71 protein-coding genes and 5 pseudogenes are annotated in these 98,522 nt (G+C 73.3%); 49 read left to right on the top strand and 27 right to left on the bottom strand.

All coding sequences use genetic code 11. The features are described from left to right. Together ACMA1D_RS17030 and ACMA1D_RS17025 are read left to right on the top strand one after the other, a co-directional pair. Positions 1-1,040, top strand: a pseudogene (locus ACMA1D_RS17030) (hypothetical protein); the annotation flags it as partial. A 211-nt stretch (positions 1,041-1,251) separates the two neighbouring features. Then, positions 1,252-1,593: a DUF5955 family protein gene (locus ACMA1D_RS17025; RefSeq protein ID WP_414724823.1), complete on the top strand. Its 342-nt coding sequence runs from the start codon at positions 1,252-1,254 to the stop codon at positions 1,591-1,593. Positions 1,594-1,727: 134 nt separating this feature from the next. On the opposite strand, the gene ACMA1D_RS17020 is transcribed toward ACMA1D_RS17025, so the two are convergent. From ACMA1D_RS17020 to ACMA1D_RS17010, 3 genes are all read right to left on the bottom strand, one after another. After that, on the bottom strand, positions 1,728-2,519 hold the full coding sequence (locus ACMA1D_RS17020; protein WP_414724822.1) for an IclR family transcriptional regulator: 792 nt from the start codon (positions 2,517-2,519) through the stop codon (positions 1,728-1,730). A gap of 332 nt (positions 2,520-2,851) precedes the next feature. Further along, positions 2,852-3,127, bottom strand: a complete 276-nt coding sequence (locus ACMA1D_RS17015) for a DUF6126 family protein (protein ID WP_414724821.1) — start codon at positions 3,125-3,127, stop codon at positions 2,852-2,854. Next, the gene (locus tag ACMA1D_RS17010; protein ID WP_414724820.1) at positions 3,124-3,756 is read right to left on the bottom strand and encodes a helix-turn-helix domain-containing protein; all 633 of its coding nucleotides are present in this window, start codon (positions 3,754-3,756) and stop codon (positions 3,124-3,126) included. The genes ACMA1D_RS17015 and ACMA1D_RS17010 overlap by 4 nt, the downstream gene beginning before the upstream one ends. A 159-nt stretch (positions 3,757-3,915) precedes the next feature. On the opposite strand from ACMA1D_RS17010, the gene ACMA1D_RS17005 reads away from it, so the two are divergent. The 8 genes from ACMA1D_RS17005 to ACMA1D_RS16970 all read left to right on the top strand — a co-directional run bounded on the left by ACMA1D_RS17005 (position 3,916) and on the right by ACMA1D_RS16970 (position 13,076). Next, positions 3,916-4,344 (top strand): ribonuclease domain-containing protein, encoded by a 429-nt coding sequence (locus ACMA1D_RS17005; protein WP_414724819.1) that lies wholly within the window; start codon positions 3,916-3,918, stop codon positions 4,342-4,344. 1,446 nt (positions 4,345-5,790) lie between these two features. Then, complete coding sequence (locus ACMA1D_RS17000; protein WP_414724818.1) at positions 5,791-6,417, top strand: bifunctional 4-hydroxy-2-oxoglutarate aldolase/2-dehydro-3-deoxy-phosphogluconate aldolase; 627 nt, start codon at positions 5,791-5,793, stop codon at positions 6,415-6,417. A gap of 390 nt (positions 6,418-6,807) precedes the next feature. Beyond that, positions 6,808-7,527 carry a GntR family transcriptional regulator gene (locus tag ACMA1D_RS16995; protein WP_414724830.1) on the top strand — a complete coding sequence of 240 codons (720 nt, stop codon included), beginning with the start codon at positions 6,808-6,810 and terminating at the stop codon, positions 7,525-7,527. 431 nt (positions 7,528-7,958) lie between these two features. Further along, a complete protein-coding gene (locus ACMA1D_RS16990) occupies positions 7,959-8,939 on the top strand; it encodes a sugar ABC transporter substrate-binding protein (RefSeq protein ID WP_414724817.1) in 981 nt (326 codons plus the stop codon). 92 nt (positions 8,940-9,031) lie between these two features. Next, the gene (locus tag ACMA1D_RS16985; protein WP_414724829.1) at positions 9,032-10,036 is read left to right on the top strand and encodes an ABC transporter permease; all 1,005 of its coding nucleotides are present in this window, start codon (positions 9,032-9,034) and stop codon (positions 10,034-10,036) included. A gap of 107 nt (positions 10,037-10,143) precedes the next feature. After that, positions 10,144-10,965 (top strand): ATP-binding cassette domain-containing protein, encoded by an 822-nt coding sequence (locus tag ACMA1D_RS16980; RefSeq protein WP_414724828.1) that lies wholly within the window; start codon positions 10,144-10,146, stop codon positions 10,963-10,965. Between the two features lie 414 nt (positions 10,966-11,379). Further along, complete coding sequence (locus tag ACMA1D_RS16975; RefSeq protein WP_414724816.1) at positions 11,380-12,501, top strand: ROK family glucokinase; 1,122 nt, start codon at positions 11,380-11,382, stop codon at positions 12,499-12,501. Then, positions 12,498-13,076 carry a hypothetical protein gene (locus ACMA1D_RS16970; RefSeq protein ID WP_414724815.1) on the top strand — a complete coding sequence of 193 codons (579 nt, stop codon included), beginning with the start codon at positions 12,498-12,500 and terminating at the stop codon, positions 13,074-13,076. Before ACMA1D_RS16975 ends, ACMA1D_RS16970 begins: the two co-directional genes overlap by 4 nt. A gap of 115 nt (positions 13,077-13,191) precedes the next feature. On the opposite strand, the gene ACMA1D_RS16965 is transcribed toward ACMA1D_RS16970, so the two are convergent. Further along, on the bottom strand, positions 13,192-14,487 hold the full coding sequence (locus ACMA1D_RS16965) for a flavin-containing monooxygenase (protein ID WP_414724814.1): 1,296 nt from the start codon (positions 14,485-14,487) through the stop codon (positions 13,192-13,194). Positions 14,488-14,709: 222 nt separating this feature from the next. Here ACMA1D_RS16965 and ACMA1D_RS16960 point away from each other — a divergent pair, with 222 nt between their 5' ends. Then, entirely contained in the window at positions 14,710-15,396 is a 687-nt protein-coding gene (locus ACMA1D_RS16960; RefSeq protein ID WP_414724813.1) for a MerR family transcriptional regulator, read from the top strand. Between the two features lie 187 nt (positions 15,397-15,583). On the opposite strand, the gene ACMA1D_RS16955 is transcribed toward ACMA1D_RS16960, so the two are convergent. After that, positions 15,584-16,195 carry an HD domain-containing protein gene (locus ACMA1D_RS16955; RefSeq protein ID WP_414724812.1) on the bottom strand — a complete coding sequence of 204 codons (612 nt, stop codon included), beginning with the start codon at positions 16,193-16,195 and terminating at the stop codon, positions 15,584-15,586. A 205-nt stretch (positions 16,196-16,400) separates the two neighbouring features. Further along, positions 16,401-17,810: a M1 family metallopeptidase gene (locus ACMA1D_RS16950; RefSeq protein ID WP_414724811.1), complete on the bottom strand. Its 1,410-nt coding sequence runs from the start codon at positions 17,808-17,810 to the stop codon at positions 16,401-16,403. A gap of 668 nt (positions 17,811-18,478) precedes the next feature. On the opposite strand from ACMA1D_RS16950, the gene ACMA1D_RS16945 reads away from it, so the two are divergent. The 9 genes from ACMA1D_RS16945 (at position 18,479) to ACMA1D_RS16905 (ending at position 27,828) form a co-directional block, all read left to right on the top strand. Continuing rightward, the gene (locus ACMA1D_RS16945) at positions 18,479-19,786 is read left to right on the top strand and encodes an alpha/beta fold hydrolase (protein WP_414724810.1); all 1,308 of its coding nucleotides are present in this window, start codon (positions 18,479-18,481) and stop codon (positions 19,784-19,786) included. 344 nt (positions 19,787-20,130) lie between these two features. Further along, positions 20,131-20,775, top strand: coding sequence for an MBL fold metallo-hydrolase (locus ACMA1D_RS16940; RefSeq protein WP_414724809.1), 645 nt, complete (start codon positions 20,131-20,133; stop codon positions 20,773-20,775). Positions 20,776-20,910: 135 nt separating this feature from the next. Then, a complete protein-coding gene (locus ACMA1D_RS16935) occupies positions 20,911-21,690 on the top strand; it encodes an exodeoxyribonuclease III (RefSeq protein WP_414724808.1) in 780 nt (259 codons plus the stop codon). Positions 21,691-21,816: 126 nt separating this feature from the next. After that, on the top strand, positions 21,817-22,251 hold the full coding sequence (locus ACMA1D_RS16930) for a DUF6278 family protein (protein WP_414724807.1): 435 nt from the start codon (positions 21,817-21,819) through the stop codon (positions 22,249-22,251). A gap of 910 nt (positions 22,252-23,161) precedes the next feature. Further along, entirely contained in the window at positions 23,162-23,491 is a 330-nt protein-coding gene (locus ACMA1D_RS16925; RefSeq protein WP_414724806.1) for a hypothetical protein, read from the top strand. A 1,006-nt stretch (positions 23,492-24,497) separates the two neighbouring features. Continuing rightward, positions 24,498-25,241, top strand: coding sequence for an amino acid ABC transporter ATP-binding protein (locus tag ACMA1D_RS16920; protein WP_349994178.1), 744 nt, complete (start codon positions 24,498-24,500; stop codon positions 25,239-25,241). Positions 25,242-25,262: 21 nt separating this feature from the next. Continuing rightward, on the top strand, positions 25,263-26,303 hold the full coding sequence (locus ACMA1D_RS16915) for a glutamate ABC transporter substrate-binding protein (protein WP_414724805.1): 1,041 nt from the start codon (positions 25,263-25,265) through the stop codon (positions 26,301-26,303). A gap of 11 nt (positions 26,304-26,314) precedes the next feature. Further along, positions 26,315-26,959, top strand: a complete 645-nt coding sequence (locus ACMA1D_RS16910) for an amino acid ABC transporter permease (protein WP_414724804.1) — start codon at positions 26,315-26,317, stop codon at positions 26,957-26,959. Then, positions 26,956-27,828 carry an amino acid ABC transporter permease gene (locus tag ACMA1D_RS16905; protein ID WP_414724803.1) on the top strand — a complete coding sequence of 291 codons (873 nt, stop codon included), beginning with the start codon at positions 26,956-26,958 and terminating at the stop codon, positions 27,826-27,828. Before ACMA1D_RS16910 ends, ACMA1D_RS16905 begins: the two co-directional genes overlap by 4 nt. Positions 27,829-27,885: 57 nt before the next feature. Here ACMA1D_RS16905 and ACMA1D_RS16900 read toward each other — a convergent pair whose 3' ends face one another. After that, positions 27,886-28,677, bottom strand: coding sequence for a hypothetical protein (locus ACMA1D_RS16900; protein WP_414724802.1), 792 nt, complete (start codon positions 28,675-28,677; stop codon positions 27,886-27,888). A 542-nt stretch (positions 28,678-29,219) separates the two neighbouring features. Between ACMA1D_RS16900 and ggt the strand changes: the two genes are divergently transcribed. The 11 genes from ggt (at position 29,220) to ACMA1D_RS16845 (ending at position 45,616) form a co-directional block, all read left to right on the top strand. Further along, positions 29,220-31,193 (top strand): gamma-glutamyltransferase, encoded by a 1,974-nt coding sequence (gene ggt / locus ACMA1D_RS16895; RefSeq protein ID WP_414724801.1) that lies wholly within the window; start codon positions 29,220-29,222, stop codon positions 31,191-31,193. A gap of 277 nt (positions 31,194-31,470) precedes the next feature. Further along, entirely contained in the window at positions 31,471-33,231 is a 1,761-nt protein-coding gene (locus ACMA1D_RS16890; RefSeq protein ID WP_414724800.1) for a hypothetical protein, read from the top strand. Between the two features lie 145 nt (positions 33,232-33,376). Next, entirely contained in the window at positions 33,377-34,219 is an 843-nt protein-coding gene (locus ACMA1D_RS16885) for a nitrilase-related carbon-nitrogen hydrolase (protein ID WP_414724799.1), read from the top strand. A 156-nt stretch (positions 34,220-34,375) separates the two neighbouring features. Beyond that, positions 34,376-35,785 (top strand): dihydropyrimidinase, encoded by a 1,410-nt coding sequence (hydA, locus tag ACMA1D_RS16880; protein ID WP_414724798.1) that lies wholly within the window; start codon positions 34,376-34,378, stop codon positions 35,783-35,785. A 168-nt stretch (positions 35,786-35,953) separates the two neighbouring features. Next, positions 35,954-36,970: a TIGR03842 family LLM class F420-dependent oxidoreductase gene (locus tag ACMA1D_RS16875; RefSeq protein WP_414724827.1), complete on the top strand. Its 1,017-nt coding sequence runs from the start codon at positions 35,954-35,956 to the stop codon at positions 36,968-36,970. A gap of 504 nt (positions 36,971-37,474) precedes the next feature. After that, positions 37,475-38,665, top strand: a complete 1,191-nt coding sequence (locus ACMA1D_RS16870; protein ID WP_414724797.1) for a sulfite oxidase — start codon at positions 37,475-37,477, stop codon at positions 38,663-38,665. Positions 38,666-38,877: 212 nt separating this feature from the next. Beyond that, positions 38,878-40,698, top strand: a complete 1,821-nt coding sequence (locus tag ACMA1D_RS16865; protein WP_414724796.1) for a gamma-glutamyltransferase family protein — start codon at positions 38,878-38,880, stop codon at positions 40,696-40,698. Positions 40,699-40,800: 102 nt separating this feature from the next. Continuing rightward, entirely contained in the window at positions 40,801-41,640 is an 840-nt protein-coding gene (locus ACMA1D_RS16860; protein WP_414724795.1) for an inositol monophosphatase family protein, read from the top strand. A 78-nt stretch (positions 41,641-41,718) separates the two neighbouring features. After that, on the top strand, positions 41,719-43,137 hold the full coding sequence (locus ACMA1D_RS16855) for a phytoene desaturase family protein (protein ID WP_414724826.1): 1,419 nt from the start codon (positions 41,719-41,721) through the stop codon (positions 43,135-43,137). Positions 43,138-43,396: 259 nt separating this feature from the next. Continuing rightward, a complete protein-coding gene (locus ACMA1D_RS16850; RefSeq protein WP_414724794.1) occupies positions 43,397-44,869 on the top strand; it encodes an AlkA N-terminal domain-containing protein in 1,473 nt (490 codons plus the stop codon). Positions 44,870-45,067: 198 nt separating this feature from the next. Then, positions 45,068-45,616 carry a methylated-DNA--[protein]-cysteine S-methyltransferase gene (locus ACMA1D_RS16845; RefSeq protein ID WP_414724793.1) on the top strand — a complete coding sequence of 183 codons (549 nt, stop codon included), beginning with the start codon at positions 45,068-45,070 and terminating at the stop codon, positions 45,614-45,616. A 185-nt stretch (positions 45,617-45,801) separates the two neighbouring features. On the opposite strand, the gene ACMA1D_RS16840 is transcribed toward ACMA1D_RS16845, so the two are convergent. Next, positions 45,802-47,013, bottom strand: a complete 1,212-nt coding sequence (locus ACMA1D_RS16840) for an LLM class flavin-dependent oxidoreductase (RefSeq protein ID WP_414724792.1) — start codon at positions 47,011-47,013, stop codon at positions 45,802-45,804. A 257-nt stretch (positions 47,014-47,270) separates the two neighbouring features. Here ACMA1D_RS16840 and ACMA1D_RS16835 point away from each other — a divergent pair. Both ACMA1D_RS16835 and ACMA1D_RS16830 read left to right on the top strand, forming a co-directional pair. Then, a pseudogene (locus ACMA1D_RS16835) lies at positions 47,271-47,900 on the top strand (ArsR/SmtB family transcription factor); the annotation flags it as partial. A 146-nt stretch (positions 47,901-48,046) separates the two neighbouring features. After that, complete coding sequence (locus ACMA1D_RS16830; protein ID WP_414724791.1) at positions 48,047-49,534, top strand: MFS transporter; 1,488 nt, start codon at positions 48,047-48,049, stop codon at positions 49,532-49,534. Positions 49,535-49,579: 45 nt separating this feature from the next. Here ACMA1D_RS16830 and ACMA1D_RS16825 read toward each other — a convergent pair whose 3' ends face one another. Beyond that, positions 49,580-51,310: a BCCT family transporter gene (locus tag ACMA1D_RS16825; protein WP_414724790.1), complete on the bottom strand. Its 1,731-nt coding sequence runs from the start codon at positions 51,308-51,310 to the stop codon at positions 49,580-49,582. A gap of 177 nt (positions 51,311-51,487) precedes the next feature. Here ACMA1D_RS16825 and ACMA1D_RS16820 point away from each other — a divergent pair, with 177 nt between their 5' ends. Then, on the top strand, positions 51,488-52,894 hold the full coding sequence (locus ACMA1D_RS16820; RefSeq protein ID WP_414724789.1) for a glycerate kinase: 1,407 nt from the start codon (positions 51,488-51,490) through the stop codon (positions 52,892-52,894). A gap of 216 nt (positions 52,895-53,110) precedes the next feature. On the opposite strand, the gene pssA is transcribed toward ACMA1D_RS16820, so the two are convergent. The 10 genes and pseudogenes from pssA to ACMA1D_RS16770 all read right to left on the bottom strand — a co-directional run bounded on the left by pssA (position 53,111) and on the right by ACMA1D_RS16770 (position 64,955). After that, positions 53,111-53,968, bottom strand: coding sequence for a CDP-diacylglycerol--serine O-phosphatidyltransferase (gene pssA / locus ACMA1D_RS16815; RefSeq protein ID WP_349992416.1), 858 nt, complete (start codon positions 53,966-53,968; stop codon positions 53,111-53,113). Next, positions 53,955-54,602 carry a phosphatidylserine decarboxylase gene (locus ACMA1D_RS16810; RefSeq protein WP_414724788.1) on the bottom strand — a complete coding sequence of 216 codons (648 nt, stop codon included), beginning with the start codon at positions 54,600-54,602 and terminating at the stop codon, positions 53,955-53,957. The genes pssA and ACMA1D_RS16810 overlap by 14 nt, the downstream gene beginning before the upstream one ends. A 170-nt stretch (positions 54,603-54,772) precedes the next feature. Then, a complete protein-coding gene (locus tag ACMA1D_RS16805) occupies positions 54,773-55,987 on the bottom strand; it encodes an acyl-CoA dehydrogenase family protein (RefSeq protein WP_414724787.1) in 1,215 nt (404 codons plus the stop codon). A gap of 9 nt (positions 55,988-55,996) precedes the next feature. Further along, the gene (locus ACMA1D_RS16800) at positions 55,997-56,596 is read right to left on the bottom strand and encodes a MaoC family dehydratase (RefSeq protein ID WP_414724786.1); all 600 of its coding nucleotides are present in this window, start codon (positions 56,594-56,596) and stop codon (positions 55,997-55,999) included. A 136-nt stretch (positions 56,597-56,732) separates the two neighbouring features. Beyond that, entirely contained in the window at positions 56,733-57,713 is a 981-nt protein-coding gene (locus tag ACMA1D_RS16795) for an HpcH/HpaI aldolase/citrate lyase family protein (protein ID WP_414724785.1), read from the bottom strand. Continuing rightward, positions 57,710-57,889 (bottom strand): annotated as a pseudogene (locus tag ACMA1D_RS16790) (hypothetical protein); the annotation flags it as partial. The gene ACMA1D_RS16795 and the pseudogene ACMA1D_RS16790, both read right to left, overlap by 4 nt. Positions 57,890-58,042: 153 nt before the next feature. After that, a pseudogene (locus ACMA1D_RS16785) lies at positions 58,043-59,875 on the bottom strand (methylmalonyl-CoA mutase family protein); the annotation flags it as partial. Between the two features lie 155 nt (positions 59,876-60,030). Next, complete coding sequence (gene ccrA / locus ACMA1D_RS16780; protein ID WP_414724784.1) at positions 60,031-61,368, bottom strand: crotonyl-CoA carboxylase/reductase; 1,338 nt, start codon at positions 61,366-61,368, stop codon at positions 60,031-60,033. Between the two features lie 673 nt (positions 61,369-62,041). Continuing rightward, positions 62,042-62,878: a TetR family transcriptional regulator gene (locus ACMA1D_RS16775; protein ID WP_414724783.1), complete on the bottom strand. Its 837-nt coding sequence runs from the start codon at positions 62,876-62,878 to the stop codon at positions 62,042-62,044. 187 nt (positions 62,879-63,065) lie between these two features. Continuing rightward, on the bottom strand, positions 63,066-64,955 hold the full coding sequence (locus ACMA1D_RS16770) for a 3-hydroxyacyl-CoA dehydrogenase family protein (RefSeq protein ID WP_414724782.1): 1,890 nt from the start codon (positions 64,953-64,955) through the stop codon (positions 63,066-63,068). Positions 64,956-65,754: 799 nt separating this feature from the next. Here ACMA1D_RS16770 and ACMA1D_RS16765 point away from each other — a divergent pair. Continuing rightward, complete coding sequence (locus ACMA1D_RS16765; protein ID WP_414724781.1) at positions 65,755-66,513, top strand: HEAT repeat domain-containing protein; 759 nt, start codon at positions 65,755-65,757, stop codon at positions 66,511-66,513. 268 nt (positions 66,514-66,781) lie between these two features. Here the strand turns inward: ACMA1D_RS16765 and ACMA1D_RS16760 are convergent, their stop codons facing one another. Continuing rightward, the gene (locus ACMA1D_RS16760; RefSeq protein WP_414724780.1) at positions 66,782-67,378 is read right to left on the bottom strand and encodes an N-acetyltransferase family protein; all 597 of its coding nucleotides are present in this window, start codon (positions 67,376-67,378) and stop codon (positions 66,782-66,784) included. 219 nt (positions 67,379-67,597) lie between these two features. On the opposite strand from ACMA1D_RS16760, the gene ACMA1D_RS16755 reads away from it, so the two are divergent. The 3 genes from ACMA1D_RS16755 (at position 67,598) to ACMA1D_RS16745 (ending at position 70,593) form a co-directional block, all read left to right on the top strand. Then, a complete protein-coding gene (locus ACMA1D_RS16755) occupies positions 67,598-68,251 on the top strand; it encodes a hypothetical protein (protein ID WP_414724779.1) in 654 nt (217 codons plus the stop codon). A 75-nt stretch (positions 68,252-68,326) separates the two neighbouring features. Continuing rightward, complete coding sequence (locus ACMA1D_RS16750; protein WP_414724778.1) at positions 68,327-69,019, top strand: hypothetical protein; 693 nt, start codon at positions 68,327-68,329, stop codon at positions 69,017-69,019. A gap of 1,085 nt (positions 69,020-70,104) precedes the next feature. Next, a complete protein-coding gene (locus ACMA1D_RS16745; protein ID WP_414724777.1) occupies positions 70,105-70,593 on the top strand; it encodes a hypothetical protein in 489 nt (162 codons plus the stop codon). Positions 70,594-70,758: 165 nt separating this feature from the next. On the opposite strand, the gene ACMA1D_RS16740 is transcribed toward ACMA1D_RS16745, so the two are convergent. The 5 genes from ACMA1D_RS16740 to ACMA1D_RS16720 form a co-directional block, all read right to left on the bottom strand. Continuing rightward, the gene (locus tag ACMA1D_RS16740) at positions 70,759-71,829 is read right to left on the bottom strand and encodes a DUF3533 domain-containing protein (RefSeq protein ID WP_414724776.1); all 1,071 of its coding nucleotides are present in this window, start codon (positions 71,827-71,829) and stop codon (positions 70,759-70,761) included. Between the two features lie 159 nt (positions 71,830-71,988). Then, the gene (locus ACMA1D_RS16735) at positions 71,989-72,963 is read right to left on the bottom strand and encodes a DNA polymerase Y family protein (RefSeq protein ID WP_414724775.1); all 975 of its coding nucleotides are present in this window, start codon (positions 72,961-72,963) and stop codon (positions 71,989-71,991) included. Between the two features lie 6 nt (positions 72,964-72,969). Then, positions 72,970-76,572 carry a DNA polymerase III subunit alpha gene (dnaE, locus tag ACMA1D_RS16730; protein ID WP_414724774.1) on the bottom strand — a complete coding sequence of 1,201 codons (3,603 nt, stop codon included), beginning with the start codon at positions 76,570-76,572 and terminating at the stop codon, positions 72,970-72,972. A 572-nt stretch (positions 76,573-77,144) separates the two neighbouring features. Further along, entirely contained in the window at positions 77,145-78,374 is a 1,230-nt protein-coding gene (locus ACMA1D_RS16725; protein ID WP_414724773.1) for a VWA domain-containing protein, read from the bottom strand. A 307-nt stretch (positions 78,375-78,681) separates the two neighbouring features. Continuing rightward, on the bottom strand, positions 78,682-79,314 hold the full coding sequence (locus ACMA1D_RS16720; protein ID WP_414724772.1) for a DsbA family oxidoreductase: 633 nt from the start codon (positions 79,312-79,314) through the stop codon (positions 78,682-78,684). A 282-nt stretch (positions 79,315-79,596) separates the two neighbouring features. Between ACMA1D_RS16720 and ACMA1D_RS16715 the strand changes: the two genes are divergently transcribed. The 6 genes from ACMA1D_RS16715 to ACMA1D_RS16690 all read left to right on the top strand — a co-directional run bounded on the left by ACMA1D_RS16715 (position 79,597) and on the right by ACMA1D_RS16690 (position 90,562). Beyond that, complete coding sequence (locus ACMA1D_RS16715; protein ID WP_414724771.1) at positions 79,597-81,471, top strand: carboxyl transferase domain-containing protein; 1,875 nt, start codon at positions 79,597-79,599, stop codon at positions 81,469-81,471. 807 nt (positions 81,472-82,278) lie between these two features. Then, the gene (locus tag ACMA1D_RS16710) at positions 82,279-83,523 is read left to right on the top strand and encodes an ATP-grasp domain-containing protein (protein WP_414724770.1); all 1,245 of its coding nucleotides are present in this window, start codon (positions 82,279-82,281) and stop codon (positions 83,521-83,523) included. After that, positions 83,520-86,105, top strand: coding sequence for an IucA/IucC family protein (locus ACMA1D_RS16705; protein ID WP_414724769.1), 2,586 nt, complete (start codon positions 83,520-83,522; stop codon positions 86,103-86,105). The genes ACMA1D_RS16710 and ACMA1D_RS16705 overlap by 4 nt, the downstream gene beginning before the upstream one ends. Then, positions 86,106-88,190, top strand: coding sequence for an IucA/IucC family protein (locus tag ACMA1D_RS16700; protein ID WP_414724768.1), 2,085 nt, complete (start codon positions 86,106-86,108; stop codon positions 88,188-88,190). It abuts the gene before it with no gap. Continuing rightward, positions 88,187-89,608, top strand: a complete 1,422-nt coding sequence (locus ACMA1D_RS16695; protein WP_414724767.1) for a type III PLP-dependent enzyme — start codon at positions 88,187-88,189, stop codon at positions 89,606-89,608. The genes ACMA1D_RS16700 and ACMA1D_RS16695 overlap by 4 nt, the downstream gene beginning before the upstream one ends. 441 nt (positions 89,609-90,049) lie before the next feature. Beyond that, positions 90,050-90,562 (top strand): DUF402 domain-containing protein, encoded by a 513-nt coding sequence (locus tag ACMA1D_RS16690; RefSeq protein ID WP_414724766.1) that lies wholly within the window; start codon positions 90,050-90,052, stop codon positions 90,560-90,562. Positions 90,563-90,876: 314 nt separating this feature from the next. On the opposite strand, the gene ACMA1D_RS16685 is transcribed toward ACMA1D_RS16690, so the two are convergent. Next, positions 90,877-91,563: a response regulator gene (locus tag ACMA1D_RS16685; protein WP_414724765.1), complete on the bottom strand. Its 687-nt coding sequence runs from the start codon at positions 91,561-91,563 to the stop codon at positions 90,877-90,879. 692 nt (positions 91,564-92,255) lie between these two features. On the opposite strand from ACMA1D_RS16685, the gene ACMA1D_RS16680 reads away from it, so the two are divergent. From ACMA1D_RS16680 to ACMA1D_RS16670, 3 genes and pseudogenes are all read left to right on the top strand, one after another. After that, complete coding sequence (locus ACMA1D_RS16680; RefSeq protein ID WP_414724764.1) at positions 92,256-92,840, top strand: TetR/AcrR family transcriptional regulator; 585 nt, start codon at positions 92,256-92,258, stop codon at positions 92,838-92,840. 431 nt (positions 92,841-93,271) lie between these two features. After that, the gene (locus ACMA1D_RS16675) at positions 93,272-93,991 is read left to right on the top strand and encodes a nitroreductase (RefSeq protein WP_414724763.1); all 720 of its coding nucleotides are present in this window, start codon (positions 93,272-93,274) and stop codon (positions 93,989-93,991) included. 46 nt (positions 93,992-94,037) lie between these two features. Further along, a pseudogene (locus ACMA1D_RS16670) lies at positions 94,038-94,625 on the top strand (XRE family transcriptional regulator); the annotation flags it as partial. Between the two features lie 258 nt (positions 94,626-94,883). Here ACMA1D_RS16670 and ACMA1D_RS16665 read toward each other — a convergent pair. Next, positions 94,884-95,813 (bottom strand): N-acetyltransferase family protein, encoded by a 930-nt coding sequence (locus ACMA1D_RS16665; protein WP_414724762.1) that lies wholly within the window; start codon positions 95,811-95,813, stop codon positions 94,884-94,886. 337 nt (positions 95,814-96,150) lie between these two features. On the opposite strand from ACMA1D_RS16665, the gene asnB reads away from it, so the two are divergent. Then, entirely contained in the window at positions 96,151-98,004 is a 1,854-nt protein-coding gene (gene asnB / locus ACMA1D_RS16660; RefSeq protein ID WP_414724761.1) for an asparagine synthase (glutamine-hydrolyzing), read from the top strand. An 84-nt stretch (positions 98,005-98,088) separates the two neighbouring features. Continuing rightward, the gene (locus ACMA1D_RS16655; protein ID WP_414724760.1) at positions 98,089-98,466 is read left to right on the top strand and encodes a GntR family transcriptional regulator; all 378 of its coding nucleotides are present in this window, start codon (positions 98,089-98,091) and stop codon (positions 98,464-98,466) included. The last annotated feature ends 56 nt before the right edge of the window (positions 98,467-98,522 follow it).

The raw sequence follows: 98,522 nt of genomic DNA, 5'->3' as shown, positions 1-98,522 counted from the left end.
CCGGCACACCCGCGAGCGCCCCGGCACTGGCGCCGCCCCCCGCCCCGCAGCCCCACCCGACGCCCCAGCCCCAGCACCTCCACCAGCCCGCTGCGCCACAGCAGTCGGCCCCCCACGCAACCCCCGTCCCGCACGCGCAGGCCGCCGCGCACCCCTACGGCTATCCGCACCAGCCGGCCGGTGCCCAGCAGGCGTACGGCTACCCGCAGGCGCCCGCCGCCGGGCAGCAGTCGGGCGGCTTCGGCCCGGCCGGTTACGCCACGGCCGGCCCCGGCGGGCAGGCCACCGGGGCCGGCGGCTTCGGCACGCAGTCGCCGGGCGCTCCGAGCGCCGCGGCGGGCGGCGACGGCACGCCGCCGCGCAGGCGCGGCCGGGGCAAGCTGGTGGCGCTGGGCGTCGCGGGGCTGCTGGTGTTCGCCGCCGCGGGCGGGGCCACCACGTACGTCCTGCTCAAGGACGACGACAAGAAGTCGGACCAGGCGGGCCAGTCGGGTCAGGGCGACGGCAAGAAGGAGTCCGCCGGAACGCCCGGCCAGCCCAAGGACACGGCCAGCGGGCCGCCGGCCAGCACGCCGGACGAGACGTCCGACGGCTCCGACAGTGCGAGCCCGACGGCGCCCACCGTGGTCCCGGACCCGAAGCCGGTGCAGTACAACGGCATCAACCTGCCCGACGACTACCACCTGTTCTTCGCCGCCGACCCCATCAAGCCGGACGACGGCGACACCAAGAACGACGTCGTCTACACCAACAGCCTCGGCGACCGCTCGCTCAGCACCCAGTCGAACGGCAGCAAGCTGGTGCTGCTCAACAACGCGCAGGAAGGCTCGCTCGACACCTGCCGCACCGAGACCCGGTTCGCCACCACGATCAACTTCGACCGCATCCCCAAGGGCGCCCGCATCTGCGTCCGTACCGGCTCCGGGCACATCGGACTGATCACCTTCAACGGCTTCGCGCCCGAGTCCGACCCGAGCGACTACATCAAGATCGACCTCACGGTGTGGCGCAACGCGCTTGAGGTCGAAGACCAGTCCTAACCCACCCGTCTCCGCCGGCCGTTTTAGCCGGCTTTGGCGACCAATTTTCGCCCTGCGTATAGCGCACCGTGCGGAGCGTGGCGTTAACTGAGCCGCGTCTTCCGTGTGTACGTGGGGCGCGGAAGGCCGCGGGCGGACACAGGAGATGGGGAGGCGGTCAGTGTTACCAAGCGATGAAGCGCGGTGCGGTCGGCCATCCGACGTCTTGGTCGTGGAGGGCGCGGTAGCGGTGGGGCACCGGTGGCCCGTTGGTGTCGAAGCGGACCCGAAGGCGTTCGAGTTGGGACGTGCGGTGTCCAGGTTGCGGTGTGAACTGGCCGCGTATCCGGCGGAGTTGCCGGACCGGGCCATCGCGGACGAACAGCTCACGGCGCTGGATGCGATGGTCCGCGAGGGCCGCGCCGAGGTGCCGGTGCTGCGGCGTTCGCTGTTGCTGATAGCGAGTTCGCTGGGTTCGGTGAGCGCACTGGGCGCCTCGATGGCCGCGGTCAGGGCCGCCATCGACCAGTTCGGCGCGGTGCCGTACCAGCAGGAACGTCCGACGGGTCACTGAACCCGGGGCGGGCCGTCGCATCCCCCTGACGGCCCGCCGCCCGAACCCGCCCCGTGCGCCGCCCGAACCGCCCCGCGCGCCTGGGCAGGCGCGCCCCGTGGCCCCCGGCAGCCCCTGCTGGGCCCCGCGGGTCCTCAGCGGGGCCCGGCGGTGGCGAGGGCCTGCGACAGGTCGCGGGCCACCTCCTTCAGGAGCGGCACGATGGTGTCGGTGGCGGCCTCCGTCACCCGCCCTGCGGGGCCCGACACGGAGATGGCCGCGGCCGTCGGCGCGTCCGGCACCGGCACGGCCAGGCACCGCACCCCGATCTCCTGCTCGTTGTCGTCCACCGCGTACCCGGTGGCCCGTACGGTCTCCAGGGCCGCGAGGAACCCCTCGGGCGTGGTGAGCGTCAACTCGGTCGCGGCCGGCATGCCGGTCCGCGCGAGCAGGGCCCGGACCGCGTCCTCCGGCGCGTGCGCGAGCAGCGCCTTGCCCACGCCCGTCGCATGGGGCAGCACCCGCCGGCCGACCTCGGTGAACATCCGCATCGAGTGCCGGGAGGGCACCTGCGCCACGTACACCACCTCGTCGCCGTCGAGCAGCGCCATGTTGGCCGTCTCGCCGGTCTCCTCCACCAGCCGTGTCAGGTACGGCCGCGCCCAGGTCCCCAGCAGTCGGGACGCGCTCTCGCCGAGCCGGATCAGCCGTGGCCCGAGCGAGTAGCGCCGGTTGGGCTGCTGGCGTACGTATCCGGAGGCGACCAGGGTGCGCATCAGCCGGTGGATGGTGGGCAGCGGCAGTCCGCTGCTCGCGGACAACTCGCTGAGCCCGACCTCGCCCCCGGCGTCGGCCATGCGCTCCAGGAGGTCAAAGGCGCGTTCGAGGGATTGGACGCCGCCCGAGCTGGTGGAGGAGGTGGTCTTGGACCGGGCGGACGACGGCACGTCGACATCCTTTCGAGACGGCGGTGGACGGCCGGTGTACGGGGCGGACCCACCCACCGACCGGCCCTCGGCAGCCTACCCGCCCGCGAAGTCCCGCACCGAGCCGTCCACATGCTGCGATCGCTGATAGCTGGGGATTTGTCCGGGGCATGATCCAAGCCGCGTTCACCGCCGTGCCGCGGGCCGCACCACGGGCCGCGTCGCCGGCCGACGAGTACGCCGTCGACGGCTTGCAGTTGAGCTGAGGCGTGCGCCAACTGTGTTGTCTCGTGCGGGAGTTGACGGTCGGCCCGGGTGGGTGTCGGCTCGGGGGCGGCCGGTCGGTCGGCTGGCTACTTGGCCCCGAGGTGGAAGAGGAGGAACAGGAAGGCCGCGAAGATGTGCACGCCCACCAGGTAGAACGAGACCCGGATGGTCAGGCCCCAGGGCGCGCGGTCCTCCTCGTTCACCGCCTTGCCGGCCGCGGCCGGGACGTCGCTCACGTCCGGGGCGTCGCTCACGTCCGGGGTGCGGGCGGGGGCCGGGGCGGGCGCGTGCGGCGCGTGCGGCTCGTCGGGGCGCGGGGCCCGGCCGCTGCGGAGGTCGGCGTGCGGCGTCTGCTCGGTCATGTGGGATCGGTCCTTCCGATGACGCGGTGGCCGCGGTCGCCCAGGCACAGCCCGGACGTGCCGCTCTGGAGCAGGGTGTGCAGGAACAGCAGGTCGGCGCCGCCCGGCGAGGCGGCGGCGATCCGGTGCGGGGTCATCGAGTCGAAGTGCGCGGCGTCACCGGTGGCGAGCTCGTGCACCGCTTCGCCGAGCGCCAGCCGCAGCCGCCCGCTCAGCACGTACAGCCACTCCTCGCCCGGATGCACCCGCACCAGGTCGTCCTGGACGCCGGCGAGCGGTACGTGGACGCGCAGCGCCTGCATGGCGCGGCCCGAGCCGCCGGCGCGCCAGTACGTCCAGCCGCCGGCCGGGGACGCCTCCATGCGGTCGGCCCGCACGATCGGGTCCTGCTCGGCGGGTACCTCGCCGAGCAGGTCGGATACCGTGGAGCCGTACGTCCGGGCCAGTGCGAGCAGCATCGGCAGCGAGGGCTGGCGGCGGCCGGTCTCCAGCCGTGAGAGGTGGGCGGGGGAGAGGCCGGCGCGCTGGGCGGCCGACTCCAGCGTGAGTCCGGAGTGTCGCCGCAGGTCGCGCAGGCGGGGCGCGACCGTGGGCAGCTCCGCTGCGGACTCCTCGGGCAGCGAGGTCATGTGTCCGGTATAGCCGGGCCGTGCCCCACAGGCAAAAGTTTTGCCCCAGAGGCAAATTCTGGATGGCGGGTGGAGCCCGGTCGGGTCCCGTGAACTCCTGGGAAACATCAGCGAGTTGTCGTTGACATGTCATGGTCTACGCGCGTCATGCTAGGTCCCATGAGGATTCCCCCACGCATCGCGCGCATTGGCGCCCTCGGCGCCCTCGCCACGTCTCTGCTCGTCGGCGGCCCGGCCGTGGCGGCCACGCCGACCGTTGACCACGCGGCCTCCACCGCGTCCGTGACCCTCTCCCGCGCGGCCGTCGGCAGCATCTGCTACAACGCGCTGCCCTCGCAGGCGCACGACACCCTCCGGCTGATCGACCGGGGCGGCCCGTTCCCCTACCCGCAGGACGGCACCGTCTTCCAGAACCGCGAGAACCTGCTGCCCAAGCAGTCGCGCGGCTACTACCACGAGTACACCGTGAAGACCCCCGGCTCCTCCGACCGCGGTGCACGGCGCATCGTGACCGGCGAGCGCAACCAGGAGGACTACTACACCTCCGACCACTACCGCTCGTTCAAGCTCGTCAAGTACGGCTGCTGACGTTCCTCTCCCCGTTGGCCCCCCGCTGACCTGCGGGGGGCCCCCCCCCCCCCCCCCCCCCCCCCCCCCCCCCCCCCCGCCCGGCCGCTGCCCTCGCGTGACCGGCCGCCGGCCTCGCGTTGCGGGCCGGGCCCGGGACCCGCCCGCTCCGCCCGGGACGGGGACCTCCTTGCGGCACCTCGGCTCGGCCCGCCCGGGGCTGTTCCTGCGCGTGCCGTTGCGCCGTCCTGCTGCGTCGTACGCGCCTGTCGTGCCGGCTGAGCCTGCCGCGCCGGCTGCCCCGAGCCCCTGCCGGCTCGCCGCGCCGGGCCCGCCTGCCCCGTGCCGCCGTGCCCCGTCCGGCACTCGCCGTCTCCCGCCCGGCGCCGCCGTGTCCCGCTCAGGCACCGCCGTGTTTCGCCCGGGCGTCCTCGCCCCACGGCGCCGCGCATCCCGGCACCTCGGCCGCATGCCGTTCCGTACTCCTGAGCGCCGGGCGCACGTTGACGCTTGCAATCGCGCCGAGTGCGCCCCCACGGGCTCGGATGTCAGTGCCAACCGATAGCGTTTCGGTAGAAACACGTTCGAGGAGGCGTAAGGACGTAAAGGAGGCGGCATCGGTGACATATGGCCCGGGGAGTTCAGGCCCCGAGGCGGTGACGGGTAGTGGGGTCAAGCTGCTGATCCTGGCCGAGCCCGGTGTCCCACCGGACCGGGCGACCCACTGCCGTCGTCCCATAGCGTGCGCCGGGGCCCACCCGGCGATCGGCCGCGCCGTCCAGCCGTCGACGGGCACGGCAGGGCCGTCGACGCCGGCCGTGCGCGGGCGGACGCGTGCCGCCCAGCGGGAGGGGACCGACGCCGTGCACCGCTGACGCACCCGGCGGCCCCGCCGCCCCGTAATCCCCCGGGGGGACGGGCCGGCGCGCCGACCAGCAGCCAAAGGCGGCCAGAGCGTGCGCCGGGGCGCAGTACGGAACGGAAGCGGACGAGCGTGAACGATCACGGCGCCTCGGACGTTGGCCCATCGGCGGGGCATGTCGGATCGCCGTGCGGACGGGACCGTACCCGGGACCGTCCGGCGCACCACGGCCCCGCCAGCGGCACACGAGACCGGCGCAGGACGATGCGAGACCTCCCCGAGCGGCACACCGCCGTCGGTGCGGTCCGCGCCCCGGCGGCGACCCGTGTTCCGCCCCCGTGCTCCACCCGCGCGCGTGCCCCGCACCACCCGGCACCGTGCGCGACAGCCGTACCCGTTCCCAGCACCGTCCGGCACCACCCGACACCGTCCGCCCGACCCGTCTGACCCGTCTGACCTGCGCACCTCGCCCGACCCGCTCCATCCGCTCCACCCGCGACGTCCGTGCGCCGCCCCGTACCGGCGCTCGAAGACACCGCGCTCCGTTACCCCGCACCTGCTATCCCATCCATCCGTTTCTCTGTGCAGAAGGGCGGCGAACTGCCGTGTACCGCTGGGAGATCACCCGGGCCGCGCTCGAACAGCGGGTCTTCGCCATCATCCGTAGCGAGAGTTATGACCAGGCCGCGGCGACGGCCGACACGCTGCTCTCGGCCGGCCTCACCAGCCTGGAGGTGTCGCTGACCACGCCCTTCGCGCTGGAGGCGATCACCACCCTGAGCCGTGAGGTCGGCTCCGACGCCATCATCGGCGCCGGCACCGTGCTGGACGCCGCATCGGCCCGGATGGCCGTCGAGGCGGGAGCCAGGTATCTGGTCTCGCCCAGCCTGGACGCCCAGGTCATCGAGATGGGACACCGGTACGGGCTGCCGGTCTTCCCCGGCGTCAGCACGCCGACCGAGATGGTGCGCGCGCTGGAGCTCGGCGCGGACGCGCTCAAGCTGTTCCCCGCCTGGTCGCACGGCCCGCGCTGGCTGGCGGACGTGCGCGCCGCGCTGCCGCAGGCGCCCGTGCTGCCGACCGGCGGCGTGACGCTGGAGGACGCCCCGGAGTGGATCGCCGCCGGCGCGGTCGCCTGCGGCATGGGCTCCGTCCTCTCCCAGGGCGACCGGGACGTCGTGGCCAAGCGCGTCGCGGACCTGCTGGCCAGGCTGGCGGACGCGGGGGAGTAGGGCCGGAGGAGAGGGGGCGGCGGGGAGACCGCGGGGGAGCGGCGCGTACGGGAGCCGGCGAGGGGCGATGGGCCAGGTGCGAGGGGGGCCGTGCGTGAGCGGGCTCCGGACGCGAGCGGGCTCCCGGCGAGAGCCGGCCTCGGATGTGAGCGGGCCCGGTCCAGTACGGGGCGGGCCCCAGGCCCGAGTGGGTCCCGGGCGGGAACGGGCCCCGGACGCGAGCGGCCGGCCGTGAGGCCGCCCGTGGTGCCCCGCCGGTGCATTTCGCTATGTCCGGACAATCTGACTTCTCGGCTTCCCGTCACCTGCCCGGGTGGATACGCTCGGCCCGTGGCGAAGCAAGGAGACGCAGCGGGCGCGCCCGGTTCCACGGCGACCCTGCGGCTGAGCGTGGACCGCGGCAGCCCGGTGCCGCTGTACTTCCAGTTGGCCCAGCAGCTTGAGGCCGCCATCGAGCAGGGCGACCTCGCCCCGGGCAGCCTGCTGGGCAACGAGATCGACCTCGCCGGTCGGCTCGGGCTCTCCCGGCCGACCGTACGACAGGCCATCCAGTCCCTGGTCGACAAGGGGCTCCTGGTGCGCCGCCGCGGCGTCGGCACCCAGGTCGTCCACAGCCAGGTCAAGCGACCGCTGGAGCTGAGCAGCCTCTACGACGACCTGGAGGCCGCCGGGCAGCGGCCCGCCACCCGGGTCGTACAGCACCTCGTGCAGCCCGCGACCGCCGAGATCGCCGCCGCCCTCGGGGTGCCCGAAGGGGCGGACGTGGTGTTCCTGGAGCGGCTGCGCCTCGCACACGGCGAGCCCATGGCCCTCCTGCGCAACCATCTGCCCAGCGGGCTGCTGCCGCTGGACAGCGCGGCCCTTGAGGCCACCGGCCTCTACCGACTGATGCGCGGCGCCGGCATCACCCTGCACAGCGCCCGGCAGTCGATCGGGGCCCGCGCGGCCACCGCGGCCGAGGCCCAGCAACTTGCCGAGCCCCCCGGCGCGCCGCTGCTGACCATGGAGCGGACCACCTTCGACGACACCGGCCGGGCCGTCGAATTCGGCTCCCACACCTACCGGGCCGCCCGCTACTCCTTCGAGTTCCACCTGCTCGTACGCCCCTGACGGGGCCGCGGGAAGCCGCGTCCCGCCCGCGGGTGCGGCGCAGCCCGATCCGCCCCGCCGCGGCCGTACGGTGGCTGCCGGAGCCCCCGTCGGCGAGGCGTTCCGACCGCGCAGCGCATTGACGGGGTGCGGTGTGCGCCGTTACAACTCCTCCAACCGCTGTCCGCGGCTTCGAGGGGAAGGCGGTCCCGACACGGAGCGCACCCGCCCGCCCCCGCACCCGCCGCCGCACCCGGCCGCCGGGCCACGACGGCGGGCGCACCGCGCCACAGACGCGCGAATCGCCGCTCGCGGGACCCGCTGGACCCCGGGCGAGCAGCGGTGACGGATACTTGGGCGGCCGGGGCGGGTGAACGGTACCCGGCCGCACCGTGACATTCAGTGGAGAAGGGCAAGTCCTCGTGGCAAGGGTTCGGACAGGGGTACGCGCCGTGAGCGCCGTGCTGGCAGCGGTGGTCGGCGCGACCCTTGCAGGATGCAGCAGTACGGGCGGCAAGCGCGCGGAGGAGCGGGCGGCCAAGGCGGCCCAGGGCCGCGCGGCGGTCGACACACCGCGCTGGACCGTGGCCATGGTCACCCACTCGGGCGACGGCGACTCCTTCTGGGACATCGTGCGCAGCGGTGCCAAGCAGGCGGCCGTCAAGGACAACATCAAGCTGCTCTACGCGCACAGCGACGAGGGCCAGCAGCAGAGCGAACAGGTGCAGAGCTACATCGACCAGAAGGTCGACGGCCTGATCGTCACGCTGGCCAAGCCCGACGCGATGAAGGCCGTCGTGGCCAAGGCCGTGAAGGCCGGCATCCCGGTGATCACGGTGAACTCCGGATCGGCCGAGTCCAAGGAGTTCGGGGCCCTGACCCACATCGGCCAGGACGAGACCATCGCCGGCGAGGCGGTCGGCGACGAGCTGACCAAGCGGGGCAAGAAGAAGGCCCTGTGCGTCCTGCACGAGCAGGGCAACGTCGGCCACGAGCAGCGCTGCGACGGCGCCCGCAAGACCTTCAAGGGCGAGCTGAAGAACCTGTACGTGGAGGGCACCAACATGCCCGACGTGCTCTCCGCCATCGAGGCCAAGCTCCAGTCCGACGACGACATTGACGCGGTGCTCACGCTCGGCGCGCCCTTCGCCGACACCGCGGTCAAGGCCAAGAAGCAGGCCGGCAGCGACGCCGAGATCGACACCTTCGACCTGAGCAAGCAGGTCGCCGCGGGGCTGGCCTCCGGCGACCTCGGCTTCGCCGTCGACCAGCAGCCCTACCTCCAGGGCTACCAGGCCGTCGACCTGCTGTGGCTGTACAAGTACAACGCCGACGTGCTCGGTGGCGGCAAGCCGGTGCTGACCGGCCCGCAGATCATCACCAAGGACGAGGCGGACGAGCTGGCGAAGTACGCGGAGCGGGGCACCCGGTGAGCAGTTCCCTGGCACACTCCGGCCCCTCGGCGGGGCGCTCGGGCGACCCGGGCAAAACCGGCCGGCCCAGCCGGCCCGATGCGGACGAACGGCTGCTGCACCGCTCCACGCTGCGCCGGCTGGCCAGCCGCCCCGAGCTCGGTGCGGTGGTCGGCGCGATCGCGGTCTTCGTCTTCTTCTCGCTGGTCGCCGACAGCTTCCTCCAGCTCTCCAGCCTCTCCACGGTGCTCTACGCGTCCTCGACGATCGGCATCATGGCCGTCCCGGTGGCGCTGCTGATGATCGGCGGCGAGTTCGACCTGTCCACCGGCGTCGCGGTGACCACCTCCGCGCTGATGTCGTCGATGTTCAGCTACCAGATGACGGCCAACGTGTGGGTCGGCGTCGGCGTGTCGCTGCTGACCAGCCTGGCGATCGGGTTCTTCAACGGCTTCGTGCTCGTCCGCACCGGACTGCCGAGTTTCATCATCACGCTCGCCACCTTCCTCATGCTCACCGGCATGAACCTCGGCTTCACCAAGCTGATCAGCGGCAAGGTCTCCACCAAGACCATCGGCGACATGGAGGGCTTCGAGTCGGCCCGTAAGGTCTTCGCCTCGCAGTACACGATCGGCGAGGTGAACCTCAAGGTCACCGTCCTGTGGTGGCTCGGCCTCGTCGTCCTCGCGACCTGGATTCTGCTGCGGACCCGGGCCGGTAACTGGATCTTCGCGGCCGGCGGCAACGCGCACGCGGCCCGCGCGGTCGGCGTCCCGGTCGGCTGGACCAAGATCGCCCTGTACATGGGCACCGGCTTCGGCGCCTGGGTGCTCGGGCAGCACCTGCTGTTCTCGTTCGACTCCGTGCAGTCGGGCGAGGGCGTGGGCAACGAGTTGCTGTACATCATCGCGGCCGTCATCGGCGGCTGCCTGATGACCGGCGGCTACGGTTCGGCGATCGGCGCCGCCGTGGGCGCCCTGATCTTCGGCATGACGAACAAGGGCATCGTGTACGCGCAGTGGGACGCCGACTGGTTCAAGTTCTTCCTCGGCGCGATGCTCCTGCTGGCCACCCTGCTCAACGCGTGGGTGCGCAAGCGGGCGGAGGCGAGCAAGTGAGCGACCAGCAACAGCGACCCGACGACGCGTCCGGGCCCACCGGCCCCGGCACGGACCGCGCCACCACCGGTGCCAGCGTGGACCACGCCGCCACGGTCCCCACCAGCATGGACGCCGACCCCGCCCCGCTGGTCGAGCTCACCGAGGTCAGCAAGTACTACGGCAACATCAAGGCGCTCGAAGGCGTCTCGCTCGCCGTGCACGCCGGCGAGATCAGTTGCGTGCTCGGCGACAACGGCGCGGGCAAGTCCACCCTCATCAAGATCATCTCCGGCCTGCACCAGCACGACGCGGGCACCTTCCGCATCGAGGGGGAGCCGACCAGGCTCGGCTCCCCGCGCGAGGCCCTGGACCGCGGCATCGCCACCGTCTACCAGGACCTGGCCGTGGTGCCGCTGATGCCGGTGTGGCGGAACTTCTTCCTCGGCTCCGAGCCCACCAAGGGGCGCGGCCCGCTGCGCCGGCTCGACACGGCGATGATGCGCGAGACCACCCGCACCGAGCTGCGCCGCATGGGCATCGACCTGCGGGACGTGGACCAGCCGATCGGCACCCTCTCCGGCGGCGAGCGCCAGTGCGTGGCCATCGCGCGGGCCGTCTACTTCGGCGCCAAGGTCCTGGTGCTCGACGAGCCAACCGCGGCGCTCGGCGTCAAGCAGTCCGGCGTGGTCCTCAAGTACGTGGCCGCGGCCCGGGACGCCGGCCTCGGCGTCGTCCTCATCACCCACAACCCGCACCACGCGTACCTGGTCGGCGACCGTTTCGTCCTGCTCAAGCGGGGTGCCATGGCGGGCAGCCACCTCAAGGCGGAGATCACCCTGGACGAGCTGACGCGGCAGATGGCCGGCGGCAGCGAGTTGGAGGAGCTGAGCCACGAACTGGCCCGCACCGCCACCCCCGACCTCCGCAAGCCGCAGCCGACCGACTGACGGCCGGCTGAGGTCCGACCGACAACCGACTGACCCGCGGTCGGCCTCGATCAGGTAACGGATCCGGCCGCAGGTCAGGGAGTGCGGGCCCGGGCCGCGTCCCCTAGAGTGCGCCACCACGTGGAGGGCTGGGCGGCCGGGTCCCGGCGGTCAAGCAGGGCATCCGGACGTTCCGCCCACGCGGCCGATGAGCGCCGCTCCGCCATGCGCCGCGTGGCGCGAGTGAGGCACAATCGCCACGGCGGGCCACGCCCGTCACGCCCGACCGCACGCCCGAGGCCGCTGGCCTCCCAGGAAACCGCAGGGACGACGACTCTTGCGCGCACGCACCCGCAGCGACCGAACCCGCCGCGATCGGCCCCACCCACCCCGCGGAGCGGTCGCCGCCCCCGGCAACGGCGAGAGGGACGGCTGATGAGCCTGTACCGCGAGCGAGTGCACCGGGGCTCCGCCCGGGCCACCGTGCTGCGCACCGTCGGCACCCGCGAGCGCCGCTCGCACCTGACCGCGCCCAGGGTGCCCACCGTCGGCATCGACATCGGCGGCACCAAGGTCGCGGCCGGTGTGGTGGACGCCGACGGCAACATCCTGGAGCGGCTGCGCACCGAGACCCCGGACAAGTCCAAGAGCCCCAAGGTCGTCGAGGACACCATCGTGGAGCTCGTCCTGGACCTGTCCGACCGGCACGACGTGCACGCGGTCGGCATCGGCGCCGCCGGCTGGGTGGACGCCGACCGCTCCCGGGTGCTGTTCGCCCCGCACCTGGCCTGGCGCGACGAGCCGCTGCGGGACCGGCTCGCGGACCGGCTCGCGGTGCCGGTCATGGTCGACAACGACGCCAACACCGCGGCCTGGGCGGAGTGGCGGTTCGGCGCCGGGCGCGGCGAGGACCACCTCGTGATGATCACGCTCGGTACCGGCATCGGCGGCGCGATCCTGGAGGACGGCCAGGTCAAGCGCGGCAAGTACGGGGTCGCCGGCGAATTCGGCCATATGCAGGTGGTGCCGGCCGGGCACCGCTGCCCGTGCGGCAACCGCGGCTGCTGGGAGCAGTACAGCTCGGGCAACGCCCTGGTCCGCGAGGCCAAGGAGCTGGCGGCTGCGGACTCGCCCGTCGCGTACGGGATCATCGACCGGGTGGGCGGCAACGTCCACGAGATCACCGGCCCGATCATCACCGAGCTCGCCCGGGACGGCGACGCCATGTGCGTGGAGCTGCTCCAGGACATCGGGCAGTGGCTGGGCGTCGGCATCGCCAACCTGGCCGCCGCGCTCGACCCGTCCTGCTTCGTCATCGGCGGCGGCGTCAGCGCCGCCGACGACCTCCTCATCACCCCCGCAAGGGACGCCTTCCGGCGCACCCTCACCGGTCGCGGGTATCGTCCCGAGGCCCGCATCATCAAGGCCCAACTGGGCAACGAGGCGGGACTGGTCGGCGCGGCCGACCTGGCCCGGCTGGTCGCCCGCAGGTTCCGGCGCGCCAACCGGCGCCGGGTGGAGCGGTACGAGCGCTACGCGCAGGCAGGACGGCGATGAATCAGACGATGAGCCAGCCGGCGGGCCAGTCCACGGGCCAGCAGCCCGAGCCGAACGAGAAGCCCGGGCAGCGCCGCGGCTGGCGGCGCAACCTGGCGATCTTCCTGCTGGTCGCGATCCCCGCCGGCTATCTGGCCATCTCGGCGCAGAAGAGCCGGGGCAGCGGCGAGGACAAGCAGGAGAACGCGGCGGCCGTCGGCCTCACCGACGGCTGGCCCACCAAGGTGCAGCGGCGGATCTACGACACGCCCATCCCTTCGTACTCCAAGGACGTGGCCTTCTACGAGACGAACTCGTGGCAGACGAGCCGGATGTACGTCCAGTTCACCACCACCCCGGAGGGGCTCGACCGCTTCTTCAGCCGCCTCGGCACCACCCGCGAGGTGCTGAACGACGGTCGGATCACCATCGACGACAAGGCCGCGGGCACCGTGGGCTGGAAGCTGGCCGCCGACACCAAGTGGGCCGGCGGCACCATCGACCAGAAGGACCCCGAGCCCACGCTCGACGTCACCGTCGACGTCGACGACCCGGACCGGCCGCGGGTGTACGTGGTCTCCACCGTCAAGCCCTGACCGCGCCGCCCCGCCCGCAGCCCGCGGGGCGCTGCCCAAGGTGCCCCGCCCGCAGCCCGCGGGGTCCGTCCGTGGCGCCCCGCCCGCGACGCCCCGCCGCGGCCGGGGCCGTGCGCTACGTCAGGATGAGCGATGCCGCGGATCCGGTCCGCATGACGTGGTCGGCGTGGATCTGGCCGGCGATGAACCGCCCGTTGTCGACATTGGCCGAGATGGCGACCGAGGCCAGCGACTCCCCGTTCGGCAGCCCCGCGTAGTACAGCCCGGGAACCGCGCCGAGCAGGCCCTTCTCCTGCCGGGGAGCCCCGCGCCCGTCGAGCACCTCGGGCGGCAGGATGCGGTAGTCAGGCCCGAACCCGGTGCACCAGATGACGCTGGTGATGCCGTGCTGCGCCAGATCGAGGCGGGTGCCGAAGTCGGCGACGTGGTCGGTACGGACCCGCGGCGCGGGCCGCTGCTCCGGCACCACGAAGCCCCGCCGGTCGATGCCGGCGTCGATGGCGTCCAGCACCTGCCGGAACGCGCGGGCCGACTGCTCCACCGTGCTGCGGACGTTGTCCGCCAGCGTGAGCGTGCGGCCGTCGGCAGCCCGCACCGACCCGACGAGGACCACGCCCTTCTCGGCCAGCGTGCCCAGGTTCAGATCGCTGCCGCCGCCGGTCACCACGGTCACCGGCAACCCGGGCAGCACGGAAGGGCCGCCGGTGTTGTGCGTGACGAAGTCCTCGTAAAGGCCGAAGGCGAAGATCCATTCGTGGATTCCGCGACCGCGATAGCGGTGCGGCCACGCGCGGTGCCGGCCGACCGAGACAAAGACGCTGCGCCCCGCGTCCGCGAGTTCGTCGGCGATCTGCTGGCCGCTGATTCCCGCACCCACCACGAGCACGGCACCCGCGGGCAGGGAATGCGGATTGAGGTAGTGGCGCGAATGGAGCTGGTGCACGGAAGGGGCGAGCGCGGCGGCTAACGCGGGGATGCGCGGGGCGGCGTAACCGCCCACGGCCGCGACGAGATTGCGGGACTCGACGACCCCTCCCGTGCCGAGTCGGGTACGGAACCGCACGTCGTCACCGGCGGCGTGCGGCGGGCACTCGACCTTCTCGACGAGGGTGTGTTCGCGCACCCTGAGCCCGCGCTCGGTCGCGTAGGCACGCAACAGCCGGGCCAATTCGGGACCGGAGAGTGAAGCATCGGGATTGTCGCTCGTGAATTCCCGGCCGGGAAAGCGAATCGATCGTATTCCACTGCCCACGAGCAGGCTGTCCCACCGCTCGTGGGCCCATGCCTGACCTATTTCGCCGCGCTCCAGGACGAGGGATTCATGCCCTACGTCCTGCAAGGAAGCGGCGACCCCGCACCCTTGTTGGCCGGCGCCGACGATGACGGTCTCTGCGTATTCGGTGGCTTCCACGGTCGAACCTCTCTGTCGCAGGAACGCGGCTGCGCGTCCTGCTTCGCTCGGATTGCGCTGTTGCCGGCGGGTACGGGTTTGCGGGTACGGGCTGCCGCGCGGGACGCAGCGCCACGGCACGGCAGGGCACGCGGGGCCCGACCGGCCCCCGGAACGGCGGCAACTAAGGCTTACCTAAGTAAGATCTTGTCTCGTGAAGCCGACTTGATGTCAACTGGGGGCGTGACCCCTCGCGCAGTCCCCATCGGACAAGCAGCGGCCCTGTACGGCATCGCGCCCTCCACGGTGCGCTGGTGGGAACGGCAGGGCGTGCTCACCCCGCCGGCCCTCCAGGGCGGCAGACGGCTCTACGGCGAACACGACCTGCGCCGCCTCGGCGTCGCCTACCTGTGCTGTGTGGTGGGGCGGTTGCCACTGGACCGGGCCGCCGTCGTCACCTCGGGAAGGGCCGGGCTCGACACCTGGCGGCAGGTCGTCGGCGAACAGATCGCCCTGCTGGAGCGGGAGGCCGAGCAGGTGCGGGCCGCCCGGGACTACCTGCGTCACCTGCTGCGCTGCGAGACCGACGACATGGCGCACTGCCCCGTACTGGACGGCGAGTTGTCCCGGAACACCCCCGTCGGGCCCGGTCGTGGGGAGGACCTCGTCGCCGCGGCCGAGGCGATCCGCGGCGGTGAGCGGCGCCCGCGGCGGTCGGGGGAGGCGCCGCGGGCGCGAGAGGTGGCGCGATCGCGGGAGGCGGCGCGTGACGAAACGGCGGCGGACGCCGCCGCGCGTGACGAAAGTACGGCCCGCTGCTCCGGCTGCCGGGGCCCCGTCGCCCGGGCGGCGCGCGGCCGGCCCCGTAGGTACTGCTCCCGCGCCTGCCAGCAACGCGCGTACCGGGCCCGCCGCAGGGCGCGCCCCTGACCGGGCCCACCGCACGTACGACGCGCCCCACGTGCGCGACACGCGCAACGCGTACGGCACCCACAACGCAGACGGTGCCCACCACGCACACAACGCCCGCTTCCGCAGCGGAGGGCATCCGCCGGGGCGGGCGTTGCGGCGTGGCAGCCGTGCGGCGCGGGCCGGTGGACCGGTGCGCCCGCGGGGCTCAGCCGCGGTCGAGGTCGAGGGGGTGAGCCAGGGCCCGCGCCTCCGCGCCCCGTGCGACGAAGTCGGCCGCGGCGCACTGCGGCTTGCGCTCCGCCTGGTCCCGGAACAGTTGGACGAAGGCAGGGCCGAACCCCAGCCGCGGGTAGGCCGCGACGAGCGCCTGCGTGAAGGCCGGGTCGAAGTCGTCAAGCCCGGTGCCGGTCACATCCGCACTGGTCCCCACCTGCAACAGCCGGCTCTCCGGGTCCACTTCGGGCGCGACGGTGTCCCGCATGTGCAGCACGATCACCTCGGCCGCCCGGTTCCGGCGCTCGGTCGGCCAGCCGAGGCCGGCCGTGAAGACCCGGGCCAGATCGCCGCCGGCCTCCTCGAACGCCACCGTGTGGCTGTCGAAGGGCGCGGTGAGCGCCAGGTCGTGCAGCAGCGCGGCCACGTACAGCAGCTCGGCGTCGAAGTCGAGCCCGCGCGCCTGCGCCCAGGCGGCGCCGAAGAAGTACGACCGCACGGAGTGGTGGTACAGCGCCTCGTCCGCGTACTCCGTACAGACCTGCCGCGCCGCCTGCGCGGCCTGACTCCCGGGTGCGCGCACCCCTGCGATCTCGTTCAGCACGTGCCGACCCCTCGTTCGCGCCCCGCGCGGCGCGCGCCCGAACGCGCACCACCTGCGGACGTCCCTGGTGTTCACCCAGCCTAACCAGGCCGAACTAGCGCCCCGGGGGGCGTTCCCGGCCACTTCCGTCACGCGGCGACGGTGGTTCGGCCACTTCCGCGCCGCACGGGCCCCGGGCGTACGGGCAGCCGGCGACCTGGCGTGCTCAGCGCACCCGGTACTCCTTCCAGAACGCCGTCAGATCCTGGTCCGTCGCGGCCTGGGCGGCCCGCTTGAAGTCGGCGGTGGTCGAGACGCCGTGCCAGTGGTCCCGCGCGTACTCCTTGAGCAGGCGCGCCATCGCGTCCTGGCCGATGACGTCCGCTAGCCGGAACAGGGCGCAGGGGCCGTTGACGTAGATGACGCTGGTGTACTGATTGGCGTGGGTGCTCCAGTACGCCATGGAGTTGGTCAGCGCGGCCTCCTCGCTCGGCCAGTCCACTTCTTCCTCGCAGTACCTGGCCATGTCGAGGTTGAGGAAGCGGAAGTTGGCGTACTGCGCGAAGCTCTCGTCCAGCCAGGGCGCCGCGTACTGGTCGTTGCCGACGATGCCGTACCACCACTGGTGCGCCACCTCGTGGATGGCGGCGCTGCCCGCGGCGTCGACACCGAGCAGGACCAGGCCCGGGTACTCCATGCCGCCGCCGAACTGGCGCGCCATCACCAGGTCGATCTCGCCGTATGGATAGCGGCCGAACTCCTTGCTGAACCGGTCGACGGCCGCGGCGCCGTCCTTGCGGGCGTAGCGCACGCCGTCGGGATGCGCGTCGGGGGTCCAGTACGACCGCACGCGCACCCCGCCGGGGGTGACCTCGGTCGCGGTCTCGAACGGGCCGGCGGCCCAGGCGAACTCGCGCACCTGCGGCGCCACGCTGGTGGTGACCGTGCGGCCGGCGGCGCCGGGCTGGACCTGGGTCCGGCCGGTCGCCGGCACCTTCAGCCCGCTCGGGTGGTCAAGGCGCACCCGGTAGTCGCTGGTCAGCGCGTAGAAGCTCTCGCCGGTCCGCACGTACGGGTCCAGGTGCCAGCCCTTCGCGTCGTGCACGGCGAGTACGGGCAGTGCATTGCCGAGGAAGCGGAAGGCGCCCTCGCGGCCGAAGCGGTCGTTGCGCTCGGGCACGGCGATGGACACGTCGAAGGAGAGGGCGGTGCGCTCGCCGTGCGCCAGCGGCTTCGGGAGCGTGATCGCCAGCGCGGTGCAGCCGACCGTGGGCTGCTGGGCCGTGCCCCCGCGCACCGCCGTGACCTGAACCGGGGCCGGCGCGGTCGGCGTGCCGCAGCCGTCCTGGCCGTTGCCCCACAGCCTGAGGTACACCTCGCGCAGCGGCTGGGCGGCGGAGTTGCGCAGCGAGACGCGCTGGTGTCCCGTCCAGTGGGAGCCGTCGGAGTCCGCGGTCAGCCGTACGTCGTAGCGGGCCCCGTCGGGCGTCGCCGCGGCAGGCCCGGGCCGCGCCTCCGGCGCCGGTGCGGCGGCGGCGTCGACGAGCGGTCCGCTCACCACGAGGAGACCGGCGGCCAGCCCAACGGCGGCTCTATGGAGGAAAGTTGGCGACCATCGCGCCAATATTCGTGTCATGGCCACGGATGCTGCCACGCCGACCCCGGGCCTGTCCTGGGACCTGTCCAGGGGAGGTACGGCGGCGCGGCCGGGGTGCTCCGGTGGCGTACGGCGATGGGCGTGTGGGTGGGATGGACGCGTGGGTGGACGGGGCCGCCCCGCGGGCCGCGGGGGACGGCCGCTGACCGGTCGGCCGGAGCCCTACGGGACCATCGGAGCCGCTCGGAGCCACGTGCCGCAGCCCCGGCTGCCCGCCCGGTAGGGAACGCCCGGCTTGGAACCTCGACCGCCCGCCCCGACCCGTAAGGGGAACGGGGAACGCGTGCACCGTGTGGTGGTCGGGCGGCTGGTTGGGGAGATTCCGGAAGGTTTTCCGGCCGGCGGCGTCGGAGCGGCCGGTACCGGCCACACTCGGGGGCTGTTAACTGCGTCACCCGCCGGGCCGGGGCCACGGAGGCGGGGCCCGCGGCGGCGGGCCGGAGCGCGGACACCGCTCCGGAGCGCCCCGTCCCCGGCCCGACGGGTCGCCCCGGCCGGTGGGCCAGCGCCCAGCGCCCCGGGCACCGCCGACGCGTACGGCACCTGTCGTACCACCGGCGTACGGCTCCCGTACGGTGCGGGGCGTGAGAGCCGTTAGGTTGGGACCGGCCATTGGAGAGCCCGTGAAAGATGAGAGGGTCTGACGGGTGAGCAAGACATCACCGAACACCCTGCAATACCGCCTCGACGGTCCGGAGGACGGCCCCGTCCTGATCCTGGGGCCCTCGCTGGGCACCACCTGGCACATGTGGGACCGCCAGGTGCCCGAGCTGAGCCGGCGCTGGCGCATCCTCAGGTACGACCTGCCCGGACACGGCGGGGCCCCCGCTCACCCGGCCTCCTCCGTCAGCGACCTCGCCGACCGGCTGATAGCCACGCTCGACCAGTTGGGCATCGACCAGTTCGGCTACGCGGGCTGTGCCATCGGCGGCGCGGTCGGCGCCGACCTGGCGCTCAGGCACCCGCACCGGGTCGTCTCGCTCGCGCTGGTCTCCTCATCGCCGCGGTTCGGCACCGCCGACGCCTGGCGCCAGCGCGGCGTGGTCATCCGCACCAACGGCCTGGACCCCATCGCGCGCACGGCGCCCGAGCGCTGGTTCACCTCCGCGTTCGCCACCGCGCAACCGGCCATCGTCGAATGGTCCGTCCAGATGGTCCGGACCACCGACCCGGGCTGCTACATCGCCGCCTGCGAGGCGCTCGCCGCCTTCGACATCCGCTCCCAGCTCGGCCACATCGGCGTGCCGACCCTGGTCCTGGTCGGCGCCGACGACCAGGTCACGCCGCCGGCCGACGCCCGGGTGCTGGTCGCGGGCATCCCCGACGCACGGCTCGCCCTGGTGCCCGGCACCTCGCACCTGACGCCCGTCGAGCAGCCGGCCGCCGTCACCGACCTGCTCGTACGGCACTTCGCCAGCTCGGGCCAGTCCGCCCACACCACGGGCATGACCGCGATCACGGCCGCCGCGCCCAAGCCGGTGCTGGCCCCGGCCCCGCCGCCGCCCACGGCCCCGGTCGCCCCGATCGCGGAGATAGCCCCGGCCGGGCAGCCCGCCCAGGTGCCGGCCGAGCAGCCGGACAGCCGGGCGCGCGGCATGAAGGTCCGCCGTGAGGTGCTCGGCGACGCGCACGTGGACGCGGCCGAGTCCGAGGCGGACGAGTTCAGCTCCGACTTCCACGACTTCGTCACCCGCTACGCCTGGGGCGAGGTGTGGACCAGGCCCGCGCTGGACCGGCACGCCCGCAGCGTCGTCGCCCTCACGGCCCTCACCGCCGGCGGCCACCTGGACGAGTTGGCCCAGCACACCCGCGCCGCGCTGCGCAACGGCCTGACGCCGGCCGAGATCAAGGAAGTGCTGCTCCAGACCGCCGTCTACTGCGGCGCCCCCGCGGCCGGCGCCGCGTTCGCCGTGGCCCAGCGGGTGGTCCAGGAGGAGACCAGACCCGAGGCGTGACCGGGCACTGACACCGGCGCCGGGCGCTGACACGCCGCCATCGGGCGCCGGCACCCCGATATCCGGCGTCGGGCCCGGGCCCCGGCAGTTGGCACGCGGCCCCGCACACCGCCGCGTTCCATCGACCGGGGCGGCCGTCGGCCCCGTACGTCGGCGTCGGGCGCGGGCGCGCGTACGGTACGAGCCAGCGGCCGTCGGCGTGCGGCACGGGCCACGGGCCACGCTGCGGCACCGGGCCGCCGGCGCGGTACGGGCCGCGGGCGCGGTACGGGCCGCGGGCAAGGGCGGCCCCCGCGCGGGCGGGCGGGCGCGAGGAGCGAGCGCAGCGAAGGAGCGGTGGGGCGATGCGGCTCACCAAGCAGGGGCACTCCAGCGTGCGGCTGGAGAAGGACGGCCGGACGCTGGTGATCGACCCCGGAGGGTTCAGCGCGCCGGACGCGGCAGTCGGTGCCGAGGCGATCCTGGTCACCCACGAGCACCCCGACCACTTCGACGAGGGCAGGTTGCGCGCCGCCCTGGAGGCCGACCCGGCCAGCCGGGTGTGGACCTTGCGCAGCGTCGCCGAGCAGCTCTCGGCTGCCTTCCCCGGCCGGGTGCACACCGTCGGCGAGGGCGACGCGTTCCAGGCGGCGGGGTTCGAGATCGAGGTGCACGGCCAACTGCACGCCGTGATCCACCCGGACCTCCCGCGCATCACCAACGTCGGGTACGTGGTCGACGGCGCGGTCTTCCACCCGGGCGACGCGCTCACCGTGCCCGGCCGGCCGGTGCAGACCCTGCTGCTGCCGGTGCACGCGCCCTGGAACAAGGTCAGCGAGGTCATCGACTACGTGCGCGCGGTGCGCCCGACGCGCGCCATCGACGTGCACGACGGGCTGCTCACCGACCTCGCCCGGCCGATCTACGACCGGATGCTGGGCCCGGGCGGACCCGGCGTCGCCGGCGCCGACCACGGGCGGCTCGCGGTGGGCGAGGCCCTGGACCTCTAGCCCGCGGGACCGGCCGCCCCGCCGGGCGTCCGGCCGCCGTCCGACCCGTGCCCGGCCGCCGCCCGACCGGGGCCCGGAGGCGGTTCGCGGCCGGTCCGAGCCCGGCTGTCAGTGGTGGGCGGTAGGTTTACCGATATGCGCATCGCGACCTGGAACGTCAACTCGATCACTGCCCGGCTGCCGCGGCTGCTGGCCTGGCTGGAGAGCACCGGCACGGACGTGCTGTGCGTCCAGGAGACCAAGTGCTCCCTGGACCAGTTCCCGTACGACGAGCTGCGCAAGCTCGGGTACGAGGCGGCGGTCAACGCCACCGGCCGGTGGAACGGGGTGGCGCTGCTCTCCCGCGTCGGCCTGACCGACGTGGTCACCGGCCTGCCCGGCGGCCCCGACTACGAGGGTGCCCAGGAGCCCCGGGCGGTCTCCGCCACCTGCGGGCCGGTGCGCCTCTGGTCGGTCTACGTGCCCAACGGCCGCGAGATCGACCACGACCACTACGCGTACAAGCTGCGCTGGTTCGAGGCGCTGGGCGCGGCCGTCGCCGAGGACACGGCGGGGCCGCGCCCGTTCGCCGTCCTCGGGGACTTCAACGTGGCCCCCACCGACGAGGACGTGTGGGACCCGGCGCTCTTCGAGGGCGCCACCCACGTCACCCCGGCCGAGCGCGCCGCACTGGCCGCGCTGCGCGAGTCGGGCCTGTCGGACGTGGTGCCCCGCCCGCTGAAGTACGACCGCCCGTACACGTACTGGGACTACCGCCAACTGGGCTTCCCGAAGAACAAGGGCATGCGCATCGACCTGGTCTACGGGAACGCGCCCTTCGCGAAGGCCGTCAGCGACGCGTACGTGGACCGGGAGGAGCGCAAGGGCAAGGGCGCGTCCGACCACGCGCCGGTCGTGGTGGACCTGGACGTGTGACGCCGGCCCGGCGGAGGGTGCGGGCGCCGGCCCGCGGCGGGCGGTGACGGGGGCCGGCGGGGGAGCGCGGCGCCGGCCTAGCGCGCCTGTGGTGCGTACTCGGTGGTCGGTGCGACGCTGAGCGGTATGGACATTCCCTTCCTCGGCCCCTGGCGCAAGCGGCACGACGCGGCGAGCGCGGCCAAGGCGCCGCCCGGGCCGGCGCGGGAAGGTCTTGCCGAACTGCTCGCCGAATGCGAACTCCTGCGGGCCCGCGCCGAGTCGGCCGACGTCGTCCTGGACGACACCCCGGCCTCCCTCGAAGCCCTCGACCAACTCCAGCCCGGCTGGCGCGACGACCCGGAAGAACTGCCCTGGCTCGGCAACGACGCGGGCCTCTACCTCGGCACCGTCATCACCCGCACCGTCCCCGGCGCCCAGTGGCGCCTGGCCCCCGACGGCACCCCGCTGGTGGCGCTCGACAGCGGCCGGGAGATCGACGTGGTGGCCGCCGGCACCTCCTGGGCGGAGGACGGCACGCCGGAGCTTTCGCAGGTGTACGCGGAGGTGGACGAGGGGTGAGGGTGATGATGATGATGGTGCTCACCGCAGCGAAGGAAGCGCAGAGGTCGAATTTCATTCCGTTTCAGCCATGGCTGATTTCTTGGCAAGCCCTTCGCTGGAAGTGCTTTTGGCTGGTGCTTTGAGGGGACGCGCAGTGCCTCATTCGGAGAGTGATGCTCCGCTTTTCTTGTGTGATGCAGACTATATAAAAACCCCTTTGTTTTGGTGGCGCACCCCCTGTAGTTTCCTATCGGTCGAGCTTCGGGAGGGATTCAATATTCAACCTTTGACGCGTGTTGGTGGTCATGGAGGGTGCGGGCTGAGACCTGATTTTCCCTGTTGAGTAAATGGTGATCGGAGGATCATTTCGTGAGGGTAGTGCGTTATTGCGTTTTATCTAAGAAAGTGCTCGTGATGGCAACGGCCTGCGCCGCTGTGGGTGGGGTACTGGGTGTGGCGCCGACTGCGCGTGCCGCTGTGGGTGAGCGGTTTGAGGTTGGCGTGCCCTCGGATGTGCGCGCGGCTGGCGAAGGGGAACTTGCGGCTGACCCATGTAAGCGGCAGAACTATCGCAAGGTCGTTCACATCTTCTACCGCGGCCCAGAGAAAGTGCTGCTCCGATGTGGCACGAAGTCCTGGGGGTATCGGCATATGGTTGAACGGGGGCGTTGGAGTACGAGTTTCAAAAACAAGATCGACGACACGCTATGGAAGGGGGTGCAGACTTCACCCGGGGTTTATCATCGTTACCGTATACCTGCGGGGTGTCATCGGCCGATCAAGAATTTTAAGGTGGTCTTTAATCAGGGCCCCTATGGCGGTGATGAGGGAAAGACTAGTCCCCAGGGCATTATTACCGCAGTGCAGGAAAATACGCTGACCGCCGTATCCGAAAAGGGTGCGGGGGGTAAGTGCTAGGCGGAGAGTAATGGCCACAGCAGACCAGGTGAAGGCGTGGTTGGCTCCCGAAGTGCTGGGCGTCCAGCGGCAGGGCCCGGGGGTGGCCATCGAGGTGCTAGAGCTGCGTGTGCCTGCTACGTATCCGGATCTGCTCGTCGAGGTCGACGTGTGCGTCATGGGCGAGCGCTGGCAGGTTGCGCTGGTGTACGACGGCCCTGATGCCAGTTTGGTGAGCGGTGATCTGACCGATGTTGCCCTGCGCACCCTTGAGCTCATGGTGCGGACGCATCTGTTTGAGTGGTGGCACACGAAGGACAGGGAGCGGGCGTCGGCGCGGATGGGCACTCGGCTGGGCTGATGTGATCGACGGGTAGGGCGGGGAGTCACGCATGTGCGGAATCCCCGGGCGGGGTGTGACTGCGGGGACGCGGTCACACCCACCCCGTCGTGGCGAGTGGGTGTAGATGCCGGTGGCTGCCCCTCGCGTGAGGTTAGGTGACATTGATGACCCTAGATGGGTGAGTTCAATGCTCTCAGCGGTCGTAGGCGATGAGTGATCGTTTAGTTTTCGTGTTGGTTGTCCAGTCGTGCCAGATGCTGGTGGCGGGGGCGACGAGGCGTTTTCCGGTGAGGATAAAGACCCCAGCCGGGGTTCGACCCTATGTTCTTCCAGGCTGAGTTGGCCTTTGGGGGTGCCGATGGCAGCCTCGATCCACTGGTGGACACAAGTGATCTTTCGGCGTCTCAACCCGTTTCGTCCTTGCGATCCGGTCGTGCCGGGCGAGCTTCGAGGTGGTCAGCAAGGAACGCCTCGAACTCCCAGCCCACAAATTCCTTGTCAGTGAGGATCACCTACCCGGCTCGGGTGAGGTGGCGGTCGCGCTCTCGGGGGTGTGTAGTCATCACCTCTCGTTCCCCGAGTTTCGGGTTGAGTAGGCGCCAGATAATGGGCAACTCTTCGGTGGCAGTGACTAGGTGGAGCCGAAAGCCTAGAAGGGGCGGGAGTGGCTGCGGCAGTAGTCGTAGCCGATGTGCCCGGCCTGGTGTCGGTGTTTGGCGCTCGCGGGAAAGGTTGAGCAGGGCCTGAGTGACCGCCAAGAACAGTAGCTCGGCGTCCGTGACTTTCGGAAGGTTGCCTGATCCGAAGGCATGGGACTACGTGGTGCCAATGAATACGGATAGTGCTGCCTGAAGGGCGTCCACGGCTGTCTTCACGCGCTGACCAACAAGAGCCCTTCTCCATGGTCGCGCCCGGCACGCGTAGCGGACTCACTCATCTAGGGCGCGTGTCGCCCGCGAAGTCCGGTATGTGCACGTATAGGTTGCCTTGACTGCGACACGCCTGAGAGTGGGTAGGGCTGCATATGGCCGTCGATCCTCTGATCGAACTGCGCAATGTCAACAAGTACTACGGGAAGCTGCACGTACTGCGGGACGTCGACCTGAGCGTGGGGCGTGGGGAGGTCGTGGTCGTCATCGGGCCGTCCGGGTCCGGGAAGTCGACGCTGTGTCGGACGATCAACCGGCTGGAGAGCATCGAGTCCGGCACCATCACGCTGGGCGGCACGCCGCTGCCGGCCGAGGGGAAGGCGCTCGCACAGCTTCGGGCCGAGGTCGGCATGGTCTTCCAGTCCTTCAACCTCTTCGCGCACAAGACCGTGCTGGCCAACGTGTCGCTGGCGCAGATCAAGGTCAGGGGGCGCAAGAAGGAGCAGGCCGACCAGCGGTCGCGGGAGCTGTTGGAGCGGGTGGGGCTCGCGGCGCACGCCGACAAGTACCCGGCGCAGCTCTCCGGCGGCCAGCAACAACGCGTCGCCATCGCACGGGCGCTGGCGATGGACCCGCAGGCGATGCTGTTCGACGAGCCGACCTCCGCACTCGACCCGGAGATGATCAACGAGGTCCTCGAAGTGATGCGGCAACTCGCGCACGAGGGCATGACGATGGTGGTCGTCACCCACGAGATGGGCTTCGCGCGCTCCGCCGCGAACCGGGTGGTGTTCATGGCGGACGGCGCGATCGTCGAGGACCGCACCCCCGAGGAGTTCTTCACCGCACCGCGCAGCGACCGCGCCAAGGACTTCCTCTCCAAGATCCTCAAGCACTGAGCGGGCGGCACCGACATGCGCATGCTTCCGTCAGGCGGGCGAACGGCCCGTACCCGTACCCGTACCCGTGCTCGTACGCAGACCGAGACCCCGCACCCGCACTCGTACCCGCCCCCAGCCCCCGGCCCACCCCCGCACCGCCGCGCGGCCCGCGCCGCCACCACGGCCAGGACCATCACCCTGCTCCTCGCGTTCGCGCTGGTCACGGCCGGGTGTGGCAAGGAGGGCAGCCCGCCGGCGAAGGGGCCGCGGCCCGAGGCGCTGCCGCACTACCGCGTCGACCGGGGGTTCGAGCTGCCGGACTCCGCCACCTGGCGCAAGGCCGAGCGGCGCGGCCATCTCGTGGTCGGGGTCAAGGAGGACCAGCCGTACCTGGGTGAGAAGGACCCGGCCACCGGCCGCTACAGCGGGTTCGACGTCGAGATCGCCAAGATGATGTCCGCCTCGCTCGGCTTCGACCCGCGGGGCATCAGCTTCCGCACCGTCGCGTCGGCCAACCGCGAAACGGCGCTCCAGAACGGCCAGATCGACTACTACGTCGGCACGTACACCATCAACGCCCTGCGCAAACGGCAGGTCGGGTTCGCCGGCCCGTACTACGAGGCCGGGCAGTCGCTGCTGGTCCGCCACGACGAGGACGACATCCACGGCCCGGACGACCTGGCCGGCAAGAAGGTCTGCTCGGCGGCCGGCTCGACCCCGTTGCAGCGCATCGAGGCCGACTACCCGAAGGCCGACCCCGTCTCGTACGACACGTACTCGATCTGCGTCGACAACCTGCTCACCTACCAGGTGGACGCGGTGACCACCGACGACACGATCCTGATGGGCTACGCCGCCAAGGCGCCCGACGAACTCAAGCTCGCCGGGCGGCCGTTCTCCAAGGAGCCGTACGGGATCGGCCTGCCCAAGAGGGACACCGCACTGCGCTTCGCGCTCGACGACGCGATCGTGGCGCACCAGAAGAACGGCGACTGGAAGCAGGCGTACGACGCCACCCTCGGCCTGTCCGGGGTGCCCGCTCCCCGGCCGCCGGCCGTCGACCGCTACCCGGCGGGCTGAGGAAGGCTGCGATGGACGTCCTCACCGACAACTTCTCCCGCTACGGCAAGGGCCTGCTCGGCACGGTGGAACTCACCTGCTACGCCTCGCTGCTCGCGCTCGCCCTCGGCATCCTGATGGCCGCCTTCCGGGTCGCCCCGGTCGGCTCGCTGCGGATCTTCGGCACCGTCTGGGTCACGGTGCTGCGCAACACCCCGCTGACCCTGCTGTTCTTCGCGGTGCTGCTGGGGCTGCCGCGGTTCGGCCTGGTGCTGCCGTTCACCACCTTCGCGGTGCTCGCGCTCGGCTGCTACACCTCGGCGTTCATCTGCGAGGCGGTGCGCGCGGGCATCAACACGGTGCCGGTCGGCCAGGGCGAGGCGGCCCGCAGCCTGGGCATGACCTTCGGGCAGACGCTGGGGGCGGTGGTGATGCCGCAGGCGTTCCGCTCGGTCATCCCGCCGATCGGCTCGACGCTGATCGCGCTGGCCAAGAACTCCGCGATCGCCGGCTCGTTCAGCGTCACCGAACTGCTCGGCACCTACAAGGTCCTCAACGAACTCGGCTACAGCATCATCTGGACCTTCGTCTGGATCGCCGCCGGCTATCTGATCGTGACCCTGACCATCAGCGCGGTCTTCAACGTGCTGGAAGCGCGCTGGGGAGTGCCGCGATGACCCACACCGCCCTCTACGACGTGCCGGGCCCGCGCACCCGCCGCCGGCACCGGATCTACGGGGTGCTGTCCACCGCGGTGATCGTGGGCCTGCTGGCCTGGTTCGGCTACCTGCTCTACGACACCGGGCAGTTCGAGGCCGAGAAGTGGCGGCCGTTCCAGTACGAGGGCATCCAGGAACTGCTGCTGCGCGGGCTCGGCAACACGCTCAAGGCGTTCGGGTACGCGGCCGTGCTCTCGCTCGCGCTCGGCGCGGTGCTCGCGGCCGGCCGGCTCTCCGACCACCGCCCGGTGCGCTGGCTCGCCACGCTGCTCGTGGAGTTCTTCCGGGCCATGCCCGTGCTCGTGATGATCTTCTTCGTCTTCGTGGCGCTGAAGGTGCAGCCGCTGCCGGCGCTGGTCACCGGCCTCACGCTGTACAACGGCTCGGTGCTGGCCGAGGTCTTCCGCACCGGCGTGCACTCCGTCGACCGCGGCCAGCGGGAGGCCGCCTACTCGCTGGGTATGCGCAAGACGCAGGTCATGACGTACGTCCTGGTGCCGCAGGGGGTGCGGGCCATGCTGCCGGCGATCATCAGCCAGTTGGTGGTGGCGCTCAAGGACACCTCGCTCGGCTTCCTCATCACCTATGAGGAGTTCCTGCACGCGGGCAAGCTCATCGCGGGCAACCTCGACTACGGGCTGCCCTTCATCCCCGTCGTGCTGGTCATCTCGCCGATCTACATCGGCATGTGCATGTTGCTGTCCGGGCTGGCGAACTGGGTGGCCGCCCGGCAGCGCCGCAACCCCAAGGTGGAGGCGGCGGAGGTCGCCGAGCCCGAGCCGGGCACGCTGCTGCCGGGCGCGGGCGGCCCGGGGCGGCAGTCGTAGCGGGCGGGGGAGCGCTGGCGGGCGGGCCCGGCCGGCCACGGGCGGGCGCCGGTGCGTTCAGGCCGCCCGGTGCCCCTTCGGTTCGCTCGGGGCCAGTGCCGCCTTCGTCACGTCGGCCACCAACTCCACCACGTCGGCCCCGTACGCCTGCGAGTTGACCACCTTCAGCAGGACGCAGAACGAGCCGTCCCCGCCGCGCCGGCGGACCAGCCGGGTGTGCTGGCGCACCAGGTGCCGGACCGCCGCCCGGTGGGTGACCGGGCGCTGACCGGCCGCCAGGAACACCGGGCGATCGCCGCCGCCCGCCGTCAGCCGCGCCAGCAGCACGTACTCCACCGCGCCCGGCTCCATCCGGTAGTCCGTGCCGCCGATGGTGAACGTGGCGCGGTCGGCGCCGGCCTCGTCGCCGGGGTGGACCGCGACCCCGGGCAGCAGGTTGGCCAGGTGCGCGGCGAGCCTGCGGTGGGTGAGCGGGTCGCCGATGCAGAACTCGGTACGGGCCCCGAAGCCCTGCAACCCCGTGTCGTGCGGGGCGACCTCGGCGTGCGCCCCGCACCGCTCCACCACCGACGACAGGCACAGCAGGGCGAGTGCGTCGTGCCGCGGGATGCTCCACTGGCTGGCGGCCGTGGTGTCGCGGTGGGTGACCAGGACGCACTCGGAGCCCTGCGGCAGTCCGAAGAAGGCGCGCTGCCGGCCGAGCCCGTACCGGCCGGCGGCCGAGTGCGCGAGCCAGCCGAGCGCCAGCCCGACGACCAGCGCGGCGGCCCCGGCGATCAGGTCGGAGCGCGCGTCGCCGGTCGCCAGCGCCAGCCCGATGGGGTGCCACGGCTGCGGGGTGTCAGTCATGGCCGCGCATCGTAGCCCCCGATCGGGTACGTGTTCGAGTCCCGTGCGGTGACCGGCCGCTGTCGTGGGGTCTGCGGCGGGCCGCCGGTGGGTGTGGCGGCGGTGGTTGTGGTGGTGGTCGCTGCGGCTGGTGTGGTGGTGGGTGTAGCCACCGGTGCTGCGGCTGGTGTGGTGGTAGTTGCGGTAGTGGTCGCTGCGGCCGGTGTGGTGGCGGGCGCAGCGACCGGTGTGGCGACCGGTGCGCCAACCGCTGTGGTGACCGGTGCAACAGCCGGGGTAGCGGTGGGTGCGACGGCGGGTGCCACGGCCTGGTGGCGTGGGCCACATCGGAAGCTGAGGTTCCGTCGGCCCGGGCGCCCGGCAGCCGTGCTGGGGCGCTGGTCACACCCCGCGGACCGGGCACGGGGCGCGCCGCACCGGTCGGCGTCGGGCGGGGCCGGCCGGGCGACGGCGGCCGACCCGGCCCGGCGGGGCCCTGTCCTTGGCACCCGGGCCCGAGTAGGCTCCGGCCGCTGCCGCCCGCTTCCGGCCTGGAGGTCAGAATGGTCCGCCCCGTAGCGCCGCTCCGCTCGACCACGTCCGCTCCGGGGCTGCCGCCACCGGCCGCGGTGCGCGTGCGGGCCGGTGCCCGCGCCCGCCGACTGGGCACGGCCACCGCGACCGTCGCGCTGCTCGCCACGCTCGGCGCGGTCCCCGCCGCGGCGGACGGCGCCACGGCGGCACGGCCCGCGACGGAGGCCGGACCGGCCGCCGGCCACGGCCCCGGCGGGGCGCACGCCCCGGCCAAGACGCCGGTCGCGGTCGGTTACGGCGGCGCGGTCTCCAGCGTCGACGCCGACGCCTCGGCCGCCGGCATCGAGGTGTTGCGCCGCGGCGGCAACGCGGTGGACGCCGCGGTCGCCACGGCCGCAGCCCTCGGCGTCACCGAGCCGTACTCGGCGGGCGTGGGCGGCGGCGGGTACTTCGTCTACTACGACGCCAAGCGGCAGCGGGTGTCCACCATCGACGGCCGCGAGACCGCCCCGCGCAGCGCCGGCAGCGACCTCTTCCTGGAGGACGGGAAGCCGATCCCGTTCCAGGACGCGGTCACCAGCGGGCTCGGCGTCGGCACCCCCGGCACCGCGGCCACCTGGGACTCGGCCCTGGACCGCTGGGGCACCAAGTCCCTGGCCCAGGTGTTGCGGCCGGCCCAGCGGCTGGCTCGGGACGGCTTCACCGTCGACCAGACGTTCCGCAGTCAGACCGCGGACAACGCCGAGCGGTTCGCCGACTTCCCGGCCAGCGCGAAGCTCTTCCTGCCCGGCGGCAAGCTGCCCGTGGTCGGCAGCACCCTCACCAACCCCGACCTGGCCCGCACCTACGGCGTGCTGGCCAGGGAGGGCGTGGACGCCATCTACCGCGGCGACATCGGCCGCGACATCGTCCGCACCGTGCGCAAGCCCCCGGTCGCCCCGGACGCGGACCGCACCGTGCGGCCCGGCGACCTGACCCGGGCCGACCTGCGCGCGTACGCCCCGCGCCAGCAGGCCCCGAGCCGCTCGCACTACCAGGGCCTCGACCTGTACGGCATGGCGCCGTCCTCGTCGGGCGGTACCACGGTCGGCGAGGCGCTGAACATCCTGGAGAGCGACGCGCTCGGCGACGGGCGGACCGGCGCGCGGGCCCTCAGCGACCGGGACTTCCTGCACCGCTACATCGAGGTGAGCCGGATCGCCTTCGCCGACCGGGGCCGTTGGGTGGGCGACCCGGCGTTCGAGGACGTGCCGACCCGGCCGCTGCTGCGGCAGGAGTTCGCCGACGCGCGGGCCTGCCTGTTCTCCCCGGACAAGGCGCTGACCAGCCCGCTCGCCCCGGGCGACCCGCGCGACCCGAAGCCCTGCGCCACCTCGGGCACCGCCTCGCCCACCCCGTACGAGGGCCGGGACACCACGCACCTGACGGTGGCCGACAAGTGGGGCAACGTCGTCGCGTACACGCTGACCATCGAGCAGACCGGCGGCAGCGGCATCGCGGTGCCGGGGCGCGGGTTCCTGCTCAACAACGAGTTGACCGACTTCTCCTTCACGCCGATCACCCCGGGCGTGCACGACCCGAACCTGCCGGGGCCGGGCAAGCGCCCGCGGTCCTCGATGTCGCCGACGATCGTCCTGGACGACGGGCGCCCGGTGCTCGCGCTCGGCTCGCCCGGCGGCTCCACCATCATCACCACGGTGTTGCAGACCCTGCTCAACCACCTCGATCGCGGCCTGCCGCTGGTCGACGCCATCGCCGCGCCGCGCGCCAGCCAGCGCAACACGGTGGCCACCGACCTCGAACCCGGCCTGTGGGACAGCCCGCTGCGCACCGAGCTCGAAGCCCTCGGGCACAAGTTCGCCAAGAACCCGGAGATCGGCGCCACCACCGGAGTGCAGCGGCTGCCCGACGGCCGCTGGCTGGCCGCGGCCGAGACCACGCGCCGCGGCGGCGGCTCGGCCCAGGTCGTGCACCCGCACGGCACGCCGCCCGGCCGCTCCTGACCCCTGCGGTCAGCCGCCGACCGGCCATGGTCCGGCGGCGTCCTCGACCGGCCGCGGTGGCCCCGTGCCGCCGGCGGCTGGTCGGGGCGGGTGGCGGGGGCGGGCGTGCGGGGCGCTGGGTCGCGCTGGCCGTGGGCGTCCCGGCGAGCGTGATGGCTCGGGCCGGCCCGGGTCCGGGGCCGGAGGTTCGGGGCCGCTGGCCCCGTGCTCCTGGCCCTCCCGGTGCTCCTGATATTCCTGGTACGGGACCGGGGCGGCGCGACGGAAGGGGAGGTTGATGCGTCCCATTGATACGGACCTGCCCGCCGTGGCCGAACTGGCCCGGTTCCTGCGCGCGCTGACCGGGGAACTGGACACGCGCGCCGGTTGGTACGAGGTCTTCGCCGAGCGCGATCCGCAGGGCCTGATCGACTGCCTGGACGGTCGCGAAATACCGCCCTGGGACGTGGTCGAGGCGCTGCTGCACGATCTGGCGACGATGCGCGACCCGGCCTCCGCCACCCTCGCGCGGGAGCGGGCCGCGTGGTTGTACCGGGCCGCGACCGCCGCCTTCGACGCCCGCCCCGGCAGCCGGGCCGTGCTTGAGGAACGGCTCGCCGCGATGATCACCGAGGGTGCCCGCGCCCAGCGCCGCCAGCACGAACTGCTCGCCGCCGCCCGGGCCGAACGGAGCGCGCGGGGCGAGGCCGCAGCCGCCCGGTACGCCGCCGACCTCGCCTGGGCCCAGGACGACTGCGAACGCGCGCGGGCCCGCTGCGCCGAACTCCGCGCCCGGCTGCGCCCGAAGCCCGCGCCGGAGCCGGCATCGCATTCCGTGCCGCATTCCGTGCCGGAGCCCGCGCCGCATTCCGTGCCGGAGCCGGCGTCGAAGCTGGTGCCGGAGCCCGGACCACGGTTCGGGCCTGGGCCCGCCCCACAGCCCGCGCCGGGGCTGGCCCCGGAGCCCGTGCCGGACCCGGCGCGGGGCGGCGTACCGCCATCGGCGACGGCCCCGACCGCCCCGCCACCGGGGGAGGAGTGGGCGCCCGCGTCGTCTGGGCCGTTCGCACCATCTGGGCCGCCCGCGCCCCCCGGTCCCGCCCGCCCGGTCGGTGACGGCCCGGCACGTCCCGCCGCGCCGTCCCCCTGGGCCGGGCCCGCCGGCTCCGCCGGGCCGTTCGCTCCCGCTCCCGCAGACCCGTCGGACCCTGCGTTCGCGACCGACCCTGGCGCCCCCACCGGCCCCGCGAGCCCGCCGCCCGCCGGGGCCCCGTGGCGCCCCGTACTCCCAATTCCCGTACGGGAAGGGGAACTTACCTCTTCGGCGCCGGCCCTGCCGGATGCGCCGGGCGAGCGGGCCGGGCCGGGCGAGCGGGACGGGGCAGGCGGGCCGGTGGGGGCAACCGGGCCGACCGACCGCGCCGCGCCGTTCCCACGCGGTGCGCCCGACCCGGCAGACCCGTTCGAGCCCCCCGCCCCGCCCGATCCGCTCGGCCAGGAAGACCCGCCGACCCCACCCCACACGCGGGCCGCGGCGGAGGTTGCGGCGCGGATCGCCTGGTTGCGGGGCGCCCGGCGCAGCGGTGAGGCGCACGCCGTGCTGTGTGAGAGCGCCCGGTGGCCGGCGCGCCGACTGCCGTTGCTCGTGGTGGCGCTGGAGCGGGAGGGGCTCGGCGCGGACGTGGCGACGCTGCTGTGGGAGGTGGGTTCGCTGCCGCCGGCCGACTTCGCCGCGGCCGTCGCCGGGCTCGACGCCGCCGGCCGGCACCGGGAGTGCGCCCTGTTGCTCCGGCAGGGCGTGGCCCGCCCGGTGGCCGAGGTGTCGGCCGCGGCCATCGCGCTCGACGCGGCCGGCGACCGCCCACTGACGGTCGCCCTGCTCGCCGCCCTGGTCCGCGCCCGCAGCAGCAGCGAGAGCGCGCAGGTGGTCGCCGACGGCCACGGCGCGCTGCTGCCGCCGCTGCTCGAAGCGGCCCGTGGCATCTCCGCCCACCACTACCGGGACACCGTGCACGCACTGCGCATCGCGGGCGTCCCGGGCGTCCCCGACATCACCTGACAGGCCCTGGAATGTGATCGACTTCGTCGCTCGCCGCAGATGGTCTTGCCACCGTCCGTGACGGGCCTTACGGTCGCATCCTCACGTGATCTACGCGTGTGGAGCGCTGGCTCACTGCTGGTTGACGGCGACGAAGGAGCAGCTCATGGCCACTGTTGTACGTGCTGCGCTGGTGCAGGCGACCTGGACGGGCGACACCGATTCGATGATCGCGGGGCATGTGGAACACGCCCGTAACGCCGCCGCGCAGGGCGCCCGGGTGATCGGCTTCCAAGAGGTCTTCAACGCCCCGTACTTCTGCCAGGTGCAGGACTCCGCGCACTACCGCTGGGCGGAGCCGGTGCCGGACGGGCCGACGGTCACCCGGATGCGGGAACTCGCCCGGGAGACGGGGCTGGTGATCGTCGCCCCGGTCTTCGAGGTCGAGCAGCCGGGGGTCTACTACAACACCGCCGCCGTCATCGACGCGGACGGCAGCTACCTCGGCAAGTACCGCAAGCACCACATCCCGCAACTCCCCGGCTTCTGGGAGAAGTACTACTTCAAGCCGGGCAACACCGGCTGGCCGGTCTTCGACACCGCGGTCGGCAAGGTGGGCGTGACCATCTGCTACGACCGGCACTTCCCCGAGGGCTGGCGGGAACTCGGCCTCGGCGGCGCGCAACTCGTCTACAACCCCTCCGCCACCGCCCGCGGACTCTCCAGCCACCTGTGGCAACTCGAACAGCCGGCCGCCGCCGTCGCCAACGCGTACTTCGTCGCCGCCATCAACCGGGTGGGCGTCGAGGAGTACGGAGACGACGACTTCTACGGCACCTCCTACTTCGTGGACCCGCGCGGGCAGACCGTCGGCGAGGTGGCCAGCGACCGGGCGGAGGAACTGCTCGTCCGCGACCTGGACTTCGACCTGATCGAGCAGGTGCGCCAGGAGTGGGCCTTCTATCGGGACCGCCGACCCGACGCCTACGCGGGGTTGGTGCGCCCGTGACGACGGGTGCCGGCCGAGCTGCCGGGGCGGCGAGCCCCGTGCGCGTACGGCTCGGGGAGCTGGCCGCCCCGATCGGTCCGGCCCCCCGATCGGTTCCGTCCACCCCGGCCGGTCCGGTCGGTCCAGCCACCCCGGTCGGGAAGGGAGCCACGGCGCATGAGTGAGGCCAGTCGGACCGTCATCCGGGGTGGGCTCGTCGTCACCGCGGCCGACGAGATGCCCGCCGACGTGCTGATCGAGGACGGCCGGATCGCCGCCGTCGCCGCACCGGACAGCGCGTACGCGGCGGGTTGGACCGCGGCCCGGGAGTGGGACGCACGCGGCAAGTACGTCATCCCGGGCGGCGTCGACGCGCACACGCACCTGGAGTTCCCGTTCGGCGGCACGTTCTCCAGCGACACCTTCGCCACCGGCACCAGCGCAGCCGCCTGGGGCGGCACCACCACGCTGATCGACTTCGCCGTCCAGCCCAAGGGGTACGCGCTGCGCGACGGCCTGGACGCCTGGCACGCCAAGGCCCAGGGCAACTGCGCCGTCGACTACGCCTTCCACATGATCGTCTCCGACGTCAACGAGGGTTCGCTGCGGGAGATGGACCTGCTGGTGGCCGAGGGCGTCACCTCGTTCAAGCTGTTCATGGCCTACCCCGGCGTGTTCTACAGCGACGACGGCCAGATACTCCGCGCCATGCAGCGCGGCGCGGGCAACGGCGGGCTGATCATGATGCACGCCGAGAACGGCCCGGCCATCGACGTCCTGGTCGAGCAGGCGCTCGCCGCCGGCCGCACCGATCCGCGCCACCACGGCGAGGTGCGCAGGGCGCTGCTTGAGGCCGAGGCGACGCACCGGGCGATCGCGCTCGCCCGGGTCGCCGACTGCCCGCTGTACGTGGTGCACGTCTCGGCCGCCGAGGCGCTCGCGGAGTTGGCCCGGGCCAGGGACGACGGCCTGCCCGTGTTCGGCGAGACCTGCCCGCAGTACCTCTTCCTGTCCACCGACAACCTCGCCGAGCCGGGGTTCGAAGGCGCCAAGTACGTGTGCTCGACGCCGCTGCGGCCCAGGGAGCACCAGGCGGCGCTCTGGCGCGGCCTGCGCACCGACGACCTCCAGGTGGTCTCGACCGACCACTGCCCGTTCTGCTTCACCGGGCAGAAGGAGTTGGGCCGCGGCGACTTCTCCAAGATCCCCAACGGGTTGCCGGGGGTGGAGCACCGGATGGACCTGCTGCACCAGGGCGTGGTCGACGGGCACATCTCCCGGCGCCGCTGGATCGACATCGCCTGCGCGACGCCGGCCCGGATGTTCGGCCTCTACCCGCGCAAGGGCACCATCGCCCCCGGCTCCGACGCCGACCTGGTCATCTACGACCCGGGGGCGAGCCAGGTGCTGTCGGCCGCCACCCACCACATGCGCGTGGACTACTCGGCGTACGAGGGGCGCGAGCTCACCGGCCGGGCCGAGACCGTGTTCTCGCGCGGCGAGGCCGTCATCGACCGGCACGCCTTCACCGGCCGCATCGGCCACGGCCGCTACGTGCCCCGCGGCACGTGCCAGTACCTGCGGTGAAGTGGCCGGCCGCGCGCCCCACCGGGCCCGCGGCCGGCCCCGGCACGCCCCGCCCGACCGCCCGACACCCCGACCCTCCCGACCCCCTGACTTCCCGCCATCCAGGCCCGCCGCTGCGTACTGCGTACCTCGCGCCGCGTACCTCGTACCGCCCCCTTGGAGACCACCGTGGACTTCGGCATCGTCCTCCAGACCGATCCGCCCGCCGCGCAGACCGTCGGCCTGATGCAGCGCGCCGAGCGCAACGGCTTCCGCTACGGCTGGACGTTCGACTCCGCCGTGCTGTGGCAGGAGCCGTTCGTCATCTACAGCCGGGTGCTCGAACACACCGAACGGCTCATCGTCGGACCGATGGTGACCAACCCCGGCACCCGCACCTGGGAGGTGACGGCCTCCACGTTCGCCACCCTCAACGAGATGTACGGCAACCGGACGGTGTGCGGCATCGGCCGCGGCGACTCGGCGATGCGCGTCGCCGGCCGCCGCCCCTGCGGCCTGACCACCCTCGCCACCTGCATCGACGCCCTGCGGGACCTCGCCGAGGGCCGGGAGGCGGTGGTGGACGGCGCCACCGTGCGGCTGCCGTGGGTGCGAGGCGGGCGGCTGCCGGTGTGGATGGCCGGCTACGGGCCGAAGGCGCTGGCGCTGGCCGGGCAGAAGGCCGACGGGTTCATCCTGCAACTTGCCGACCCGTTGCTGACGGAATGGATGGTCACGGCGGTCCGCGCCGCCGCGGCCGAGGCCGGCCGCGACCCGGACGAGCTGACGATCTGCGTGGCCGCGCCGGCCTACCTGTGCGACGACACGCCCCAGGCGCTCGCGCACGCCAGGGAACAGTGCCGCTGGTTCGGCGGCATGGTCGGCAACCACGTGGCCGACCTGGTCAGCCGCTACGGCACGGAGTCCAGCGTCGTCCCCGCCGAGCTGACCAGCTACATCAAGAGCCGCGAGGGCTACGACTACGCGCACCACGGCCGCGCCGGCAACCCCGACACGGAGTTCGTGCCCGACGAGGTCGTCGACCGGTTCTGCGTACTGGGCCCGCCGGCCGCCCACCTCGCCAAGTTGGCGACCCTGCGGGACCTGGGCGTCAACCAGTTCGCGCTGTACGCCATGCACGACGCGCGCGAGGAGATCATCGACGGCTACGGCAGCGAGGTCATCCCCGCACTGGCCGCCCGGTAACGCCCCGCCCCCAGCACGGCTGGCCCTCCTGCCCGCTGCCCCGTCGCCCCGCGACCTCTCCCCACCCCTCGGTTCCCGACCTTTCGGCTCCCGCGTCCCCTCGGGCCGCGCTCCCTCAGTACGGTCCGCACACGGGTCGCCGCCCGAGCACGGCCCGGCACGCGCCCACCTCCGGGCAGGGCCCCGTACGCGCTCCGCACGCATCCCCGGTCGCGTACGGGCCGGGCCCCTCGCAGTCGCCAACCCCGTTCCCCAGCCGCCCGGTCGAAGGGTGACCGGGAGCGCGTCCACGGCCATCGCCGCGAACCCGATCGTGCCCGGGGAGCCGCCGGCGCGGGCGGTGCCTCCTAAGATGGCCCGCATGGCTGACACCGCGCGCTCTGTGCCGCGCCCCTGTTGTTGTTGTCGCTGACGCCTGCCCCGCGCCGCCGCGCCGCTCGTGCGCCCCGGTGATCCCCCCTTGGCCCCTGCGCTCTCCCGCGCCCTTTCCCGAGGTGTTCCGCGATGACTCCTGCCCGTCGTTCCCTGCTCAAGCTGCTCGCCGCCGCTCCGGTGGCCACCGGAGCGCTCACCCTCCCGCTCGCCCGGGCCTCGGCTGCTACGGCGGCCGATCCGACCAGCGGCATCGTCAAACCCCTGCCGCCCGAACTGTTCACGATCCGCGGCACCAACGCCGAGACCCGGCTCTCCGCCTTCCGCGACACCGGCTTCCACACCCCGACCGACCGCTTCTTCGTCCGCAACCACACCAGCACCCCGCGCATCGACCCGGACACCTGGGGCCTGACCGTCTGGGGCAGCGGCCTACGGGGCGGGCCCGTCCGCTTCACCCTGGCCGACCTGCGCGCGCTGCCCGCGGTCAGCCGCGACGTGGCCATCGAGTGCGCGGGCAACGGGCGCAGCTACTTCACCTCCCAACAGGGCGAGACCGTCTCCGGCACCGCCTGGACGCTCGGCGCCATCGGCGTGGCCCGCTGGCGCGGCGCCCGGCTGGCCGACGTGCTGCGCCGGGCCGGCATCGGCAGCCACGCCGTCGACGTCCTGCCGCGCGGCCTGGACGGCGACTACGTGACCGGCGGGGCCAACCTCGGCCGGGTGCGCCGCCCGCTGCCGGTGGCCAAGGCGCTGGACGACGTGATCGTGGCGTACGAGATGAACGGTGCGCCGCTCCCGCCCGACCACGGCTTCCCGGCCCGGCTGGTCGTGCCGTCCTGGATAGGGATCGCCTCCATCAAGTGGCTCGGCGACATCGAGGTCGGCGACCGGCCGCTGCACTCGCCCTGGAACACCGACTACTACCGGCTGTTCGGGCCGGGCCAGCCGCCGGAGGGCAGCGCCCCGCTCACCCGGCAGACCATCAAGTCCGCGTTCGACCTGGACCCCGGAGCCACCTTCGCGCCCCGCCGCCACCAGCACCTCACCGGCCGCTCCTGGTCCGGGCGGGCCCCGGTGGTGCGGGTCGAGGTGAGCACCGACGGGGGAGCGCACTGGCGCCCGGCCCACCTCAAGGGCCCGGCGCGGCGCGGGAGTTGGGTGCGCTGGTCGGTCCCCTGGCAGCCGGGCCGCGCCGGGTCGGCCGAACTCCTGGCGCGCGCCACCGACGCGGCCGGCACCACCCAACCCGAGCGCACCCCGCACAACACCCAGGGGTACCTGTTCGACGCGGTGGTCCGGGTACCGGTCACGATCGGCTGACGGGGCCGCACCCCGGGGGCCCGCGGGCGCACCGGGACGGCGCCCTTCCGCTGCCCCGGCTGCTGCCGCCCGGCGCCTGTCCGCCGCCCCGTGGCGGACAGGCGCCCTCCCCACCCGGCCCGCCGCTGCGTACCCTCACCGCAGCAGCACCGGCGTACGCGCCAGCGCGCGCCCGCCGTGCAGACCGCCCCCGGCCCGAGGAGTCCGCGCCCGTGTTCACCACCCGGCCCACCTTGCAGGGCACCTTCGGCATGGCCGCGTCCACGCACTGGCTCGCTTCCCAGTCGGCGATGGCCGTCCTGGAGGACGGCGGGAACGCCTACGACGCGGCGGTGGCCGCCGCGTTCGTGCTGCACGTGGTCGAGCCGCACCTGAACGGCCCGGCCGGCGAGGTGCCGATCCTGATCGCCCCGGCCGGCGGCCCGGTGCGGGTGCTGTGCGGCCAGGGACCCGCGCCGGCCGGGGCCAGCGCCGCCGGCTACCGCGCCCTCGGCCTGGACCTCGTACCCGGCACCGGCCCGCTGGCCGCCGCGGTGCCCGGCGCCTTCGACGCCTGGCTCCTGCTGCTGCGCGACCACGGCACCAAGCCGCTGGCCGAGGTGTTGCGCTACGCCATCGGCTACGCGGAGCACGGCCACCCGCCGGTGGAGCGGCTGACCGCGACCGTCGAGCGGGTGCGGGCCCTGTTCGAGAGCGAGTGGACGACGTCGGCCGAGGTCTACCTGCCCGGCGGCCGGGCCCCGGCCCCCGGCACCCGCTTCACCAACCGGCCGCTGGCCGCCACCTGGCGGCGGCTGCTGGCCGAGGCGGACGCCGCCGGCGGCGACCGCGAGGCCCGCATCGACGCCGCCCGCCGCGTCTGGCGCACCGGCTTCATCGCCGAAGCGCTGGTCGCCTCCGCCGCCCGCCCGGCGCTCGACACCTCGGGCGAGCGCCACGCGGGCCCGCTCACCGGCGACGACCTCGCCGGCTACGAGGCCAGCTACGAGGAGCCGGCCCGGCACGACTGGCAGGGCTGGACCGTCTGCAAGCCCGGCCCCTGGTCCCAGGGCCCCGCCCTGCTCCAGCAACTGGCCCTGCTGCCGCCGGACCTGACACCGGCCGACTACGGCACCCCGGACTACGTACACACCCTCATCGAGGGCAGCAAGCTCGCCTTCGCCGACCGGGAGGCCTGGTACGGGGACGCGCACGGGCCCGGCACGGTGCCGCTGGCCGACCTGCTGGACGCCGACTACAACACGGCCAGGCGCGCGCTGATCGCCCCCACCGCCTCGTACGAACTGCGCCCCGGCCGCCCCGCGGGCCGCATCCCGCAGTTGGCCGCGCACGCCCGCGCCGTCGCCCGCGGCGGCCGGCCCGCCGTCGGGCCGCTCACCAGCGCCGCGGCCGGCGTCGGCGAGCCGACCGTGGCCGCCGACGGCGGCACCCGCGGCGACACCTGCCACCTGGCCGTCGTGGACCGCTGGGGCAACATGATCTCCGCGACGCCCAGCGGCGGCTGGCTCCAGTCCAGCCCCGTCGTGCCCGAACTCGGCTTCCCGCTCGGCACCAGGCTCCAGATGACGTGGCTCGACCCCGACCTGCCGAACACGCTCACCCCGGGCCGCCGGCCCCGTACCACCCTCTCGCCCTCGCTGGCGCTGCGCGACGGCGAGCCGGTCCTCGCCTTCGGCACCCCCGGCGGCGACCAACAGGACCAGTGGCAACTGCACTTCTTCCTCGCCGCGGCCCTGCGCCCGACGGTGCGCGGCGCCCTCGACCTCCAGGGCGCCATCGACGCCCCCAACTGGCACCAGGACGGCTTCCCCGGCTCCTTCTTCCCGCGCACCATGGAGCCGGGCGGCGTGACCGTCGAGGAGCGGTTCGACCCCGCGGTGATCGACGGGCTGCGCCGCAGGGGGCACCGCCTCACCCTCGGCGGCCCCTGGTCGGAGGGGCGACTGAGCGCGGTCGCCAGGGACCAGGCGAGCGGACTGCTGTCGGCCGCGGCCAACCCGCGCGGCGCCCAGGGGTACGCGGTCGGCCGCTGAGCCGCCACCCGTGACCTCCCCTATGGTCTGGTTTGCCCGGAGTTCACCCCGCATCCAGGTGCGCGACGCCGTTCGGGTGGGGCTTCGTGGTTCGATGGACGCATGATCGAAGCAATGGACCCGGGGGAATGGGCGCGGCTCGAAGCCGCAGTGGACGAGGCCGTGCGGAAGGCGGCTGCCACGGAGATCATGCCGCGGTTCCGGCAGCTCGCGCAGCACGAGATCGTGCAGAAGAACGGCCCGCACGACCTCGTCACGGTCGCCGACCGGCTCGCCGAGGAGCAGCTCACCGCCGTCCTGACGGAGCTGCTGCCCGGCTCGGTGGTGGTCGGCGAGGAGGCGGTGCACGCCGACGCCGGCATCCTCGGCGCACTGACGGGTGACGCGCCGGTGTGGATCGTAGACCCGGTGGACGGCACCCGGCAGTTCGTCCACGGCGACCCCGGCTTCGCCACCCTGGTCGCCCTCGCGCACCGCGGCGAACTCCTCGCCTCCTGGACGTTCGCGCCCGCGCTCGACCTGATGGCGGTGGCCCGCAGGGGCGGCGGCGCCACCCTCGACGGCCAGCCGCTGCGCCCCGGCCCGCACCCGGCCGACCAGGTCATCGAGGTGGCCATCTCGCACTACGACTTCACCACCGCCGTGGAGAAGCGTGCCCTGGCCGGGCTGCTGACCGACGGCGTGGCGCCGCGCCCGTGCGGCTCCGCCGGCCTGGAGTACCTGAACGTGGCCCGCGGCCTGCTGGACGCCGTCGCCTTCTCCTGGGAGAACCCCTGGGACCACGCGGCCGGGCTGCTCCTGGTCGCCGAGGCGGGCGGCGCGTCGGGCACCGTCGCTGGTGAACCGTTCCGCCTCGCAGGTGGCAACGCCCTGCCGTTCACCGCGGCGCGTGACGAGGCGACGGCAGCGCATATCCTGAGCCTGCTGACCGCCGTCGGCTAGGTCAGCCGAGACGAACCCAGCACACGCCCAGCCAGCCGCAGTGGCGACCTCACAGGCGAGGAGGCCGATGTGCCGTCCATGCTCGACGCGGTGGTGGTGGGGGCCGGTCCCAACGGCCTGACCGCCGCCGTGGAGCTGGCCCGCCGCGGCCACACGGTCGAGGTGTTCGAGGCGCGCGAGCGGCCGGGCGGCGGCGCCCGCACCGAAGAGCTGACGCTGCCCGGCTTCCGGCACGACCCGTGCTCGGCCGCCCATCCGCTAGGCGCCGGCTCGCCCGCCTTCAACGCGATGCCACTGGAGCGGTACGGGCTGCGCTGGCTGCACGCCGCACTGCCGATGGCCCACCCGTTCCCGGACGGCACGGCCGCGGTGCTCGCCCGCTCGCCCGGCGAGACCGCCATGTCCCTCGGCCCCGGGGACGCCGGCACCTACCGCCGGCTGGTCACCCCGTTCGTCAGCCGCTGGGAGACGATCGCCGCCGACTTCCTGCGCACCCCCTGGCTCGGGCTGCCCCGCGACCCGGCCGGCTGGGTGCGGTTCGGCACGCTCGCCCTGCAACCGGCCGCACTGCTCGCCCGCCGCTTCGACGGCGAGAAGGCACGCGGCCTGCTGGCCGGGCTCGCCGCGCACGCCATCGCCCCGCTCAGCGGCCCGGGCACCGGTGGCCTGGCCCTGATGTTCGCGCTGGCCGCGCACGCCGTCGGCTGGCCGGTGGCCCGCGGCGGCTCACAGGCCATCTCGGACGCCCTCGTGGCGTACCTGCGCGAACTCGGCGGCGAGGTGCACACCCACTACGAGGTGCGCCGCCTGGACGAGCTCCCGCCGGCCCGCGCCTACGTCTTCGACACCTCGCCCACCGCACTGGCCCGCATCGCCGGGCTCGGCAACGCCTACCGCGACTTCCGGTACGGGCCCGCCGTCTTCAAGCTGGACTACGCGCTCGACGGGCCCGTGCCGTGGACCGCGGGCGCCGCCAGGCGCGCCGGCACCGTGCACGTCGGCGCCACCTACGGCGAGGTCGACGCCGCCCTGCACGCCGCGGTCGCCGGCCGCGACCCGGACGTGCCGTTCCTCATCACCACCCAGCCCAGCCTGATCGACCCGACCCGCGCACCGGCCGGCAAACACACCTTCTGGGCGTACGCACACGTCCCCAGCGGCTGGCGCGGCGACGCCACCGAGGCCGTCGAACGCCAATTGGAGCGCTTCGCGCCCGGCTTCCGCGACCTGGTGCTGGCCCGTGCGGTGGCCGGCCCGCCCGAACTGGCCGCCCGCAACGCCAACTACGTCGGCGGCGACATCGGCTGCGGCGCCTTCGCCGGGATGCAGACCGTCCTGCGCCCCAAGCTGGCCCGGGTCCCCTACGCCACCGCCCACCCCGCGATCTTCCTGTGCTCGTCGGCCACCCCGCCGGGGCCCGGCGTCCACGGCATGTCGGGCCACCACGCGGCCCGTGCGGTGTGGCGCCGGCTGCGCGCGGGGGACCGGCGGCGGTAGCCGTCGGACACTGCGGCGGCGAGGGAGCGCGGGAAGCGCCCGGGCGCGGCGCGGGCCGGGCGCGGCGCGTGCGCTGATCGGGCTCGGCGCGTGCGCGGGTCGCGGCGCGGTGCGTGCGCGGGTCGCGGCGCGGTGCGTGTACGGTACGCCGCGCCCTCACTCCTGTCGACACATCGATGCCGCAGGCGCCCGCCCACCCCGAAGGGCCATGTCGGATTTCCGCGAGCCAGCGGGGCCGGTGAGCGGCGATGCTGAAGCCATGCACACTGACTTCGACCGGTGCGTGCGGGCGGTGCAGTCCAAGGACGCCAGGTTCGACGGGTGGTTCTTCACCGCCGTCCTGACCACCCGCATCTACTGCCGTCCGAGCTGCCCCGTGGTGGCGCCCAAGGTCGAGAACATGACGTTCTACCCGAGTGCCGCCGCCGCGCAGCAGGCCGGGTTCCGCGCCTGCAAGCGCTGCCGTCCGGACGCCAGCCCCGGCTCCCCGCAGTGGAACGAGCGGGCCGACCTGGTGGCCCGCGCCATGCGGCTGATCGCGGACGGCGTGGTGGACCGGGAGGGCGTGCCGGGGCTCGCCGCCCGGCTCGGCTACAGCACCCGGCAGGTCGAGCGGCAACTGCTGGCCGAGCTCGGCGCCGGCCCGCTGGCCCTGGCCAGGGCCCAACGCGCGCAGACCGCCCGGCTGTTGATCGAGACCAGCGAACTGCCGATGGCAGAGGTGGCCTTCGCCGCGGGCTTCGCGAGCATCCGCACCTTCAACGAGACCGTCCGTGAGGTCTTTGCGCTGTCACCGACCGAACTGCGCGGACGCACCCGCGCCGGGCAGCGCCCCGGCACCCCCGGCGTGCTCTGCCTGCGGCTGCCGTTCCGCGCCCCGCTGTGCCCGGACAACCTGTTCGGGCACCTGGCGGCCACCGCCGTGCCCGGCGTCGAGGAGTGGCGCGACGGCGCGTACCGGCGCACCCTGCGGCTGCCGTACGGGCACGGCATCGTCAGCCTGCGCCCGATGCCCGACCACATCTGCTGCCACCTCTCGCTCACGGACCAGCGCGACCTGGCGGGCGCGATCAGCCGCTGCCGCCGGATGCTCGACCTGGACGCGGACCCGGTCGCCATCGACGACCTGCTGCGCACCGATCCGCAACTCGCCCCGCTGGTGGACAAGGCGCCCGGGCGCCGGGTGCCGCGCACGGTGGACGCCGACGAGTTCGCCGTGCGCGCCGTCCTCGGCCAGCAGGTCTCCACGGCCGCCGCCCGCACCCACGCCGGGCGGCTGGTCAGCGCGCACGGCGAACCGGTCGACGACCCCGCCGGCGGGCTCACCCACCTCTTCCCCAGCACCACGGCGCTCGCCGGCCACGACCCGCAGGCGCTGGCCATGCCGCGGACCCGGCGGGCCACCCTCGCCGCGCTGATCGGCGCGCTCGCGGACGGGGACGTCGCACTCGGCGTCGGCAGCGACTGGGAGCGGGCCCGTGCCAGGCTCGCCGCACTGCCCGGCATCGGGCCGTGGACCGTGGAGGTGGTGGCGATGCGCGCCCTCGGCGACCCGGACGCCTTCCTCCCCACCGACCTCGGCGTCCGCCGGGCCGCCGCCGCCCTCGGACTGCCGGCCACGCCCGGCGCCCTGGTGCGGCACAGTGCGCGCTGGCGCCCCTGGCGGGCGTACGCGGTGCAGTACCTGTGGGCGACCGACGACCACCCGATCAACCTGCTGCCGACCGGTTGACCGGGGCCCGCGCGCCTGGCGCCCCGCCCCTGGCGTTCACCCGCCCTGCCGGCCGGGCGGCCCACCGCCGGTACCGTCCCACCCGAGCCCCGTTCCGCCCCCGACCCCGCCACCCGGCGCCGCCCCGGCCCACCGCCGCGCGGTCCGCCCGCCGCAGCACCCGTTCCCGCCCGACCCTCCCGAGGAGAACTCCCCGCCGTGCCCGACCGCGTCCACACCCTGATCGACAGCCCCTGCGGCCCGCTGACCCTGGTGGCCACCGATGGGCTGCTCTCCGGTCTCTACATGACCGACCAGCGCCACCGGCCGCCGCAGGAGAGCTTCGGCGAGCCCGATGACGCCCCGTTCGGCGCGGCGGTCGAGCAGTTGGCCGAGTACTTCGACGGCGACCGCGACACCTTCGACGGCCTGGCCCTGAACCTGCACGGCACCCCCTTCCAGCGCCGCGTTTGGGAGGAGCTCCAGGCCATTCCGTACGGCGAGACCATCTCGTACGGGCAGTTGGCCGACGCCATCGGTCAGCCGAGCGCGGCCCGCGCGGTGGGCCTGGCCAACGGCAAGAACCCGGTCAGCATCATCGTCCCCTGCCACCGGGTCATCGGCGCTTCCGGCAGCCTGACCGGGTACGGCGGCGGGCTGGCCCGCAAGCGCCAACTGCTGGACTTCGAACGCGGCTTGATCACCTGCACGGACGGCGCCTTCGACGCGGAGCCGGCCGCCGGACCAGCCCAGGACCAGCTCTTCTGACGCGACCGACCCGCGGGGGTGCGAGCGGGCGCGGGTGCGGCGGGTGGCCGGCGGGTGGGGCGGTGACAGGGGGGGAGGCGGTGCGCGGTGGCCCGGTAGGCGGCGGTGGCACGGGGCGGCGCGCCCCGCACCGCCGGCCGCCCGCACCGCCACCCCGCCCCCCTAGCGGCAGCCCACCCACCCCGTCAGTCCAGCAGCGCCCGCACCTCAGCCAGCAGGTCAACCTGGGCCCGCCAGTCGCCGTCGGCGAACGCGAGAACCGCGTGCCCGGCCCCCGCGCCCCAGTACGCGTGCAGCCGCTCCGCCGTCTGCCGTACGCCGCCGGCCAGTACCGTCGCCGGCCGGGCGGCCAGCGGGTCGCCGGACGCCGGGCCGCCGCCCTCCAGTGCGGTGGCCCGGGCCGCGGCCGTGCGCAGGTCGGGTGAGCCCGACCGGCCCAGCGCTCCGTACAGCGCCACCGCGACCGTCGGCGCTGGCCGGCCGCGCCACACCGCCCGCTCGGCGAGCCGCACCACGCCGTCGGCCACCTGGTCCGGCGTGAGGTGGGCGGGGAACCAGCCGTCGGCGTACCGGATGACGCGCCGCAGCGCTGCCGGCGAGCCGCCGCCCACCCAGACCTGGGGCCACGGCACCCCGGCGGGCGGCGCGGGTTCCGGCGGACCCACCTCGTCCGGCAGTGGCACCCGCTCCCCGGCCAACAGCCGCGGCAGCAGCGCCAACGCGGTGTCCGCGCGGACGCCCCACGGCTCATCGGCCGTCCGCCGCGCCCCACCGGGCCCGCCGCCGCAACCACCCGCACCCCAGCCACCCGCACCCCAGCCACCCGCACCCCAGCCATCCGCCCTGCCGTCCCCCGCACCTGAACCGCAGTCGCCCGCACCGGTGCCGTCCGAAGCCGCGCCGTCCACGGCCGTACCGCGCGCTGCCGCACTGTCCCTGCCGACGCCGACGCCGACGCCGACGCCGACGCCGACATCGACACCGACACCGACGCCGAGTACGAGGCGGTCGCCCGCCGCGGTGCGCAGGTCGGCGACGTGCCGGGCGGTGCGGCCCAGCGAGCGGAGCGCGCTCGCGCCGAGCCCGGCGCAGATCCGCAGCCGCGCCGTGGCCGTGACCACCGGGGCCAGCGCGTCCGCCACGCCCGGTCCGGCGTGTGCCGGTGCCGTCGGGTCCGCCGTGACCGTACGGGGCGGGGTGCCCGCCGTGCCGGCCCGGGCGCGATGGCGGTCGGATGGCCGCGCCGGGTCGGCGCCGGGACCGCCGTACGCGACGAGGTCGAGCCCCACGTTCTCGGCGTGCCGGGCGGCGGTGGCGAGATCGAGCCGCTGCGCGTGCTGGACGGAGCGCGACGGCAGCACCGCGCCGATCGCCAGCCGGGGGAGTGCATGCGTCATGCCGTAAACGGTGCAACTTCAAGGCCACTTGAGGTCAATTCCGCCGGTGGCGGGGCGTCCGGCGGGTGGTCGCGACGGAAGCAGGCGCCGGGGCGCCGGGTGCACGCGCGCCCCGCCGGAAGGGAGCGGGCGCTCCGAGGCCGAGGCCCGCGCGGGTGCGCACCGCCACAAGCCACAGCAACCCCGGAGGATTCTTCGCAAAGCACTCTTTGCAAAAAAGCCTTTGCGAAGAACTCTTTGCGGTCTACGGTGGCGCCATGAGCGATGCGGAGCGGCGGCCCGACGGCCCCGGCCATGACGAGGAAGTGGCGGTCCTGGACGCCAAGGGGCTGCGCGCCCTGGCGCATCCGGTGCGGGTGCAGTTGGTCGGGCTGCTGCGGAAGTACGGCCCGTCCACGGCGACCCGGCTCGCGGAGCGGCTGGGCGTCAACTCCGGGACGGCCAGCTACCACCTGCGCCAGCTCGGCGCGGCCGGCTTCGTCGAGGAGGACGCCGAGCGCGGCAACGCGCGCGAACGCTGGTGGCGCTCGGTGCACCGGACGACCCGGCTCAGCGATCCCGACCTGACCCGTAGCGAGCCAGAGGCCGCGTTCGGCTACCTCCAGTCCGTCGGCGCCGCCTACACCCTCCGTACGCAGCAGGCGCTGAACGAGTTGCCGACCCTGCCCGAGGCGTGGCGGGGCACCTTCGACATGAGCGATTGGATCCTGCGGCTGACGCCGGCCGAGGCGGTGGCCCTGCGCCGGGAGTTGGCCGAGGTGGTGGCCCGGTACCGGCAGGACACCCCGGAGGCGGCGGCGGACGCCCCCGCGGGCGCCGAACGGGTCAGCCTGATCACCCAGGTACTGCCCGAACCCGACACCCCCGCAGCCGCGCACCCCGCGCCGCAGGAGCCCGTACGACCGGAATCCGTACGACCGGAGCCCGCGCGGCCCGCCAACGATCGCGCCGACGGACCCGCCAACGAGAACGCAGCCCGACCCGCCGACAACGCACCCGCCCAGCAGCCGGGAACGAAGGGGCCAACACCGTCATGAGCACCGCCCTGCCAGCGACCGACCTGCCCGGCCGCCGTTCGCTGCGCCCGCTGATCGGCGTGCTCGCGGCCATCGCCGTATCGCTGACCGGCACCCGGGTCTCGGTCGTCGCGCTCCCCTGGTTCGTCCTCGTCACCACGGGCAGCGCCACCCAGACCGGCCTGGTCGCCTTCTGCGAGATGACGCCGTACGTCCTGGTCAAGGCGTTCGCCGGGCCGCTGGTCGACCGAATAGGCCCGCGCGCCGTGTCCTGGACCACCGACCTGGTCAGCGCCAGCGCGGCTGCCGCCGTCCCGCTGTGCCACGTCTTCGACGCGCTGTCGCTGCCGCTACTGCTCGTCCTGGTCGCCCTGATCGGCGCCGCGCGCGGCCCCGGCGACCTGGCCAAGGAAGTGATGGTCCCGGAGGCAGCCGAGCGCGCCGCGGTGCCGATGGAGCGGGCCACCGGGTTCGCCGGCGTGACGGAGCGGCTCGCCTCCACCGTCGGCCCGGCCGTCGGCGGCGGCCTGGTGGCGCTGATCGGCCCGCTCCCCGCGCTCGCCGTCAACGCCGGCTGCTTCGCGATGGGCTCGCTGATCATCGCCCTGCTGCTGCCGCGCGGCATGGGCCGGGCCCCCGAGCCCGCCCCGGCCGACGCCGCCGAGGCGGAACCCGGCTACTGGCGCAGCTTCGGCGCCGGCTTCACCTTCCTCAAGAGTGATCCGCTGCTGCTCACCGTCTGCGTCATGGTCGGCATCACCAACTTCCTCGACGCGGCGTTCAGCATGGTCCTGCTGCCCGTCTGGGCCAAGGAGTCCGGCCACGGGCCTTCGGTGATCGGCCTGGTGGGCAGCGTGCAGGGGGTGGCGGCGGTGCTCGGCAGCCTGCTCGCCGCGCTGGCCGCGAGCCGGCTCAGCCGCCGGGTCGTCTTCTTCGTCGGCTTCCTGCTCGGCGGGGCACCCCGGTTCTTCGCCCTGGCGTCCGATGGGCCACTCCTGCTCGTCCTGCCCGTCTTCGCACTCGCCGGCTTCGGCGCGGGCTTCGTCAACCCGGTGCTGGGGGCGGTCTTCTACGAACGGGTGCCGCGCCCCATGCTCGGCCGGGTCCGTGCCCTGTCCACCTCACTGGCCTGGGCCGGCATCCCCCTCGGCGGGCTGGCCGCGGGCGCGGCGGTGGCCTCGGTCGGCCTGCTGCCCGCCCTGCTGACCGCCGGCATCACGTACTTCCTCACCACCAGCCTGCCGGCGCTGCGCCCGGAGTGGCGCGCGATGGACGAGCGCCGTGCGGCGGCCAAGGCCGCGGGCCGGGCACCTGCCCCCGGCACTGACGACCCCGGCCGCGACGACCCCGAGCCCGGCGGTCCGGAGCGGGACGACCCCGGACACGGTGGCCCCGAGCGTGGTGGCCCCGGGCAGGGCGGCCCTGAACGCGGTGGCCCCGAGCCCGGCGAGCCCGAGAACCCCGCGGCCGACACCGCCCCGGACGCCCCGCGGGCACTGCTCTGACGCAGCCCCCTGACGTCGTCCCGGCGCGTACCCCCTTCCCGAGCATCAGCCGGAGCCGCCGGGGCCATCGGGGCCCTGTTCCTCGCGGTCGGCGACCCGTGAGGCCGCGCGCCGCAGCCGGGGGTGGCGGGTCCTGGTCTGCTCGGTCAGCGCCTCGCCGATCATGGCCCGCACCGCGTCCCGCAGTCCGTGCATCGCGTGGTGGCGCGGCGGCCCGGCGCCCGGGTCGCTGCGCAACTCCCGCAGCAGCGCCCAGCACAGCGCCAGCATCACCAGCACGAAGGGCAGCGCGACCAGGATCGTCGCGGTCTTCAACGCCTCCAGCCCACCGGCGACCAGCAGTACGGCGGCCACCGCGGCCATCAAGATGCCCCAGGCGACGACCAGCCAGGTACGCGGGTGCAGGGAGCCCCGGCTGGTCAGCGAGCCCATCACCAGTGAGGCCGAGTCGGCGCTGGTGACGAAGTACGTCATGACCAGCGCCATCGCCAGCCAGGCGGTCACGGTGCCCAGCGGCAGCGCGTCCAGCATCTCGAACAGCGACGCCTCCGCCCCGTCCTTGACCGCCTCCGTCAGATCGGCCGTGCCGCTGGTGTCCAGCCGGATGGCGCTGCCGCCCATCACGCAGAACCAGATCATCGTCGCGCCGCTGGGCACCAGGAGCACCCCGATCAGGAACTCGCGGATGCTGCGCCCGCGCGAGATGCGGGCGATGAAGGTCCCGACGAACGGCGCCCACGACAGCCACCACGCCCAGTAGAAGATGGTCCAGGCACCGAGCCAGCTCCGGTCGGTGAAGGCCCCCGTCCGCGAGGCCATCGGCAGCAGGTCGTTGAGGTAGCCGCCGACGCTCGCCGGAATGCTGTCCAGCACGTACACCGTGGGCCCGACCACGAAGACGAACAGCATCATCAGCGCGGCCAGCACGATGTTCAGCGTGCTCAGCCACTTGACGCCCTTGTGTAGCCCGGAGAACGCCGAGCCCACGAACGCCGCCGAGAGCGAGCCGATGATCACCAACTGCACCGTCTTGGTGTTGTCGAGCCCGGTGGTGAGGTTGAGCCCCTCGGCCACCTGGAGCGCGCCGAGGCCCAGGCTGGTCGCGGTGCCGAAGACGGTCGCGAAGACGGCCAGCAGGTCGATCGCCTTGCCCTGCCACCCGTCGGCCCGCCGCTCGCCGAGGAGCGGTACGAACGCGGAGCTCAGCCGGTTGCCGCGGCCCTTGCGGAACACCGCGTACGCCAGCGCGAGCCCGGCCATGCCGTAGATGGCCCACGGCGTGAATGTCCAGTGGAAGAACGAGTACTCCATCGCCGTCCGCGCCGCGGCGCCCGTGCCCGGCCGCTCACCGCTGGCCGGTGGCGGGTCCGTGTAGTGCAGCAACGGTTCGCCGACACCGTAGAACATCAGGCCGATGCCCATGCCGGCGCTGAACATCATGGCGATCCAGGCGAGGTTGCCGAACTCCGGTTCGTCCTCGTCACGGCCCAGCCGGATCCGGCCGAACCGGCTCAACGCGATGAACAGGCACAGCCCCAGGAACACGTCGGCTGCGACCACGAACAGCCAGCCGAAGTTGGTGAGCACCCAGTTCAGGGCGGTGTCCGAGGTGTCCGCGAAGTTGTCCTTGGCGAACGCGGCCCACGCGACGGCGGCCAACACCGCCACCACCCCGATCCCGACGACGAGGTGGTCGGGTGGCGGGTCGTGGTGGGCGCCCTGGCCCTCGTCCGGATCGGGTGGCAGTTCGGTCGACTGAGTCGGCGGGGTACTCATGGCGCCCCACTATGGTGCGATAAAGGGCGAGATGCTCCTGTGGCGCGCCGTTGTCCGACGACTCCGCCCACCGGCGGCGCGCGACCACGGCGAGCACGCCGCGCGACCCCGGCGGATAGGGTCGCGGCGGCGCGCCCACGGGCGCGGGAGGCGGCCGGTGCGGAGAGGGGACCCACGATGACGGAGGGCACGCGCGAGCCGCGCCCGGGAGTCGACAATGTCGACAAGTCACCCTCGGTGCCGACTGCCGCTCCGGCGGGCGCACCGGCCGCAGGACCGGCCGCTGGACTGACCGCCGCCCCGTCCGACAGCGGTCCCGCAGCGGCCCCCGTCGCTGCCACCGCGGACGGGCCCACGCGCGGCCCCGGGTACGGGCCCGCGCCCCGCCCCGCCGAAACCCCCGCTCTCCCCTCCGCCGCCCCGCCCGACACCCCCGGCGCCACCTCCGGCCGGTCCCCCCGCGTGCTGATCGCCGCGGACAAGTTCAAGGGCTCGCTGACGGCCGTGCAGGTCGCCGAGCACCTGACGGCCGGGCTGCGCGCGGCGGCGCCCGGGGTACGGGTGACCGCACTGCCGGTCGCCGACGGCGGCGAGGGCACCGTGGACGCCGCACTCGCCGCCGGGTTCGAGCGCCGGAACCAGCGGGTGACCGGGCCGCTCGGCGCGCCCGTGGACGCCGCGTACGCCCTGCGGGGGAGCGAGGCCGTGGTGGAGATGGCCGCGGCCTCGGGACTCGGCCTGCTGCCCGCCGCGCAGCGGGCGCCGCTCGCCGCGACCAGCCACGGCACCGGGCAACTGCTGCGCGCCGCGCTGGACGCCGGCGCCACCAGCATCGTCCTCGGCGTCGGCGGCAGCGCCAGCACCGACGGCGGCGCCGGCATGCTCAGTGCGCTCGGGGCCCGCTTCCTGGACGCGGCGGGCCGCCCCATCGGCCCCGGCGGCGGCGCCCTGCGCGACCTCGCCACCATCGACCTCACCGGACTCGACGCCCGGCTGGCGACCACGGCCGTCACCCTCGCCAGCGACGTGGACAACCCGCTCACCGGCCCGCACGGCGCCGCCGCCGTCTACGGCCCGCAGAAGGGCGCGGGACCGGCCGAGGTGGCGACGCTGGACGCGGCGCTCTGCCACTACGCACAGGTATGGGAGCACGTGGCCGGCCCGAGCGCCGGCACGTACGCCCGGGCGCCGGGGGCGGGGGCCGCGGGCGGCGTCGGGTACGGGGCGCTGGTCGGGCTCGGCGCCAGGTTCCGGCCCGGCATCGCGGTACTGCTCGACGTGCTGGGCTTCGCTTCGGCGCTGGACCGGGCCGATCTCGTGATCACCGGCGAGGGGTCGCTCGACGCGCAGACCCTGCACGGCAAGGCGCCCGCCGGGGTGGCGGCGGCGGCCCGGGCGCACGGCGTGCCGGTGGTGGCCGTGTGCGGGCGGCTGGCGCTTTCCGCTGCCGACCTGGCCGGCGCCGGCTTGGAGCGCGCGTACGCCCTGAGCACCATCGAACCCGACCAGGCCCGCTCCCTGGCCGCCGCCGGCCCCCTCGTCGAACGCCTGGCCGCACACATCGCGGCGGACTACCTGACCTGACCCCACCCGCCGCGCGCTCCTCGCCGGTGGCCCCGCCCCGCGGAAGGAGCCCGTACGCCCGTGGCCCGTACGCCACAGCCCCGCGGTACGCCCCGTACGCCACAGCCCACCCCACCCGGGCCAGCCAGCGCCACGCCAGCCCGCCGCCCCGCAGACACGCCGAAGGGCCCGAGCACATGGCTCGGGCCCTTCGGTGACGTACGGGAGCGCTGCGGACTACGGGAGCTGCGTGGCCCGGGCCTCGCGGCGGTTGTCGCGGAACGTGTTGACCCGCCGTGCCGTCGCGAACAGCGGGATCACCGCCCCGAGCACCACCTGGAGCGCACAGCCGGTCTGGAGCAGCAGCTCCCCGCCGGGCGCCTCGAAGGCCCAGGCGGCCAGCAGGCCCATGCTCAGCATGATCCAGCCGAGCATGGCCAGTGCGAGCAGCCCGCGCGGCTTCGGGTACTCCACGCGGCTCACCATCAGCCAGGCCACGCCCACGATGGCCAGCAGCGTCGGGAAGAACGGGAGCTCAAGCAGGACCACGGAGATCACGGTCAGCGCCCCGAAGGGGCTCGGCATGCCCTGGAAGACGCCGTCGCGCAGCGTGGTGCACGAGAACCGTGCGAGTCTGAGCACGACGGCGAGCAGGACCACGATCGCGGCCACCGCCGACACCCGCTGGTACGCGTCGTCGGCGACCATGCCCCACACCACGACGAAGTACGCCGGGGCGAGCCCGAAGCTGATCAGGTCGGAGAGGTTGTCCAGCTCCGCACCCATCGCCGAGCTGCGCAGCTTGCGCGCCACGAGCCCGTCGAAGAGGTCGAAGACCGAGGCCAGCAGCATCAGCATGACCGCGGTGGCCGCGCTGTGCCGGGCCATGCCGCCGTCCTCGTTCCCCGTCAGGTGCGGGATGAGGACGCCGGTGGTGGTGAAGTACACGGCCATGAAGCCGCAGGTGGCGTTGCCGAGCGTGAGCGTGTCCGCTATCGACAGCCGCGTTGACAGCGGCATGTCGTCCGCGTCGTCCGCGCCTTCCTCGGCCTCGGGAACCCAGGCGGTCTGGGTTTCCGGATCAACTACGGTCAAGGCGAGTCACCCCCGCGGTGGTGGTCTCGCCGACCTCGACCGCGGTCTCGACACCTTCCGGGAGGTAGATGTCGACCCGCGAGCCGAAGCGGATCAGACCGATCCGCTCACCCTGCTCGACCTTGGTGCCCTGCGGCACGTACGGCACGATGCGACGGGCGACGGCCCCGGCGATCTGGACCATCTCGATGTCCCCGAGCTCGGTGTCGAAGTGCCAGACAACGCGCTCGTTGTTCTCGCTCTCCTTGTTGAACGCCGGGACGAACCCGCCGGGGATGTGCTCGACCGAGGTCACCGTGCCCGCCAGCGGCGCGCGGTTGACGTGGACGTTCAGCGGGCTCATGAAGATCGCGACCCGGGTCCGTCCGTCCTTCCACGGCATGATGCTCTGCACCACGCCGTCGGCGGGGGAGATGACCCGGCCCTGCGCGATCTCGCGCTCGGGGTCACGGAAGAACCACAGCATGCCCGCCGCGAGCGCGGTGGCGGGCACGGCGGCGGCAGCCCAGCGCCCCGAGCGACGGGAGCGGGCCAGGCTCACAGCCGCCGTGGCGACGGTTGGCAGGAGCCACGGCGACGCTCCGCGCGCTAGGCGTACGCGTGCGCGACGTGCAGTGGAAGAGCTGTGGGGCATGGATGACCTTCGTAGCGGAGGGTGCCGCTTAGCGAAAAAGGGGACGGCGGCTTTTCCGGGATGGTATCGGTTGCGGGCGGCAACTGGGCAAGCGCCAGGGCCAGTCGGTGGCTGAAGAGCAGTGACGGGCTGTGATGTAGTTCTCGAAAAAACCACCCTGAACCGGACAATCACCCCTGGAAGCGGTACTCCTCCAAGAGGCGGCGCCCGATGATCATTTTCTGGATCTCAGCGGTGCCCTCGCCGATGAGGAGCATGGGCGCCTCGCGGTAGAGGCGCTCGATTTCGTATTCCTTGGAGAAGCCGTAACCGCCGTGGATGCGGAAGGCGTCCTCCACGACCTCTTTGCAGTACTCGGAGGCCAGGTACTTGGCCATGCCCGCTTCGAGGTCGTTGCGCTGCCCGGTGTCCTTCTTGCGGGCCGCATTGACCATCATCGCATGGGCGGCCTCGACCTTGGTTCCCATTTCTGCCAGTTTGAACTGGATCGCCTGGTGCTGGGCGATCGGCTTGCCGAACGTATGGCGCTGCTGGGCGTAGGAAACGCCCAGCTCAAAGGCGCGCTGCGCGACGCCGCAGCCGCGGGCGGCGACATTGACGCGTCCGACCTCGACTCCGTCCATCATCTGGTAGAAGCCGCGTCCCGTACGGCCGCCGAGCACCCGATCGGCCGGGACGCGCAGCCCGTCCATGATCAATTCGGTGGTGTCGACGCCCTTGTAGCCCATCTTCTCGATCTTGCCGGGGATGGTCAGGCCGGGGCGTACCTCGCCGAATCCGGGCTCCTTCTCGACCAGGAACGTCGTCATCGAGCGGTGCGGCTTGGCCGCGGCCTCGGCCGGCGGCAATCCCTCGTCGGTCCGGCACAGTACCGCCACCAGTGATGAGGTCCCGCCATTGGTGAGCCACATCTTCTGGCCGGTGAGGAGGAAGTCGTCACCGTCCCGTACGCCCTTGGATGTGATGGATGACACATCGGATCCGAGGGCCGGCTCGGACATCGAGAACGCGCCGCGGACCTCGCCCGCGGCCATCCGCGGCAGGAAGTGGGCCTTCTGTTCGTCGGTGCCGTGTTGCCCCAGCATGTACGCCACGATGAAGTGCGTATTGATGATGCCCGAGACGCTCATCCAACCGCGGGCGATCTCCTCCACGCACAGTGCGTAGGTGAGCAGCGACTCGCCGAGTCCGCCGTATTCCTCGGGAATCATCAGCCCGAAGACGCCGAGTTCCTTCAACCCCTCGACGATCTGGCTCGGATATTCGTCTCGGTGCTCCAACTCGGTGGCGACCGGGAGGATCTCCTTGTCGACAAAGTCTCTTACGGTGGCGAGTATTTCGCGCTGGATTTCGGTGAGGCCATCGGTCTGGGCGAGTCGGCTCATCGCTGTTCCTCACTTCACGGGGGCCGGGGCGGCGGGCGTGTCCGTCCCGTCGGGCTCGCTGGGCTTTTCGAGGCGGCTGGACTTGCCCGGCCCGGCGGGTCTGCCGGGTTCGCGCAGGACCGGCCGGCCGGGCTGCTCGCCGCCGCGCTCCGCGACGTACGTGGCGTTGGGCACCATCACCTTGCGCCGGAACACGCAGACCAGGGTGCCGTCCTGGGTGTAGCCCTTGGTCTCCACCGAGACGATGCCGCGGTCCGGCTTGGACCGCGACGGGGTCTTGTCCAACACCTCGGTCTGGCCGTACAGCGTGTCGCCGTGGAAGGTCGGCGCCACGTGCCGCAGCGACTCGACCTCCAGGTTGGCGATGGCCTTGCCGGACACGTCGGGCACGGACATGCCGAGCAACAGCGAGTACACGTAGTTGCCGACCACTACGTTCTTGCCGAAGTCGGTGGTCTGCTCCGCGTAGTGCGCGTCCAGGTGCAGCGGGTGGTGGTTCATGGTGAGCAGACAGAACAGGTGGTCGTCGTACTCGGTGATGGTCTTGCCCGGCCAGTGCCGGTACACCTCACCGACCGTGAACTCCTCGTAGGTGCGGCCGAACTGCATGGTTGCTGTCCCTCCGGATGGCGCCCGGACCGGGGCGGCCGGGCGTGTTGCGGTCTGACGGGGAGCGGGGTACGCGGTAGGGGCGCGCGGCGAGGCACCGTACACCCCTACCGGACCTGTGGCGGGGCCGCCGGGGTCAGCCGGTCGGCGGCTCGAACTTGCTGGTGCGGTGCAGGCCGGCGGCCCGCCCCTTGCCCGCGATCACCAGCGCCATCTTGCGGCTGGCCTCGTCGATCATCTCGTCGCCGAGCATCGCCGAGCCCTTCTTGCCGCCCGCCTCCGACGTGGACCACGCGTACGCGTCCAGGATCAGTTCGGCGTGGTCGAAGTCCTCCTGGGAGGGCGAGAACACCTCGTTGGCGGCATCGATCTGACCCGGGTGCAGCACCCACTTGCCGTCGAAGCCGAGCGCCGCGGCCCGCCCGGCCACCGCACGGAACCCGTCCACGTTCTTGATCTGCAAGTACGGGCCGTCGATGGCCTGGAGGTCGTGCGCCCTGGCCGCCATCAGGATCCGCATCAGGATGTAGTGGTACGCGTCGGCCGGGTAGCCCGGCGGTTGCTCGCCCACCACCAGCGACTTCATGTTGATGGAGGCCATGAAGTCGGCCGGGCCGAAGACGATGGTCTCCATGCGGGGCGAGGCGCCGGCGATCTCGTCCACGTTCACCAGGCCCTTGGCGTTCTCGATCTGCGCCTCGATGCCGATCCGGCCCACCGTGAAGCCCATGGTCTGCTCGATCTGGGTGAGCAACAGGTCCAGCGCGACGATCTGCTGGGCGTCCTGCACCTTGGGCAGCATGATGCAGTCCAGGTTGGGACCGGCGCCCTCCACCACGGTGATGACGTCCCGGTACGTCCAGTGGGTGGTCCAGTCGTTGACCCGCACCACCCGGGTCTTGCCGCTCCAGTCGCCGGTGTTCAGCGCGTGCACGATGGCGTGCCGCGCGGACTCCTTGGCCAGCGGCGCGCACGCGTCCTCCAGATCGAGGAAGACCTGGTCGGCGGGGAGCCCCTGGGCCTTCTCCAGGAACCGGGGGTTGCTGCCTGGCACGGCGAGGCAGGAGCGGCGCGGGCGCAGCCGGCCTGCGGACGACGCGGACGGGCGGGCGATCATGCGGTGGCCTCCAGGGGGTCGAGCTGGTTCGCTGTGCGGATCTCATCGACGATACGGCCGATGATCTCGGTGATGCCGAAGTCCTTCGGGGTGAAGACGGCCGCCACGCCTGCGGCGCGCAGCGCACGGGCGTCCGCCGCCGGGATGATCCCGCCGACGACCACCGGAATGGGAGCGTCCACGGGCCCGCCGGGGCCGGCGGTGCCGGGGTCAGGAGCGGCGCTGGGTTCGGTGCCGGGGGTGGGGTCGGCGCCGGTACGGGCGTGGGCACCGGCCGCGCCGGCGCCAGCCCCATCGACGCCGGAGGGCGCGCCCGTGGGGACGCCGCCGGCTCCGGCCGCCCGCAGCCTGTCGAGCACGTCCGGTACCAGCGCGGCGTGCGACCCGGACAGGATCGACAGGCCGACGCAGTGCACGTCCTCGGCGACGGCCGCCGCGACGATCTGCTCGGGCGTGAGCCTGATGCCCTGGTAGACCACTTCGAAGCCGGCGTCCCTGGCCCGTACGGCGATCTGTTCCGCGCCGTTGCTGTGCCCGTCGAGGCCGGGCTTGCCGACCAGCAGCCGCAACTTGCCGACGCCGAGGTCGGCCGCCGTCTTGGCGACCTTGTCGCGCACGGCGGCCAGCGTGCTGCCAGGTTCCGCCGACAGCGCGAGCGGGGCGCCGCTCACCCCGGTCGGCGCGCGGTACTCGCCGAACACCTCGCGCAGCGCCCACGACCACTCGCCGGTGGTCACCCCCGCCCGCACGCAGGCCAGGGTCGGCCCCATCAGGTTGTCGCTGCCGGCCGCCGCGGCCTTCAGCGCGGCCAGCGCCTCCTGCGCGCGGGCCTCGTCGCGGTCCTCCTGCCAACGGTGCAGCGCGGACACCACCTTGGCCTCGTTCGCCGGGTCCACCGTCATGATCGCGGTGTCGAGATCGGCGGTCAGCGGGCTCGGCTCGGTGGTGGTGAAGCAGTTCACGCCCACGATTCGTTCGTCGCCCGCCTCGATCCTGGCCCGCCGCTCCGCGTGCGAGGCGACCAACTGCGACTTGAGGTAGCCGGACTCGACGGCGGCCATCGCCCCGCCCATCTCCTCGATGCGCGCCATCTCGGCCAGCGCTTCGGCGGTGAGGGCGGCCACCTTCGCCTCGATGACGTGCGACCCGGCGAAGACGTCCTCGTACTCCAACAGGTCGCTCTCGTGCGCCAGGACCTGCTGGATGCGCAGCGACCACTGCTGGTCCCAGGGCCTGGGCAGGCCGAGCGCCTCGTTCCAGGCCGGGAGCTGTACGGCCCGGGCGCGGGCGTCCTTGGAGAGGGTGACGGCGAGCATCTCAAGGACGATCCGCTGGACGTTGTTCTCGGGCTGCGCCTCGGTCAGGCCGAGCGAGTTGACCTGCACGCCGTAGCGGAACCGGCGCTGCTTGGGCTCCTGCACCCCGTACCGCTGGTGCGTGATCTGGTCCCAGATGCGCCCGAAGGCGCGCATCTTGCACATCTCCTCGATGAACCGTACGCCCGCGTTGACGAAGAACGAGATGCGGCCGACCACATCGCCGAACCGCTCCTGCGGCACCTGCCCCGAATCGCGTACGGCGTCAAGCACGGCGACGGCCGTGCTCATGGCGTACGCGATCTCCTGCACCGGGGTCGCCCCGGCCTCCTGGAGGTGGTAGCTACAGATGTTGATCGGGTTCCACTTGGGGAGGTGGTTGACCGTGTACGCGATCGTGTCGGTGGTCAGCCGCAGGCTCGGGCCCGGCGGGAAGACGTGCGTGCCGCGGGAGAGGTACTCCTTGACGATGTCGTTCTGCGTGGTGCCGGCCAACTGGGCGAGGTCCGCGCCCTGCTCCTCGGCCACCACCTGGTAGAGCGCCAGCAGCCACATCGCCGTCGCGTTGATGGTCATGGAAGTGTTGGTCCGCTCCAGCGGTATGTCCTGGAACAGCCGCCGCACGTCGCCGAGATGCGAGACCGGCACCCCGACCCGGCCCACCTCACCGCGGGCGAGCACGTGGTCGGGGTCGTACCCGGTCTGGGTCGGCAGGTCGAACGCGACCGAGAGGCCGGTCTGCCCCTTGGCGAGATTGCGCCGGTACAGCGCGTTGGACGCCTCGGCGGTGGAGTGCCCGGCGTACGTCCGCATCAGCCACGGACGATCCTTGTGACGCTCAGTCATATGGGTCTGTACCTCAACCGTTCGAAGAGTCCGATGGGTCTGGTGAGTCCGGTGAGCCCGCTCCGGCCTGCGCCGCTCCGCTACGCGTCGCGACTGTGTCCGAGCTTCCACTCCACTCCGCTACGCGTCGCGGCTGCGCCTGATCTTCCACTCCGCTACGCGTCGCGGAATCGATTAATAGCGTCGATGTGCTGGGAGCGCAGCTCTTCGTTCCGGATTCCCAGGCCCTCGTCGGGGGCGAGGGCCAGGACGCCGACCTTGCCCTGGTGCAGGTTGCGGTGTACGTCGTACGCGGCCTGGCCGGTCTCGTGCAGGCGGTAGGTCTTCGACAGGGTGGGGTGGATCTTCCCCTTGGCGACCAGCCGGTTGGCCTCCCACGCCTCGCGGTAGTTGGCGAAGTGCGAGCCGACGATCTTCTTGAGCGACATCCACAGGTAGCGGTTGTCGTACTCGTGGGTGTAGCCGGAGGTGGAGGCGCAGGTCACGATGGTGCCGCCCTTGCGGGTGACGTAGACGGAGGCGCCGAAGGTCTCGCGGCCGGGGTGCTCGAAGACGATGTCCACGTCCTCGCCGCCGGTCAGTTCGCGGATGCGCTTGCCGAACCGCTTCCACTCGCGCGGGTCCTGGGCCCGTTCGTCCTTCCAGAACCGGTAGCCCTCCGCGCTGCGGTCGATGATCGCCTCGGCGCCCATCCGCCGGCAGATCTCGGCCTTCTGCGCGCTGGAGACCACGCAGATCGGGGTGGCCCCGCCGGCCAGTGCGAACTGGGTGGCGTACGAGCCGAGGCCCCCGCTGGCGCCCCAGATCAGCACGTTGTCGCCCTGCTTGAGGCCGGCGCCGTTGCGCGAGACCAACTGCCGGTACGCGGTGGAGTTGACGAGCCCGGGCGCCGCGGCCTCCTCCCAACTCAGGTGCGCCGGCTTCGGCATGAGCTGGTTGGACTTGACCAGGGCGAGTTCGGCGAGGCCGCCGAAGTTGGTCTCGAAGCCCCAGATGCGCTGTTCCGGGTCGAGCATGGTGTCGTCGTGGCCGTCCGCCGACTCCAACTCGACCGACAGGCAGTGCGCGACCACCTCGTCGCCCGGCCGCCAGGCGTTGACGCCGGGGCCGGTGCGCAGCACCACGCCGGCCAGGTCCGAGCCGATGACGTGGTACGGCAGGTCGTGCCGCTTGGCGAGCGGCGAGAGCCGCCCGTACCGCTCAAGGAAGGCGAAGGTCGAGACGGGCTCGAAGATCGAGGTCCACACGGAGTTGTAGTTGACCGAGCTGGCCATCACCGCGACCAGCGCTTCCCCGGGGCCGAGTTCGGGCACCGCCACCTCTTCCACGTGCAGCGACTTGCGCGGGTCCTTCTCCCGGCTGGGCAGCCCGTCGAACATCTCGGCCTCGTCCTTGTGGACGGTCACCGCGCGGTACGAGGAGGGCAGCGGCAGGGCCGCGAAGTCCGCGGGCGTGCTGTCCGGAGCGAGGATCGCATCCAGGATTTCGTTCATCGATGGGCCTCCGGCGAGCGCTTGGGGACGCTTGGGGGAACGCTGCGGTCAGTACGGGGGTGTGGATATGCGGATATGTGCTGGTGCTGGTGCTGGTGCGCTGGGGGTGCGGATGCGTGCCGTCGGTTCGGCGTGCTGGCGCAGGGCGGTGCGGGGAGTCCCGTCGGGCTCGGCCCCCGCTGGTGGTGGGGTGCCGCTGGGCCGGGCGGGACGAAGGTGCCTGTGACGCAGGCGTCCGGGTGCGCAACGACGGTGCGGGGACAGCCGACGCGCGAGAACCTCTGCTACGCGCCGGCCACCCGGACACCCTCAACGTATGGCACCGCGTGCCATGCGGCAAGACACTGGGTGCCAACAATTTCTCTCAGTTGTCATCCCCGGTGCACGCATGAGCAACAACGGCCGCCCCGAGGGCGGGGCGGCCGTTGCGTGCGTCGAGCGGATCGGTTCGTGCGGTGACGGGGCCGTGTGCGTACGAGACCCGTGCGCGCGGGCCCCGGAATCCAAGGAGGGCGCACGGGCTCACGTGCGTACGGGGCCACTGGCTCACGTGCGTACGGGCCTTACCCGTGTCGGGCCCACGTCCGTGCGGGCCCGCGCGCGTACGGGCCGGGGGCCGTCCCCGAGGGCGGGCGGCCGGGTGAACCGTTCCGTGACCGGGGCCGGCGGGTGGTCAGCTCTGCGGGATCGCCCGCTCGATGGCCCGCATCACCTCGGACAGCGGCGCGTCCGTGCGCGCCACCGCGACCAGGACCTCACCACTGGCCGAGACCAGCGCGGCGGGCCGTTCGTCGGTGGGCCGGTAGGCCCGGAAGCCGGTGCCGAACGTCTTGCGCACGATGGCGAAGGCGTGGTCGAGCTGTGCCTCCACATCGCCGTCGCCGTTGGCCCGCAGCCACCGCCGCAGCACGTGGTTGTGCGCGGTGACCACGGCGGACGCGGCGACCTCCGCCAACAGCGGGTCGTCGTTGCCGTCCCGGTGCGCGGTCTCGTCGAAGTGGCCGAGCAGATAGCGGGTGAACAGCCGCTCGTACCGGGCGACCGAGGCGATCTCCGCCTCGCGCAGCGTCGGCACCTCGCGGGTGAGCCGGTAGCGGGCCACCGACACCTCGGGGTCGGCGGCGTACATCCGCATGACCTCCTTGATGCCGCGGCACACGGTGTCGAGCGGGTGCTCGTGCGCGGGCGCGGCCTCCAGCACGGCCTCGGCCCGTACCAGCGTGTCGTCGTGGTCCGGGAAGATGGCCTCTTCCTTGGAGCGGAAGTGCCGGAAGAAGGTCCGGCGGGCGACGCCTGCCCTGGCCGCGATCTCGTCGACCGTCGTCGCCTCGTACCCCTTGGCCGCGAAGAGGTCCATGGCGGCAGCCGCGAGCTTGCGACGCATGGTCAGCCGTTGCGCGGCGGCGCGACGACTGCTGGCGCTCTCGGTGCCGTCGGACGTCTTGCCTGCGGTGGCTTGCTGGTTACGGGCGGACTTTACGGGCTGGGCCATGGGGGGAACGTACTGCATTTTTCCCAAAGGCAGGTCAGACCCCCTGGCCCGGGGCCCGTCCCGGGCCGCGGCGCCCGGTGGTTCGAGCAGCCCGCCCCAACCGGCACCGGGCGCCGACGGCGGCCAGCGCCGCGGGTGCGGGGGCGGCGTCCGTCCCGTACCCGGGCCGCTGTCCGCCGCCGCGGCCTGCGGAGCGCCGGCCGGCTCAGGCCCGTGCATGTTCGCGGAAGCCGCGGCCCGTCTTGCGGCCCAGGCAGCCCGCCGCGACCAGGTGTTCCAGCAGCGGCGCGGGCGCGAGGCCCGGCTCGCGGAACGCCTGGTGCAGCACCTTCTCGATGGCCAGCGACACGTCGAGGCCGACGACGTCGAGCAGTTCGAAGGGGCCCATCGGATAGCCGCCGCCGAGCTTCATCGCGGCGTCGATGTCGTCCGGGCTCGCATAGTGCTCCTGCACCATCTTCACGGCGTTGTTGAGGTACGGGAACAGCAGCGCGTTCACGATGAACCCGGCCCGGTCCCCGCAGTCCACCGGGTGCTTGCCCACCTGGCGGCAGACCCGCCGCACGGTGGCGTGCGCGGTGTCGCAGGTCAGCACCGTACGCACCACCTCCACCAGCTTCATCGCCGGCGCCGGGTTGAAGAAGTGCATGCCGACGACGTCCTGCGGGCGGGAGGTCGCCCGGGCACAGGAGATGACCGGCAGCGAGGAGGTCGTGGTGGCCAGCACCGCGCCCGGCTTGCACACCTCGTCCAGCATGTGGAAGAGCCGCTGCTTGACCGCCAGGTCCTCGGCCACCGCCTCCACCGCCAGCTCCACGTCGGCGAAGGCCGCAAGCGATCCGGCGGTGCTGATCCGGGCGAGCGCCGCGTCCCTGGCCGCTTCGGTCAGCCGGCCCCTGGCCACGGAGCGGCCCAGCGACTTCGCGATCCGCGCCTTCGCCCGCTCGGCCTTCGCCACCTCACGCCCGGCGAGCACCACGGCGTACCCGCCGACGGCGAACACCTCGGCGATGCCGCTGGCCATGGTGCCCGAGCCGGCCACGCCCACGGTGCGCACCGGGATTCCGCCGGCCACCGGGGCCTCGGCGTCGGGGGCCTCGGTGTGGGAGGTCTGGGCGTCGGAGGTCTGGGCGTTGGGCGTCCGGGCGGCGTTCGACGTCTGGGTGTTCGGCGTCTCGGCGTCCGGGACCACCACCTCGCTGCCCGGCTCCTGGTACGTGTAGAAGCCGCGGCCCGCCTTGCGCCCCGTCAACCCCGCCGCGCTGAGCTGGCCGAGTACGGGCGCGGGCGCGTGCAGCCGGTCGTGCGTGGCCGCGTACATCGCCTCCAGGACGGTACGGGCGGTGTCCACGCCGATCAGGTCGAGCAGCGCGAGCGGCCCCATCGGCAGCCCGCAGCCAAGCCGCATCGCGGCGTCGATGTCCTCCCGGGACGCGTACTTCGACTCGTACATCGCCGCGGCCTGGTTGAGGTAGCCGAACAGCAGCCCGTCGGCGACGAACCCGGGCCGGTCGCCGACCGGGACCGGCTCCTTGCCGAGCTCCCGCGCCAGCGCCGTGACCGAGGCGACGGCCACCGGCGCGGTGAGCACCGAGGAGACCACCTCGACCAGCTTCATGGCTGGGGCGGGGTTGAAGAAGTGCAGGCCCAGGACGCGTTCGGGGTGGGCGGAATCGGCCGCGAGCCGGGTCACGGACAGGGCGTTGGTGCCGGTCGCCAGGATCGTGTCGGGGCGCACCACCGCATCGAGCGCGGTGAACACCGCGTGCTTGGTGGCGTAGTCCTCCGGCACCACCTCGATCACCAGGTCGGCGTCGGCCGCGGCCCTCAGGTCGGGTGCGGTACGGAACCTGGCGAGCGCGTCCAGGCGTTGCTGCTCGGTGATCCGCCCGCGCCGCACGGCCCGCGCGGTGGAGGCGGCGAGCGCGGCAACGGCCCGCTGGGCGGCGACGTCCGAGGTGTCGATCCCGATGACGGGGTGCCCCGCACAGGCCAACACCTCCGCGATGCCGGCGCCCATGGTGCCCAGACCGACGACGGCCACGGCGTGCAGGGGCAGCGGTTCAGGGGTGGGGAGGGTGGAGAGAACGTCCATCGCGAGACTCCAGGGGTGTTCCCCGCCTCGTGCCGCGGGGAGAGGTGACGACTGAGGAGTTGCGCGGCCCCGAGCGGGCAACCGTGCCCACAGGGACCGTGGCGGCGGGCGGCGAAGGCCCTGTCCCGGGGCCGCGCCACACGCCGAAAACGCCGAACCGACTGCACTGGATGGCGGCTGCGTCACCAGGCCGCCAGAGCAGGGGTGCTGCTCGTGCCGGGGAGCCTAACTCGCCAGTAACCAAGAACACCAGGGCCGATTCTCGCCAGAGCCGGGTGGCACACGTCACAGTGGCAGGGGGCGCGCTGCGCGGGTATCCCAGGGCGACGGACGGGGTAGGGGCGGGCATAAAGCGGGTGGCGCGTGGGCGCGACGGGGCGGGGCCCGGGCGGGGTGGGTGTGGCGAGTACGTGCGTTGTGGTGAGTGCCTGCGGTGGGGCGAGTACCTGCGGTGGAGCGAGTACCTGCGGTGGGGGAGGCAGACGTACGGCACGGAGCGGGACGGCGGTATGGATACGGACAGCTCGGAATCGGCCAGCAGGGGAAGGGCCCACACGGGAAGGGGCGGCACGGAAGCGCAAGACACCGGAATGGACGGCCCGGCGGACGGCCAAGGAGCAGACGGCCCGGAATCGGGCAGCTCGGATACGGACAGCTCAGGTACGGACAGCTCAGATATGGATAGTTCGGAATCGGACCGTGTGGCGACGCACGGGGAACGGGAACGCGTGCCGGCCGGGGCGCGGATGGCCGCGGCGGCACGGGCAAGGTCAAGGGCAAGCGCAAGGGGAGGCGGGAGATGGAAGAAGAACTCCGCGAACTGGCGGCCCGGGCACGGGCCGCGCTGACGACATCGGCCGACTACGCCGCGTACGAGAACCTCCTCGCTCTCGTACGCCAGAACACCCCCGCCGCACGCGAGGAGTTGGCCCGGGTGCTGGTGGCCAACGGGCAGCCGCTGTGCGCCCGGGAGACCGCGGCCTTCGCACTGGGCTGCGCGGGCGACCGGCGGGCCTTCGAACCGCTGGTGATGCTGTTGAACTACCGAGACCCGGCGCACTGCGCCACCGCGGCCCGGGCGCTCGCCAGGCTCGGGGACCCGCGCACCGCCCGGGCGGCGGCGGTGCTGGCGACCAATCCGCTGCGGACGGCGTACGCGCTGCACCCGATCCGGCTGCTGGTGGAGTTGCGGGCCCCGGAGTCGGTGCCCGCGCTGGTCACCACGTTGCGCCGGCTGCTGGCCGAACGCGACCACTACTGGCCGATCGCCCGCGCCTGCGTGGTCGGGCTCGGCACGCTGGGCGACCGCCGGGCGGCCCCCATCCTCGCGGCGGCGCGCGAACACGAACGGTTACGTCCGGAGGCGGACACGGCCCTGGCCCAACTGGCGGGCAAGGCCCCGGCGGCGAGCGGCGGTGGCCGCACCGACGGGCGGCGCGGCGACGGGGCACGCGGTGGCGTCCCCCGCTCCGAAGGCCCCAGAGCGGGCGGCGTCGGCCGCCGCGAACCCCGCCCCGGCTCCCGCCGCCCGGACCAACGCCCGCGGCCCAAGCCGTAGGTGGGGCCCGGGTGTTGGGGCCGGAGTGAGGCGAGTTGGGCAGGGCGGGAGTGAAGCGGTCACGTGGGGAGCGGGGGCCAACTGGGCTGGCCCACGGCGTGGGTGGGGTCCACGTAATGGGTGGGGCCCACGGTGTGGTGGGGGTAGGTGGGCCGGGCGAGGCAGGCGGTACGAGGCAGATGGAAGGGGATGGAAGGGGTGGGTGGGACAGGGGTAGGCGAGGCAGGCGGTACGGCGTGGGCGGGCCGGGCGGAGTAGTTGGTACGGGTCAGGTGGATGGGGCGGAGGGGCTGGAGGGAGGGGGCGGGGCTGGCGTGGCGGTGGGGGAGGGCGGCAGGGCGCGTGCGTAGCGCACTTCGGGGACCGCCACGCCCTCCACGTCGAAGGACTCTGCACCCCCGTCGGGGGCGAACCCTGCCCGGGCGTAGAAGCGCTCGGCCCGCTCGTTGCCCCGTACGACCCACAGCCGTACCCGCGGGAACCCGCGTTCCGTCAGCCGCCGCAGCGTCTCGCTGAGCAATGCGTGCCCGATGCCCGCGCCGAACCGCTCGGGACGGACGTAGAGCGCGTACAACTCGGCGTCCCCGCTCGGCAGGTCCTTCTCCCGGTAGGGCCCGAAGCAGGCCCACCCCACGACCTGGCCCCCCGCGCCGCCCCCGCCCGGCTCCTCGGCCACCAGGTTCACCACGTCCCCGAGCCCCCGCGAGAAGAACTCCCGCCGCCGGTCCGCGTCCTCGGCCACGTCCATGGCATCCAGATGCGCCTGCGGCACCAGCCCGACGTACGCAACCTGCCACCCCCGCACCCGCACGGCCGCCACGGCGTCGATGTCGTCCTCGGTCATTTCACGCACCAGAGCACCCATGCCGGAGAGCGTAGTTGTCCGGATCGGATTGGCCGCGGGTTTTTCTGGCTGGTGCGGGGCGCCCTGCCGGGTGGGGCCGGGGCCCGGGTTCCGTCAGGAAGTTGCAGGGGCCATGGGACGTGTCGTAGTCGGTCCACTACGGTTGGTCGCGTTCGTGAGGGCGAAGTGGGGGGGCTTGGGGTGTTCGGGAGGCGCAAGCAGAAGGAACAGGTTCCGCCGGTGCCGGAGTTGGATTGGCGAAAGGTGTGGAGGTTCACGATCGGGACGTACGAGCGGCGGAGCACGGCGAAGGGTGCGAAGACCGGTCATGGGGCCCGGGCGGTTCGTGTACCGAGGCGTGAGGGTGAAGGCTGGATTTTCCCGCCATGCGCGTATTTCCCTACGAAGCGTTTCCAGGATTTGGGTACCGAGATTTACGAGGATGTGGAACTCCGGCAACTGCTGTGTGCGCTCGATGAGCCCTTCGAGCGGAACGGGGAAGAAGTCTACTGCGTTCGTGATGCCAGGTCCGAGAGTATCGGCTCCATTCGCCGCATTCCGCCGGCCAATCGTTTGAGTATGCATACGTGGCGTATTGATCAGCCGAGGCGTCCAACGGTAATTGGGTGCAATAAGTGGGCCAAGAAGGGCCTTAAAGAGATGGCAGGAGTTGCCCTGGAGTCGACGTTCGATTTCTTGGCTCGATCGAGTGGCGACGGGAGCTACTCGCGCGACCGCGAGCTGGAGTGGAAGACCGCTGATGGCGAGCTCGTCATGAAATCGTGTGGCTATGGCGGATATGAAATGCGTCTGGAAGTCGAGATCGAGGCGCGTTGGTTGGATCGGCGACTTGCATTTGCTTACGCCATGTTGAGGGATAATCCCGCTATCTGATAAGTTGCGCTCAGGGTCGGTTGGAGATAGCGCTCAGCGCGGGGCGCTGAATTATGGAATTGCGAAGGGGGCGTCATGGCATTTGGAAGGCGTAAGCAAAAGGAGCAGGTTCCGCCGCTGCCGGTGGTGGATTGGCGGGGGGTGCGTGAGTTCACGATCGGGACGGTCGAGCGAAAAAACCAAATGGAGAGGAAGAAAACGATCGAAGGGCCCCGGGCTATTCGTGTTCCAGGCCGTAATGGTTGGGAGCAAACCTTCGCGCCGTGTGCGTATTTTGCGGGAAAATACGGTGATCTTGGGCCTGTGCTGTATGAGGATGTGAAGTTTCAGCGCGTGCTGTGTGTGCTCGATGATCCCCTTGAGCGGGACGGGGAGGACGTCTATCACGTTCGTGACGCCCAGTCCGAGATCGTAGGCTCCATTCGCCGTATCCCGCCGGTCAATCGTCTGAGTAGGCATACGTGGCGTATTGATCAGCCGGGGTGTCCAACAGTGATCGGGCGCAATAAGTGGGCCAAGAAGGGTCCTAAGGAGGTGGCAGGGGTTGCCCTGGAGTCGGCAGTCGGATTCCTGGCCCGATCGAGTGGGGATGGTAGTTACTCGCGCGATCGCGAGCTGGAGTGGAAGACTCCTGACGGCGAGTTCGTCATGAACTCGTGTGGCTATGGTGGTCATGATATGCGTCTGGAGATTGAGATCGAGGTGCGTTGGCTGGACCGGCGAATTGCGTTTGCTTACGCTATGTTGAGGGATATTCCTGCACCTTAATGAAGTTCGCCAGCCTGAAGGCCCGCTCTAGTGTCACTTGAGTGAGCTGGCGGCGATATGGACAGGGCTTCCATTGCATGCTGATGCATCTTGTTTGCGAAAATGGAGGGGTGTTGCGAAACGTAAATCCGCAAGATTTAGAGCAGCTTGCGAAGCTTATTGATGGTAGGGGTGGGGTTGCGGATGGGCTGCGGGAGGCATTTGCTCGGGCTTCGACGCTCGGCGTAAGTGATGTGTTGGCCCCGCTCAAGCCCATGAATTCCTGGGTGGCGGATATTGGTCCAGACTTGCGCTCCCGGGCTTCCTTTGCTCGCCTTGAGGATGGCGACCCTCTGGCGGGGCTTCGCTGGGCCGGTTTTACCGATGTAGACTTTAAGAACTATGCTGGTCCGCCTCTTGGTCCGGATGTCCTGCTGATGGCTAATTCGGTTGCTGCGAGTGATGATCCGGCAGCAGACTCTTTCCGGCATCGAGACGGCGAGTCGCTCGACGATTGGATATACCGGGTAGAAGCGAAGGCGCTTGCGAAGATTTCCGGACTCGAACCTCATGAGGAAACGATCAGGAGCTTCGTCGAGGCCTATGGCGAATTTGCCGGAATCCGTCGCGCGGCGCTGAATACAGCGTTCATCAGCGCTTCGATGGTTAGGATTCTAGGCGGAAATGAGTTGCGTAGACGCATTCCTGCTAATCCGATGATTCAGCAGTGGCGGAATCGAATCTACCGGAAGCTGCGATCGGTCGGTACGCGTCCGTTCATTAAGATGGGAAGGTTTGTTCGTGACTGGAACCCGGCAATGCGCTCCCTATCGGCCCCGGGGTCCTGGCTCCCGGGACGGGTGGCCGCCACGGTATTCGGCGGGAGCCAGACGTATCAGCAATCTTCTCGCATACCTTTCGTCGCGGGAGCCCGTGATGAGCTTTTCGGGGAGGGTTGGAATGGCCTGCGGAGTGTCGCACCCGGTCGGGTGAACAGGTTCCTCGACTTCACATTGGGGTCGGATGAATTGGCCAAGAGATTTGGCGGGAGGACCCACTCCGGGCAAGACGTCACCCGCGCCGCCCAAGCAAGGCTCACGCGAGTCTTGCAGAAGTCCTACCTTGAGGCACGGGGCGAGACGCCGGCCGCAGGGCGGACCTCGGCTGCCGTCAGGGGAGTCACCACCGCGGGAAAAGTCTCGGGAGTACTCCGAGGGACGTCGATCATCGGCGGGACCTTCGCCACCTACCGGAGTGGCGACAAGGTCTACCACAACGGTTGGCCGTGGGACCACGGCAACTTCAGCACCCGGGAGAAGGGTGCCAGCTATGTGGCGGACGTTGCGGAATTTGGCTTCAACGCCTCGCTGACGTACGCGAACATCAACCCCAGCCCGTACTCCCTCGGTGCCACTGTCGTCTTCGGATCCGTCTACCTGGGCGCCAAGACCGTCGAACACTGGGACGACGTGAAGGACGCCCCGGGGAAGGCGGCCGACTGGATGGGGGACAAAACCCGGGACTTCGGGGTGGACGTCATCAACAAGGCCAAGGACGTGGGCACGGTGCTGAATCCGAAGAGTTGGAAGTTTTGACATAAAGAATGCTTGTGGCGGAGGGCGCCGGCTCGGATGGGGTCGGCGCCCTCCGCGTGCCCGCAGCTCCCTCCGCGCCTCCGCCCGCACGGGCCGGGCCCTGCGCGCTCACCCCGCCGAAACCACCCCACTCCACCCCACCCCCCACCAGTGACCAGTGCCCCCTCACCCCCCAGCAGCCACTCCCGCGCCCGCCCCGGCCGCAGGCCGCCCCGCGGCATCTCGGTGCCGCAAGGCCAGAGCCAGCGTGATCGCCGTACCGGCCACCGCCCAGGCGGCCAGGATCAGCAGGGGGCCGGTGATTGCGTTGCCCTGGAAGTAGGCGATGGAGCGGGCCGTCCAGGTGCCGGCGCCCGGGGGGAGGGCGGGGCCGATGGCCTGCCAGAAGTCGGGGAGTAGGGGGTAGGGGTAGGCGCCGCCCGCGCTGGGGTTGCCCAGGACGACGATGATCAGGATGGCCAGGCCGATGCCGACGATGCCGGCCAGGCCCTGACAGGCCAGGGTGGTGGCGCCGACGGCGAAGACCACCAGGGCCCCCAGGCCCCACAGCCCGAACACGCTCCCGGGCAGCGCGCCGAGTGCCGGGCCCACGATGATCGTGCCGCCCAGGCCGGCCGCGATCGAGTACAGGGCGAGTGTGCCGAGCCGGATCGCGGCCCGGCTGCCGTTGGCGGGGCGGGCGCCCGCGCTGATGGCGAGCACCGCGGCGCACAGATAACCGCCCACGCACCAGCCGATGACCAGGTAGAACGAGGTCAGGCCGCGGCTGTCGTCGGCGGCTGCCGGCACGATGTCGGTGGTGCGCACCAGGCGTTGGTCGGCCTTCTCGGCCCGGGTGACGACCTGTTCGACGGCTTGCGCGAGGGAGGAGCCGGCGCCGCCGGCCACCAGGAGCCGGTCGGTGGTGCCGCGCGGATCGACGATCAGCGCCGCCTCCACGTCCCGGTGCTTGATCTGCCGTACCGCCTTCGCCTCGCTGGCCACCGACCGCGGGTCGAGCGGGTCGCCCGGCAACTTGCCGAGCTTGCTCACCACCTGGTCGCCGACCGGTTTCGGCGCGACGACCGCGATCGACACGTGGTCGGGTTTCGGCCGGTGGAAGGCGCCGACGTAGGAGAGGATGAAGGCCAGTTGGAGCAGGAGTACGCCGACGACGAGGACGGCGGCGCGGGTCGTCACCGCGGCCCTGAGTTCCTCGACGAAGGTGCGGCCGGTCTCCTCGCGGGTCGCCGTCATGCGCCACTCCTCACCGTTCTCACCTGGTGTTTCGACTTTCCGCGGACTTTCCACATGGTGGCTGCGTGGGGCCCGGTGCGCAGGGCGTGCGGCGCCGATCGGGTGAATCCGGAGGGGGCCGGGCGGGCGGGTGCCCCCCCGGCCGGGGCCCGGCGGGGTTCACCCGAGGCCGACGGTGCTGGCGGGGCGCACCGCGTCCGGGCCGAAGCGGGCGCGGGCCCGGTCGGCCGCGGCCTCGATGCGGCGGTCCTTGTCGTCATCGAGCCCGAAGGCCAACTGCCGGGTCGCCGATGCGGCGTCCCCGAGTTCGCCCGCGCGCAGGGTGAGGGCGCGTACGCGGGCCCGCTGGAGCCCGAGCCGCCGGTGCAACACATGGGCGGCGGAACGGAGTTGAGGGCCGTGCGCGGTGGCGTCGGACAGGGTGTGGCTGCGGGTGGTCACCGAGTGGTCGGCGTACCGGACGGTCAGCGTCAGCGAGCGGCAGACCTGCCGTTCGCCGCGGAGCCGGGCGCCGAGTTGTTCGGCGAGGTGGGTCAGGGCGGCGCGTTGCCTGGCGCCGTCGAGCTCGTCGCGTACGAAATGGTGCTCGGCGGTGAACGTACGGGGCGGTGCGCCCGCCACCACCCGCGCGGGGTCGATGCCGGCCGCGCGTTCGCGGAGCGTGCGGCCGGTCGCCGTACCCAGGATGCGCTGGAGCGTGAGCAGCGGGGTGGCGGCGATCTGGTCCGCGGTGTGCAGCCCGTACGAGGCGAGGGTGCGGGCCGTGGTCGGGCCCACGCCGGGCAGCGCCGCGGTGGGCAGGCCGGTGAGGAAGCGGGTGATGGCCGCGGCGTCGTCGGGAACGGTACGGACGGCGCCGGGTGCTCCACGGTGCGCGGCGAGTTGGGCGAGCAGCGGGTTGGGGCCGATGCCGACCGTCACGTCGAGGTCGTGGACCGCGGCTGCGCGCATCCGGATCAGGGCCGCGAGTCCGGCGGCGTCGCGGTCGAAGTAGCGGGTGCTCCCGGACACGTCGGCGAGCGCCGCGTCCGGTGGCAGCGCCTGAACGACGGGAGTGAACTCGCCAAGCAGGGTGAGGAGTTGGCGGAAGGTGGCGTCGGGTTGGGGGGTGCCGAAGTGGACGTAGAGGATCATCGCCCATCACCCCGCGCTTCCGGGGCTCGCATGGTGGAAGGCCCTCCCGTCGAGAGCGGTCAGGGCGGCGTGCCCGGCCGGGGTGCCCGGCGGTTGCAGGTCGGCCCAGGGGTGCAGGGCGTATCCGGTGGGCTGGGTGAGGGTGCGGCGCGGCCCCGCCCTGCGCGCGGCGGCCTCGGGGCGGGCGAGGCGGTCGGCGACGGCGCCGGGGCCGCCCGCGCGGTACAGGTCGATCAACTCGGCCAGGTCCCAGGCGGCGGTGCCGGTGATGCTGAAGGCGCGCGGCGGGCGCCGGGCCAGGGTGCCGCGGACCAGCAGCAGACTGCTGTGGAAGACGGTATGGGCGCAGCGGGCGTGGCTGTCCTCGAAGAACGCCAGGTCGGACAGGCCGGTGGGGTCGTCCAGGGTGGCGAAGATGACGCGCTTGCCGGAGCGGATCGGCGGGGTCTGGGTGGCGACCTTGACGCCGGCGACGAGCACGGTCGCGCCGTGCCTGAGTCGGGACAGGTCGGCGGCCGGGGTCGCGCCGATGTCGGCGAGCAGGGCGCGGTGTTCGTCGAGGAGGTGGTGGGAGACGTCCATGCCGAGTACGTCGAGTTCGGCGGCAAGTTGCTCGGAATTGCTCATGGCGGGCAGGCCCGTGGTGGTTGTGGTTGTGGTTGTGGCGGCGGCTGGGGTCGTGGTGGCGGCCGTGGCGCCGTCCGGCTCGGGGCCCGCTGTACCCCCCGCGTTCCCCGCGTTCTTCGGGTTCTCCAGGGTCGCTGGGTTCTTCGGGCTCCCCGCGTTCTCCGTACTCTCCACGTCCCCCATGGGGAGTTGACCTGCCGCCGATCCGCCCTTGCCGCGGCCCGTGCGGTGCAACTCGGTGACCTTCAGCAGCAGCTCGCGCCGAGGCCCGAACGCGTCCAACGCGCCGACCTGCGCCAGGCGTTCGGCCAGTGGGCGGCTGGGGCGGGCGCGCTGCCAGAAGTCTTCGAGTGAGGCGTACGGCTGACCGGCGGTGATGCGCCCGCTCTCGGCCTCGGAGATGCCGCGGACCTGCGAAAGGCCGATCCGCACCCCCCACTTGCCGGACACCAGTTCGATTATGTGTGCGGGCTGGGAACGGTTGACGTCGGGCAGCAGCAGCGGCACCCCGTGCCGTCGGGCGTCCGCCGCCAGGACCCGCTTGTGGTACATCCCCGGGTCGTGCGTGAGCAGCCCCGCGAGCAGGGCCGCCATCCGGTGCGTCTTGAGCCAGCTCGACTGGTAGGCGGGGTGCGCGAACGCCGCGGCGTGCGCCTTGGCGAAGCCGAAGCTGCCGAACCCCTCCAGAACCTTCCACGCGTCGCGCACGGCCTGCACCGGATAGCCGCGGTCCCGTGCCCGGTCGGCGAACCAGGCCCGCACCCGGCCCTGCCGCTCGGGGACGGACAGGGCGCGGCGGGCCTCGTCCGCCATGCCCCGGTCGCAGCCGGTCATCGTCGCCATGATCGCGATCACCTGCTCGTGGTAGACCACCTGCCCCTCGGTCTCCGCCAGGATCGGCCTGAGGTCCGGGTGCGCGTAACGGGTCAGGCCCCGGCCGTCCCGGGCCTTGATCAGCGGGTCCACCATGTTGGCCGCGACCGGCCCGGGCCGGAACAAGCTGATGTCGAGCGCCAGGTCGTCGAACGAGCGTGGCCGCAGGTTCCGCACCAGCTCCCGCTGTCCGGGGCTCTCCAGTTGGAAGGTGCCCAGGGTGTCCCCGGAGGTGATCAGGTCGTACGTGGCGGGGTCGTCCGGCGGCACCTGCGCGGGGTCGTCCAGGTCGAGGGGTTCGCCGGTGACGCGTTCGATCTCGGCCGCCGCGTGCGCGAGCGCCGACTGCATCCGTACGCCGATGACGTCGATCTTCGGGTGCCCGGTGTCCTCGATGTCCTCCTTGTCGAACTGGGACATGGCGATGTTCTCGACGGTGGTCGGCGTCAGCGGGGTGCGCCGGACCAGGGCCGCGTCGGAGACGAGCAGCCCGCACGGGTGCATCGCCGCCTCGAACGGCAGCTCGTCGAGCGCCTCCACCAGCTCCCACAGCCGGCCGTGGTCCTCGGCGGCGACCTCGCGCAGCTCGGGCAGCTCGGCGAGCGCGGCCCGTACGTCCTTGGCCCGGATGTGCGGGAACGCCTTGCCCAGCCGGGCCGCCCGGTCCGGGGCCATGCCGCGGGCGCGGGCCACGACCTCGATCGCCCCGCGCGCCCGGTACGTCTTGTAGACGGCGAGCGTCGCCACCCGGTCGGCGCCGAACCGCTCCCGTACCGCCTGGTAGACCTCCAGCCGGCGGGCCGACTCGACGTCCAGGTCGATGTCGGGCAGGGCTGAGCGGTGCTCGGACAGGAAGCGCTCCATCACCAGGCCGTGCGCCACTGGATCGATCGGGCTGATCCCCAGCAGATGCGTGACCAGCGAACCCACGCCCGAGCCGCGCGCGGCCACCCGGATGCCGAGCCGCTGGGCCTGCGCCGCGACCTCGGCGACGGTCAGGAAGTACCCGGCGAAGCCGTGCCAGGCGATGATCCGCAACTCCTCCTCCAGCCGGTCCCAGCGCGCCCCGTCCCGGTGGTAGGCGCGGCTGAGCATGCCGGCCGCGCACCGGTCGGCGAGCACCCGGTCCGCCGTTCCGGCGCTCGCGCCGACCAATTCGGGCTCCGGAAGGTTCAGCCGACCGAGCCCGAACGCATCGCCCGGGTCGACCACGCACGCCTCCGCCGTCTCCTCGGTCGTCGCGAGCAGCCGTCGTGCGTCTCCGCCCCGGCCGCCCGAGGCCTCCGCGATCCGCTCGGCGGTCCGCTCCATTTCCCCGGCGTCCTTCAGCCAGCGCTGCCCGCTGTCGAGCCGGGACGCGTCACGGTCGTCGATCGGCACCAGCAACCGGGCGGAGTCCAGCAGGTCGGCGACCTCGCCCTGGCCCGGGTCGGCGTAGCGCACGGCGTTGGTCAGTACGGGGGAGAGCTGCTGCTCGGTGGCGAAGCCCAGCATGCGCGCGGCCAGCCGCAGCGACCCGGGGCCCGTGCCGGGCCGCCCGTGCCAGGACGTCTCGATGCGCAACGCCCGGCCGAACCGTTCGCGCCAGGGCCCGAGCAGCGCCGTGGCCCGGTCCGGCCGCCCCGCCGCCAGCGCCTGCCCGACCTCGGAGTCCGCCCCGAGGAGCACGAACAGCTCGTCGTCCGGGCAGGCCAGGTCGTCCCAGGTCAGCTCCTGGTCAGCGGCGGCCGACACCAGACGGCACAGCTCCGCCCAGCCGCGTGCGGTACGGGCCAGGAACACCGCGCGCTGCGGCGGAGCTGTGACGAACGCGCCGCCCCGGGAGGGGGTCCTGAGCCGCTTCGTCGATGCCGATGCCGATGCCAACGCTGACGCCGCGGCTCCGGTCGTCGCTACGCCGGGCACGGCCAGATCGACGCCGAACAGCGGCCGGACCCCGGCCCCCGCACACGCCTTGGCGAAGCGCACCGCGCCCGCCAGGGAGTCCCGGTCGGTCAGGGCCAGGGCATCGAGCCCCCGCTCGACGGCCCGCTCCGCCAGGGCGTGCGGGTGGCTGGCCCCGTACCGCAGCGAATATCCACTCGCCACCCGGAGGTGCGTAAACGACATGCGCACCTCCTGCTACCCATGACTACCCCTTCCACCGCTTGCGCCGCCCCTCCCGATCCATCCGATCCATCGCGGCCGGGGGAGCACCTTAACTCCATGTTCGCATATTCGTTCGAATGGGAGGAGGGTGAGAAAGGGGCGGGTGGGGGCGTGCGGGAGTGTGGGGAGGGCGTGGGTGGGGCGGCTGCTTCTGGTGGGCCCGGAGGGCTGGGGCGGATTGGGTGGAGGGGGTCGCGCGCCGGCCCCGCACGGGTGCTCGGCATGCCGCCGAACCCTTCTCCTGGCCCCGACGCACCTTCCCCCTGGCGATCTCCGTGGTGGCGCCTCCGGCCAGCCGCGTCACGCAGACCGCAAGTGCGCTGACGGTCGCGGGGAGGTCGGCGGACCGGCGGAGGGCCGTCGGATGGCGGCGCAGCGCACGGTCACCGGCGCGCAACGCTCCGTACGGGTCGCGTCAGAACGGCTCAGGGCGGCCGAGGGCACAGCGAACCACCTGGTCGCGGCCGGGCAGCAGCCGCGGCCCGATCGGGCGTGATGAAGCTCTGTTCAGCCGGTGGGCGAGCGGCGATGGCTCAACGTCGCAGCCACGCGGCGAAGCCGTTGATGAGACCTGCGTAGAACCGTTCGTCGGGGACCGACCCCGGGTTCTTGCTCGCATCGTAGAAGGCGACGTTGGTGAACGAGGCGGAGGTGGACGCGTTGAGGTTCTTGTAGAACGCGAGCTTGCCGCGGCCGAACCCGACGAACAGCCAGAAGATGCCAAGTGGAGCGGTGTTCTGTAGCAAAGAGCGGACTTCTGCCTTGTTCCATGGTTCGTCGCCGACCTGGGTCACGATGAAGGCGGGATCAGTGGCACCGGATTCCTGGTAATGCCCTACGGCACGGCGCATGGCATAGGCGACGTTCCCCCGCCTCCAGTCGACCTGGGTGTGCAACTGGCCTATGCGCCCGCGGTAGTTGTCCAGTCGGATCTCCTCCAGGAACGGGTCTCGTCCGCAGGAGAAGATCACGGGCACGGTGCCGTCGTCATCGAGAGTGGCCGACAATGCCAGAACGCGCTCGGCGAAGGCCTGTACGGCGAACGACTCGTACAGCTCTTTCATGTGCCAGTCGTGATCCAGGATCAGATACACCGCCGCCCGCTGGTGCGCGATGCTTCGGTCCGCGAGGGCCTTGTCTGCCTGGCGGGCCGGAAACAGCAGCCCGGGGGCCAGCCGCTCGACTTTCGAGAGGCCCGCTGCGTGCCCCGTAGAACTGGGGGCCTGACGTCGGGCGGGAAGCGGTACGGGAGCTTGGGCGGGCTCGGGCTCAGGCTCGACGTCGACGCCGTAGTCGGTCGCGAGCCCGGCCAGGCCGGATGCGTAACCCTGCCCCACCGCCCGGACCTTCCAGCCGCCGTTGCGCCGGTAGAGCTCCGCCAGTACCACGACCGTCTCCCCGGACGTGAAGTCCGGTGCCGCGAACGACGCGGTCGGCGCGCCTGCCTGAGCGATCGACAGGAGTGGCGCACGAGTGAAGACCGCACCAGGCTGTAGCGGATCGGCACTCGCGACGACGATCAGCCGGTCCACTCCGGCCGGGACGCGTGCCAGATCGGCCGTGACCACCGGGCCGGCGACGGACACGCCGTCTTGGGTCGGGTGGTTGTAGAACACCAGGTCGTCGTCGCTCCGAACCCTGCCGTCCGTTCCGAGTAACAGCGCCGAGACATCCGCACTCAAGCCGCGGACCGACACCGTCAGCACCACCGGCGCCGTCAACAGGCCGGTGTTCTCCCCCTTGCGCAATGACGTCGTCTGCACCCTCGTCCCCCTTGATCGCTGAGAGGAGACGGTAGCCCCCTGCTGCCCGAACGTCCCGACTTTGGACAGAATTCGCCGTCGGTGACCTTTGGCGGGGCGTACGGGCCTTTGCGAGGTGCGTCAGGGGCAGTGAGTGCCCGTCCACGGAGGAATGCGTGCGCGTACGCACAGGGACGGACGTACGCGCGCACGCGCGTGGCGCCGGGGGCGGCCGGCCCCGGGCCGAAGGGGCCCCGCCCCGGACCCGACGCACCCCAGCCAGCGCAGCCACCCCACCCAACCCCAACCAACCCGCCCCACACCGGACTCACCCCACCGGCTGCCCCAGGAGCTCCAGCAGCTTGTCCACTGACGGGGCGCCGAGGGGGGCTGCGTGGCCGCCCACCACGAAGGTGGGGGAGCCGCGTACGCCGCGTTCGCGGGCCAGGTCGCGGTCGGCCAGGACGCTGCCCGCGTAGGCGTCGCTGTCGAGGACGGCCCACATCTCCGCGCTGTCGAGTCCGACCTCGCGGCCCAGCGTGATGAGCGCGCCGTGGTCGGAGAGGTCGGCGTTCTCGGTCAGGCAGCCGTGCAGCAGGCGTTCGAGCATGGCGTCGCCCTGCCCGTGTTCGGAGGCCAGGTGGAGCAGTCGGTGCGCGTCGAAGGAGTTCGCCGGTACGGCGGTGGCCGGCCGCAGTTCCAGGCCCTCCTGGTGACCCAGGTACGTGATCAGCTCGAACTGTCTGAGCGCCGCCCGGCGGCTCTCGTACACGCCGTACTCCACGAGCAGGTCCGTGAGGGGCCCCGCGGGGCTCCGCGGACCGTCGGGATCGAGTTCCAGGCTCCGCCAGACGATGTCGACCTCGGCCCGCCGGTCGAATCGGGACAGTGCCCGCTCCAGCCGCCTCTTGCCGATGTAACCCCAGGGGCAGAGCACGTCCACCCACACTTCCACCCTCATCGGAAACCCCCTCCGCTCGGCGGCGGCGCCGTACCACGGGTGCGATCAGCACCTGTGAAAAACGATGCAACTTCAACCGAACCTGAAGTCAAGTGTGCCTTCCGGACTTTGTCGGTCCGGCTCGGTCCAGACCGCGTTGACCTGCTGTTCGTGTTCCGTCCCACGGGTAGTGGGCGCGACGCCGTGCGCTCCGGGGCGCGCCCCGCCACCCCGCGCGCCCGCCCTGACGAGGCCGCGGGGCGCGCCGGTACGGCGCGATCCGGGCGTGGCACAGTGGGCCCCATGACCGGAACGCGCCCCCGTCCCACCGCCCGCGAGCTCATCGAGATCGTCACCGCCCCCGGGAGCTGGCGCTGTTGGGACGAACCGGTGCCGGAGCCGCCGGCCGGTCCGGAGTACCGGGCGGACCTCGCCCGCGCCCGCGCGCGTACCGGGCTCGACGAGTCCGTCCTCACCGGCGAGGGGCTGCTCGCGGGCGCCCGGGTGGCGCTGGTGGTCTGTGAGTTCGGCTTCCTCGCCGGTTCGATCGGGGTGGCCGCGGGGGAGCGGCTGGTGCGGGCCGTGCGGCGGGCCACGGCCGAGCGGCTGCCGCTGCTGGCCGCGCCCGCGTCCGGGGGCACCCGGATGCAGGAGGGCACGGTCGCCTTCGTCCAGATGGTGAAGGTCACCGCGGCCATCGCGGCCCACAAGGCGGCCGGTCTGCCCTACCTCGTCCATCTGCGCCACCCCACGACCGGCGGCGTCTTCGCCTCCTGGGGCTCGCTCGGCCACGTCACCACCGCCGAACCCGGCGCGCTCATCGGCTTCCTCGGCCCCCGGGTGCACGAGGCCCTCTACGGCGAGCGCTTCCCCGAAGGCGTGCAACTCGCCGAGCACCTGCACGCGCACGGCCTGGTGGACGCGGTCCTCCCGACGGCCGAACTCCCCGCCGCGGCGGCCCGCGCACTGCGCGTCCTGCGTGGTGCCGCAGGCTCCGTGGGCTCCGTGGGCTCTGTGGGGGCTGCGGATTCTGCGGGGCCCGCGGACTCCGTGGGCGGTCCGACGTCGCTGCTGAGCGGTGCCGCATTGTCGTCGAGCGGCGCCGTGTCACCAGGAGGAGCGCCCGACAGGGCGGCCGGGCGGGCGGATGCGGTGGCCCCGGGCCGCGCCGGGGCCCCGGACGCCGCCGAATCGATCCGCCGCTCGCGCCGCCCGGAACGGCCCGGAGTGCGGGCGCTGTTGCGCGTCGCGGCCGACGACGTCACCCCACTGAGCGGCACCGGCGCGGGGGAGCACGACCCGGGCATGTTGCTCGCCCTGGCCAGGGTGGGCGGCACGCCCTGCGTCGTCCTCGGCCACGACCGGGGCGAGGACGTAGGGGCTGGCGAGGGCCCCGGCCCCGACCGGAACGCGCCGCACCCCCTGTCGGACACCGCCGCGCCGGACATCGAAACGGGCGCGGAGCCGGGCGCGGGGCCGGTGGCGGACGCCGCCGGGGTGGGGCAGCCGCTCGGGCCGGCCGGGCTGCGGACGGCGCGGCGCGGCATGCGGATCGCCGCCGAACTGGGGCTGCCGCTGCTGACCGTGGTGGACACGGCCGGGGCCGCGCTGAGCCGGGAGGCGGAGGAGGGCGGCCTCGCCGGGGAGATCGCCCGCTGCCTGGCCGACCTGGTGACGTTGCCCGCGCCGACCCTGTGCCTGCTGCTCGGCCAGGGGGCCGGCGGCGGCGCGCTGGCCCTGCTGCCCGCCGACCGGGTCCTCGCGGCCCGGCACGCCTGGCTCTCCCCGCTGCCCCCGGAAGGCGCGTCGGCCATCCTGTACCGCACCACGGAGCGGGCCTACGAGGTGGCGGCCCGGCAGGGCGTGCGCTCGGCCGACCTGCTCGCGGCCGGGATCGTCGACCGGGTGGTGGAGGAGATGGAAGACCCGGGGGAACCGCAGGACGCACGGACCTCCGCGGACACCTGGGGCTCCACGGGCCCCCGGGGCCCCCGAGGCGCGCAGGGGGAGCCGGCGGGGGCGGCCCCGCCGCAACCGTCCAGCGCCCAGGACGCGGCCGACGCGCCGTACGCCTTCCTGACCCGCCTCGGCGCGATCCTGGGCGCCGAACTCGCCGCCCTCCGCGCCCAGGACCCCGAAGAGCGCCTGGCCGCCCGCCGAGCAGCGGGCCGCGGCTGACCCACCGCACGACGGCACGGGCCCGCCCCACCGCATGACGGCACGGCCCCCGCCCCACCGCGCCGGTCGAGTGCCCCGGCGCCGGCCGCCCCTCCCGTGTTCGATCCCGGGCCCCCGTCACTCCGTGCCGCCCCGGCGGGCGGCGGGGCGGCGCATCCGCTGCCGTCGTCGGCGCAGGGGCGCGGGCGGGGGCCCGGCGGGGCAGGGGCTGGTCGGGTGGTCGGGCGCAAGGTCGCGTTCTGGCCAGGGGCGGGTGGGGGTGCGGCACTGCGTGCCCGTGCGTCCGGTGTCGCGGTCGTACCAGCCGTCACCTCAGCCCCAAACGGCTGCCCAGCAGCCCCCTCCCGGCCACCGCGCCCGCCCGCGGACGGCGACCTGGCGTGCGCGTCCCGCCGAGGCGCGCGCGCCGAACGCCGGCGCCGGGCTTGACCCTTCAGGGGGAACGCTCCCATCGGCGGCCGTCACGCTCGGTGGAGGCGGCTACCGTCGGTGGTGACGGCCCGTACGCAACCGCGGCGGTGGCCGGTGCGCGAGGGGCCGCAAGCGGGCCTGGTACGGGGCGGGTCGCAGGGGAACGGGCGAGGAAGGGTGCCGAGATGGGGCAACCGGTGGCGGGGCGGCGCGATGCCGTGCAGGGCGTCCGGGCGGGCGGGCGCGGGCCGAGGGAGGCCGATGCGACCCCTGACCTGAGCCGGCACCGGATTGACAGACTTAGGTAAACCTAACCTACTGTCTGTTCGAGCGAAATGATCTCGTTGCCGTCCCGTCCAGCGGACTGCTCCCTGCCCTGAAAGGCACTCACTGCCCGTGCGGCTCCATCTCCTTGCCGTCAACCCGACTGACTCCGTGACGGAGGGCTTCCTCCCCGCCGCGGCCCGCCTCGGGCTCGCCGTCACCGTGGTCACCGACCAGGTGGCCGCCCACGAGCGGGCCTACGCCCGGCACGCCGCCGCCGGCGGCACCCTGCCCGACCTCGCCTACCTCGCCTGCGACGTACGGGACTTCCGTGAGGTCATCGCCGCCGTCGCGGCCACTGGCAGGCCCGAGGCGGTGTTCAGCAACAGCGACCACCTCCAGGTGCAGACCGCGCTGGTCGCCGACTTCTTCGCACTGCCGGGCAAGGACTGGCGGGCGGCGCTGCGGACCAAGAACAAGGCCGAGTTGCGGCGCGCGCTCGCGGCCGGGGGACTCGACGCCGTACGGTCCGTCGAACTCGGCCCCGAACTCCTCGCGTCGGCCCGGGGCCCGGAGCCGCTGGCCGCGGCGGTCCGGGCGGCCGGGCTGGCCTACCCGTGCGTGGTCAAGCCGCGTGAGGGCGTCGCCAGCGAGGACGTCGCGCTCGTCGCGGACGGCGCCGAACTGGCCGCCCGCTGCCGCGAGACGGCGGCCAGGCGCCCCGGCGCCGCCCTGGTGGTCGAGGAGTACCTGACCGGGCCGCTGCACACGCTGGAGACCCTGGGCGACGCCCGGTCCCTGCACCCCGTCGCCGGCTTCGCCACCGAACTGTCCCCGCCGCCGTACTTCATCGAACAGCGGCTGCGCCTGCTGCCGGGGCCCGCCCCGCACGCCGACCAGGTGTTGGCCCAACTGCGCGCGCTGGGCGTGGGCTTCGGCGCCTGCCACACCGAGTACGTGGTGCAGGGCGAGCGGGCCCGCCTCATCGAGGTCAACTACCGGGCCATAGGGGACCGGTGCGACCTGCTGCTCGCCGACGTGCTCGACCTGCCGCTCTTCGAGCACGTCCTACGGGTGCACACCGGGCAGCCGCTGCCGGCCACGCTCGCCACGGCCCGGGGCGGCCGGGCGCGCATGGAGTACGTGACCGCCGACCGCGCCGGCACGCTGGTCGCGGCCCCGGGCCCGAGCGAGACCGAACACGGCGGCGTACGCATCGCCTACCACCCGCTGCGCGAGATCGGCAGCCACCGGCCACTGCACCACACCAACCGGGACTTCCTCGGCGTGCTCCGCGCCACCGGCGCCGACCAGGACGCCGTCGACCGGGCGGTGGCCGGCTTCCTGGCCGCCCACACCTGGGAGATCCGGCCATGAGCCACCACCACTGCGCGCCCCGCCCGGCGGCCGGCCCACGGGACCAGCAGGCACCGACCGGGCCGACCGGGCCGACCGGGCCGACCGGTCCGATCGGACAAGCTCAGTCGACCGGGCGGGCCCCCTCGCCGGAACCGGCCGAACCGCTGGCACGGGCCGGGTCGTCGGAGCCGGCCCAGCCGGCGGCGCCCGCGTACGACACGCGCCCCGCGCGGGAGGTGCCCCCTGCCGCACCCTCCGACGGGCCTCCCGCCGCCCCGTCCACCGCGCCCCCCGCCGCTCCGTCAGGGGCGCCCCGCGGCGCACCGTCGGGGACGCCCAGAGTCGCCCCGGCCACCGGCGTCCCGGGCCGCCAGGACGCCGCTTGCGACGCCGTCACCGGCGAGTTGCTGCTGCGCGTCCTGAGCACGCTGCTGCGCGAGGACGCCTACGGGTTGCGCTCCGGGGCGCGTACGGTGCGCCGGACGGACGGCGACTGGCTGCGGCTCGACCTGCCCGACGGGCCCGTGCTGTTGCCGGTGGAAGCCGACGGCTTCCAGTGCGAGGTGCGGGCCAGGCGGCCGGTCCTGGAGACCGGGGGCGGCACGCTGGTCGGGTTGGAAGCCGTGTTCGACCGGCTGCGGTCGGCGGTCCAGCCGGTGGACCTGCCCGGGTTCGACGCGTTCGTGGCCGAGTGCGAACAGGAGGTGGCCACCCTGCGGCAGCAGGCCGCCGCCAGCCCCGGCGTGCTCCACGCGCTGACCGTCCGCCACGGGCCGTGCCCGGGGCCCGGTTGGCGGGGCCTGGCCGGCTCGCTCGGATACGACACCCTCGCCGCCCACCGCGACCACCCGCTCTACCCCACCTCGCGCGCGAGGCCCGGGCTCGACGCCGTCGGGCTGCGCGCCCACGCCCCCGAGTTCGCCCCCGAGTTCGCGCTGCGCTGGCTCGCCGTACCGCGCACCGCGCTGCGGTACGGGGCCGGGCCGCTGCCCGACTGGTGGCCGACGCCCGGCGCGCTCGGCCTGACCGGGCTGGACGCGAGCCACCAGGCCGTGCCGGTGCACCCGCTGACCGTGGGCCCGCACCTGACCGCGGCGCTGCGGGCGGCGGGCCTGACCGGCCGGACCGAGCGGGCCGTGCTCGCCCCGCGGCGGTGGCTGCTGGTGCGGCCCACGCTGTCCATGCGGACCGTCGCCGTCGTCGAGGACCCCACCGTGCACCTGAAGCTCCCGCTGGCCACGGCGACGCTCGGGCTGCGCAACCGGCGCACCATCAAGCCCGGCACGCTCGCCGACGGGGCGGCGGGGCAGCGGCTGACGGCGGCGCTGGTGGCCCGCGAGGCACGGTTCGCCAGCACCGTCCTGCTCGCCGACGAACGCACCTACCTGCACGCCGGGCACGAACTGATCGCCGCCCTGGTGCGCCGCTACCCGGCCGGCCTCGACCGGGCGGACGTGGTCCCGCTGGCCGCCCTGTTCGCGCCCCTCCCGGACGGCCCGCTGGTCATCGACGCCCTCGTGGACCGCTACTACGCGGGCGACCTGCTCGCCTTCGTCGACGCCTACGCCACCCTGCTCTTCGACTGGCACACCACGGCCTTCGGCTACGGCGTGGCCCTGGAGGCGCACCAGCAGAACACCTCGCTGGTACTGGACGAGGCGGCCGGCGGGACCCGGCTACGGCTGCTCATCAAGGACCACGACGGCCCCCGGGTACACCCCGCCCGCCTCGCCGCCCGCCTCGCACCCGGCGCGGTGCAACCCCCGCCGGTTCCGGTGCAACCCCCGCCGGCTCCGGCGCGCCCCCCGTCGGCGCACACCCCGCCCGTACGCCCCGAGCCGGTGCCGCCCTCACCTGCGCGCCCGGCGCCCGCCGCGCCACACCCGGCTCCCGCGCGCCCGGCTCCTGCGTATCCGGCTCCCGCGCATCCGGCACCCGTGGCGCCGCACCCGGGCCACCCCGCGGCCACGCCGACCGACCCGGTGGCCCCCGCCCCCGGCCAGGCTGACGCCGCGGCCGTGCGCCCCGACCTCGCCGCGGGCCCCGCTGCCGCCCACCCGGCCGACTCCGGAGCCCCGTGCCCCGACGCCGCCCCGCGCCCCGCAGGTGCCGGGCTCGACCCGTACCGGCTGGGGTTCGACGATCCCCGCATCCTGGTCGACGGCGACGGGCCGGTCGCCGATGTCTTCACCACCATCGCGGTGCACCTGTGCGCCGGGGCCATCGCCTTCGAGCTGGCTCGGCTCGGCCGGGCTCCGCTCGGCGTGCTGCTCGACCTGTTCCGGGCCCGCCTCTGCGCGGCGATCGACCGCCTGCCCACTGCCGGGCCGCAGCCCACGGCCCGGCCGACGGCCGAGCAGCACACCACGGAGCAGCAACCCCCGGGGCAGCCGTCCCCGCAGCGGCCGACCACCGGCGGGGAGCCCGCGCCCGGGGACGTGCTTCGCGCGCGGGTGTTGTTCGCCGACCGGTTGCCGGTCAAGGCGATGGTCACCGCCGGCACGCTGCTCGCCAAGGAGCGTTCGGGGGCCGCCGATGTGAACAAGCACTACGTCAGCGGCCCCAACTACCTGCTGCGCACCTCACGCTGGAGCCGCTGAATGTCATCCACCCTGCCCCACTTCGCCACCCCCGCCCTCGCCTCGGCCGACGAGGTGGTCGCCCACACCCTGCTCAACTGCCTGCTGCGCGAGGTGTCGGGCCCGGAGCGGCACACCGCGGTGAGCGAGGGGCACTTACAGCTCCGCATGCCACGGAGCGGGGTGCTGTTGCGCGTACGGTTGCGCCGCACCTCGCTGATCGGCGCGCACCGCTTCACCGGCCCCGTCGCCGAACGGCGCGGCGCCATCTGGGCCGAACTGTCCTGGCGGGCCCTCGCCACCCGGGTGGACCGGGAGTTGCAGCTACGGACCGGCGTGGCCAACGAGGAGTTCATCGAACAGGTCGTCCTCAGCCACGCCGGCGTCACCGCCGCCCTCCACCACTCCACCACGGACCGCCCCGCTCCCCTCGGCCGTCCCGACCTCCCGGGCCGCCCCGACCTCCCCACCGGCGCTTCCGTCGGCGCCCCCGCGACCGCCGCCGGCCCGGCGGCCCCCGGCCCCGCCCGTACCCCCGTCTCCCGCGCCACCAGGCCCCCCGCCCCCATCGGCCGGACGGCCCCCGCCGGTACGGCAACTGCGAGTACGTCACCTGCGGGTACGGCAACCGCCGCGACGGCCACCGTCAGGACGTCCACTGCCGAGCCAGTCGCCGGCGGGACGACAACCCCCCGCCCGGCGGGCCCCGCGCCGAGCCCCGCCCCCCGCAGCACCCGCGCGCCGGGCGTCCCGCGCGACCCCTACCCGGACCCCTACCTCGCCTCCGAACAGTCCCTGCTGTTCGGGCACCGCTTCCACCCCACACCCAAGGCGCGCTCCGGCAGCGCCGACGGCTGGCGGCAGTACGCGCCCGAGGCCGGCGCCAGGTTCCCGCTGCACCGCCTGGCCGTACGGGCGGACCTGATACGGCAGGAGTCGGTGACCACCACCGCCCTCGCGACGCTCGACCGCCAGGGCCCGGTGCCCGACGGCTACCTGCCGCTGCCCGCCCACCCCTGGCAGTACGCCATGCTCGGCGACCACCCCGCGCTGCGGGCCGCCGTCGCCCGCGGGGACGTCGTGGACCTGGGGCCCGGCGGCCCCTGGTTCGCGCCGACCGCATCGGTGCGCACCCTGTACGACGGGCGGACGTTCCTGAAGTTCAGCCTCAACGTGCGGATCACCAACTGCCTGCGGAAGAACGCCGAGTACGAACTGGCCGGCGCGGTGGCGCTGACCGGGCTGCTCGAACCGGTGGCCCGCGACCTCACCCGCCGCTTCCCCGGCTGCGAGCTGCTGCGCGAGCCCGCCTACCGCACGCTGGCGCTGCGCACCGGCGACGCCGGGGCCGACCGCGAACTGGCCGAGGGGTTCGGCGTCATCGTCCGCGAGGGCCTGGCGGACCGGCTGGCCCCCGGCGTGACCGGGCTGCTGGCCGCCGCGGTCGCCGACGAGTACCCCACCGGCAGCGCCCAGGTCGGCAACCTGCTCGCCGCGCACCGCGCGGGCCCGGGCCCCGGCACCGCGCTCGCCTGGTGGGAGGCGTACCTGCGGCTGCTCGTACCGCCCGTACTCGCCGCCTACTTCGACCACGGCGTGGTACTCGAACCCCACCTCCAGAACGTGGTCGTCGGCGTGGACGGCGACAACTGGCCGCGCCAGGTCCTCTTCCGCGACCTGGAGGGCACCAAGCTGCTGCCCGACCGGCACCGGCGCGCACTGGCGGCCCTGCCGCCGGAGGTGGCCGGGCCGATGACCTACGACCCCCGCCGCGGCTGGGACCGCGTGGTCTACTGCCTGCTGGTCAACCACGTGGCGGAGCTGCTCGCCGCGCTCGCCGACCTCCACCCGGAGCTCGAACCCGCGCTGTGGTCCACCGTGCGCCAGGTGCTGCACGAGCGGTCCGCCGCCCACGGCGAGCCGCCGGCCCTGCGCGCCCTGGCCACCGGCGCGCCCCTGCCCGCCAAGGCCAATCTGTTGACGCGGTGGGGACGCAAGGCCGACCGGGACGCCGGGTACGTACGCATCGGCTCACCGCTCGGCTCCACGCTGCTGTCCGAGGCCGCCCGCGAGGCCGCCGCCACCCTCTCCTGGAGACCCGCATGACCTTCCCGCACCGCTTCGGCCCGCCCCCGCCCGCGCGTCCCGCTCCCGCCCCCCTCGTGCCCACCGCGGCCGACAGCCACGACCTGGTGAGCCCGCGCGCGCTCAGCCACGCCCGCGGCCTGCCAGCGGACGACCTGCCCGCCTACCTCTACGACCTCGATGCCCTGGACGCCCACGCCGCCGCCGTCCGCGCCGCGATCCCGGCCTCGGTCGAGCTGTACTACGCGGCGAAGGCCAACCCCGCGGCCGAGGTCCTGCGCGCCCTGTCCACGCACGTCACCGGGTACGAGGTGGCCTCGGGCGGGGAGCTCGCGCACGTCGGCTCGGCGGTCCCGGGGGCGCCGCTGGCCTTCGGCGGCCCCGGCAAGACCGAGGCGGAGCTGCGGCGCGCGCTCGACCTCGGCGTGCAGCGCTTCCACGTGGAGTCCGAGCACGAACTGCGGCTGCTGACCGGGCTGGTCGCGGCCCGCCCGCGGGCGGACGCCCGCCCCGTCGGCGTGCTGCTGCGCGTCAACCTGCCGACCGACCAGGGCGCCCCCGCGCAGCAGGGCGGCGCGCAGCCGCAGCGGGAGGCCGACAGCGAGCACGTGCCGGCCCAGCGCGTTGCCCCCGAGGCGGGCGGCGCGCTGGGGCAGGGCCCGCGCGCCGCGCTCACCATGGGCGGCGTGCCCAGCCCCTTCGGGCTCGACCCGGACCAGATCGGTCGGCTGCTGCCGCTGTTCGCCGAGGACGGCGCCGCCACCCGGGCCGGGCTGCGGCTGCGCGGCGTCCACGCGCACCTGGCCAGCGGGCTCGACGTCCGGGCCCAACTCGCCACGGCGGAGCGCATCGTGCGCTGGACCCGTGGCCTGGCCGCCGGCGCCGGGCCGTGGTTCGCGGCCCAGCTCACCGAGGTCAACGTCGGTGGCGGGATGGCCGTGGACTACACCCGCCCCACCGAACGCTTCGATTGGGCCGCGTACGGCGCGGGGCTCGGCGAGCTCGCCGCCCGGCACCCCCAGTTCACCCTGCGCATCGAACCCGGCCGGGCGCTGGCCGCGTACTGCGGCTGGTACGTGACGGAGGTGCTGGACGTCAAGCACAGCCAGGGCGAGGCGTTCGCGGTGCTCCGCGGCGGCACCCACCACCTGCGCACCCCCGTCACCAAGGGGCATGACCAGCCGTTCGCCGTGCTGCCGGTGGACGGTTGGCCGCGCAGTTGGCCGCGGCCGGGTGCGAGCGGCGAACCGGTGACCCTCACCGGCCAGTTGTGCACCCCCAAGGACGTGCTGGCCACCCGGGTCCCCACGGAGCGGCTGCGCGCCGCCGACCGCGTCGTCTTCGCCCTGGCCGGTGCGTACGCCTGGAACATCTCCCACCACGACTTCCTGATGCACCCGCGCCCGGTCTTCCACTTCCTGGGCAGCCCGCCGTACTGATTCCTGGGCAGCCCGTCGTACTGATCCGCTGCGGTCCGTGTGCCTCGCGCTGGCTGGGGCCGGGCTCGGGGGCCGGGGGCGCGCTCCCCGGGTGGAAAACCGGTGGTCCGCCGGGCCGAGCGGGGGCAGAGTGGAGCGGCCTGGTCCGGCCCCGTCCGGGCCGGGCCGCGGTGCGTCGGGCACCGGCGCGCCTCGGTCCTGCGCGCTCCGTACGGGCCTGACCGGGCGGGTTCGGGTCCGCGCGGGCTGCGCGGGGCTGCGGACTGCCGTGCGCTCCGCGTGCGTTGATGGGCCCGTCGCGCGCCCGCGCGACATAGCCCGTGCGCCCGCGCGACGCAGCCCGCTCCAGGCGGCGAGCGGGTAACTCCGGACGAGACCACACACGATCAGCGAGACCAGAAGCGCGCCGGTGCGGGCGGGCGGCTGGCGAGGGGACGGCACATGGCAGGGACCACGCCGGAGGCGCTGCCTCCGGGCAGCGACATCACGGTCAGGTTGGTCAAGCGGGAGCGCGAGAAGGTGCGCTATCCGGCCCGGGTGATCGGCGACGACGGCAACCACGTGGTGGTCCGCGCGCCGTGGGCCGGCGCCGGCACCCGTGACTTCGGCTTCGTCCGCTTCGAGCACGGCGACGTGTTCACCGAGCACTACTGGCGCGACCGCTGGTTCGCGATCAAGGAGGTGCGTGACGCGCGGGGTTCGCTCAAGGGCTGGTACTGCGACGTGACCCGGCCGGCCGGCGTCGACGGCGCGACGCTCGCCGTTACTGACCTCGATCTCGACCTGTGGTGCTCGGCCGACGGCGGCACGGTGCTCAGGCTCGACGAGGACGAGTTCGCCGAGAGCGGCCTGGCCGAAGCGGACCCGCAGGCGGCTGCCCAGGCGTGGGCCGCCCTGGACGCCCTGGAACGGCTGGCCCGCAACGGCGGCTTCGGCCCACTGCTGGCCGTCTGACGCCCCCACGGCCCCGCGGGGCTCCCGGGGGACACCGGGACCGCACGGGGCCGCACAGCCACCCGTAGCGCGCCGTACGGACCCGCACCGCAGCCCCGGACGGAGCACGGCGCAGCCGGTACGGAGCACGGCGCGGCCGGTACGGGGCACGGCGCGGCCGGTACGGAGCGGGGCCCGGGCGGCGGGCCGGTCCCGGCCCGGTTGCCCGTGGCCCACCCCGCACGCGTACGCGCGTACCGCCGCACGGGAACACACCGCCCACGGTGCGCACCCCGCGCGGGCCCGCGCGGGCGGGGCGTTCCGTCAGCCGGTCCTCAGGCCAGCCACCGGTAGCGCCGCTCGGGCCGCCCCGTACCGCCGTACCGCAGCGTGATGTCCGCGCGGCCGGTCTCCGCGAAGTACTCCAGGTAGCGGCGGGCGCTGACCCGGGAGAGTTCGCCGGCCGCCGCGCACTCGGAGGCCGAAAGCCCCTCCGGGTGTTGACGCAGTACGCGCTCCACCAGTTCGGCCGTGTGTTGCGCGAGCCCCTTCGGCAGTTCCCGCGAACCCGGTGGACGGGTGCCGAAGATCTGGTCCACGTCCTCCTGGCTGGCCTCCTGGCTCGTCTCGTCCAACCCGTTGAGGCGGTGGCGCAGCGCGCCGATGTGCCGCAACTGCTCCTGGAGCGCGCTCTGGTGGAAGGGCTTGATCAGGTAGTGCAGGGCGCCGGAGCGCAGTGCGGTGCGGATGGTGTGCGCGTCCCGCGCCGCCGTGATGAACAGCGCGTCCACCTGGTGCCGCGGATCGCGGGCCCGCAATTCGCGCAGCACGGTCAGGCCGTCCATGTCCGGCAGGTAGACGTCGAGCAGTACGAGATCGGGCCGCAGTAACTCTGCGGCGCGCAGCGCCTCAGCGCCGCTGTGGGCGACGCCGGCCACGGTGAAGCCCTCCGTGGCTGCGACGCATCGGCTGTGCAGCCTGGCGACCATGAAATCGTCGTCCACGACCAGGACTCTGGTCATCGACGCCCCCCTTGCTTGTGCGGCCCGCTGCGGGGCGGACTATGCCTGTGTCAGCTACCCGGCAGCGGACGTGAACTCAACGACCACAACGTCTTTTAATACCGGAAGCGAGACAATGAGGTAACCCGCGGGAAGCATGTGGGCCACGTCACGGCCTCCCCGACCGTGCGGGGCGGTCGGTGCTCCCCCCGGCGCCGACCGCCTCGTTTTCCCTGTCCGCCCTACCGATGTCACCAGCACCACCCCCCACACCCCCACGAACGGGCACCACCCAGCACCGAGATCCAACCCCCCATGGCCGGACCCCGCTCCCCCCTCACGGGGCTCCGGCAGTTCCGCCCTGGCGCGTACGCTTTCATCCCCCCTCGCGCGCCAGGGCGGATTTTTCTGCCCTCCTTCCTCCGGGTTCCCCGCGAGCCGGCGGCCCGCCCCGGCCCCCTTCCGGCCTGGCCCGCCCGCTCCTGCGCCGCGCGTCGCCGCCCGTGGGGCCCCGGGTCCAACTCCCGCCGCCAGGCCGCCACGCGCCCGGTTGACCACCCCGCGTACCGATCGGTACAGTCGCTTGCGTACCGATCGGTACGCACCGGCGTGGGCGACCTCGCCGATGCGGCGACCGGTGGTGCGGCGGCGGCTCCCACGGCGCCGTCGTACCGGGGCCGTACAGTGCGACAGGACGAACGGACGGGGGCGGGATGGTCGAGGACGCGGGGAAGCGCTCGCCGGCGGGGGAGCGGGTGTGGCGGGCGGCGTGCGAGCTGTTCGCGCGCGATGGCATCCGCTCGGTCGGCGTGGCCGAGATCGCGGCGGCCTCGGGGGTCGGCAAGCCGAGCCTCTACCGCAACTTCGGTTCCAAGGACGAACTCGCCGTCGCCTACGTGCAGGCGCAGGCGGTCGCCGGGCTCGCCTCCTTCGAGGTGGCCAGGCGCGCCTGTCCGGACGACGTGCGGGCCCAACTCCGGCACGTGATCGACCGCGTCGCGGGCGAGATGGGCACGCCCGGCTACCGCGGCTGCGTCATCGCCAACACCGCGATCGAGTTCCCCGACCGGGACCACCCGGTGCGCCGGGCCGTCGACGAGCTCAAGGCCGAGCATCTGCGACGCCTGACCGCCCTGGTCGCCCAGTTGCCGGTGCGCGACCCGGACGGGCTGGCCTATGCGCTCCAGATCCTGCTGGAAGGGGCGGGCGCCACCGCCCAGTTCCACTCCGTCGAACGGTCCCGCGCCGCCCTGCCCGAGGCCGCCGACCGGCTCATCGACTCCCACCTCCAGGGGTAGCACCCCACGACACCCGGGCCGCGCGGCGTGCCCATACCCTTCCCCGGCCGCGAACCGAGTCATCCCGACCGCCTTGCCCTGCCTGCCGCGCCCCGCTGATCCGACCCCGTGGCGCCCCGACGGGCAACGCCGCGGTGCCGTGCGGGCGGGCCGCCAACGGGCCTGTGCCGGCCCCCGAGGCCACGCCCCGGCCCGCGGCCGACCGGGCCCCGTCCCGCGCCCGCCCCGCGCCCGCCCCGTACGTCCCCGCTCGGCCTTGCCGCGCCCTCAGCAGGCCCAGCAAACAGCGCTTTATCTCCACATTTCCACCCAGCAAGGAGAAGCCCATGCCCCTGCCCACACCCTCCTCCTCCGCACTCCAACCCGAGCCAGAGCCCGAGCCCGCATACGCCCCCGCCCCCGCCCCCGCACGCACGAAGGAACCGGCACCAGTGACCGCGCCCACACCCGTCACCGCGCCCGACCCCACCCCCGTCTTCGACCCGGAACACGCCGAGCGCCTCATCCGCGGTCGCCGTGCCACCCGTGCCTACCGCCCCGACCCGGTGCCGGAGGAGACGCTGCGCCGCGTCTTCGCCCTGGCCGCCGCCGCACCCTCCAGCTCCAACACCCAGCCCTGGCAGGTCGAGGTGGTCAGCGGTGCGGCGCGGGACGCCCTCAGCCGCGACCTGCTGGCCGCGGCCGAGGAGGAGCGGCTGTCCCTGGACTTCCCGTACCAGGACGACCTGTACGCCGACGTCCACCGGCAGCGCCGCAGCGAGGCCGGCGCGCTCATGTACGGCGCCATGGGGGTGGCCCGCGACGACCTGGCGGGCCGGGCCGCGGTCAACCGCGAGAGCCTGCGCTTCTACGGCGCCCCGCACGTGGCCCTGCTCTTCCTGCCGCCGAACGCCGACGCCCGCATGGTCAACGACGTGGGCATGTACGCCCAGACGCTGCTGCTCGCGCTGACCGCGTACGGCGTGGCGAGCTGCCCGCAGGGGTTGCTCGGCTTCTACGCGGACACCATCCGCGCCTCGCTCCGCCTCACCGAGGAGCGGCCCAAGCTCATGATCGGCATCTCCTTCGGCTACGCCGACCCCGCCTCGTCCTGGAACGCCGTCACCGTCCCGCGCGCGGACCTCGGTGAGACGACGCGTTTTCGCGAGTAGGTTGCCCCGCCTTGACACGGCGCCGGCCGTCCCGACGAATGGGGGCATGCCTGACGATGAGCTGGCGCACGTACTGACGGCGGTGGGGCCGCGGCTGCGGGCCCTGCGGATCGCCCGGGGGATGACCCTGGCGCAACTCGGTGAGCGGACCGGGATCTCGCTCAGCACGCTCTCCCGGCTCGAATCGGGGCACCGCGAGCCCACCCTGAAGCTGCTGCTGCCGCTGGCCAAGGTGTACGGCGTGGCGCTGGACGAACTCGTCGGCGCGCCCGCGACCGGCGATCCGCGCATCCACCCGCGGCCGTTCACCCGGCACGGGCAGACCTGGATTCCGCTCACCCACTACCTGGGCGGGCTGCACGCGTACAAGCAGATCCTCCCGGTCCGCCCGGCCGGCGCGCGGGACCGGCCGGCGCAGGGCAGTCACGAGGGGTACGAGTGGCTGTACGTGCTCTCCGGCCGGCTGTTGCTCGCCCTCGGCGACCACGACCTGGTGCTGACGGCGGGAGAGGCGGCCGAGTTCGACACCCGCACCCCGCACGGCGTGGCCAACGCGGGTGACCTGCCGGTGGAATGGCTCGCGCTGTACGGGGCGCAGGGCGAGCGGATGCACGTACGGGCCCGTCCCGCGGCCACGGCCGGACCCGGCGGGGCAGCCGCGCCGGGAGGCCCGCCGGCCGCTCCACCCTCAGCCACCCCATCGGCGGACGCCCCGTCCCCTCCGTCAGCCGCCCCTCCGGCGGACGCCCAGGCCGGCCCGGGGGCCGGGATAGCAGCAGGCCCCGGAAAGGCCCCCGAGCGGCGCCGTAGCGGGTCAGGAGCCGGCGCCCAGGCCCGCCCGTAGCCCCGTAGTCGGTGTAGCCCCCTGGCCCGCAGCCACCAGCTCCCCGACTCACACCAGGGACTTGAACGCCCGCCGTTCGCCCTGGGCGGGCCGGTAGCCGAAGCGGCGGTTGATGGCCAGCATCGGCTGGTTGTCCGTGTCGTTGCCGGTGAAGGCGGTGCGGAAGCCGGCGGCCCGGGCGCGGTGCAGGGAGACCGTCTTGGCCAGCGTGGCCAATCCGCGCCCGCGGTGGCCGCGGCGGGTGCCGGTCATCCCCGACTGGTAGCGGTCCCTGCGGTCGGTGTGGACGACCGTGAACGCCGCGATGGCGCCGTCGACCAGGGCCACGATGGACAGTTCGCGGTCGAAATCGGGGTGTTCCCAGTACAGCGCGTGCCACTCGGCGAGGTCGATCCGGTGGCCGCCGAGGTCGCCCGGCTCGTCGGCGGTGACCTCCACGTCCGCCGCGTAGAACTCCTCCACGCGGTCCGTGAGCTCGGCGACGCTGCGCAACTCCACGCCGGCCGGCAGGTCGGCCGGGTCCGGCAGCGGCGGCAGTTCGGCGGTGGCCAGGTCCAGCCGTTGGAAGACCGAGCCGCGGCTGAGCTGGTAGCCGCGGCGCTCGGCGAAGCCCAGGTGCGGCTGGTCGTCGAGGACCCAGGCGTAGAGCGAGGTGGCGCCCTCGGCGGCCAGATAGCGTTCGGCCTCGGCCAGCATGGCCGAGCCCACGCCCCGGCCGCGGGCGTCCGGGTGCACCGACGGATTGCTGAAGGAGCGGCCGGGCTCGGGATGGTCGAAGGCCAGCCCGGTGTGGGCGGTGGCGACGATCCGGCCGTCCAGCTCGCCGATCAGCAGCCGGTAGCGCTGCCCGGCGGGGGCGTTGGCCACCTGGCCCGCCACCGATTCCGGTGTCGTCACCATGAACGGGATGGCCGCACGGCGCACCTCGGCCACCGCCTCGGCGTCCGCCGGGTGGAAGTCGCGAATGATCACAGTCATGGCGCTGCACGCTACGTGCCGATCTCGCCATCCGCCCCGCATTTTTTCCCGGCCGGCGCCCCGGCCGCCCGGCGCCGGCACGGCACCCGGCACCGCCCGACACGCGCAGGGTCCGGCGATCGGGCAGGTCGCGGCGGTGCAGGCCGCGCACCGCCGCGCTGGCCGATTAGCTGCTTCGTACACCTGTATGCATGGTCGCTGCACCTATACGCCGCGTACGGTGACGCCGCGACCTCCGCCGCCCGCCCCCGGGCGCCCCGGCGGAGCCGCACCGAAGGGGGTAGCGCCGCGCCCCGGGCCCGCCCGGGGTGGCGAACCGAAGGAGGCACCGCAAACCATGTGCGGCATCACCGGATGGATCTCCTACGACCGTGACCTCACTGGCGAGCAGACCGCCATCGACGCCATGACGCAGACCATGGCCTGCCGCGGCCCGGACGCCGGCGGCACCTGGCTGGCGGGCCACGCGGCGCTCGGCCACCGCCGGCTCGCCGTCATCGACCTGCCCGGCGGCGTCCAGCCGATGACCGCCACCGCCGACGGCCGCACCGAGGCCGTCCTCAGCTACAGCGGCGAGGTCTACAACCACCGCGAGCTGCGGGCCGAACTGCGCTCGCGCGGCCACGTCTTCCGTACCCGCAGCGACACCGAAGTCGTGCTCCGCGCCTACCTGGAGTGGGGCGCGGGCTGCGCCGAGCGGCTGAACGGCATGTACGCGTTCGCCGCATGGGACCCGCGCACCCAGGAGTTGCTGCTGGTCAGGGACCGGATGGGGATCAAGCCGCTCTACTGCTACCCCACGCCCGACGGCGTGCTCTTCGGCTCCGAACCCAAGGCGATCCTCGCCCACCAGGCCGTGCCGGCCATCGTGGACGCCGAGGGCCTGGCCGAGTTGGTCTCCTTCACCAAGACCCCGGGCCACGCCGCCTACCAGGGCATGTACGAGGTGCGCCCGGGCCACACCGTACGGGTGCGGCGCACCGGGGTCAGCGCGCACCGCTACTGGGGTCTTGAGGCCGACGACCACACCGACGACCTGCCGACCACCGTCGGCCGGGTCCGCGAACTGCTCATTGACATCGTTGCCCGACAGTTGGTGGCCGACGTGCCGCTGTGCACCCTGCTCTCCGGCGGCCTGGACTCCTCCACGCTGACCGCGCTGGCCGCCGGCCAACTCGCCGCCGCCGGCCGCGGCCCCGTCCGCTCCTTCGCCGTCGACTTCGCCGGCCACGCCGAACACTTCCGGGCCAGCGACCTGCGCCCCACACCTGACGGCCCGTACGCCCACGCGCTGGCCGATCACGTCGGCGCCGACCACCGCGACATCGTCCTGGACACCGCGGCCCTGATGGACCGCGACCACCGCGCCCGGGTGCTCGGCGCCCGCGACACCCCGGACGGCTTCGGCGACGCCGACACCTCGCTCTACCTGCTCTTCAAGGCCGTACGGGAACACTCGACGGTCGCCCTGTCCGGTGAGTCGGCCGACGAGGTGTTCGGCGGCTACGGCTGGTTCCACCAACCGCACACCGTGCGGGCCGACACCTTCCCGTGGAGCGTCGTCGACCTCGCCTCCTCCTTCGTCGGCGGCGGGCGCACCGCCCGCACCGCCCTGCTCGACCAGTCCCTCGTCGGCAAGCTCGACCTCGCCGGCTACCGGGCGGCCCGCTACCACGACGCGCTCGCCGAGGTGCCGCACCGCGACGGCGACGACCCAACGGAGCGGCGCATGCGCGAGCTGTGTTACCTGGGCCTGACCCGCTTCCTCCAGATCCTCCTGGACCGCAAGGACCGCACCAGCATGGCCGTCGGCCTCGAAGTGCGGGTGCCCTTCTGTGACCACCGGCTGGTCTCGTACGTCTTCAACACGCCCTGGGCGATGAAGACCTTCGACGGCCGGGAGAAGTCCCTGCTGCGCGCCGCCGCCCAGGACCTGCTGCCGCGCGCCGTCGTGGACCGGGTCAAGAGCCCCTACCCGGCCACCCAGGACCCCCGCTACGCCCGCGCGCTCCGGGCGGAACTGCACCGGCTCGCCGCCGACCGCAACGCGCCCGTTCGCCCCCTGCTGGACGAACGCACGCTGCGCGCTGCGCTGACCGACCCCACCGGGGAACGGCTGCGGGCCAGCACCGAACTGGTCCTGGGCATCGACGCCTGGCTGCGGCGTTACGACATCACGCTGGAGTTGTGACCCGGTGTGGTGACCGGTGCCCCGGGGCCGCACGGAGCTGGTCACAATGGGGCGGTGTCCCCTCACCCGTCAGGAGCCCGCCCCGTGACCCTGCGCATCACCGTCGAACCCGACACCGGCACCGCCCCCTTCGAGCAGGTCCGCAGCCAGGTGGCCGACCAGGCCAGGAGCGGCCTCCTGCCGGTGGGGTACAAACTGCCGACGGTGCGCGGCCTGGCCCAGGACCTGGGGCTCGCGGCGAACACGGTCGCCAAGGCGTACCGCGCGCTGGAGACGGACGGCGTGATCGAGACCCGGGGCCGACACGGCTCTTTCATCGCCGCCGCCGCTGACGCCGCCGCCCGCGAACTGGCCACCGCCGCCGAGCAGTACGCGCGCCGCGCCCACCACCTGGGCGTGGACCGGGCGACGGCCACGGCGGCGGTCACGGACGCACTGCGCGCCGCGTACGGCACGGGCTGAAGCCGCGTACGGCACGGGCTGAAGCCGCGTACGGCACGGGCTGAAGCCGCGTACGG

It is taken from the genome of Streptomyces sp. 796.1 (genome assembly GCF_047525675.1).
GTDB lineage: Bacteria > Actinomycetota > Actinomycetes > Streptomycetales > Streptomycetaceae > Streptomyces.
Note: the sequence above shows the minus strand (reverse complement) of the source record. Positions and strands in the feature narration are given on the sequence as shown.

What these genes read in the sequence shown, in the direction of transcription:
- ACMA1D_RS16690 (WP_414724766.1), top strand. Translation starts at nt 90,050, where the DNA reads ATGGCAGGGACCACGCCGGAGGCGCTGCCTCCGGGCAGCGACATCACG.
- ACMA1D_RS16740 (WP_414724776.1), bottom strand. Translation starts at nt 71,829, where the DNA reads ATGACGGCGACCCGCGAGGAGACCGGCCGCACCTTCGTCGAGGAACTC.
- ACMA1D_RS16925 (WP_414724806.1), top strand. Translation starts at nt 23,162, where the DNA reads ATGGCCACAGCAGACCAGGTGAAGGCGTGGTTGGCTCCCGAAGTGCTG.
- ACMA1D_RS16905 (WP_414724803.1), top strand. Translation starts at nt 26,956, where the DNA reads ATGACCCACACCGCCCTCTACGACGTGCCGGGCCCGCGCACCCGCCGC.
- ggt (WP_414724801.1), top strand. Translation starts at nt 29,220, where the DNA reads ATGGTCCGCCCCGTAGCGCCGCTCCGCTCGACCACGTCCGCTCCGGGG.
- ACMA1D_RS16885 (WP_414724799.1), top strand. Translation starts at nt 33,377, where the DNA reads ATGGCCACTGTTGTACGTGCTGCGCTGGTGCAGGCGACCTGGACGGGC.
- ACMA1D_RS16860 (WP_414724795.1), top strand. Translation starts at nt 40,801, where the DNA reads ATGATCGAAGCAATGGACCCGGGGGAATGGGCGCGGCTCGAAGCCGCA.
- ACMA1D_RS16915 (WP_414724805.1), top strand. Translation starts at nt 25,263, where the DNA reads ATGCTTCCGTCAGGCGGGCGAACGGCCCGTACCCGTACCCGTACCCGT.
- ACMA1D_RS16805 (WP_414724787.1), bottom strand. Translation starts at nt 55,987, where the DNA reads ATGAGCCGACTCGCCCAGACCGATGGCCTCACCGAAATCCAGCGCGAA.
- ACMA1D_RS16765 (WP_414724781.1), top strand. Translation starts at nt 65,755, where the DNA reads ATGGAAGAAGAACTCCGCGAACTGGCGGCCCGGGCACGGGCCGCGCTG.
- ACMA1D_RS16800 (WP_414724786.1), bottom strand. Translation starts at nt 56,596, where the DNA reads ATGCAGTTCGGCCGCACCTACGAGGAGTTCACGGTCGGTGAGGTGTAC.
- hydA (WP_414724798.1), top strand. Translation starts at nt 34,376, where the DNA reads ATGAGTGAGGCCAGTCGGACCGTCATCCGGGGTGGGCTCGTCGTCACC.
- ACMA1D_RS16820 (WP_414724789.1), top strand. Translation starts at nt 51,488, where the DNA reads ATGACGGAGGGCACGCGCGAGCCGCGCCCGGGAGTCGACAATGTCGAC.
- ACMA1D_RS16980 (WP_414724828.1), top strand. Translation starts at nt 10,144, where the DNA reads ATGGACGCCGACCCCGCCCCGCTGGTCGAGCTCACCGAGGTCAGCAAG.
- ACMA1D_RS16695 (WP_414724767.1), top strand. Translation starts at nt 88,187, where the DNA reads ATGACCTTCCCGCACCGCTTCGGCCCGCCCCCGCCCGCGCGTCCCGCT.
- ACMA1D_RS16975 (WP_414724816.1), top strand. Translation starts at nt 11,380, where the DNA reads ATGAGCCTGTACCGCGAGCGAGTGCACCGGGGCTCCGCCCGGGCCACC.
- ACMA1D_RS16940 (WP_414724809.1), top strand. Translation starts at nt 20,131, where the DNA reads ATGCGGCTCACCAAGCAGGGGCACTCCAGCGTGCGGCTGGAGAAGGAC.
- ACMA1D_RS16890 (WP_414724800.1), top strand. Translation starts at nt 31,471, where the DNA reads ATGCGTCCCATTGATACGGACCTGCCCGCCGTGGCCGAACTGGCCCGG.
- ACMA1D_RS16680 (WP_414724764.1), top strand. Translation starts at nt 92,256, where the DNA reads ATGGTCGAGGACGCGGGGAAGCGCTCGCCGGCGGGGGAGCGGGTGTGG.
- ACMA1D_RS16950 (WP_414724811.1), bottom strand. Translation starts at nt 17,810, where the DNA reads ATGACACGAATATTGGCGCGATGGTCGCCAACTTTCCTCCATAGAGCC.
- ACMA1D_RS17015 (WP_414724821.1), bottom strand. Translation starts at nt 3,127, where the DNA reads ATGACCGAGCAGACGCCGCACGCCGACCTCCGCAGCGGCCGGGCCCCG.
- ccrA (WP_414724784.1), bottom strand. Translation starts at nt 61,368, where the DNA reads ATGAACGAAATCCTGGATGCGATCCTCGCTCCGGACAGCACGCCCGCG.
- ACMA1D_RS16720 (WP_414724772.1), bottom strand. Translation starts at nt 79,314, where the DNA reads ATGAGGGTGGAAGTGTGGGTGGACGTGCTCTGCCCCTGGGGTTACATC.
- ACMA1D_RS16855 (WP_414724826.1), top strand. Translation starts at nt 41,719, where the DNA reads ATGCTCGACGCGGTGGTGGTGGGGGCCGGTCCCAACGGCCTGACCGCC.
- ACMA1D_RS16825 (WP_414724790.1), bottom strand. Translation starts at nt 51,310, where the DNA reads ATGAGTACCCCGCCGACTCAGTCGACCGAACTGCCACCCGATCCGGAC.
- ACMA1D_RS16840 (WP_414724792.1), bottom strand. Translation starts at nt 47,013, where the DNA reads ATGACGCATGCACTCCCCCGGCTGGCGATCGGCGCGGTGCTGCCGTCG.
- ACMA1D_RS16810 (WP_414724788.1), bottom strand. Translation starts at nt 54,602, where the DNA reads ATGCCCCACAGCTCTTCCACTGCACGTCGCGCACGCGTACGCCTAGCG.
- ACMA1D_RS16665 (WP_414724762.1), bottom strand. Translation starts at nt 95,813, where the DNA reads ATGACTGTGATCATTCGCGACTTCCACCCGGCGGACGCCGAGGCGGTG.
- ACMA1D_RS16830 (WP_414724791.1), top strand. Translation starts at nt 48,047, where the DNA reads ATGAGCACCGCCCTGCCAGCGACCGACCTGCCCGGCCGCCGTTCGCTG.
- ACMA1D_RS16715 (WP_414724771.1), top strand. Translation starts at nt 79,597, where the DNA reads ATGACCGGAACGCGCCCCCGTCCCACCGCCCGCGAGCTCATCGAGATC.
- ACMA1D_RS16920 (WP_349994178.1), top strand. Translation starts at nt 24,498, where the DNA reads ATGGCCGTCGATCCTCTGATCGAACTGCGCAATGTCAACAAGTACTAC.
- dnaE (WP_414724774.1), bottom strand. Translation starts at nt 76,572, where the DNA reads ATGTCGTTTACGCACCTCCGGGTGGCGAGTGGATATTCGCTGCGGTAC.
- asnB (WP_414724761.1), top strand. Translation starts at nt 96,151, where the DNA reads ATGTGCGGCATCACCGGATGGATCTCCTACGACCGTGACCTCACTGGC.
- ACMA1D_RS16760 (WP_414724780.1), bottom strand. Translation starts at nt 67,378, where the DNA reads ATGGGTGCTCTGGTGCGTGAAATGACCGAGGACGACATCGACGCCGTG.
- ACMA1D_RS16770 (WP_414724782.1), bottom strand. Translation starts at nt 64,955, where the DNA reads ATGGACGTTCTCTCCACCCTCCCCACCCCTGAACCGCTGCCCCTGCAC.
- ACMA1D_RS16910 (WP_414724804.1), top strand. Translation starts at nt 26,315, where the DNA reads ATGGACGTCCTCACCGACAACTTCTCCCGCTACGGCAAGGGCCTGCTC.
- ACMA1D_RS16735 (WP_414724775.1), bottom strand. Translation starts at nt 72,963, where the DNA reads ATGATCCTCTACGTCCACTTCGGCACCCCCCAACCCGACGCCACCTTC.
- ACMA1D_RS16850 (WP_414724794.1), top strand. Translation starts at nt 43,397, where the DNA reads ATGCACACTGACTTCGACCGGTGCGTGCGGGCGGTGCAGTCCAAGGAC.
- ACMA1D_RS16700 (WP_414724768.1), top strand. Translation starts at nt 86,106, where the DNA reads ATGTCATCCACCCTGCCCCACTTCGCCACCCCCGCCCTCGCCTCGGCC.
- ACMA1D_RS16870 (WP_414724797.1), top strand. Translation starts at nt 37,475, where the DNA reads ATGACTCCTGCCCGTCGTTCCCTGCTCAAGCTGCTCGCCGCCGCTCCG.
- ACMA1D_RS17005 (WP_414724819.1), top strand. Translation starts at nt 3,916, where the DNA reads ATGAGGATTCCCCCACGCATCGCGCGCATTGGCGCCCTCGGCGCCCTC.
- ACMA1D_RS16705 (WP_414724769.1), top strand. Translation starts at nt 83,520, where the DNA reads ATGAGCCACCACCACTGCGCGCCCCGCCCGGCGGCCGGCCCACGGGAC.
- ACMA1D_RS16930 (WP_414724807.1), top strand. Translation starts at nt 21,817, where the DNA reads ATGGACATTCCCTTCCTCGGCCCCTGGCGCAAGCGGCACGACGCGGCG.
- ACMA1D_RS16970 (WP_414724815.1), top strand. Translation starts at nt 12,498, where the DNA reads ATGAATCAGACGATGAGCCAGCCGGCGGGCCAGTCCACGGGCCAGCAG.
- ACMA1D_RS17010 (WP_414724820.1), bottom strand. Translation starts at nt 3,756, where the DNA reads ATGACCTCGCTGCCCGAGGAGTCCGCAGCGGAGCTGCCCACGGTCGCG.
- ACMA1D_RS16795 (WP_414724785.1), bottom strand. Translation starts at nt 57,713, where the DNA reads ATGATCGCCCGCCCGTCCGCGTCGTCCGCAGGCCGGCTGCGCCCGCGC.
- ACMA1D_RS16750 (WP_414724778.1), top strand. Translation starts at nt 68,327, where the DNA reads ATGGCATTTGGAAGGCGTAAGCAAAAGGAGCAGGTTCCGCCGCTGCCG.
- ACMA1D_RS16775 (WP_414724783.1), bottom strand. Translation starts at nt 62,878, where the DNA reads ATGCAGTACGTTCCCCCCATGGCCCAGCCCGTAAAGTCCGCCCGTAAC.
- ACMA1D_RS16685 (WP_414724765.1), bottom strand. Translation starts at nt 91,563, where the DNA reads ATGACCAGAGTCCTGGTCGTGGACGACGATTTCATGGTCGCCAGGCTG.
- ACMA1D_RS16935 (WP_414724808.1), top strand. Translation starts at nt 20,911, where the DNA reads ATGCGCATCGCGACCTGGAACGTCAACTCGATCACTGCCCGGCTGCCG.
- ACMA1D_RS16900 (WP_414724802.1), bottom strand. Translation starts at nt 28,677, where the DNA reads ATGACTGACACCCCGCAGCCGTGGCACCCCATCGGGCTGGCGCTGGCG.